Raw genomic sequence first — 115343 nt, 5'->3', positions numbered from 1 at the left:
CATAGGGGCTGATCGGATTGCGCGGCGCACTCTCCAGGATCGGCAGGCTGGCCGGAACCCCGTAGGTCGCACAGGTCGAGGACAGGATGAAGGTCTCGATCTCGTTCTGGCGCACGGCCTCGAGCAGGGTCAACGAGCCCACGACATTGTTGGAATAATATTTCGCGGGATCGGCGACCGATTCGCCCACCGTGGAACTGGCCGCGAAGTGCATCACCGCTTCGGGCTTGTATTTGGTGATCACCTTGTTGAGGAAGGCACTGTTGCGAATGTCGCCGACTTCCAGCGGGCCCCATTTGACCGCATCGGCATGGCCCAAAGAGAGATTATCGACGACGACGGGGTCATAACCTGCCTGGGCCAGGGCCTTGCAGGCGTGGCTGCCAATATAGCCGGCGCCACCAGTTACCAGAACACGAGTCATGTTGGTTCCCATACTTGCCGGGGCTCAATCGATCCGGTTCCCGCGTGCCGGGACTTCTCGCTGCGATTGACCTGTCGGGCGCGTCACTACTGTTAACCAAGATTTACCTTCAGATCGCGGATGCGGCTAGCTGGGAATCAGCGGTATCGCCGCACCGAAAGGATAGGGGCGCGCACCCGCTGCCCCCCTCCCAAAAGGTTGAGGGGCCCGCCCATTTCGACGAGGACGGGGTCTCCTCGCGGATCAGGGGGCACCAAATCGCAAAACACCCTAGCCGTATACGGCGGCGCGGAGGGCGTCGGGATAGGCGCCGCCGACGCCGGCGACCGCCGTGTTGGTGAAGATGACCACCGAAAGCTCGCGTGCCGGATCCACGAACCAGCTGTGACCGTAGACGCCGCCCCATTGCCAGCATCCTGGCGAGCCGGGCATGCCGGCAGCGGCGGGATCGCGCAGGATCGACCAGCCGAGGCTGAAGCCACAGCCGGGATCGTCGATGTCGAGGTCGGCAATCGCATCCTCGCTCAGGAGGCGCTGGCTCTCCGGTGAGAGAATCGGCGCCCCGCCGCCGCGGACGGCTTCGAGGAAGCTGAGGAAATCGCCGGCCGTGCCCACCATGCCGGCACCGCCGGAGGGGAAGGCGGTGGCGTCGAAGGCGCGCTGTGGCGCGAAGGTGAGCCACCAGCCATTGTGGCATACGCGCTGGATCTCGCCCATGCGCACCGGGTGGGGCACGCCATCGGCATAGGCGGTTGCCAGGCGCTGGGGCTTGGTGGCAACGAATTCGGTGTCGGCCATGCCGAGCGGCCCGGTGATGCGTTCGGCCACGATCTCAGGCAGGCTTTTGCCGGCGGCCTTTTCCATCAGCCCGCCCAGCACGTCGATCGCTACCGAATAGCGCCAGGCGCTGCCGGGCGCGAAGGCCAGCGGCTGGGCTGCGATCTTCTCGAGATTTTCCGCCATGCCGCGGCCGAGCCGGTCGAGGCCGTCGGCGATATCGGCGGCGGCATCGTAGTCATAGCGCAGGCCTGCGGTGTGGCTGAGAAGATGGCGCACCGTGATCACCGGCTCGCTGCCATCGGCGAGCCTGGGGCGGAAATTCGGAAGGTAACGTGTTACGCGGTCGTCGAGGCCGAGCTGTCCGGCCTCGACCAGTGCCAGGGCAGCGGCCGCCACCATCGGCTTGGTCACAGAGGCGAGGCGGAAGATGGTGTCCTCCGCGATCGGCGTGCCAGCCTCGCGATCGGCATGACCGGCGCTGCGACGATAGACGATCTCGCCCGCCTCGGCCACCAGCACCACGGTGCCGACGATGCTCTCCTCGGCGATGGCGGCGTCGATCACGGCATCGAGGCGCTCCGTACGGGCTTGGTCGATGGCGGGGGAAGGCTGGCCGTGCATGAGGAAAGCTCCGAAGCGGGAAGGTTTCGGACAATCGGCAACAAACCCGCTTCGTTCAAGTCCCTTTCCGGGCTGGGGGCCCGCGGCGGTCACTTGCCGGTCTGGTCGCTCCAACTGGCGTTCTCGCTCCTGCCGTCGAGGAAGGGCAGGGCGGCTGCCGTGAGCTGCGGCGACAGGAAGATGTCGTAATGGGTCAGGCCCGGCAGGATGGCGAGACGGTTCTTGGCCATATGCTCGCGCTGCCAGCCGGCATCATGCAACCCGCCGCCGAGGAGCTGGTAGAACTTGATCACATGCTCGGGGCGATACATGTCGCTGTCGCCAAAGACCAGCATCACCGGCATGGTCAGCTTCGGCACGTCGGACGACCAGTCATAGGGCTTGCGCATCAGGGCGCCCATGGCGTCGAGCAGGCGTGGGAACTCGGCCGGATCGGGCGCGACCTTGACATAGGACTGGTACATCGGCGTGGCCTTCATCGTCTCGGCCATGCCGGCGCCGACCTGGGCCTGCATCGGCAGCATCTCGGGATAGAAGCCGTCCTGGGCAAAGCCTGCGGAGACCAGCACCAGCCGCCGCACCTTGTCGGGGTGCTGGGCGGCGAGCTGGAAGGCGACGCCGCCGCCCATGGAGTAGCCGAACACGTCGACCTGGCCGTAGCCGAGCTTGGCGAGGATCTGGCCCATGTCGTCGCCCATGGCCTTGAGATCGATCGGGCGCTTGCCGAGCGGTGTGCGGCCATGGCCCTGGAGATCGACGGCGATGATCTGGCGATGGGCGGTCAGCGTCGGCATGACCGGCTGGAACATGTCGATCGAGCCGAGGCCGCCATGCAGCAGGAGGAGCGGTTCGCCGCTGCCGCGTATCTCGTAATAATAGTTCACGCCGCCGGCCTCGATATGGCCGCTCTTGGCCGGCGCCTGGTCGGTCGTCGCCGTCTCTGCGCCCATCGCCGCGCTCATGGCGACGGAAAGGCTGCCGACGCCGATCACCAGGGCGGCCAGCAGGGATTTCAGGATGGAGGCTTGCGGCATGGTCGTCACTCCTGTCTCGACGGATGGGTCCGATGGTTCTGGTTTCGGGCCGCGCGAGCCGTTTTTCGCTCGTGGGGCGTCGCGCAAAGGACGCTGGCCGGCGGGGCCGGCCGACATCGGGCGACGGATTTTTTTCGCAGGGCCAATCGGGGAGGAGTGCAGGGGCGAGTCGATTTGAGACGGACTGTGGCGATTTTGCTCTATCGAAGAAACGACAAGGGGTGTTATAAATCCGTACAAGATGCTAACTGTATGGCTCTGTTGAATTTTTTGTTTCCGGTCCGGTTAAGTGAAATAGCCGATTGGAAGCAGGGCGAGCGGCTTGGTCATGACCAGATTTCGTGTGAAGCGGACCCGCTGAGGCAGGCCGGCTTGTCACGATGATCTCACGCCGAACGCCGACAGTGCCGCGGTGACGCGCCTGGGCCGGGGAACAAGGTAGGTCGACATGATGGATGATATCGATGACCTCGAGAGCAAGAGCGGAGCGATCGAAGCACCGGTGCTGACCAGCCTGTTGCGCCTCGCCTCCCCCCCAGCGGCAACTTCGTGCTCGCCGAGTTCCATTTCGACGGGAACGCCGTCTTGAAGGTGCCCCTCTCTCCCGAAGCTGCGGAGGCTTTGCATACCGCCCTCGGCCTCTGGCTTGCCACGACCGGGGGCTCCTCGCCGGTGCGGCACTAGCGCAGACATTTGTTGCAGCCTCTTCCGGATGTCGATGCGCCGAACGATGTCCAGGGCATATCGCCCACCGTCATACGGGCTTTGTGATCTTTCTCCATAAGCTCGCCTTTGACTCCCCTAACCTCCGGCGTTAAGCAGCCGCGAGCTGTTTGGGAAAAATATCGATCGTGTCCATTCTGTTGCGCCTCGGCACGCGAGGCAGTCCGCTTGCATTGGCGCAGGCCCGGCAGACGCAGGCCCTGCTGGCCGGCCTGTTGGAGATCGCGCCCGAGCGTATCGAGATCCGGGTGATCAAGACCTCCGGCGACATGATCCGTGACCGGCCGCTCTCGGAAGTCGGCGGCAAGGGGCTGTTCACCAAGGAGATCGAGCGGGCGCTGGAAGATGGCGAGATCGATATCGGCGTGCATTCCTGCAAGGACATGCCGACCGTGCTGCCCGACGGCCTGGTGCTCGCGGGCTTTCTGGAGCGCGAGGATGTCCGCGATGCGCTGATCGCGCCCGGCATCGCCTCCTTCGCCGAACTGCCGCAGGGCGCCGTGGTCGGCACGGCGGCGCTGCGGCGCCAGGCCCAGGTCAAGCATCTCAGGCCCGATCTTCAGACCGTGCTGTTCCGCGGCAATGTCGAGACGCGCCTGCGCAAGCTCGCCGAGGGGCAGGCCGATGCCACGCTGCTGGCGGTGGCTGGCCTGAAGCGGCTCGGCCTCATCGCCCATGCCAGCGCCATCCTCTCCGAAGAGGATTTCCTGCCAGCCGTCGGCCAGGGCGCCATCTGCCTGGAAACCCGGGCTGACGATGGCGACACCATCCGCCACGTCGCCGGCATCGACCATCGCGACACCCATCTGGCCGTGAAGCTGGAGCGAGCCTTCCTCACCGTCCTGGATGGCTCCTGCCGCACCCCGATCGCCGGACATGCCGTGGTGGAGGGGGATGCCATCCGCTTTCGCGGGCTCATCCTCAAGCCTGACGGCAGCGAGGTGCACGAGGCCCAGCGCAGCGGCCGCGTCGCCGATGCGGAGGCGCTCGGGCGCTCGGCCGGCGAGGAACTGCACGCTCTGGGCGGCGAAGGATTCTTTGCCGGCTGATCATCCGGTGGCGAGCGGATTGGCCTTCCTGTCGCGCCGATCACGCGGCCGGCGGCGTATCGAGCGGAAGGACAATGATGGCGCGCATACTCGTCACCCGGCCGATCGAGGAGGCACGGCAGACGGCGAAGGTTCTCGCGCGGCTGGGCCATGAGCCGGTGATCGAGCCGATGCTGGAGATCGTGTTCGGTGGCGACGCTCTGCCGACCGGACGCTTCGATGCCCTCATCGTCACCAGCGGCAATGCCCTGGCCGCCCTTTACGAGCGGCCGGAATTCCAGGGGCTGACCGCCACGCCCCTGATCGCCGTCGGCCGTCGTACCGGGGCCGTTGCTCGCGCCATGGGTTTTGAAGACGTCGAGACCTTCGGGCGCGATGTGGCCAGCCTGATCACCCATGTCCGAGAGGCCTGGCGCGAGCCGCACCGTGCCCTCTATCTGGCTGGGGCCGACCGCACCGGCGATCTCGTCGGGGCTCTCGCGGGGATGGGGCATCGCATCGAACTCGCCGTCGTCTACACCGCGCATCAGGCGGCGCGGTTCCGGCCCGAGACCCAGGCGGCGCTGACGCAGGGCGAGCTCGATGCCGTGCTGCATTACTCCGCGCGCACGGCGGAGGCCTTCATCGCCTGCGCCGGTGGTGCCGAAGCCGTGGCGCGCCTGCCGGCGCGGCATCTGTGCCTGTCGCGCAAGGTGGCCGAGGTGATATCGGCCACTGGCGCCGTCGAGGTCGCCTTTCCCGCGCGTCCGGAGGAGGATGCGCTGCTGGCGTTGATCTGAGCGCCTCCCGGAACGACGAGTTGCAGCAAGGTGCGATCAGCGGCCCTGGCTCGAATGGAGATGTTCGGGCAGGATTTCCGGCGGAATCGGACTTTCGAAGGGCCGGCCGCCGGTGCGCCGGTTGAGTTCGGCTTTCGCCCTGGCGATCAGGTCCGGCTTGCTCAGGCAGTCGGCCGCCGTGCTGGCGAGCACCTTCGCCGCCGCGACCATGCCCTTATGGGCCGCCGGCTCCAGGCCCTGCGTCACCAATTGCCAGCTATGAAAGGGTGTGCCGATCGCAAAGCAGGCGGTGTGGCATTGCACCGTCGGCGCAATCCAGCTGACGTCGCCGACATCCGTGCTGCCCATCTGCACGCTGGCCCTCCGGGCCATAGGCAGGATGCCTTCGTGCAGGCTATGGGTGGCCAAGGCCGGATCATGGGGCGCCACGCTTGCGGCAATGTCTTCGTCCGACAGGCTGGCCCGACGTAGCCGCTCGGCGAAGTTATGGTCATCGCCGTCGAAAGCCGGGGCGCCGATGCGGATCATGTTGTCGTGCATGGCTTCAAGCAGGGTTTCGTTGGGCACGAGATTGAGCCCGGCATCGGTTACCTGGAAACTGGTTTGCGTCTCCGTCATCAACGCGGCGCCCTCGGCCGCCTTCTTGACGCGTTCGAACAGGCGTTTGGTATCGGCGATATCGGGGGAGCGCACCAGATAGAGCACTTCGGCATTGGCCTGTACGACATTGGGCGCGATGCCGCCGCTATTGGTGACGGCGTAATGGATACGCGCCTCCGCCGGCATATGCTCGCGCATATAATTGACGGCGATGTTCATCAGTTCCACCGCGTCCAGCGCCGAGCGGCCGAGATGTGGGCTTGCCGCCGCGTGCGAAGCACGGCCGGCGAAGCGGAAATAGCATTGGATGAAGGCGAGGCTGGAGGCGGCCACGACTTCGTTGACGACGCTCGGATGCCAGCAGAAGGCGACGTCGACATCGTCGAATACGCCGGCCCGGGCCATGAAGCTCTTGCCCGAGCCGCTCTCCTCGGCGGGGCAGCCGTAATAGCGCACGCGGCCCTCGATACCCGCCGCGGCCAGCGCATCCTTCAAGGCCACCGCGGCCAGGGCCGCGCCCGCGCCGAGGAGGTTGTGGCCGCAGCCATGGCCGGGACCGCCGCGCTGCAGCGGTTCGGCCTTCTCGACGCCGCTGGCCTGGGACAGATCCGGCAGGGCATCATACTCACCCAGGAAGGCCAGCACCGGTCCGCCCTGGCCATATTCGGCCATGAAGGCGGTCTCGATGCCACCCGCCTTGCGCGTGATGCGGAAACCCTCTGCCGTCAGGGCCGCAATATGCTCCTCGCAGGATCGCTGCTCTTCGAAAGCGAGTTCCGGCATGTGCCAGATGCGATCGCTCAAGGCGCAGAAGGATTGCGCCTTCGCATCGACATGCTCGACGATGTGCTGGAGCGTCAGACGATCATTCTGCGTCATCTCTGCGGTTCTTCCCTGTCGAGGCGGCTGCGCCGCCAATTGTCTTTCATGGCCGTGATGCCCGTCGCGCCGCGAGCCGGCTCCCGGGGCAAGTTCCTGGGAGCAAGTTCCTGGCGGCAAGACGGAACGATTGTGACCGATATCGATCACCGACACCGAAACCGCAAGCAGATCAATCGCTGGCATGGGATCGCTTGAATATCCTCGCGGCCAGGAGGCCTTGCCTTGGCCCGTCACCGTGCGGAACGATTGGAACAGGCGGAGGTTTTCACAATCGGATAGCGCCCGTTTCCTGCCTGCCTTTACGCCGGTGGCTGTCCAGCGGGCTTCGGTTTGGGCAAATTGGCTTGTCGGGTTTTCATGCTATAGGCTGGGCCCGTTGGGGGTCTCCATGGGGGTCGCATGGCACGGGAAGACAGCACGCAAGGCAGGCCGAAAAAGCAGAAAAGCGCAGGCCTCGGTCCCGCGACGTTGGATTTGAGCGCCACCGAAGTCGCCGAATCGCCCGCAACCTCGACTGCTTCGCCGGCGCAGGCCGCCGGCGGGGAAGCATCTGCCTTCAGTCCCGAATCTGCCGCCGAGGTACAGCCCGCCACCGGCGAGGCGCCGAAGACCGAGGAAACCGGTGCTGCCGCCGCGGCGGATGCCGGAGAGGCGGCGGGCCCGTCGATCTGGGCGCGCCCGTCCGCCGATGGCGAACAGGCCAGCGGCGATACGCCGCGCACCGAGGCGCCCCCCGAACCGGAGGCTGCCTCTCCCACGCCTCGACCTGAATCCGAATTCGCGCCTCCGCCTCCACCACCTCAACGTTCGGGCTTGTCGACCCTCGCTGCGGCGCTGGCGGGTGGTATCGCCGGCGGCGTGCTGGTGCTGCTGGCCGGCGCCCTTGGCGTCGTCCCGCTCGGCAAGAGCGGCGGCGATGACGGGCTGGCCTCCCGGCTGGCGATTGCCGAGCAGGACGCCGCTGCCGCCAAGAAGACCACGGGTGAGGCCCTCAGCCGCCTCGCCGCCCTCGAGACCGGCGCCAAGACGACACAGGAAGCGGCGAACAATGCCCTCGCCCTGGCAGGCGAAGCCCAGAAGGCGGCTGCCGCCGCCGGCACGTCCGCCTCGGTCGCGCCTCCGGCTGGACCCGACGTTTCCGGCCTGACCGAGCGCCTCGCCAAGGCAGAAGGCGAGATCGCCACCCTCGGCGACGGCCTGCGCCAGGTCGGCACCGCAGCCAACGGCCTGTCGCAGGAACTCGCGCAGGTCAAGCAGGCGGCCAGCGCGACGCCGGACAAGGCGGCCGCCTATGCCGTCGCGCTCGGACAACTCAGCGAGGCCATCCGCAGCGGCAAACCCTTCGCCACCGAATTGCAGACGGCCACCGGGCTCGGCGGCAATGCGGAAGCCCTGGCGCCGCTGACGGGCCTTGCCTCGACGGGCGTGCCGTCGATCGAGGCCCTGGCTACCAGCTATGATGCGCTGAAGCCGCAGATCGAGGCGGCGCTCACACCCAAGCCCGAACCCCTGTCGTCGGATGCGGGCGTGATGGATCGGATCACCGCCAGCCTCGGCAACATCGTCACCGTCACGCGCGACGGCGAGGGTGGGGATGGCGATCCGGTCGCCTCGGCCGAAAAGGTCTCGAAGGCCCTGCACGCGGGCGATCTGACCGCAGCCATCGCGGCCTTCAAGGCGATGCCGGAGGCGGGACAGCAGGCCGGTGCCGCCTGGCTCACCCAGGCTGCGGGTGCCGCCGAAGCCCTCGCTTTGATCAAGGCGCAGACCGGCGCCGCCCTGCAGAAATTCTCTCATCCGTGAGGCGTCGATGATCCGGGCTCTTGTCACTGTCCTCGTTCTCGCTCTCGCGGCTTACGGGCTTTATTTGCTCGCTAGCCGGCCGGGCGATGTCTCCCTGACCGTTGGGCTGACAACCTATAAGGTGAAGCTGGTCTGGGCCGCCGTCGCCGTGCTGGTGCTCGTTGGCGTGCTGATGGCTGTTATCGGCTTCCTGCGCTGGCTGTTGCGTTCGCCTGCCAATGTCGCCGGCTATTTCCGCACCCGCCGCCGCTCCAGGGGCTTCAATGCGGTGACGCAGGGCATGATCGCCGTCGGTTCGGGCGATGTCCGCCGTGCCCAGCGCCAGGCTGTTGATGCCGAGCGCATCCTTGGTTCGGAGCCGCTGGCCCTGCTCCTGCGGGCGCAAGCCTCGCAGCTTTCGGGGGACCGCGCCGGCGCCGAGGCCGCCTTCCGCGCCATGCTTTCGGAGGCCGAGACCAAGCCCCTCGGCCTGCGCGGCCTCTTCGTCGAGGCGCGGCGACGTGGCGATGCTCACGCTGCCCGCCAACTCGCCGCCGAAGCGGTGAAGACCTCGCCGACCCTGCCCTGGGCCGGCACAGCCTTGCTCGAATTCCAGTCGATCGAGAAGGATTGGAGCGGCGCGCTCTCGACTTTGGCGCGCAACGCCAATCATCGTCTTATCGACAAGGAGACGGCCAAGCGCCATCGTGCCGTGCTGCTGACCGCCCAGGCGATCGAGCAGGCGGAGCGCGATCGCGCGGGCGCCAAGGCCAGCGTGCTCGAAGCGCTCAAGCTTGCCCCGGGCCTGGTGCCCGCGGCGGTGCTGGCGGCCAAGCTGCTCTCGGAGGGCAACGATATCCGCAAGGCTTCCAAGGTGCTGGAGACGACCTGGCGCCTGCAGCCGCATCCCGACATCGCCGAAGCCTATACCAATGTCCGGCTCGGCGATTCCGCCCGTGACCGTTATGCCCGCGTCCAGACGCTCGCCGCCCAGATGGCCGGCAATCCGGAGGCGGCGATTGCGCTGGCCCGCGCCGCTCTCTCAGCCCGCGATTTCGCGGTCGCCCGCTCGGCGCTGTCGCCGCTGCTGGCATCGGGCGCTACCGAGCGTGTCTGCCTCTTGATGGCCGATATCGAAGAGGCCGAGCACGGCGCCACCGGCAAGGTCCGCGAATGGCTGTCGCGTGCCGTGCGGGCGCCGCGCGATCCGGTCTGGACCGCCGACGGCATGGTATCCGACGTCTGGCTGCCGGTCTCACCCGTCACCGGCCGGATCGATGCGTTCGAGTGGAAGACGCCGGTCGAGCGCCTTGGCGCGCCGGTGGTGTCCTATGCCGATGACGTCCTGGCCGATGTGGACGAACCCGAGCAGCCCAGGCTGGTCGAGGCGCATGTCAGGCCGGTCGAGACGCCGCCGCCCGCGGTCGAGAAGCCCGTGGAACCGGCCGCTGCCGCGCCGCCGATATCGGTCGAGCCAGCCAAGGTCGAGCCCATCAAGGTTGAGCCAGCCAAGATCGAGGTCCTGTCGCCCGAACCATCCAAGCCCGAGCCGTTGAAGCCGCCGCCGCGCCGCCCGCCGCCGCCCATGCCGGTGGTGCCGTCGCATCCGGTGCCTGATGATCCCGGCACAGGGGAGGACGAACCGAGCCGGGTAGTGCGCTTTCCGATCAACGGCTGATAGCGGCTGCTATCGAAGAAGATCTTCGTAATCTGGCATGGCAATGCGCGAGCGCACGGACAACGCGCTCGCAACGGCGTAGGGTGTTCCGAGCTGCGCATCGCCTCTGGAGGGCCGCATGAGACGTCATTTCCTGATGCGTGTTGTGTTGGCGGAGGCCGTCCTCATCCTGATGGCCGGCACGGCGTCAACAGCCCTGGCGGCTGGTTCGGCACCCGACGAGGCCTTCCAGCGCCAGGTCTTCGGCCGGACCATCGACAAGGACAGGATCCATGCCTGCTATCGGCGCGCCTATGATGCGCCGCATCTGGGCAGCCATCCCCAGCAGAATGTGCGCACCATGACACTGCTGGTCACCGGATCGGCGGAAGAGGGTGCCGATCCCGGTTATACGCTCGGGCTGGGCGTGACCTTCCGCAAGGCCGGCACGCATTTCGAGACGTTCGGGGGCTGCGGTGCTATCGGCTCTTCCGCTGCGCCTGCGGCCAAGGCGACGATCGCTCATTGCAGCGTCGATTGCGACGGCGGAGCCATCGACGTGCGGCTCAAAAATGAAAAATCCGTCCTGGTCGCCATCCCCGACGGCGCGCGCATCTGGAAGGCCGGCAGCGACAGCGAGGACAGCGATGAGCGCAAGCGCTTCGGCGCGGACGACAAGCTGTTCCGGCTCGACCGCACCGCGCTGACCGACTGCCTGTCCCTGGTCGGGGACGAGGACGAGAAGGCAATGCTGCGCCGCGGCCAGTGAAGCGGATCGAAGCTAACCGTATTGTGCCCTAACTCTTTGTTTTAAAGCGCTTTATTGGTCGTAAGGCCTATCGATTTTCTGGAAAACGCTCCTTTTCTGGAAAACGCTCTTGGAGAGCCTCACATGGATCGTAGAACCGCCGTGAGGGCCATGTTGGCAAGCGGCCCGGCCATTCTCGTCGCGGGGGCGGATGCTGCCTTCGCCGCCGAGGCCAAGCCGGTGCCGCGCATCGCCTATCACCTTGCCGATCTGGAGAAGGCCGGTTTCGTGCTCGGCAATCTGCGCAATCATATCGACGGCATGGGCGGTCCCGACGGCGTGAAACTGGCCGTGGTGGTGCATGGCCCGGCCCTGCGAGCCTTCCGGGCGGATGGCGGCAACCAGGATTTCAAGGCGCGTTTCGGCCGGCTCATGCAGGACGGCGTCGCCTTCCACGCCTGCCGGCACACGCTGGAAGGCATGAAACTCAGCCTTGCCGACCTCCTGCCCGGCTTTGCGGTGGCGGAGAAGGGCGGCGTCGTCCTGCTGGCCGAACTCCAGGGCGAGGGCTGGCTCTATTTGCGGCCATAGCTCGGCGGGGAAGGGGAGCCGGCCTGCTGCGAATCGCCCTGGAGCCGCAATGGGGGCAGTTCGTAGCGGGCCAACTTGGCGATGTCGGCGGGGCGCCCGGTCTTCAGCCGCCCCAGGAAGGCCTTGGCGGCCTCGTTGCCATAAGCGCGGCGGCTGATCGCAAACAGCATGACGCCGTCGCCGCGCGGCGCATAGCGATAGGCGTTCCACTCCACCGTGAACTCGCCCCAGGGGTTCTTCTGGCTGACCAGGAAGTCCAGCAGGATCTCGCCCGTCGGCGCATTGCGGATGAGGGCCATCTGCACGAGCGGATCCCCGCCTTTGCGCTGGTTGAGCGAATCGACCTGCGCCTTGGCGGCGCCGGCGACATCCGTGCCGCCGGCCAGCAGTTCCACCAGCACCATCTTGGTGTATTCGGCCACGGTCTCGTCGGCCGGCAGATATTCCTGCTTGTAATAGGACGGATTGGGCTGGGCGCTCCAGGCGAGCCGGTATTCCGTGCCGTCGAAGGCGAGCGGGCCGGGCAGGCCGATGCGGTCGACAGCCTCCTGCGCGGCCAGTCCGGCCGGCAGCGCGATCAGGGCCAACAGAATCAAGCCGGCGCGGGCGGCGTGACGGATGAGCGCTCCGAGGTGTCCGCTATTTGGAAACGATCGTTCTCCTATCGTCGCCATCCTGTCCTTTCAGGCCAGCTCGCAAGAATGGCACTACCCTAGGGGCAAGCCCCCATCCGTGACAAGAAAAGCGATGGACTGGTCCGATTGGAGCGGAACTTTCTGCCCAGCCACAGGCGGATGCAGGCCCACCTCTTGACGCTATGCGCAAACTGCCGGATGCAACCAGGAGACGATGTCGAGGTGGCGATGGAAACCTTCGAGTGGATCATTCTGCTGTTGCTGGGCGCCGCCCTGCTGTCGACCCTCGCCCGGCGCCTCGGTGCGCCCTATCCGACCTTCCTCGCCATCGGGGGAGCCTGCCTCGCCTTCGTGCCCAACAGTCCGGAATGGACGCTGGATCCGCATCTTGCGCTGACCCTGTTCGTGGCGCCGGTGCTGCTGGATGCCGCCTATGACACCTCGCTGCGGGACCTGCGCGACAATTGGGTCCCGGTCGCCAACCTGGTGATCGTCGCCGTCGGCGTGACCACCGTCGCCGTCGCCCTGATCGCGCGCTGGCTGGTGCCGGGTATGCCCTGGGCCGCGGCGATCGCGCTCGGTGCCATCGTGGCGCCGCCGGATGCGGCCGCCGCCACGGCGATCGTCCGGCAGGTCAAGCTGCCGCATCGCCTGACCAAGATCCTCGAGGGCGAGAGCCTGCTCAACGATGCCAGCGCCCTCTTGATCTACCGTCTCGCCGTGATTGCCATGGTTTCGGGTGGCATCACTCTCGGCAGCCTCGGCCCGGCCTTCTTCATCACGGTGTTCGGTTCGGTCGCGGCGGGCATCGCCTTGGGGCTGGCCTTTCCCTATGTGATCGGGCGCTTCGACGATGCGCCGACCGCCGTCATCGTGCAGTTTGCCACGACCTTCGGGGTCTGGATCCTGGCGGAGGCAGTGGGGCTATCAGGCATCCTCACCATCGTCTGCTATGCCATGACCATCGCCCGCCGGCGTGACGCACCCATGCCGGCGCGCCTGCGCGTACCCGTCTATGCGGTATGGGAGACGGTGGTGTTCATGCTGAACGCCTTCGCCTTCGTGCTGATCGGCCTGCAGTTGCGCCCGATCTGGGAGCGGCTCGACATGGGGCTGCGCTTCCAATATTGCGCCGTGGCCCTGGCGGTGCTGGTCACGGTCATCGTGGTGCGCTTCCTGTGGGTGATGACCTACAACACCGCGATCCGCTTCAAGATTTCCCGCTGGGGCTTCCATCCACCCCGGCCGATGGCACGGCCGACGGCGCGGGGCGGCATCGTCATCTCCTGGGCCGGCATGCGTGGCATCGTCACCCTCGCCGCCGCCTTCGCCCTGCCGGAGCATCTGGCCGACGGCACGCCGTTTCCCTATCGCGACCTCATCCTGTTCACCGCCTTCTGTGTGGTGTTCGGCACGCTCGTCCTGCAGGGCCTCACGCTCAAGCCGCTGATCCGCTGGATGAAGCTGCGCGACGGCGATCCCGTCGGCCAGGAGGTGAAATGGGCTCGCACCGAGGCCTATCGTGCCGCCATCGAGGCGATCAAGGACGACGAATCCAAGCATGCCCGGCTGCTGTGCAAGGAATATGGCGCGGTGGTGGAACTGAGCGAGACCAGTCCGTTGCAGGGCGAGATCGGTGATCTGCCCGGCAATCCGCTCAGGCGGCGGGCGATCGCCGCCGCCCGGCTCAAGGCGGGCGAACTGCGCCGCGAGGGGGCGATCGGCGACGATGCCTATTATGTGCTGGAGGAGGAGTTCGACTGGGCCGATCTCAGCGCCGGCGCGGCGCGGAGCGCATGATGGAGTCTAGCAGCTTCAATGGCATTGCTGAAGATTGCCTCACGGTCGCGTAGCCCGCCCCCTCGCTCTTGCAGAGCGAGTGCGGACCTACACATCTCATGCTCTCCAGATAAAGCGCGGGAATCCTTCCCCGACTTCGGGGAAGGTGTCGCTGTGCAGCAGCGACGGATGGGGGAGGGTGGCGCTGCCGCGCCGATGGTGGTTGGATTTGTGTCACTCTCCCCCACCCGACCTCGCTTCGCTCGCCCACCCTCCCCGAAACCGGGGAGGGATTAGCGCGCTCCAATCGGCCTGGCAGCGACGTGCATATGCCCCAGCGTCGTTGCTGGGAGAGGTTCGCACTCGCGCTGCAGGTGCGAGGGGCGGCGCAGTGCTTTCCGAGACGGCCATTCGAGGATGCCACATCCGCCCCCTGTGGCCGCTCCCACCTGCTCACGCCACCCGCAACTGCGAGGCAGTGTGGGCGGTCGTCTCGCGCAGATTTTGCGGGATCCAGTCGCCATGGGCTGCCATGAGTTCGTCGACCAGAGCCCAGATCTCGTCGAGGTTGAGTTCGGCGGCGGTGTGCGGGTCGAGCATTGCGGCATGGTAGACATGGTCGCGATTGCCGGTCAGCAGGGCCTCGACCGTGAGGTTCTGGACGTTGATGTTGGTCTGCATCAGCGCGGCGAGCTGGGGCGGCAGCTTGCCGATGCGAACGGGCTGCAACCCGTTCCTGTCGACCAGGCAGGGTACTTCCACCGCGCAATCGGCCGGCAGATTGGTGATCAGGCCGCGATTTTCGACATTGCCATAGACCACGGCGGGCCTGCCCGTCTCCATGGCATGGATGATGGTCGAGCCATATTCGACGCTGCGATCGACCTCGAGCGGGACGGAGGCGTCCTGCAATTGCCTGGAGAGCTCGCTCCATTTCTGGATCTGGTTCTCCGAGCGGGTGATGTATTCGTCGAGCGGGATGTTGTAGCGCTCGACCAGCTTTTCCTGCCCCGTCTTGATATACCAGGGAACATATTCGCAAAAATGCTCGCTGGATTCGGTGACGAAATAGCCGAGCCGCAGGAACATGTCGTAGCGCACCCGGTTCCATTCGGGCACGCGCCCTTCCTCGACCACCTTGCGGATCAGCGGATAGAGATCCTCGTCATTGCGCTCGAACTTCAGATAGAACGCCATGTGGTTGATGCCGGCGCAGGTGTAGTTGATCTCCTCGAGTGGCACGCCGATATCCTCGGCGATCTCGGCTGCCGTGCCCTGCACGCTGTGGCAGAGCCCGACGCTGCGGATCTTGCTCGACCGGTTCAGGGCCATGACGTTCATCGCCATCGGATTGGCATATTGCAGATGGAAGACGTTCGGGCACAGCCTTTCCATGTCGCGGGCATAGTCGAGCAGCACCGGAATGGTGCGCAGGGCCCGCATGATGCCGCCGATGCCGAGTGTGTCGGCGATGGTCTGGCGCAGGCCGTATTTCTTGGGCACCGCGAAGTCGGTCACCGTGCCGGGCTTGTAGCCGGCAACCTGGATCATGGTGATGGCATAGTCGGCCCCGTCGAGGGCCCGCGAGCGGTCGGTGGTGGCCTCGATGCGGGCGGGGACCTTGAGGGTCTCGACGATGCGCCGGCCGACGCGCTCGGAGACGGCCAGGCGCTCGGCATCGATGTCATAGAGGCAGATATGCGCCCCGGCGAGTTCCGGGAAGGAGAGGATGTCACCCATCAGGTTCTTGGCGAAAACGGTGCTGCCGGCACCGATGAAGGTGATCTTGGGGGAGGGCATCAGGAGCTCCTGATCGAGAAGAAAAGGTCGGCGACGGCGACCGCCGCCGACAGGGGGAGGAGGGTGGTCAGAACAGGGCGTTCACGGCATCATTGGCTTCCTTGAGGACCTTCGCCGCATCGACTTCGTTGAGGAAGATCTGCTCGAAGGCGGCCTTCATGAGCGAATTGATTTCGGAGGAATGGTCGGTGATCGGAAAATAGAAGGTCTGGTCGGGAGTGGCTTCCTTGAGGAAGGCGGAGACGTCCCAGCCCTTGGCGGTGGAAGCCTGCTGGGACAGCTTGGCCGCTTCCTCGATCGCCGGGAAAACCACGCCGGAGGCGCCGACGATGCGGGCGCAACGGGGCGAGGCCAGGAACTTCACCCATTGCCAGCTTTCCTCGGGATGCTTGGTGCCGGTCCAGATGCCGTCGGCCAGGCCGTTGAACATGGTCTTGCGGCCCATGGGCCCCTTGGGCAGCAGGGCATAGCCGAGCTTGAACTTGGCGTTGTTGCCGAAGAAGCTGATCATCCAGGAGCCCTGCGGCGTGAGCGCGGCCTTGCCGGCGACGAACAGGGCCGAGGCATTGTTGCCGACATCCTTTTGCGGGATGGCGAAGCCCTTCTTCAGGCCGAGATCGCGCTGCCAGCTGATGGAGGCAGCCAGTTCCGGCGCATCGTAGTGGTAGGACGTGGCCCATAGGCCGTCGACGAATTTGAAGCCGTTGGAAGCGGCGAAATGCGCCCAGGCCGACTGGCCATAGCCGTCGATCTCAGGAAAGACGATGCCATATTGCTTGACGGATTTCGGGTCGAACTTGGCCGAGAGGCCGTCATTGCCGCCGGCATCGACGGAGAGCCGGGCCAGGATCTTTTCGAAGCTGCCGCCGTCCTTCGGATTCCAGGTAGCCTCGTTGAGCTCCCCGACGCTGACACCGGCCTTGTCGAGCATATCCTTGTTGTAGACGACGGCGACCGTGTCCCAGTCCTTGGGCAGGCCATAGATGTGGCCCTCCTTCGACCACAGGTCGAGCAGGCCCTTGTAGTAGATGTCGGTCGGGACCTTGTCGCGCTTGATGAAGTCGGTGATCTCCATCACCTGGCTGTTGGCGACGAATTCAGGATAGCGGCTGAGATGGTTGGTGAAGACATCCGGCGCCGTGCCGGAGACGAAGCCGGTTGAGAGCGTCGTCCAATAGTCGTTCCAGGCGAGCTGGGTGAGCTTCACCTTGATATCGGGGTGCTCTTTCTGGAAGGCGTCCGCGCAAGCCTGGTAGGGCGCGAGCTGGTTGTTGTCCCACAGCCAATAGCTGATCTCGGTTGCGGCCCGGGCCGGGACGGCACTTCCCGCCAGCAGAAGCGCGCCGAGGCCGAGTTGCAGGCGGCGAGACCCGCGCCTGGGAGTCTTCGGACGGTCGCCGGGCCGGCTGTGCGCATGGCACCAAGAACGCAGTCGTGACGCGAGAGCTTTCGAGATGGTCTTCAAGGCTTCCTCCCGGATGTGCTTGGCTTGGTTGTTTCAGGTTATTTCAGGCCGCTGAATTGCAGGGACTCGACCACCCGTCGGCCGAGAATGACGAGCAGCGCGATGACCGGCAGGATCGACAGGAAAGTCGCGGCCATCAGGCCGGTCCAGTCCGGATTGCCGTTCGGCTGCTGCTGCAGGAAATTGGTGAGGGCGACCGACAGCACGCGCGAGCTTTCATCGCGCCCGATCAGATAGGGCCAGAGAAACTCGTTCCAGCTGTTGATGGCGAGCAGGATGGCGAGCGTGGCGATGGCGCCGCGATGAACAGGCAGCACCACGCTCCAGAAGATGCGAAGCGGCGAGGCGCCGTCGAGACGGGCGGCGTCCTCCAGTTCCGATGGCGTCGACAGGAAGAACTGGCGCAGGAAGAACACGGCGAAGGGTGTCATCAAGACGAAGGGCGCCACCATCCCGGTCATGGTGTTCAGCCAGCCGAGTTCCTTGATCAGCACGAAATTCGGGATGAACAGTACGATCGCCGGCACCATGGTGGCGGAGATGAAGAGGTAGAAGATCACGTCCCGCCCGAAGAAGCGCAGCCTGGCGAAGGCATAGGCCGCCAGCGAGGAAAACAAGATCTGGCCGGCGACGCAGATCGCCGTGAAGACGAGGCTGTTCACAAGGGCAGGCCCGAAACTGATCCGGGCGACGAAGCCTCCCTGTTCCGGGCTGAGGCCGAAGATGCGGGTGAAGTTGGTGGTCGTGACGCTGTCGGGCAGCAGCGAACCGGCGCTGTCATAGAGGTTCGGCAACGGCGTGAAGGCCGTCTTGAGGGCGATCCAGAGCGGGAAGAGCGAGCCGATGACGAAGAGCCAGAGCACCAGCCAGGCAAAGGCGCGTCCGAGGTTCCGGCGTGGGGCGACGATGGCCATGGCGCCTACTCCAGATCCGAACTGCCGGCGCGCATCACCCGCATCTGGATGAGGGTGACGCCGACGAGCACCAGGAAGAGCAGCACGGACATGGCCGAGGCATAGCCCATCTTGGAGAAGCGGAAGGCGCTCTCATAGATGTACCAGATGATGGTGCTGGTCGAATTGACCGGCCCGCCCCTCGTGGCCACGGCGATGGTGTCGAAAACCTGGAACGAGCCGATCACGCTGGTGACCACGATGAAGACCAGGACAGGGCGCAGCAGCGGCAGGGTGATATGCCGGAACATGTGCCATTCGCTGGCGCCGTCGATCCTGGCTGCCTCGTAGAGCGAGCGCGGAATGGCCTGCAGCCCGGCATAGAACAGGATCGCGGTCATGCCGGTGTGGCGCCAGACATTGATCGCCGCCACCGAGACCAGCGACAGCTCGGGCGTGGTCAGGAAAGGCTGCCGGGGTATGCCGATCAGGCCGAGAAAGGCGTTGGTGATGCCGAGGATCGGATCGAGCAGCCACAGGAAGATCAGGGCGGCGACCACGTTGGAGAGGAGATAGGGCGCCACCACCACAGCCCGCAACGCCACGGATTTCGACAGCCTGTCCATCAGCACGGCCAGAGCCAGGCCGAGCACGGTCTGAACCGGAATGTTGTAGAGGACATAGAGGCAGGTGATCTTGATCGACTGCCAGAAGCGGGGATCGCCCATCAGCCGGACATAATTGTCGAGCCCGACGAATTTCGGGGCCCGCATCAGGTTCCAGTCGGTCAGGCTGATCTCGATCGCCCGCAGCGTCGGCAGCAGGTAGAACACCGTGAAGCCGATGAGGGCGGGAGCGATGAAGAGCCAGCCCGTCAGATTCTCGCGCCAGCGCTGGCTTTTTGCGCTCCAGGCGGGACGTCTCTTGGCCAGTGATCCAGACTCGCCGATCGATACCAAAGGTGTTGCCTCCCCAGGCCGGTCGATTGTTTGGTTTGTTAAGTGACACGTGTTATTTGTTTACTAACACGTGTTAGTATGATTAATGCAGAGGATCGAAATCGTGTCAAGACAGGTCTGAGGCGGCTTGACAGTCCGTCACCGGCTCGGCGATGCAGGGTTCGCTGCTCGGGCATGAGCGGCCGGCTGTTGCTCGTTCCAGGGCCAGAGCGAGGTGCGTTCATGATTGAACGCTTCTTTGCTCTCGTTCTTTGGTTCGATGCGTTTTGTGATTTGAAGGGATTGAACCAAATCGCAAAACGCTCTGGGAGGATGGATGGAGCGGATGAAGGTGACGAGCCATGACGTCGCGGAACGCGCAGGCGTGTCCCGTGCCACCGTTTCCATGGTTCTGAACGGCTCCACTGCCGTTTCGATCAGCACCCAGACGCGCGAACGCGTCCTGCAAGCCGCCGCGGAACTGGGCTATCGGCCGAATTCGGCCGCCCGCATGCTGGTGCGCGGCGATACCGAGACCATCGGCCTGGTCGCTACCGATCCGGCGCTCCTCAATGTCGACGGCTTCGTGCCCCAACTCCTCTATGGCATTACCCGCGTCAATCGCGATCACGGCTACGGCGTGTTGCTGGAGGTCGTCGAAAAAGGTGGCGCGCCCAATGTCTACACCGATCTGGTGCGCAGCCGCCGCATCGACGGCATGATCGTGCTCAACCCCGCCAGCAACGATCAGGCCCTGCACGGCCTGATCGAGGATGGCTATCCCCTGGTGCTGCTCGGCTCCGTCGGCCACCCGCGCGAGCATGCGGTGAACTTCTCCAACCGCCGGGCGATCCAGAGCGCCGTTGATCATCTCGTCGGGCTCGGGCACCGGCGCATTGGCCATATCGGCTTCTCGGCGATGGGCAACATCGCCACGGACCGGCGCCTGGCTGCCTATCAGGACAGCCTCGTCAGCCATGGCATTCAGCCTGATCCGGATCTGGTCGGCTTTGCTCATCACAGCGCCGAAAGCGGCTTCACCGCCATGCAGGCACTCCTGGCACGAGCCCATCGACGGCCCACTGCCGTACTCGCCGGCAACGATACGATCGCGCTCGGCATAATGGCCGCGATCGAAGCGGCCGGCCTGCGGGTGCCCGAAGACATTGCCGTCATTGGTTTCGACGACCTGCCGATCGCGGCCTATACCAGGCCTGCCCTCACCACCATCCGCAACCCGGCGATCGAGCAGGGGGAGGCGGCGGCGCGCATGCTGATCCGGTTGCTCAAGCGCGAAGTGGTCGAGCCCTCGCGCATCGTCTTCGGCACGGAGCTCGTCATCCGGGCCTCGAGCGGAGGCATGGTTGGCTAGGCAGCCTCGCCTGTACCTGAAGGCGCTGGAAAGAAAGAGCCCGCTTCGGGTGAAGCGGGCGTAGTTGCGGAAATCACGCTTCCGAGGCGTTCTGCCACCGGGGAAGCGGCGAGAAGAGGGGGCCGTCGTGCAAGGTGGCCTTGTCCAGATGGCGATAAGGCTGTCAGGACCCGGAAGTCCGGCCTGCGCCGGGGACGACGAGGGCTGCAGAACGCCTGCGGGCGAAGCCGATATTGACCGCGATCAGCAGTTCGGCGAGCGCAGCGACCAGCAGGATGACCAGAAAGGTGCTCTTGCCGAAATTGACCAGCACCCAGCCACCGATGACGGGAAAGCCGAAGACGCCGATGAAATAGCTGAGGACGAACCAGGTAAGCGCCGCGTGGCGCAGGCCTTGCGGCGTATCGTTGACTGCCCAGGTCTGGATGACCGAATAGACCAGACCATAGCCGATACCCGTCAGGATTGCGGCGAGGATCTGAAATGCGGGATGGAGGGCGACGCACCACATCGCCACGACCCCCAGTGCCATGGCGGCAAGCAGGCCGGTTGCAAGCGCGGCCTGCGGCAGCTTCGCCAAGGTGCGGGCGAGCAGCAGCCGTGCGGCGACGACCGTGAGGGCGTAAACGGCGAAGAAGGTGGCCGCGCTCGCCGTGGTGCCCTCAACCAGCGTGGACTGGAAGGTCAAGATGCCGGAGAAGACGCAAGCGCCGAGCGCCACCATGATGATCGGACGTATCGAAGAGCTCCGGCCGATGACGACGATGTCGGTGAGCCAAGGGCGCAGAGCCTGGATGCGTGGCCCGCCGGGAGCGAGGCTGCCGAAAATCCAAAGCAGCGCCGATGCCGCCAGGCAGGCCAGGCCGACCAGCAGGAACGCCGTCTCGATGGAAAGGCCGGCCTGATGGACGGCGAGATTGAGAAGGAAGGGCCCGCCGCCGATGCCTACCATCTGGAAGGCGCCGAAGCGCGTGAACCAGAAGGCTCGGTCGGCGTCGGTGATGCGCTCTGAGAGGGCCATGGGCGCCGAGATGTAGAACATGCCCCAGCCCAGCCCGATGAGAAATCCCGAAGCCATGCCAAGTTTGAAACCGGCATTCGTTGTAGAGGCCAGCAGTAGAAAGCCGGAAGCGACGGCACAACAGGCGATCACGCCCATGCGGGCGGCGTCGAAGCGGCCGGACAGCCAGCCGACAAGCGGAACGCCAACAAAGGTGCCGACCATGGCTGCCCCTAGGGTCAGGCCGGTTTCGATGTCGCCGCCGCCCTGTGCCCGGTAATAAGAGGCAAGCAGGAAGGTGGCACCGTAGCCGGCGGCGGCCAGCATGGTACCGGCAAAGAGAAAAGGAGCGGAGGATTGGCGCATCTGCATCACCGTTGAAAGTGGATCGATAAAACGGCAAACTGAAGCTCCAATCTAGGGCCACTTCGAGGTGCGGATGCGAGCCACTTCAGCGCGTAACAGCCAAGCTCGATCGCTGCGCCGGGAGAGCGCGGCGGCAGGTTTTCTTCCCGCGATCGAGACGCCGTCGCCGGTGCCGGCCGTGCGCCAGCTCTATCTGCAATTGCGCAACGGCATCATTGCGGGCCGGCTTCAGCCGGGACACCGTCTGCCATCGACACGCACGGCGTCACGCGAGTGGTCACTCTCGCGCGGCCTGATTGCCGAATCCTACGACATGCTGATTGCGGAGGGATATGCCGTCGGGCTGCACGGATCCGGGACCTATGTCGCGAGCGGCTTGCCGCCCATCCCGACCGGTGCGAGCGACGGACGCAAGGCGGCCCAGGGAAACGACAGCCGAGCCATTTCGACGGCGGCGCGATTGGCCATGCGCATCGGGACGGCCCTCCCCCTGCAGGCACCCTTCACGACCGGCCGCGTGATTCATGACATCAAGACAGCCAGCTTGTTGAAACGGCTCACGCTTCGTCATCTCGACTACACGCATGACGGTTATCGCGACCCGCAAGGCGAGCAAACGCTGCGGGAAGCGATCGCCGCCCATCTCATCGCCTCGCGCGGCGTGCGATGCGAACCGGGACAGATCTTCATTACCTCGGGTACGCAGCAGGCCCTCGATCTGGCCGCTCGCCTGCTGGCCTCGCCGGGGGAGACGGTGTTGGTCGAAGATCCCTGCTACCCGCCCGCGCGGCAGGCCTTTGCCTTCAATGGCGCCCGGTTGGCCGGCATTCCCGTTGATCGGGACGGTTTGATCACCCAGGCGCTCGGGAGCTATGACGGTCCCGCGCCGGCGGCTGTTTATGTGACGCCCTCGCATCAATATCCTTCCGGCTCGGCCCTGCCGCTGGCGCGCAGGCTGCAGCTGCTGTCCTTTGCGCAGGAGCGGGGGTGCTGGATCATCGAGGACGATTACGACAGCGAGTTCCGCTATGACGGCAGGCCGATCACCTCGCTCCAGGGCCTCGATGCGACCGATCGCGTCATCTATCTGGGAACCTTCAGCAAAGCGCTGCTGCCCGGGATCCGCGTGGGCTATCTCATCGTTCCCGGTGATCTCGTCGCGGCCTTCAGGGCAGCGCGGCCTATCATCGATCGCTTCCCGGCGCCGCTTCATCAGCGTGTCGTGGCCGATTTCCTGAACGAAGGCTATTTCCCGGCCCATTTGCGGCGCTTGCGGGAGCGCTATCGCGCCTCGCGCGACTTTCTTGCCCGTTTGCTGAACGAGCGGCTGTCGGAGCATTTGATCGCGCCCGTGCCCGAGCAGGGCATTCACTTCACCGTGCGCAGCACGGGAACCTGGTCTGATGACCGCACCGTTGCGCAGGCCGCGCTCGAGGAAGGCGTCGTCGTTCTACCGGTGTCGCCGATGTGCATCTCGGCCACGACCGAACCCAAGCTGTTGCTGGGGTTCTCGGGCCTGACGGACGAGGAGACCGATATCGGCACCAGGAGGCTATCGCGCGTATTTGCCCGATTTGCGCTCTAGCGTGCCGCCTTGGTTGCCTGATAGAGACGGCGGAAGGCCGCGACCTTTTCGGCATAGACCTGCGTCAGTTCGGCGCGCGGCTCGGCGATGTCCAGGACCGGCGGCTTGGTGGCGATTGCGGTGATCGGCTCGCCGCTGGCGGCAGCGCGCGCCAGGCGGGCGGCGCCGAAGGCCGGTCCCTTTTCGCCGCCGCGATAGCGCTTCAGCCTGAGGCCGAGCACGTCGGCGAGAATCTGCACCCACAAGGCGCTGCGGGCGCCGCCACCGATCACGGCCGCCTCGCTCAACTCGGTGCCGGCTTCGGCCAGGCAGGCCGCCGCGTCGGCGAAGGAATAGGCGACGCCCTCCAGCACGGCGCGAATGAGGTCGGCCTTGCCGGTCGCGCCGGTCATGCCCGTGAACAGGCCGGTCGCCTCGGCGTCGTTATGCGGGGTGCGCTCGCCCGCCAGATAGGGCAGGAACAACACGCTGCCCGGACCGGAAGGCTGGGCGGCGACATCGGCCAGCAGCTTCTCGATCGGTTCGCCCACCAGCCCCGCGGCCCAGGCGAGACAGGAGGCGCCGTTGAGCAAAGCGGCCATCTGCACCCAATGGCCCGGCACGGCATGGCAGAACGTATGCAGGAACTTGTCCGGCAGCGGTCGATAGTCGGTGCCTGGCACGAAGAACTGGCCGGAAGTGCCGATGGAGAGGAAAGCGCCATCGGCAATGGTGCCGATGCCGATGGCTCCCGCCATGGCATCGCCCGCGCCGCCGGCCACTGGAATGCTGGGCTTGAAGCCGAGACGGGCGGCGAGCGCCGGGCGTAGTTGCCCGGAGATTTCGGTGCCTTCGATCAGGCGCGGCACCTGGCTGCGTTCGACGCCGGTCGCCGCCAGGGCCGCATCGGACCAATCACGCCTGGCCTGATCGAGCCACCAGCTTCCCGCGGCGTCCGACATTTCGCTGACATGCTCGCCGGTCAGCCACAGGCGCACGAAGTCCTTGGGCAACAGCACCCGCTTCAGGCGGGCGCGCAGCGCCGGCTGATGGCGGGCGAGCCACAGCAATTTGGGGGCGGTAAAGCCGGGAGCGGCCGGCACGCCGAGCTGCCAGGCGAGTTCGGGATGCTCACGGTTGAGCTCGGCTGCCTCGGCTGCGGCGCGACCATCGTTCCACAGCATCACCGGGCCGAGCGGCCTGTCCTCGGCATCGAGGCAGACCGAGCCGTGCATCTGGCCCGATAGCCCGATGCCTGCCACGCCGGCCAGCAAGGCTGGCTGCTCGGCCCGCCAGCGCGCCAAGACGGCTTCGATCGCCGCGATCCAGTCATCGGCATTCTGCTCGCTGAGTCCCGGCCCGGGCCGGGACAGCGAGAGAGGCTGCTCGCTCTCGGCCAGCACGGTCTCGCGTTCGTCGACGATGACGGCCTTGACGGCCGAAGTTCCGATATCGAGACCGAGATAGAGCATGGCGACAATCTCATGCGGGAAGGGTCATCCTTAGGACCACAAGCCGCTTGATTTGTCATTATCCCAAAGCGTTGGCCGGGCCGGGATATGGCCTAGCGGTAATGCAACTCACTGAAGTGTCTTCGAGTTTGCACAACCCTTGTCATTGCCGGGCCTGACCCGGCAATCCAGCCCCTTCGCGCCGGTTCCAGATAGCCGGGTCAAGCCCGGCTATGACAAATCGGAGCGTTTCCACCCTGAGTGAACCGCATTGGGCCTAGCGGCCGTGCCGGGGCTATTCCGACAGCAGCCGGCGCAGCAGGTCCACTTCCTCCGCCAGGCCGGTGTCCTTGCCGACCAGGCCCTCGATCTTGCGCACGGCATGCAGCACCGTGGTGTGGTCGCGCCCACCGAAGCGGCGGCCGATTTCGGGCAGGGAACGCGGCGTCAGCGACTTGGCGAGATACATCGCGACCTGGCGCGGCTTCACCACCGTGGCGGTGCGGCGCAGCGACAGGATGTCGGCGCGGCTGACATTGTAATGCTTGGCGACGATGCGCTGGATGTCCTCGATCTTGACGCGCCGCGGCTCGCGGTTCTTGACGAGGTCGCGGATGGCGGCCTCGGCCGTCTCCAGCGACATGCCCGAGCCGGACAGGGCCGAATGGGCAAGCAGGCGGTTGACGGCGCCGTCGAGATCGCGGCCATTGGTCGTGACCTGATGGGCGACATAGGCCACGACATTGTCGGGCACGTCGAAATTGGCATGATGGGCGCGGGCCGCCTCGATGCGGGCCTTGAGGATCTTGATGCGAAGTTCCTCGTCGAGCGAGCCGATCTCCACGACCAGGCCGCCCGACAGGCGCGAGCGCACACGCTCGTCCAAGGTCTCCAGATCGGCCGGCGGCCGATCCGCCGCCACCACGACCTGCTTGCCGCCGTCGATCAGGGCGTTGAGCGTATGGCAGAACTCCTGCTGGATCGACTTGCCGGCCAGGAATTGCAGGTCGTCGATGACGAGCAGGTCGATGGCGCGCAACTTTTCCTTGAACTGGATCGCCGTCTGCGCCTTCAGGGCGGCGACGAAGCCATACATGAAGCGCTCGGCGGTCAGATAGAGGGCACGCTTGCCCAGGGCCTCGGACTGATGCGCGATGGCCTGAATCAGATGCGATTTACCCAGGCCTACCGAGGCATGGATGAACAGCGGATTATAGGGCAGCGGATCATGGGCGCCGGCCTTGGCGACCTGCAGGGCGGCGGCATGGGCAAGCGAATTCGAACGGCCGATGAAATAGGCTTCGAACGACATGCGGCGGTCGAGGGGAGAGCCGGAAAGATCGTCTTCGCGCACCGGCGTTTCCACGGCCCGCAGGAAGGGGACGGCCGACTTGGCGGCCGTTGCCTCGCCGGTGGGCTTGGCGCAGGGCGCGGCGTCGCGTGTTGCCGGCGGGCGGGCCACCGCCGTGCGGACATTGAGGGCGATATGGGCGGTGCCGGGCAGTTCGGCCGATAGCAGGCCGAGGATCTTGTCGATGTAATGAGCCTGAATCCAGCTGCGCAGGAAGCGCGTCGGCACGGACAGACTCACGGTGTCATCGACGACGGCGTCGAGTTCCAGGCGGGCGAACCAGCTTGAAAACACGTCCTCGCCATATTCGGCGCGCAGGCGACGCTTGACGCGATCCCAGGCGGCTGCCGGCTGGATGACGGTGTCGACAGCAGAGGAGACAGCATCCAGGCCGGAAAGGGTTTTCGCGGATTGGCTGGCAACAGCTGACAGGCGTTCGCTCGAGGTCATGGGGCTATCGTCTGACAAAATGAGTTCAAAAACAGCTCCGGCCTTCTCCGGTCCAGGACCGGCGGCAGCAGAGCGCGAATTGGCTTTTTTAGGACTGGATCCAGGGCAAACCGGAGGCTTTCCAGCCCTCGACGATGCCACGATGCCGCGAGGCATCCATCGGGCCTTCAAAGCCCGCCGCGATATTGCGGGCACCCTTCCAGCCTGCGGCTAACATGGCTTGGGCGGCCGCGAGCGAACGGGCGCCCGAACGGCAGAGGAACAGGACGGGTTGGTCCTGGCCGACGCCGCGGCGCTCGAGTTCGCGCTCGAGCTGGGAAACGAAATCGGAAGCGACTTCCATGCTGGGGTAGCGCTGCCATTCGGCCAAGACGGGTTCCTTGCCGAACACGGAGAGGTCGGGAACGCCAACGAACGACCATTCGGCCCGGGTACGGACATCCACAAGCTGTGCCTTAGGCTGCTGGCCGAGAAGCTCATAGGCTTCCTGCGCCGAAACGTCTCCCGCATAGTCATTCAACCACCCCGACGACATGACACCCCAATTCCGTCTTCTTCAGACTTCGTTCGTAATTGTACAAAACATGCCGTGTAACGCCGGCACGGGACACTTCACCAGAAGGTCCACCTCATTATTGGCCTCGAAAGCAGCAATCGAATGCTAGCGGCATTACCTTACTGTTTTCAAAACTATACGTAGTCATCAAAGCATACCCCACCGATGCCCCGGAATGGACGGACGTCCGCTCGCAATATCGGGAAGGAACCTACACATGACCCGTTCCGAGAAAAAACATACCGAACCGGCCCAGTCGGGTGCAACAGGCAAATCTCAATGATTCGTTAATGGCCCCTCAATGTTCCCGATTCGGACAGCAGGTGCCTTCGCCGCCAAAGTCGCAAGGTGTTGAGGAGTCGATGGAATCATGGAGGCGGCAAAATGACTCAAAAATATTCATTTCGGATGCGTAAAGATTGCGAGGCTTCGTAATTTGCCCGGCACGCGCCGGGATGGCTGCAGGCCTACTTTTCTCTTATCCCATAAAGCCATGAAATATATGAGAAAATTTTGACCGACCAGGGAGGGTGGATGGCCATCCTGGCCAAACCTTGAGTTAAGGGGAAAGATTGCCCAGTCCATCATCATTAGTATTATAATACCACAATCGGGAAATATTGTTACGAGACGATGACAATCGTGGGTCGCGCTTTCTGCCAAGGCTCAACCCGGAACAAATGTTTCCCAGGCACCGTCGACGCGGACGGCTGGAACGCCGGCGCGGCAAGGGACGGGGCCGGAACGATGGCGCGCGACATCGGAGGGGCCGTAGGCCCAGGCGCCTTCCCTCCCTTCGGCCGGGGGACGCCAAACAACAAAAACCCGGCTTCGAGGGCCGGGTTTCGTCACCTAAGGGAAAGCAAATAAAGTGGTTCGATCACCTGTCTTTATTCGATGTCCTGCTGTTCGGCTCAGGCGCTGAGCTTCTTCACCGCATGGGCCAGACGCGACACCTTGCGCGACGCCGTGTTGGCCGGCAGCACGCCCTTCTGGGCAGCGCGCATGATCTCCGGCTCGGCGCTCTTGAGTGCAGCGGCAGCCTTGGTCTGGTCACCGGCAGCGACGGCTTCCTCGACATTGCGGATGAAGGTGCGCATACGCGAGCGGCGCGCCTTGTTCACTGCGGTGCGCACTTCGATCTTGCGCGTAGCCTTCTTGGCCGACTTCGTATTGGCCATGGTCCCTGCCTGTTCAGCCGGCCGCATCCATAACGATCCCTAAGAATCGCCGAAAGGCCGTGCGTTGCCTGAAATTGATAAGTTGCGGGCGCTACGAGCGCTCGCTATTGGAAGGCGGCTCTTTACATGCCAATGACTTCGCCGTCAACGACGGACTTCACTGGAACAGCGAAATAACGGCCTGATGCAAGGGATTGGTCGGGTCGAGCAGCAGTTTGACGGCCACCGAGCAGCATACCAGCACCAGAAGAGGCCGGATGAGGCGTGCGCCTTGGCGCACCGCCATGTAGGAGCCGGCCTGGGCGCCCACGAACTGCCCCACCCCCATGACCAGGCCCGCTACCCAGACGATCTTGCCTGCAAGGATGAACAGGATCAGGGAGGCGAAGTTGGAGGTGAAGTTGAGGAGCTTGGTGTTGGCGGTGGCATGGATGACGCCATAGCCGCACAGCGCCACGAAGGCGAGCATGAAGAAGGACCCCGTGCCAGGCCCGAACAGGCCATCATAGAAACCGATCAGCGGCGCCATGGTGACGGTGAACAGGGCCGGCGTCATGCGGGCCTTGCCGTCCTCGATGCCGGCCTTGGGCGAGAAGCGGGAAGAGAACGCAAAATAGAGCGCCATGGCGATCAGCAGCACCGGCAGCGCCGCCGACAGCAGCGACAGGGGTGCGACACTCACGGCCGCCACGCCGAGGCAGGCGCCGATCAGGGTCGTCACCACCATCCAGCGCGTCTGGTGAAAGTCGACATGGCCGCGCCGGGCAAAGGCGATCACCGCAGAGCCCGAGCCGAAGCTCGATTGCAGCTTGTTGGTGGCCAGGGCCGCCACCGGATCGAGCCCGGAGAGCAGCAGCGCCGGAATGGTCAGCAGGCCGCCCCCGCCGGCAAGGGCATCGACGAAGCCGGCCACCAGGCCGACGGCGCCCAATATGGCGATGAGAGTCCAGGTCATTTCCACGAGCGAACGTCTTCCTTCCGAAAGGCCTGCAGCCGGCACGCTCATAGCGTTTTGCGATTTGTCGGAATCATTTCAAATCGCAAAGGCGCGTTGAACCAAAGAGTCAGAGTAAAAGGGTGTTTTTAACAAAACGCGCTTTGCTCTAGCGGTCCGGAAGGCGAGAAAGCCCCCGGCTAGGCCATCCCAGGGCGCTTGGCAAGCCATTCGCACTGCCGGAGGCCGCGATGGGAGAGGGAGTGCAAGAAGCCGGGTACCATGCCGACGACCGGCGATCAGAAATTGTGCGGCGCCGATTTCAGCCGCCCAAGGATCATCCTGGCGATCGGCTCGTAATTGCCGTCGAAATGGTGGCCGCCCGGCCGTTCGACCAGGGTGGCCCCCGTCATGGCCGGGCCCAGGCAACCGCTCTGGCCGGGATCGCGCTCCTCGGTACCGTAGAAGCACATGACGCGATCGAGCGGCATCGTCTTCACAGCCGGCTCGATGCCGACATCGCTGTCATTGTTCATGCCGAGATAGCCGGAGACCGAGATCTCGAAGCTTGCCCTGGGGTCGAGACTGAGCAGGGCGACCAGCTTGATGGTCTCATGCGTGCTGTGCTGCAGGTTGCTCCAGGCGAAGGGCAGGACACCGGCACCCATGGAGTAGCCGACCAGCGCGACATGCCTGACGTTCCAGCGCCTCTTGTAGCGAGCGATCAGATGGTCGAGGTCGGTTCCGATCTGGGCGGGCGATTTGCGGCGCCAGAAATAGCGCAGGGAATCGACACCGACCACGGCGACACCGTTGCGGCTGAGATAATCCGAGATGCGTTTGTCGATGTCGCGCCAGCCGCCATCGCCCGAATAGAACACCACCAGCGTGTCGGCCTCCCTGGCGGGAATTTCCTCCACGGGCATGTCCTGCACGCCGCTGCCGGCATCCAGACGCGCGATCTCGAGGGCCGCGTCCGCAGCCGCTTCGAGACGGTCCGTGCCGACGGGCCTGATCTCGCCGACCGATCCCGTCCGCGCCAACGCGGTGAGGGTGCCAGCCCCGGCGCCGTCGGGGATGGCGATCCAGTGCGCGGGCAGCCTGGCAGGCAGGTGATAGGTGACGGCGCCGTCGGCGGTACGGATCGAATCGGCGCCGCAGAAGGGCAGCCGCGGTCTGAGGGTGGGATCGAAGCCGAGGCTGACCGCCCCCGCGATCGTGTTCGCCGGCGCCTGCATGTCCGAGACGAAGGCCAGCGTCCCGCCAAGGCCGCTGCCGACGATCACCGGGCGCTTATAGGTCGCGACGCCGAGGTCCCGCTGCGCGGTCTGCGAGAACTCCTCGAACAGTCCCAGGGCATAGTGGCAGCCGGTCCGGGTACCGGCGTCGAGCGCGGCCAGGAGATGGGGGCTGGAGAGCAGGGCAACGGCCGCGCCTCGCTTCACCAGACGCTCCGCGGCTCCCTGCAGCGCGGTTGTGAGGCCCTGGCTGTCCGACAGCAGCACGATGAAGGCATCAGGTTCTCCGGACGGAGCGAGCACGTCGACGGGGCCGAGCTTTTCATGATGCAGGGTAAGGCGGCGCCCAGGCGGCTGCCTTTCCGGGATCAGGGCGGACATGGCGAGGGCCAGACCGGCCAGGAGACCTGCCAGGAGACCTGCCACGACGAGGAAATGGTGGGGCCGGGCCACGCTCTTCATATTTTGATCGCGACGCAATCCCGGTCCTTGGCGCATCCGCAGGAACGCGCCCTGCGACGAGCGGCAACCTAGCCGGGGTCCATAAAAACTATGTGTCGTCGCACCTTGGGGTGCGACGCGGCCAGTTTGCCCGGCTTTGGGAGGGAATTAGGGCGGGATTGGAGTCGGATTATGGCTACGCGTCACCGCACCGCGAGAGGCTCGCCAATCGCATATCGCGGTCATCGAGGTACCGGGTATGCTTCTTCGCGCAAAGAGCCGGATGCCTCCACCGGCCCTTGTCCGATGGAGGCTGCGCGGGTTACTCCGCCGCCTCGGCGAGGACGGGGATCAGGGCCGGTTCATGGGCCTCGGCGCTTGCCGGGGCCGCGATCTGGGCCTGGGCCGGAATGCCGGTCCATACCGTCGAGGCGGGGAGCGCCTCGCCCTTCATGATCAAAGTCAGCAATTCCACCTGGGCAAAGGGGCCGATCTCGGTATCGTAGAGCACGGTCGCTCCGGTGCCGATCGTGGCGCCATGGCCGATGCGGATACGACCCACCTTCATCACCCGGTCCTCATAGAGGTGGGTCTGCGGGCAGGCGCCCATGTTGAGCACGGCGTAATCGCCGATCTCGGTGCAGTCGAACTCGCAGATGTCGGTGGTGTTGATCCAGGTGCCCTTGCCGATCTTGGCACCGAAGGGGCGCAGCAGCCAGGGCAGGAAGGGCGTGCCCCGGAGATAGTCTAGCAGCATCTTGCTGGCGAGGCCGCCATAGATCACCGCAACGCCTTCCGTGCGCATGGCCCACCAGGACCACATCGGACGCATCATCGGCTTGTAGGTGCCGATCAGCAGCCATTTCACCGCGACGGCGGCCAGGTACATCAGGCCGGAGATCGCCAGGCCCGCCACGAGGAAGATGCCGGTCGCCTCGAGCCAGGCCCCTTCGGCCAGCACGGAGGCGAGGATGTCGGCGGTGATATAGGCGGCGGCGATCAGCACGGCCGTCGGCAGCGAAGTGTGCAGCGTCTCGAACACCACACGCAGCAGGCGCATGCGCAAGGGCGGCGCATAGGTCGTGCCGGCGGCGGCCGTCACCCTCTGGCGGGTCGGCATGGCGATGGGCGGGCTGCCCAGCCAGGTCTCGCCGGCGCCGACATTGAGAGAATCGGGCAGGCGCGACTTGATGCCGATCAGGGCATCGTCAGCCACCACAGAGCCCTGCGAAACCACCGAGGAATTGCCGAAGAAGCAGCGGTCGCCCGTCTTCAGCCGCTTGAGGATCATGCGGCCATTGCGGACCTCCTCGTCGCCGAAGATGGTCTCGTCGCCGATGAAATTGTCGCGACCCATTTCGATCAGGTCGTAGCGCCCGGCAAAGCTCGCCGAGATCTCGGTGCCCTTGCCGATCTTGGCCCCCATCATGCGGTACCAGTTGCGCATGAACACGGTGGCATAGAGCGAGTTGAGCGTTTCCAGGAGGGATTCGGTCGAGAGGCCGATCACCCATTTGCGGAAATAGAGCGAACCAAAGATCGAATAGGAGCCCTCCCGCACTTTGGGCAGCAGCAGCCAGCGCAGGACCACCATTACCGCCATAGAGACCACGATCAAGGCGAGCGCCGCCGGCCAGGCGGCGATGGCCACCAGGCTCCAGGACAAGGGCTGGTCCGGATTGGCGCCGAACAGGGCCTCGACTTCCGAGAACAGCGAGAAGGCCGGGAAGATCGGCAGCAGGCCGATGACCAGGCAAAGGTTATAGGCGATGAAATAGCCGACGGCCTGGACGGAGCGGCCGAAGCGGCCGAGGCGGGGATGGTCGGCCGGATCGTCCTGCTCGGCAGGACCGATTTCGGCGGCAGGCGCTCCCTCCCAATGGCTGCCCGGTGCCACCATCGTGCCCTGCGGCAGGGCGGTGAGGTCGCCGATCTCGGCGCCGTCGCCGATCACGACGTCGCCACCGATGACGCTGCCATTGCCGATGCGTGCGCCGGCACCGATCTCGATGCGCCCGACATGGACCTCGTTGCCGATCACCTCGACATTGGCAAGCTTGAGCTTGGTGCCCAGGCTCGCCCGGTCGCCGATGGTGACGAGGTCGATCGCGCCTTCCTCGAAGTCGTCAATCATGGCGTCATCGCCGATGCGGGCGCCGAGGGCGCGCAGATAGACGCGGATGAGCGGCGAGCCCTTGAGGAATTTCGGCGTGGTAAGCTGCACGATGCGCTGCATCAGCCAGATGCGGAAATAATAGGCGCCCCAGAGCGGGTAGACGCCCGGCTTGGTGCGGCCGATCACCAGCCATTTCAGGCCGACGACGATCAGCTTGGTGGCGAGGTTGAGGCAGATATAGACCCCGCACAGCACGGCTAGCTCGGTGACGATGGAGGCATCGTCGCCCACCAGCAGCATGCTGGCGAGCAGGAGGCCGATCCATTGCACCGAGACGAGGGCGACGATGAAGGGCAGCGTGACGGCCTGGGCCAGGCCGCACAGGAAGCGCCGGGCGAGCGGCACGGGCTCGAAGCTGCGGTCGGGCGGCGGCGCCGAGGCCGTTGCAGCGGCACTCTCGTCCAGGGCCCTGGCGAGATTGCGCAGGGTGCGATGGGTATAGAGGTCGCGGATCGCGATACCCGACAAAGCCGGCACGCGGCGGACCTCGGAGACGAAGCGCGCCGCCAGCAGCGAGTGGCCTCCGAGCTCGGTGAAGAAATCAGCCTCGAAATCGATCGCCGGTGCGCGCAACAATTCCTGCGCCGCCTTGAGCAACTGGGCCTCTGTCCAGGAGCGCGGGGGCTCCTGTTCGCCGGCCGTGGCCTGGCGCTCCGGCAAGGGCAGGGCGAAGAGGGCCTTGCGGTCGACCTTGCCCGACGGCAGCACCGGCAGAGCGTCATGGAGCTGGAAGGCCGAGGGCAACATGTAACGCGGGATCTTGGCGGCAAGGTCACGTTTGATCCGGTCGAGGTCGATCTCGCCCTGTGGCACCAGATGGGCCACCAGCGTATCGCCGGCCTCGCTCTGATTGGCCGTCACCACTGCAGTACGGATGGCAGGATCGGCTGCCAGCAGGCTCTCGATCTCGCCGAGCTCGATGCGATAGCCGCGGATCTTGACCTGGCTGTCGATGCGACCCTGGAAGACGATCCGGCCGTCCGCCTTGAGGCTCACCGCGTCGCCGGTGCGGTAGAGCACGGGATCGGAGTTATCGATGGCGAAGGGGTTGGCGATGAACTTGGCTGCCGTCATCTCGGGCAGGTTGAGATAGCCCATGGCGACGCCGGGGCCACCTACCAGCAATTCGCCGACCTCGCCGGGCGCCAGCAGGTTGAGCTGATCGTCGACGACATAGGCGGTGTAGTTGGGGATCGGGCGTCCGATCGTGATGTCTTCGCCGGCCTCGAGCTCGGCCGAGGTCGCCACCACCGTGGTCTCGGTGGGGCCGTAGGTGTTGAGCAGGCGCCGGCCGGGCTTGGCAAAGCGGGCGACCAGAGCGGGCGGGCAGGCCTCGCCGCCCAGGATGATGGTGTTCAGCCCGGCGACGTCCCGGCTCAGCATGGACAGCAGCGTCGGCACCGTGTCGATCACGGTGATGCCCTCGGCTTCCAGCATTTGGGGCAGGGCGTCGATGTCCTGCAGCACAGCTGCGCTGGCGATCTTCAGCGTGGCGCCGACCATATAGGGGATGAAGATCTCTTCCAGCGAGAGGTCGAAGGCGATCGAAGCCTGCTGGAGCACCACATCGTCGGCCGTGATGCGCAGGCGTTCATTGCCGGCACGCAGATAGTGGCAGATGTTGCGGTGGGAGACCTTGATGCCCTTGGGCTTGCCGCTGGTGCCGGAGGTGTAGATGGCATAGGCGGCGTCGGTCAGCACTGGCGCGAGGCTGGCGGGCGTATCGCGGCGCGGATCGGCCAGCAGGGCGTCGAGCGTCACCGTCTCGGCCTCGACGGGGGCATATTTCTCGGCCTGCGGCGCATGGGAGATCAAGAGGCCCGCGCCGGCATCGGCGAGGCTCGCCGTCACCCGCTCGGGCGGAATGTCGGCATCGAAGGGAATGAAGCTGGCGCCGGTCTTGACCAGGCCCAGCAGCGCGACGTGCAGCTCGATCGAGCGCTGGAACCAGAGGCCGACGAACATGCCAGCGCCGACACCACGACGGACCAGGGCGGCGGCGACCCGGTCGGAGCGTTCATCGAGCTCGCGATAGGTCAGGCGCTCGCCGGTGCCGATCGCACCAAGGGCCTGCTTGTCGGGAAAGGCCACGGCGGACGCCCTGAAGATCGTCGCCAAGGTTTCGTCGCGGAGAAGGTCGGGACGCTGCTCGCCGCGAACCACGGCGAGCGGCCCGGCGGCATTTACTGGTACAGGAGAAGACAACACACGCGTAATCCTTCGGCCGGCGATTCGGATGGTGGCCAAAAATCGTTTCGAGCTATTGTAGCGAGGTGCGCGTTGCGAGCGTCTGACAGCGCCTGCAAGCCAATTGCAAGCTTGGTTTCGGTACACTGTGCAGAGGGGGAGCGAGGGCGCCCGGGAAACCCTGCTTAGGAGATTCATGACGGCTTTCAACGCCAGGTCCAGTGCTTGCGCGGGACTGCTACTGACAATTGCTTGCTTCATGCCGCCGCTCGAAGGGGCGATGGCGGGGGGGCTCATCGTGGTCAGCCCAGCGGCGTGCTGATCCGCCGCCCCGGCGCGCATTCATTCAAGGACATTTCCGCAGCCGTGGCCCGCGAGGTGCCGGGACGCATCCTGCGTGTGCGCGAATTGCGTCGCGGTGGGCGCTTGCTCTACATGGTTCGCGTCCTCAGGCCGGACGGCAAGCGCCGCGACGTGCTTGTCGATGCGGTGACGCTGGCCTTGGTCGATAAATAGGCTTAATGTCCGGCCTGGCTTGGCAGTGACTTCCTTGGCCCGGCCGTATCAGCCCATGAGATCCTATCTCCGAGATCCTAGCCTCGCATCATGCGTATTCTGGTTGCCGAAGACGAACGAGCCATCGTCGACGATATCCGTCGCAGTCTCGAAGCCCAGCAATATATCGTGGTGACGGTGTTCGATGGCGAGGAAGCCCTCTTTGCCGGTGAGAACGAGCATTTCGACCTGGTGATTCTGGATCTGGGCCTGCCCAAGCTCGACGGGCTGACGGTGCTCCGGCGCTGGCGCCTGGCGCGGCGTGGCATGCCGGTACTCATCCTCACCGCGCGCGACGATTGGCGCGACAAGGTCGACGGCATGGATTCGGGCGCCGACGACTACCTGACCAAACCCTTCCGCATGGAGGAATTGCTGGCGCGTGTCCGGGCCCTGGTCCGCCGTGCCTCGGGCCAGTCCTCCCCCGTCCTGTCGAATGGCGTGCTGGAGCTCGATACGCGCCAGCGGGCCGTCTCCTTCTATGGCAGTCCGGTACAGGTGACGCCGCTGGAATATCGCCTGCTCGCCTATCTCCTCCATAATGCCGGCACCGTGATGTCGCAGTCCCAGATCACCGACTCAATCTACGATCAGGATGTGGAACATGACTCCAACGCCCTCGAAGTCGTAGTCGCCCGCCTCAGGCGCAAGCTCGACAACTCCGTGATCGAGACGCGCCGGGGCCAAGGCTATGTCATTCCGGCCGAGCCCTAGGGCCTGTCGTCAGTTATGGTTTGGAGTTTGACGGGAGCGATTTTGGCCGAGTGGAAGGGGCGTGAGGACGCAAGCCTTCCGGCTTGCTACGTCAGCCACAGGCAAAGCCTGTGGCTGATACGATGCGCCAATCAGCCAAAAGCGTCCCGCCGCCGAAAACGGTGAGGTGAAAAATGGTCGTCTGCAGCGTCGCTTCGCTTGCCAAGACGAAAGTCTTGGCGGCGCTAGCTCCTCCCATCCAACCATTTTTGACCTCATCAAACCCGAAACCATAACTGACGACAGGCCCTTGTGACCGTGACCTCCTTCTCCCTCAGGCGTCGCATGTTGTTCGGCTCGGTGGTGGCGATCGTGGTCGCCACCATCCTGGCCGGCATCGGCATCGACGCGATCTCGGGCCTGGCGATCCGGGCTCTCGAATTGTCCGAGGTCGAGGACGAAATGCGCCTGCTGCTCGGCAGCATCGAGGTCAACGGCTCCAACCAGCTCACGATCGACGAGGGGCCGCAGGACCCGCGCTTCGAATTGCCCAATGGCGGGCTCTATTGGCAGGTCGGGCGGGGCGGCAATGTCGAGCTGCGCTCGCAGTCGTTGTGGGACCAGGGCCTGCCCTGGCTGCATGCGACGGCGGTCAAAGGCGGTGGCAAGGTCAACGATCTCGTCGGACCGAATGGCAGCCAGCTCCTGGCGGTGGAACGTTCGATCGTCATCTCGACCGCGAACGGCGATCAGACCGTCAGTGCCCTCATCGCCCTCGACAATGCCCAGCTTTCGCCGGTGAAATGGCGCTTCTTCTATGCAATGGCCCCCTCGCTTGCCGTGCTGATGGCGGCGCTGCTTGGCGCAGTCATTGCCTTCCTGCGCTATGGCTTCCGTCCGCTCGACAAGCTCAGCGTCGAATTGCTGTCGCTACGCAGCCGCCCGGCCCGCAAGATCAGCGGGCGTTATCCCGACGAGATCCAGCCGCTGATCGACAACCTGAATGCACTGATCGCTTCGCGCGAGGCGCAACTCATCGAGGCGCGCAGCCGGGCGGGTGACCTCGCTCACGGCCTGAAGACACCGCTTGCGGTACTGGAGGCCACCGCCCGCTCCCTGACCGACAGCGGGCAGGCGGCCGCGGCGAATGCCATCCGCGACGAGGTCTGGCGCATGGACGCCCAGGTCAAACGCACCCTTGCGGAGGCGAGAGCGAGTCTGGCGGCGGCGCAATTGTCGGGGCGTGTCGACACCCATGCCGTGTTGTCCAAGCTGGTCTCGACCATGCACAAGCTCTCGCGTGACAAGGACATGACGTTCGGCCTCGAAGCCCCGCAGGGCATCGTGATCGCCATGGACGAGAGCGATTTCACCAACATCGCCGGTAACCTGCTCGACAATGCCCGCAAATGGGGGAATTCCCAGGCAAAAGTGCGCCTGATGGCGCAGACGGCCTCGCCCATCATCCTGCTGTCGATCGAGGATGACGGGCCTGGCCTGCCGCCCGATGCCGAAAAATCCTTCATCGAACGCGGCAAGCGTCTCGATGAAACCGTGCGTGGCACCGGCTTCGGCCTCGCCATCGCCAAGGACATCGTCGAAGCCTATGGCGGCGAGCTTCACATCGCCAGATCGAGTCTCGGCGGCCTCGGTGTCGAGGTGCATCTGCCCAAACGGCTTATTGTCACCGACATGGGCGATGACGATTCTATCGAAGGGCGGCCCTCGGCCTGACGCCGGGCTGTTGACGCTCACAAGGTCAGACGCATCACGTGCCGGCGCGAGCCAGCCCGGCCGGCGGCAGCAAAGCCACGCCCTTCGAACAGTGCGACAAAGCCCATGAAACGGTAGCTGGGCGAGTTCGGATCGACGGGATAGGCCTCGATCGCCCGCGCTCCCCGGCTGCCGGCAAGTGCGATGGCCGCATCGAGCAGGGCGCGGGACAGGCCGGCCTTGCGGTGGTCGCGCCGCACGAAAAAGCAGACGATCGACCAGACGCCGGCCTCCCCGTCGTCCTGACTGGGCGAGAGCCTGAGGTAGCTCTCTCGCGGTGCCAGTGAGCACCAGCCGACGGGCTCGTCGTCGAGATAGCCGAGAAGGCCGATCGGCACGTCGGTCCGGACACGCTCATGCAGTGCCTGCTTGCGGGCGGCATTGTCGGCCGAGCTACGCTCTTCCATCGGCCGCCAGGCCATGCACCAGCAATATTTCGGCGCGCCCTTGCCTTCGAACAACGCCTCGAAGTCGGTCCAATTGGCGGTGGTGACCGGTCGGATGGAAAATCTCGGATCGACCATGCGGTTGACCTCTGGCTGTCTGCCGCGTCCGTTTCAACCATGCTCTCCCTGGAGAGTAGCCTCAGGCATTTGTGGAGGCGGTGCCAGCGAAATCGACAGGCAAAGCCACGGCCGGCGATTTTGGATGCCGAGCCGGCGAACCGTCATATGCCTGTCACGTCGAAACGGCAGGGATAAAACATGGCAAGGCTTCTGCACAGCTGTGCAAATAGAGGCCGGCTTACCGGTAACCCTGCTTCCGTGTCGTTGGAGCAGATTCCAACGACTCAGGATTGAGCGAACGACCGCGATGGAATGGCTCTGCGCTATTGACAGGAGTTTCGGGCAGAGCGAGCATTGCACAGCTGTGCAATCAGACATGGCGATGAGGAAACGAGAGGGGATGGCGCCGCCGGTTGCAGGCGTCCTGCCTGAATCGAGGACGCCGGGCTCCGCCCGCGGGAGGTTGTGCCGTGAAGCCGAGTGATCAAACCCAGATGGACCGATCCTTGGCGACAGGCTCCTTGCGGCAGCCCCTGCTCGAGGTCGACAGGGCCTCGGTAAGGCTGGGCAACACCCAGGTCTTCGAGAATCTGAGCCTGACGGTGGGCGAGGGCGAATTCGTCGCCCTGCTCGGTTCGTCGGGCTGCGGCAAGACCTCGCTTCTGCGCACCATCGCCGGCTTCATCCAGCCGCGTTCCGGCGCCATCCGCGTGCGGGGACGCGACATCACCGGCGAGCCGCCGGATCGGCGCGGCATGGCGCTGGTGTTCCAGACCTATGCGCTCTGGCCGCATATGACGGTGGCGCAGAATATCGGCTATGGCCTCAAGCTGCGCCGGCTCGATCGCACCGAGATCGCTGCCAAGGTCAAGGACATCACCGCGTTGCTCGGCCTTTCCGGGCTGGAGGAACGCAAGCCGGCGGCGCTCTCCGGCGGCCAGCGCCAGCGTGTGGCGCTCGGGCGGGCGCTCGCCGTCAGCCCCGACATCCTGCTGCTCGACGAGCCGCTGTCCAATCTCGACGCGCGCATCCGCCTCACGGTGCGCCAGGAGATCAGCGCCCTGCAGCGCCGGCTCGGCATCACCGCGATCCATGTCACCCATGATCGCGAGGAGGCCATGGTGATGGCCGACCGCATCGTCATCCTCAACGCTGGCAAGATCGCGCAGATCGGCACGCCGGAGGAGGTCTACAATCAACCGGCTTCCGCTTTTGTCGCCGCCTTCATGGGCGCCGAGAATAGCCTGCGCCTTACTTGCAGCCCCGCTCCTCCTGGCGAGGGCCTGTTGCGGGTGGAGGGGACGGGCGGTGCGCCTGCCCTGATCGCTGCAGCCGGACGGCCGGTCGTTTCAGGCCCATGCATCGCCCATTTCCGGGCCGAGGCGGCTGAACTGCATGCAGCTGGGGCCCAGGCAGCCGAACTTTTGGCGAATCCCACGCGAGGCTTCCTGGCACTGCCGGGGGAGATCGGTCAGGTCAGTTTCCCGGGCGGCTTCTGGCGCCATGTCGTCGCCACGCCGGCCGGCCCGCTGGTCGTCGATGCGCCCAAGGCCTGGCCTGATGGCGCGAAAGTCAATGTTCATATTCCCGAGACAGGCCTGTTCGTCTTCCCCGGCGAACATGGCTGAACCGTAACGAGAGACAGGAGAGTTCGGATGAGACTGGCTGCATTATCCGCCGTCGCGGGGCTGCTTGCCGCCGCGTTGCCCCTGGCAGGTACCACGGCATCGGCCGAGGAACTGACGGTGATCACGGCGGGCGACCAGAACATGGTCGACTACGTCAATAATTTCCTGGCGCCGGCTTTCGAAAAGCAGAATCCGGGCACGACAGTCCGCGTGGTCGGCACCGGTCCTGGCGATGCCGGTTCGCAGAAAATCGTCGAGCGGCTCGATGCCCAGAAGAAGGCGGGCAAGGAAGTCTATGACGTCGACGTCGCCGTCATCCACGAGAAGGTGGCGGGCAAGCTGGTCCAGGATGGGCTGCTCGATAAATATCGCGGCAATATCGACACGGGCAAGCTGGTTACGCGCACCAACGCCAAGCTGGCGCTCGGGGCCGATGTCGACGGCTATGTCATGCCGATGTTCAACAGCCAGACGGCCATCGCCTACAATCCGGACCTGGTGTCCAATCCGCCCAAAACCTTCGACGAATTGGTGACCTGGACCGAGAAGAACCCCAAGCAGTTCGGCTATAACGGTATCAAGGGCGGTGCCTCCGGCGTCTCCTTCGTGATCAGCTGGATCTACAATTATGCCGGCGATGCCAAGGTCCTGCAGGAAGGGCCTTACGATGCCAATGAAAAGACCAAATGGGACGATGCCTTCGCCAAGCTGAAGGCCTTCAACAAGAATGTCGCGCTCACCCCCGGCAATGCCGGCACGCTCGACATGCTCAGCCGTGGCGAGATCGCCATGGGTGCGGTGTGGGTCGACATGTTCTATTCCTGGAAGGCCAACGGCCAGCTGCCGCCCACCATGAAGCTGGTGCTGCCGGCACCCGGCATGCCCGGCCAGCCGATGCACTACGTCATCCCCGCCAAGACCGCCCACAAGGCGCTGGCCGAGAAGTTCATTGCGCTCGCCACCAGCCCCGACGTGCAGGCCAACGGTATCGTCAAGCAGTTCAACTGGTATCCGGGCATCGACGCCAAATATGTGCAGGACAAGCTCGATCCGGCGATCTGGCAGAAGCTGTTCACCGACATTTCGCCCGACGATCTCGCCAAATACGGCAAGTCCTTCCCGATCGGGCCTTATTACGCCGATCTGCTCGAAGCCTATGAAAAGAAGGTGGCGGAGTAGGGGGTGTGTGCCTTCTCCCCTTGCGGGAGAAGGGGCTCAAAAATCTCGAGGTTTCACCACATGGCTTCTTCACGCACCGCTCCTTCCCTCGCCGGCCTGTTGCTGGTGGCGCCGGCGCTCGCGGTGGTGATCCTGCTGTTCGTGGTGCCGCTGGCCGGCTCGGTCACCGGCTCCTTCGCTACGCCGGAGGGGCCGGGGCTCGGCAATTTCAGCAAAGCCTTCGAGCTCTACTGGACCGACATGGTCTTCTCGGTGGTGATCATCCTGATCTCCACCGCGCTGATCGTGCTGATCGCCATCGCCATTGCGGGCTATCTCACGCTCGGGTCCAATCCCCTCGCGGTTGCCGTGCTGCGTTGGCTCTATCGCTGGCCGCTCTTCGTGCCCTTCATCGTGGTCGGCCAGATCCTGCGCACCTTCCTCGCCAAGAACGGGTTGATGAACAGCCTTCTGGTGAATGCCGATCTGCTGTCGCCGCTGCAGGCCGTCAGCTTCCTCGACTGGCGGGGCATCGTGATCGCCTTCGTCTGGAAGCAGATGCCCTTCGTCACCCTGCTCACCGCCGGCGCCATGGCTTCGCTTGACCGGTCCACCATCGAGGCCGCCCGCAATCTCGGGGCCTCGCGCCTGCGCATCCTCCTGGAGATCGTGGTGCCGCAGGTTGCTTCCACGCTGCTTGTCGGTGCCGTGCTGAGCCTGGTGACGATGATGTCGGTGCTCTCGGTACCGCTGATGATCAATGCGCAGTCACCCACCATGATCACCGCCGACATGGCCTTCCGCATCAATTCCTATGGCGACTACGGCGTCGCCAACGCGCTCGGCTTGCTGTCGCTCGCCTTCACCGGCGCGGTGGCCTGGATCTATCTCAAGCAGACCATGAAGGAGAATGCGCGATGAGCGATGCCGGTCACGCGCTTCCTGCCCGTATTTGGCGGATCGACTGGCTGTGGATCCCGCGCGGCATCGGGCTCGGCCTCCTTGCCTTTGCTATCTTTGGCCCGCTGGTCAACCTGCTGCTGTGGACGGTGGCGGAGCGCTGGTATTTCCCGCACAGCCTGCCGCTGCAATATGGCTTTTCCTTCTGGCCGCGCGTGTTCGCCCCGCGTGGCGATGCCCTGGCTTCGCTCGGCACCAGTGTCTCCATAGCCTTGCTCACCGTGGCGCTGTCCCTCGCCCTCGCGATTCCCGCCGGCTATGCGCTCGCTCGGTTGAGACTGCCCTTCCGCGCTGGCATCCTGCTGCTACTGCTTCTGCCTCAGGCCTTTCCCAACTTGCCCGTCTACGTCAACATTGCGCGCCTGTTCTATGAAATCGGCCTGAACGGCACGGTCCTCGGCGTGGTGCTCGTCCACACCACGCATGGCCTCGTTTATGCAGTGTGGATCGCCACGGCCTCCTTCTCGGCGGTGCCGGTGGATCTGGAGGAGGCGGCGCGCTCGATCGGCGCCGGCGGGCCGCGTGCCTTCCGCGACATCGTGCTGCCGCTCGCCGCGCCCGGGCTGATGGCGAGCGCCATCTTCGTCTTCCTGGAATCGCTGGACGAGTTCACCGGCACCTATTTTGTTGGCGCGCCCGACATCAAGACCATGCCGCTGCTGCTCTACACTGCCAGCGCCGGCGGCAACTATCAGATCGCTTCGATCACGGCTTTGGTGCTGCTGGTTCCCTCCATCGCCTTCATGTTCGTGGTCGAGCGTTTCCTCAGCGCCGACGTGCTGGCCAAGGTGGGCCGCTGACATGGCCGAGGATGCGGCGAAGGGCATGCATTCCGTGTGGCTGATGCCTGCGGGCGAGGACGAGCTTATGCTGGCCGCCATCGTCGCCGAATTGGCCGAGCGCTTCGGCACGCCGCGCTTCCAGCCGCACCTCACCTTGGTCGAGGACCGGCTCTGCGAGGAAGAGACGCTGGCGCGCCAGCTTGTCGCCGTCACCGCCGGCATCGCGCCCTTCACTGCCACTATCCAGGCGATAGGCACCAGCGACCTCTTCTTCCGGGCCTTTTATGCCCGTTTCGAGAAGGCAGGGCCCGTGCTCGAACTGAAGCGCCGTGCCATCGCCTTGATCGCCGCTTCCGCGATCGAGAGCTTCATGCCGCATGTCTCACTGGCCTATGGCGTGGAAGACGGGCCGCTCAGGCAGGCAACGGCGCGGCAAATCGAGGCGCGCCTGGCCGGACGCGTCATCCGTTTCGACCATATCGCCGTGGTCCGGTCGGCACAGAGCATTCCGATCGAGGACTGGGCTGTGCGGGCGACCATTCCGCTCGATTGATTGGGGCGCTAGCCCAAAGATGTCATCGGCTCATGTCTGGCAGTGCCGGCACCAATAGGTCGAGCGCCCCGATTGCACCAGGCGTTCGATGATGCCGCGGCAGTCCGGCGTCGGACAGGCTTCGCCCTCGCGGTCATAAACGCGGAAACGGTGCTGGAAATAGCCGAGCGAGCCGTCGGTGTGCCTGTAATCCTTCAAGGTCGAGCCGCCGGCTTCCACCGCCTCGGCCAGTACCTCGCGGATCACACCGGAGAGACGTTCCGCCTGCCCGTCGGCAAGCGTGCCCGCGGCCCGCTCGGGCGCCAGGCCGGCGCGATGCAGGGCTTCGCAGACATAGATGTTGCCGAGCCCGGCGATCAGGCCCTGGTCGAGCAAAGCGGCCTTGAGCGGCGCCATCTTGCCGGCAAACAGGCGCGCTATCGTTTCCCCGCTGAGCTCGTTGCCAAGCGGCTCGATGCCCATGGCCTTGAAATGGCGCGAACTCTCCAGCCCGGCGCGCGGCACCAGATCCATGAAGCCGAAGCGACGCACGTCGTTATAGGTGATGGTGAAACGGTTGGAGAGGCGGAAAACGACATGATCGTGCTTGGCATCCTCCTTGACCTCCATGGCGAATTCGCCCGGCTCCTCCACGCCGCCATCCGGCGCCGTGATCAGGAAACGGCCGGTCATGCCCAGATGCATCACCAGAACCTCGCCGGAAGAAAGATCCGCCAGGAGATATTTGGCACGCCGCCCCATCGAGAGAATGGTCTGGCCGGCGAGGCGGCGGGCGAAATCGGCCGGCAGCGGAAAGCGCAGATCCGGCCGTCTCGTCTCGACCTCGAGGAAGCGGGCGCCGGTCATGGCCGGTTCCAGGCCGCGACGGACGGTTTCGACTTCAGGCAGTTCAGGCATGATTCCTCCGGCGCAGGCTGCCGGGGAGAGATAGGACGAAGCCGAGCCTTGCGCTAGATGCGGTTCACCTCGCCCTTGTGATGGTCTATAGCACCCGCAGACCTTGCCCGGAGTTCACCCGATGACCGCCAGCACCGACACCCATTTCGGCTTTTCCACCGTACGGCTGGAGGAGAAGCAGGGGATGGTCGATGATGTCTTCCACAAGGTGGCAGGGCGTTACGACCTGATGAACGACCTGATGTCGGGCGGGCTGCACCGGCTGTGGAAGAACGACCTGGTCAACATGCTGAATCCGCCGCGCCAGCGGCCCTTCCGCCATCTCGACGTGGCCGGAGGCACCGGCGACGTCGCCTTCCGTATCGTGAAGGCCGGCGGTCCCGACACGCATGTCACCGTGCTCGACATCAACGGTTCGATGCTGGAAGTCGGCCGCCAGCGCGGCGAGGAGCGCGGCCTTGCCGGCCAGCTCGATTTCGTCGAGGCCAATGCCGAGGAACTGCCTTTGGAGACGGGCAGCTTCGACGGCTACACCATTGCCTTCGGCATCCGCAACGTGCCGCGCATCGACAAGGCCCTCGCCGAAGCCTATCGCGTGCTCAAGCGGGGCGGGCGCTTCCTGTGCCTGGAATTCTCCACCGTCGACATGCCCGGCCTCGACAAGATCTACGATCTCTATTCCTTCAACCTGATCCCGCCGATCGGCCGCATGGTCACCGGCGATGCCGAGCCCTATCGCTACTTGGTCGAGTCGATCCGCAACTTCCCCAAGCCATCAGCCTTCTCGGCCATGATCCGCGAAGCGGGCTTTGCCCAGGTCAGCCATCGCTCGCACACGGGCAACATCGTCGCCATCCATTCGGGCTGGAAGCTGTAGCCGGAACCACCTGCAATCCCGGAGGCGCTATCCCCTGCCTGAAATTAATGCTCGCCTGCTGCGGTTTTCGATTGGCGAAGCAGGGTCCTTCGTTGTTCGATAGGCATAATCGAACAACATGGGGGTGGTTTTGGCTGGAGCGGTCGATCTCTCGGCTTTGAAGGACGCTTTGGTCGTGCTCGGCACGGCCGGCGTGGTGGTGCCGCTCGTGCGCCGCCTGCATGTCAGCCCGGTCATCGGCTTCCTGGCGGCCGGCGCGGTGATGGGGCCGACCGGTGTCGGTTCCCTGTCGTCCTATGTGCCCTATATCGACTGGATTGCCATCAGCGAGCGCGAAACCATCGCCCGCATCGCCGAATTCGGCGTGGTATTCCTGCTCTTCGTGATCGGGCTCGAGCTCTCGCTCGCCCGCCTGATGACCATGCGCCGGCTGGTCTTCGGCCTGGGCGGCCTGCAGGTGGTGGTGTCAACCATCATCGTCGCCCTGCTTGCCCAATTGGTGCTGCCGCCCGAGGTGGCGCTGGTGGTTGCCGCAGGTCTGGCTCTGTCGTCCACGGCCATCGTGGTGGAGGTGTTGGCCGGGCAGAAACGCATGGCCTCGGCCACGGGACGTGTCAATTTTGCGGTGCTGCTCCTGCAGGATCTCGCCGTGGTGCCCGTGCTGTTCCTGGTCGGCACCATGGGCGGGCATTCCGACCGCTCCGTGCTGGTCGGCCTCGGCTATGCCCTCGGCCTGGCCGTGCTCACCATTGCCGCCATCGTGATCGCCGGTCATTTCCTGCTGCGCCCGCTGTTCCGCCTAGTCGCCAATCCGGAGAATCCCGAACTCTTCATCGCCGCTACCTTGTTCGTGGCGATCGGGGCCGGCGTGGCGGCGGCGAGCGAGGGGCTGTCCATGGCCCTTGGTGCCTTCATCGCCGGGCTGCTGCTGGCCGAGACCGAATATCGCCGTGCCATCGAGGCGACGATCGAGCCCTTCAAGAGCCTGCTGCTCGGCGTGTTCTTCTTCACTGTCGGCATGAGCGTCGATCTCACCGTGGTCGTGCGTTATCCCTTGCAGATCATCGGTGCGGTGCTGGCTCTGGTGCTGGTCAAGGGCCTTCTGATCTTCTGCCTTTGCCGTCTCTACCGGCTGTCCAAGGCCGTCTCGATCGAAACCGCCTTCCTGTTGGCTTCAGCCGGCGAGTTTGCCTTCGTGGTGTTCACGCTCGCCACCCAGCTTTCCATCCTCACGCCGGAACAGTCGGCGCTGGTGGTCGCCATCGCCTCTCTTTCGATGGCCTCGATCCCGGTGCTGGGGGTGCTCGGCCGTCGCATCGCCAAGCGCTATGAACTGGCGGTGCCGGTGGAAGCGGCCGCCCTGGAAAGCCCGCCGGAGGACAAGCAGCGCCGTGCCATCGTGGTCGGCTATGGCCGCGTCGGCCGCCTGGTGGCCGAAATGCTCAGCGAGCACAAGATCGCCTATCTTGCCGTGGACGCGAACGCCAAGGCGGTGGCGCGCTGGCGCGAGGACAAGAAGCCTGTTTATTGGGGCGATGCCACCAACGCCGCCTTCCTGGAACGCTGCGGCCTCGCCGAGGCCTCTGCCCTGGTCGTTACCATCGACCAGCCCCGCCAGATCGAGGCCGTGGTCACCACTGCGCGGGCGCTGCGGCCGGATCTCGTCATCGTGGCCCGCTCGCGCGATGCCGATCATGCCAGCAAGCTCTACGCCCTCGGCGTCACCGACGCCGTCCCCGAGACCATCGAGGCGAGCCTGCAACTGTCCGAAGCAGCCCTTGCCGGCCTCGGCGTGCCGGCCGGCCCGGTGATCGCTTCCATCCATGAGCGGCGTGACGTCTTCCGCCGGGAGCTGCAGACGGCAGCCGGCCGGGAAACCCACGCCGTCAAGCCCAAGCGCAATCGTCGTACGGTGATCACACCGTCATAGGGCCTTGTTCGTGAGGCCCCCGTAGAATGGGGGCGGGTCTTCAGACCCGCCAAGTCTTGCCGGCCGCGGTTACGGGCTGGTCTGAAGACCAGCCCCCCAAACGTCGTCACCCCTTCAGGAATTCGGCGAATTTCTCGGCATAATCAGGGTGCCAGCGCGACAAAGGCGGACGGTTCTCGATGATGTCGCCGGCAGCCCAGGCGATGCGCTGCTCGTCGAGCGAGCGTGGCACCTCGTTGTCGGGGCAGAGAATGTAGAAATCGCCGGCTGCCAAGCGTTCGAGCATGAAATCAACGGTCTGTTCGGGCGTCCAGGCTCCGGCCGGCTTGTCGGCACGGCCCTTGGCGGCGAGTGGCGTGAAGACGAAGCCCGGGATCAACAGGTGGGCTGATATCCGGCAGCCCTCGGTGTTGCGCAGCTCGTGCTGCAGGGCCTCGGTGAAAGCCTTCACCGCCGCTTTCGAGACATTGTAGGCAGGATCGCCGGGTGGGGTGGTGATACCCTGCTTGGAGCCGGTGTTGATGATCAGGCCGGGACGTCCCCGCGCGATCATGCCCGGTGCGAAGACCTGCGTGCCCTGGATCACACCCTTGAGATTGACGGAGAAAATGCGTTCCCAGGTCTGGTCCCCCCGAGCCTCGAACAGTTTCGAGCCCGGCTGGATGCCGGCATTGTTCATCAGCACATCCGTACCGCCGAAGTGCTCATGCACTGCTTGCTGCAGGCCGAGCAGGGCCTCGACGTCGCTGACATCGGTGGCCGAGGCGAGCACGGCCTTCAGTCCGTCCGGCGCGGCCGCAGCGACCTTTTCGGCGGCTGCAGCGAGCCTGTCCTCGCCGAGATCGGCGATGGCGACCTTGAGGCCGAGGGAGGCAAATTTGACGGCGGAGGCGAGTCCGATGCCGCTGGCACCGCCGGTGACGACGGCGACCGAGCCGGGAACGAGCGCTGGATGGGACATGGTGATGCTTCCTGGCAGGAACTAAGGCTGTTCGGCGCTGCCGAAGGGAGTTCCTTGGAGCGCGGACATCACAGCGACATGCTTGCATGTCGCGATATGTCCGCTCTTTTAAACGCTGTGCTTGGGAAGAGGAAGCCATTGCGTCGTGCAAGCACGTCGCTGTGATAATCGGGCTCTCAGAATGTCCGCAGAAGTCAGGCGCTTTTGCCGAAGGAAGCGATCACGCCCTCGGCCATGCGCACGAAGCGGGCGCTCGGCCCTTCCACCCCGGAACTTTGGCGGCTGACGCGGGCACCCTCGAGCAGGAGATGCAGCGTATCGGCGACCAGGTCCGGCTGGTCGAGGCCCGCCTGCCGGCAGAGCAGGGCCAGGCGGTCGCGATGCCTTTTCTTGAACTCCTCGACCAGGCGCCGGGCGGGGTGGTCCTCGCCCGAGAGTTCCACGGCCGCATTGGCGAATTCGCAGCCCCGATTGTCGCTCTCGATATAGTCGGCGCATTTGCCGACCCAGGCCAGCAACTGGGCACGGGCGTCACCGGGATACTCGGTCTCGAGCTGAGCCCAGCGGGTCTGGTTGTCGATCTCGGCGGCCCGCAGGCATTCCACGATGAGATCGTCCTTCGAGCCGAAGTGACGATAGAGCGTCATCTTGTTCGTGCCGGCAACCTTGGCAATCGTGTCGACGCCGATGGTGTTGATGCCATGTCGGTGGAAGAGGTCGCGCGCAGTGACGACGATGCGGTCTCGCGGACGTTGTCCGGGGCAGCAGACTGACTCTTCGCTTTGTTCCAAAATTTTCTGGCTCATGGCTTGACCAAACTGTTACCGACCTGTAACAGTAATCGCTGTTACTGATCGGTAACAGCTTGGTAAGGCGTCGTCAAGGCCGTTTCGTCATCGCACTGCGATCCAGCCCTGTTAGAGAGACGATTCACCAGAGCGTCTTGTGATTTGATCGAATCTCTTCAAATCGCAAAGGCGCGTCGAACCAGGAAGCTAGAGCAAAGCACGGTCACGCCTGAACGCGCTTTGCTCTAGGAAACAACACATCGTCAATCGGATTCGGCGGAGCATGAACCCACGTTTCCGCGCTGGAGGAGTCATGGCTCAGCAAGGCTGCAATATGACAATCGATCAGTTGCTGAACGATCCGCTGACGCTCGCCTTCATGCGGGCCGACGGGGTCGATCCGGTTTCGCTCAGGACGATGCTCACCGGCCAGGCTCGCCGTCTCGCCGAAAGGCGGGACATGCCGTCGATCCTCCTGACATTTTCTGACACCGTCATGCCACATGCTGGCATCCAGGGCGGCTGACGCAGAGCTTCACAATGGTCAATTATTTCATCCAACGTCCGATCTTCGCCTCGGCCATCGCCATCATCATGGTGATGGCGGGGGCGATTGCCTATTTTCTGTTGCCGGTCGCCCAGTTTCCCAACATCACGCCGCCTCAGATCCAGGTCAGCGCCTCCTATCCTGGTGCCAGCTCGCAAGTCGTCGCCGATACGGTGACCACGCCGCTCGAGCAGCAGATCAACGGCGTGCCGGGCATGATCTACATGTCCTCGGCCAGCTCCAATGACGGTTCGTCCAACATCACCGTCACCTTTGATGTCGGCTACCCCCTGAACATCGCGGCGATGGACGTGCAGAACCGGGTGGCCCAGGCCGCTTCCTCCCTGCCGGCGATCGTCAACCAGTCCGGCGTCTCGGTCACCAAGGCCAATCCGAATTTCGTGCTGATCGTCGACCTGACTTCGCCGGACAATTCGGTCGATTCGGTCGCTCTCAGCAACTACGCTTATCTGCAGATCGTTGATCCCCTGAAGCGCCTGCCGGGCGTCGGCGACGTCAAGATCTTCGGCGAGCGCCGCTATTCCATGCGCATCTGGCTCGATCCGGACAAGCTCGCCAATCTCGGTATCACGGCCGTCGACGTGCAAAATGCCGTCGCCGAGCAGAACGTGCAGGTTGCTGCCGGCAAGATCGGTCAAAACCCGGCACCCGCGGGCACGGCCTTCGAAATGCAGGTGAACGCCACCGGCCGCCTCAGCGATCCGGAGGAGTTCGGCAACATCGTCGTCCGGGCCAACCCGGCCGGTGGCTCGGTGGTGCGCCTGCGCGATGTCGCCCGCATCGAGCTCGGCTCTCTGCAATACTCATCCTCAGCCTATCACGGCGAAAAGCCGATGGTGGTGCTCGGCGTCTTCCAGGCGCCCGGCTCCAACTCGCTCAAGCTGAAGGAATCCGTCGAAGCCAAGATGAAGGAGCTTTCGGCACGGTTCCCCAAGGGCATCGAATATTCGATGAAATACGACACGACGCGCTTCGTGTCGGCCGCGATGGAGGACGTCGTCAAGACGCTGGTCGAGGCGCTCATCCTCGTGGTCCTCGTCGTCTACATCTTCCTGCAGAACTGGCGCACCGTGCTCATTCCGGTCATCGCCATCCCGGTGTCGCTGATCGCGACCATGGTGGTGATGCTGGCCATGGGCTTCTCGCTCAACATGCTCTCGTTGCTGGGCATGGTGCTCGCCATCGGCCTCGTCGTCGACGACGCCATCGTCGTGGTGGAGAACGTCGAGAGACAGCTCGAAGCGGGTCATCCGCCGATGCAGGCGGCCAAGATCGCCATGAAGGAGGTGACGGGCCCGATCGTCGCCACCACGGCGGTGCTGATGGCGGTGTTCGTCCCGGTTGCCTTCATTCCCGGCGTCGCCGGCCAGCTCTACAACCAGTTCGCCCTGACCGTGGCGATCTCGGTCGGCATCTCCGCCTTCAACTCACTGACCCTGAGCCCTGCCTTGTCGGCGGCTTTCCTCAGCCACAAGCCGGCCTCGCGCTTCTTCCTGTTCCGCTGGTTCAATGCCGGCTTCGACAGGCTGTCGCACGGCTATGCCGCCTCGGTGCGTGGCTTCATCCGGCTGCGCTGGCTGATGATGGCAGCGTTCGTGGTGGTGCTCGGCGCGACTTACTGGATCTCGACGCGGGTGCCCTCCACCTTCCTGCCTTCGGAAGACCAGGGTTATTTCTTCGTGGTGCTCCAGCTTCCGGACGGCGCCTCGCTGGAACGCACCGATGCCGCCGCCAAGCAGGTGCGGCAGATCCTGATGGCCGAGCCTGGGGTTGAGGATATCATGTCGATCTCAGGCCTGAACTTCCTCACCAATGCCCAGCAATCGAGCGCCGCGGTCGAGTTCGCGATCCTCAAGCCCTGGGATGAACGTGGGGGAGGCCTCAGCGCCACCGATATCGTCAACAAGGTGCGCCCGAAACTCTTCGGTATCGCCGATGGTTTCGTCCTGGCCTTCGAGCCACCCTCCATCCAGGGCTTGGGAACCACTGGTGGCTTCGAGTTCCAGATCGAGGACCTGAACGGACGCGGCCCCGTCGCCGTGAACGATGCAGCCCAGGCTCTGCTTGCCGAGGCGCGCAAGCAGCCTGAACTCAACCCGCAGACCCTGTTCACCACCTTCTCGACCTCGACGCCGCAGTTCAATTACGACCTCGATCGTAACAAGGCCAAGCTGCTCGGTTTGAATCTGCCTGACATCTTCAACACGCTGCAGATCTATCTCGGCTCGCTCTATGTCAACGACTTCAACCAGTTCGGGCGCACCTTCCGCGTCACGCTGCAGGCCGACAAGGATTCGCGTGCCGACCCGGGTGACATCAGCCGCCTCTACGTCCGCAATGCCACCGGCAACATGGTGCCCCTGTCGACGCTGGGATCGTTGAAGCCGATCGTCGGGCCGGAGACGGTGACCCATTACAACAATTACGGTGCCGCTCTGATCAACGGTGCTCCTGCGCCGGGCTACTCCTCGGGACAGGCGATCGAGGCGATGCAGAGGGTTGCCGCCACGACCCTGCCGAACGGCTTCAACTATGAATGGACCGGCATCACCTTCCAGGAGCTCAAGGCCGGCTCGATCGCAGCGGCTGTGTTCGCCCTTGCCATCGTGTTCGTCTTCCTGATCCTGGCGGCCCAGTATGAGAGCTGGTCCATGCCCTTCATGGTCCTGCTGGCGGTGCCGCTCGGCCTGTTCGGTGCGCTGCTCGCCATCTGGCTGCGCAACATGCAGCTCGACGTCTACTCGCAGATCGGCTTCGTCATGCTGATCGGCCTGGCGGCCAAGAACGCCATCCTGATCATCGAGTTCGCCAAGCATCTGCGTGAGCAGGGCCATGGCATCGTCGAGGCAGCGATGGAAGCCGGCCGCCTGCGCCTGCGCCCGATTCTGATGACGGCCTTCGCCTTCATCCTGGGCGTGGTGCCGCTGGTGAAGGCGACCGGGGCCGGCGCGGCCAGCCGGCAATCGCTTGGCACGGCCGTGTTCGGCGGCATGCTGGTCGCTACCGTGCTGACGCTGGTCTTCGTGCCGGTGTTCTACGCCATCATCGAGCGTTGGCGCGAGCGTCGCGCCTCCGCCAGAAAAGACTCACACCATACCGACAGCGCGCCTGATGCGTCCGAGGAGGCCTTGCCGCCCCGGATCCAGGCTGCCGAATAAGGGGATACCGATGCGTATCTGGAAAATCGCCACCGCCATCGTCGTGGTCGCCGCCGCTGGCGGCGGCTACTACCTCAAGGACAAGCCGCATCTCATCGCCGCCGGCCAGGAACTCTTGGCTGGGATGCTGAGCAAGCCGGCTTCCGCCAATCCGGCACCGGCCATGCAGGCCATGCCGGTGCCGGTCGCCTCCGTGGTCAAGAAGTCCATTCCGATCTTCCTCAACTATCCCGCCCGCACGGAGTCGATCCGCAGCATCACCCTGCAGGCCAAGGTCTCGGGTTACATGCTCGAACAGCCTGTCACCGACGGCGCCGATGTGAAGAAGGGCGATGTCCTTTATCGCATCGACGCGCGCGACTATCAGGCTGCGTTGGCGCAGGTAAAAGCTCAGGCCGAGCGCGATACCGCCGCACTCGACTATGCCAAGAACAGCATGACCCGCGGCAACGACCTCAGCAAGACGGGCTTCCTGTCGAAGGATCTGTTCGACCAGCGCACCAGCGCGGTCAAGCAGGGCGAGGCCACCCTGCTCGCCGACAAGGCGGCGATCCAGGCGGCGGAACTCAACCTGTCCTATACAGAAATCAAGGCGCCCTTCGACGGGCGGATCGGTCGCAACCAGGCCGCCGCCGGCACGCTGGTCAGCCCCGGCGGCACCGTGCTCAACACGCTGGTGCAGGTCAGCCCGATCTATGTCACCTTCACGCCGACAGAAGCCGAGCTGACGCAGATCCTCAAGGCCAAGGCGGCCGGCAAGGTCCCGGCCGATATCACCGTGCCCGGGCAGAACGAAGCCGCCCATCAGGGCGAACTCACCTTCCTCGACAATGTCGTCGATCGGGCCACCGGCACCATCACCGCCCGCGCTACCACGGCCAATGCCGAGCGCAACTTGCTGCCGGGCCAGTATGTCAATCTGCGCCTCAGCATCGGCGAGCGGCCGGACACGCTGCTGGTGCCGCAGGCCGGTCTCGGCTCGAGCCAGCTCGGCAAATATGTCTATGTCGTCGGCGAGGGCAACAAGGTCGAGATGCGCCTGATCGAACTCGGCCCCGCCGAGGGACCGCTGATTGCGGTGACCAAGGGGATCAAGGAAACCGACCAGATCATCACCGGCAACATTCAGAAGATCTTCCCCGGCATGCCGATCCAGCCCCTGCCCCAGAAGGCGGGAGCATAACTTCTTCCAGCGGACGACGGGGCCTCGCCTCGGCCCGTCGCAGCGCGGCCTGGCCGGCCCGGATATCGTTCCCGGCCGGCCTTTTTATTCCGGGCGCAGGGATTTCGCTGTGCAACGATGCCACTGATAGGAAGCGGCGTCGGGATCGTCCTTGCGGCCGAAGCACCATCCGGCCTTGCCGAGTTGGCGGGTGAGCGCATCTCGCTGGCCGCAGGCACGCAAGGTGGCGGGATCGTCGCCACTGCCGCCGCGGCATTGACTGTTCAGGGCTTTCCACTGGTCTATCGAAGCGCTCGACTGCGCCGCAAATACCAATTGTGGCGCAAGGACGAGCCCCGAAAGCAGGAAAGCGAGTGAGGCAATTCTCATCCGTGCGACCTCCGATGCCATCAGCTATCCAGGGGTAGATGAGGTTCGAAAATCAAGCTGTTTCACCGGAAACTTCTTCTGGGCCGGCGGGAACGTTCAGTCCGAAGCCGCGTCCCGCGGTAGCGCCAGCCGGGCCCGGAAGCGCACCTGTGGCGGGCGCACGCCGTGGGAGAGCAAGACCCGCAGCACGGCGGGACGGGCGCCGACGATCTGCACCGTACCACCCCTGCCCGCGGCCTTGCGCACCAGCCCGTGAATGGTGGCTGCAGCGGTTGAATCGATGATCGGCACGCCCGAAAAGTCGATGATAGTCGTCTTCGGATGCTCGCCGATGTCGTCGAGGGCGGCGGCGACCGTGGCGGCCGCGCCGAAGAAGAAGGCACCGGAAATCCGGTAGGCGACCACGTCGGGATTGCTGGCCAAGCCGGCCTCATAAGGCAGGGGGTCCTGATCGCTGCCGGCGTCGGACAGATCCTCTTCGACGACCGGCCGCAATGTCTCGATCTCGACCGCCTCGGCCATGCGGTGCAGGAAGAGGAGGCAACCGAGGGCAAAGCCGATCAGGATGCCCTCGGTGAGATCGCGGAACACCACCACCAGGAAAGTGACTGTCACCACCACGGCATCGCCGCGCGAGGCGCGCACCAGCGTGGCGAACTGGTGGAGCTCGAACATGTTCCAGCACACCACCGCCAGCACCGCCGCGAGGGCCGCCAACGGGATATAGCTTGCAAGCGGGGCCGCCAGCAGCATGAAGGCGAGCACGAAGAGCGAATGCAGAATGCCCGAGACCGGTCCGCGCGCCCCGGCCCGCACATTGGTGGCCGTGCGGGCGATGGTACCGGTGACGCAGATGCCGCCGAACAGGGCCGAGGCCATGTTGGCGATTCCCTGTGCCACCAGCTCGATATTGGAGCGATGGCGCCGGCCGCTCATGCTGTCGGCCACCACGGCGGAAAGCAGACTCTCGATGCCGCCCAGCAGGGCGAAGGCGATCGCGGTCGGCAGGAGTTCGATGACCTTGTCGAGCGACAGGGTCGGCAGATGAGGAGCCGGCAGCGAGCGCGGGATGCCGCCGAAGCGCGTGCCGAGCGTTTCCACAGGTATGCCCGCCAGCCAGACCAGCACGGCCGCCGTGACGGTTGCGATCAGGAAGGCGGGCCAATGGGGGCGTAGGCGCCGGATGACCACGATAAGGCCGATGGCGAAGACGGCGACAGCCGTGGCGGACAGACTGAAGCTCGGCAGGGCGGTGGCGAGCGCCTCGACCTTCTCGACGAAGGGACCGGGTTCACCATCTTTGAACGTCAGTCCGAGCAGTTCCTTGATCTGGCTGGCGAAGATGATGACAGCGATGCCGGAGGTAAAGCCGACGGTGACGGGGTAGGGAATGTATTTGATGAAGGTGCCAAGCCGGAGGGCACCTATCAAGGTGAGGATGATACCGGCCATGAAGGTGGCGAGGAGGAGGCCGTCCACGCCATGCTGTTTCACGGCGGCGGCAACCAGCACGATGAAGGCGCCGGCGGGGCCGCCGATCTGGAACCGGCTGCCGCCCAGTACCGAGACCACGAAGCCGCCGACGATGGAGGTATAGAGGCCGCGGTCCGGCGTCACGCCGGAGGCGATGGCGATTGCCATGGACAGCGGCAGAGCGACGATGGCGACCGTCAATCCGGCGAGGATGTCGGCCCTCAGCTTGTCCAGCCCGTAGCCTTCCTTGAGAACCGTCACCAGCTTGGGCGTATAGAGCTCGCTGAAGCTGGGTTCATGCACCCGGGCCGTCATTGCTTCTCTCATTTCCGGAGACGGTGCAGAGCATTCTGCAGACCGCCGCCACTCAACCTCAAAGCGTCTTGTGATCTGATCGCATCGCTTCAAATCGCAAAGACGCGTCGAACCAAAGAGGTAGAGCAGAGAAGCGTTCACGCCTGAACGCGCTTTGCTCTAGGTCAGGCCGAGGGCACCTCCGACGATTTGGGCTGTTTGAGGCGCACACCTCGCCCACCCTCGCGGCTGACAGCATTGTCGCCGATCAGCTCGACGCCGGCGCGGTCAAGCGCCTCGATCACTTTCGTCAACGTGTCGACCACACCGCGAACATTGCCTTCGCTCGCTTCCATGCGCTGAACCGTTGGCAGGGAAACCCCCGACAGGTCAGCGAGCTGGCGCTGGTCGATGCCGAGGAGGGCACGGGCAGCGCGCATCTGGGCAGCGGTGATCATAGGCAGCCTCGCATTTATCAAATACTATATTTCAATATTGATGTCTAGAACATCAATTAGAATGTTTAAGCCATCGACACTGGCGGCGCCTGCTGGAGCGTGCAGGGTTGGGAACCCACTCCCGCGCGTCCACGCCGCTTTGCCCTATAGCCGAAGCGTCCTGCGATTTCACGGAATCACCTCGAATCGCAAAGGCGCCTCGAAACGAAGAGTTAGAGCAAAGCGACGTTTCGCGTAATTGCTCTCGGTGGGGCTCTCCCTCAACGGCAGAGGGAGTAGTTGCGTTTTAGCCGAAAGGCGCTTTGCTTGAGGAAAGGCCGCCAGTGTCCAAAAAAATGCCGGTATGAGCGAGCGGCGCAGCCCGAATTCGCGTATCAGCAAAAGGACGATTGGATTGGTAGTGGCTGACATTATGGCTGTTTTGTTGGGTATCGATACGGGCGGCACCTTCACCGATGCCGTCCTCTATGACGAGGAGAAGGGCGTTCTCGCCAAGGCCAAGTCGCTCACCACCCATCATGATCTCGCCATCGGTGTCGGCGGCGCCGTCGGCGCGGTGCTGGCCCAGTCCGATGTCGCGCCCGCGCGCATCGCCCTCGTTTCGCTCTCCACCACGCTTGCCACCAACGCCATGGTGGAAGGCCAGGGCGGGCGCGTCGGCCTCGTCTATATCGGCTTCGATGCCGATGATGCCGAGCGGCCGGATCTCAAGGCGGCGTTGAACGGCGACCCGGTGTTGCTGATTGCCGGGGGGCATGACGCCATGGGCCAGGCACGCGCGCCGCTCGACGAGGTCAGGCTGATAGAACAGGCCCGTGCCTTGGCGCCGGGGCTGACCGGCTTTGCGGTGACCGGGCGCTTTGCCGTGCTCGATCCCAGCCATGAAATCGCGGCGCGCGAGGTCCTGCGGCGCGAAACCGGCCTGCCGGTCACCTGCGGCCATGAACTCTCTGCCAAGCTGGACGGGCCGAAGCGGGCCCTGACCTGTGTGCTCAATGCGCGCCTGATCCATCTCCTCGAGGCGCTGATCGCCGCGACCGAAGGCCAGCTCACCGCGCTCGGTATCGCTGCGCCTTTGATGGTGGTGCGGGGTGACGGCTCGCTGGTGGCGGCCGAGGTGGCCAAGGCCAAGCCGATCGAGACGATTTTCTCGGGCCCGGCCGCCAGCGCCGTGGGCGGAGCCTTCCTCGCCGGTGCTCCGGACGCCCTGATCTCCGACATCGGCGGCACCACCACGGATGTCGTCGTGCTGCGCGGCGCCAGGCCGCGCATCGATCCGGCCGGCGCCCTGATCGGCGGCTTCCGTACCATGGTTGAGGCCATCGCCATCCGCACCTGCGGCCTCGGCGGCGACAGCGAAGTAGCGATCGAACAGCACGGCCTGGATACCTCGCTCAAGCTCGGTCCGCGCCGGGCCGTGCCTTTATCCCTGCTTGCCGACAGCCATGCCGACCTCGTGCATTCAACGCTCGACCGCCAGCTCAGGGCCGATCTGCCCAACGACCTCTTCGGCCGCTTCGCCATGCGCCTGCATTCGCCTCTCGCGGAACTGCCGGCATTGGAGGCCGAGGTGCTGGCACGGCTGGAGAACGGACCCCAGCCCGCCGACAAGCTGATCAACAGCCGGCGCGAGCTCAATGCGCTCCAGCGCCTGGTCGTCAGGCGCCTTGCCATCATGGCAGCACTGACGCCCTCCGATGCCGCGCACCAGCTCGGCCTGCATCACGCGTGGGACAGGGGGGCGGCCGAGAAGGGACTCACTCTGTTTGCCAGACGGCGCAACGCCATGGGATTGCCCTTCGCGGACGGCGCCGAGGCGCTGGCGCGGCGGATCATCGAGACCCTCACGCGCCGTTCGGCCGAGTTCCTGCTGGAATGCGCTCTGGCCGAGGACGGCTTTCGGGAGACAGGCCTGTCGCGCCATGCCTTGTCGGTGGCGGCGCTCGACGGCCATAGCGGCCTCGTCAAGATCGGCCTGTCGCTCACGGCCCCGGTGGTCGGGCTCGGTGCCTCGGCCGCGACCTATTACGGCGATATCGCCGGCATGGTCGGCGCGCCTTCGCTGGTGCCCGAACATGCCGAGGTCGCCAACGCCGTCGGCGCCGTGGTCGGCGGCGTGCATGTTTCGGCCGAAGTGAAGGTGCTGCAGCCGGTGGAGGGAATCTTCCGGGTGTTCACGCGTTCAGGCACGCGCGACATCCTCGATCTCGCCGAGGCGCTGGGCCATGCTCAGGAGGCGGCGCGGATCCAGGCCGAGAGCGACGCCCTTACGGCGGGTGCTGCCTCGGTCGAGATTTCGGTGAGTGTGGACGAGAAGAAGATCGTGGCAGAGGGCCGGGAATTGTTCGTCGAGGCGCTGGTGACGGCCCGGGCGTCGGGCCGGCCGAGGATCAGCGCCTAGACGAAATTCCGACGCTCCTCTCGTGCCTTGATTTGACTGATCGTGCGTCGCGCGGCGGGTATGCAGGGCGTTTCGTGCATTCATTTGTTGCATCTCGTGCGTCTGGCGCAGGGTATGCGCCTTGGCCTATTGCTGACCGATCACACCAGCAACGAGCGTTGAAGCCATGCCTGATACCTTATCTCCAAAGCCTGCCGGCACCGTCCTGCTCATCGGAGCGTCCCGTGGTCTCGGCCACGCCATGGCCGTCGAATTCGTCAAGAAGGGATGGCATGTCGTCGGTACCGTTCGCGCCCGGGCAGGCAGAACGAAACTGCATGACCTAGCCGACGAACATGGCAACCAGGTCGAGATCGAAACCGTCGACATCTGCGAGCCGGCCGAGGTCGCAGCGCTCCGCGCCCGGCTGGCGGGTCGCCGGTTCGACATTCTGTTTGTGAATGCAGGCGTCACCAACGATCCCGAGGAAACCATCGGGGAGGTGACGACCGAAGAATTCATCCGTGTCATGGTCACCAATGCGTTGAGCCCCCTGCGCGTCATCGAGGACCTGGCGGATCTCGTCACTGGAACGGGCTTGATTGGCGTGATGTCGTCCGGACAGGGCAGTGTCAGCAACAACACATCTGGCATGCGTGAAGTCTATCGCGGCAGCAAGGCAGCCTTGAACATGTTCATGCGCAGCTATGCGGCCCGCCGTGCCGGGGAGGCTCACCCGATGGTGCTGATGGCTCCCGGATGGGTTCGCACCGACATGGGTGGCCCCAGCGTACGCCTGTCCATTGAAGAGAGCGTGCCGAGCCTCGTGAACGTGCTTCTCGAAAAACGCAGCAGGCCCGGCCTGGAATATCTCGACTATCGAGGGCAGACCGTCCCTTGGTGAGGGCTCCTTGAGGGCGTGCCCGTCAATTGCCAAACCCCTCAGGCCGAGCATTTCTGGCGGGCGAGGTCGCGCTCGCATTCTGCGCGATGTTGACGCATCGAATGAAGAATTCATTTTCCAAAACGTTTTGAACGATGATGAAAATCGCGACTGCGATTGACAGGGCAGGAAATTCCAGCGGAAGATGACGCCAACCGCGTCGATGTTGGGGAGCGGGCTGCCGAACTCCCCTTGTCGGAATGCATGCGGAGGGCGGAGCGAATGCCAGGAATGGGTAAGTCGGACCGTCTGCATCATGCGGATCTGGTCTATGCCACCTTGAATGACGGCACATCGGGTGCCCAGTCTGCGGTCGCGGCCTCCTGGTCGCGCTCCATGAGCCATTACGGCCTCGATCCCGATCACGCGCCGCCGCCCCTGCGCCTCGGCGAAGGCGAATTCAGGGCGGCTCTGTCGCGCATGGAACTGCTGGTCCGCCTTGCGCAGACGACGCTCGACCGCCTGTTCCAGGCCGTTGGCGACGCCGGCTGCTGCGTCCTTCTCACCGATGGAGACGGGGTGCCGCTCGACCGGCGCGGCGAGGCGGGAGACGATGCCGATTTCGAGGCGCTCGGGCTGTGGACGGGCATGGTCTGGAGCGAAAAGAGCGAGGGTACCAATGGTGTCGGCACCTGCATTGCCGAAGGGCGCGCGCTGACCATTCACCGTGACCAGCATTTCCTCACCCGCAATATCGGTCTGAGTTGCACGGTGGCGCCGATCTGGGACGCGAATGGCCGCCTGACGGGCACACTCGACGTTTCGACCTGCCGCTCTGACGTGACGCCGGCCCTGCTCAAGCTGGTGGCGGCTGCCACGAGGGATGCCGCTACCCGCATCGAGACCCAGCATTTCCGCGAGGCCTTCCGCCATGCGCGCATCATGGTCGGGCCCGATGCCGGTTCCGGACCGGTCGGCCTGCTGGCCGTGGACAGGGAGGACCTGGTCATCGGCGCCAGCCGCGCGGCGCGCCTCGTCTACGGGCTGACGGACGAGCATCTCAACCACCCCTTCCCGGCAGGCGATCTCATCGATGGCGAAAGGGTGGGGCCGGGCGAGGGGCTGCTTGCAGGCGAGCGTGCCGCCGTGCGCCAGGCGCTGTCGCGTGCCAAGGGCAATGTCTCCACGGCAGCCCGCCTCCTCGGCGTCAGCCGTGCCACCATGCATCGCAAGATCGCGCGCCTCGGCATAGGCCGCGAGAGCTGATCGGGGGGCTGGTCTTCAGACCAGCCTGGAAGGACCGAGCTGGTCGAATAGGCGGGTCCGAAGACCCGCCCCCTAAATCTGTCTCATCCCTGAGACACATTGCCCTCGTCATCGCCTGTGCCCATCCTGACAAGCAGCCTCGCCCCGCCCATCCTTCTGGCCAGACGACGCCAGTCCCAAAACCTCAATTGGCGCGCTGAAGGAGGAAATTGATGAACAAGCCCGAGATCGTCCGCTCGCCTGGAACGCTGTTCAAGCCCCGCTACGGCAATTTCATCGGTGGCCAATGGCAGGAGCCGCGCAGCGGCAAATATTTCGAGAACACCTCTCCCGTAAACGGCCGGGTCCTCTGCCAGATCGCCCGTTCCGATGCCGCTGACGTCGAAGCCGCCCTCGACGCCGCCCATGCCGCCAAGGACGCCTGGGGCCGCACCAGCGTGGCGGAACGCTCGCTGCTGCTGCTGCGCATCGCCCAGGTGATAGAAGACAATCTGGAAACGCTCGCTCTGGCCGAGACCTGGGACAATGGCAAGCCGATCCGCGAGAGCACGGCCGCCGACCTGCCGCTCGGCGTCGACCATTTCCGCTATTTCGCCGGCGTGCTGCGCGCGCAGGAAGGCGGCATCTCCGAGATCGACCACGACACGGTTGCCTATCATTTCCATGAACCGCTCGGCGTTGTCGGCCAGATCATCCCCTGGAACTTCCCATTGCTGATGGCGATATGGAAGCTCGCCCCGGCACTCGCCGCCGGCAATTGCGTGGTGATCAAGCCGGCCGAGCAGACACCCGCCTCCATCCTGGTCCTGGCCGAGCTGATCGGCGACATCCTGCCGCCGGGCGTGCTCAACATCGTCAACGGCTTTGGTTTGGAAGCCGGCAAACCTTTGGCATCCTCCAGCCGGATCGCCAAGATCGCCTTCACTGGCGAGACCACCACCGGCCGCCTCATCATGCAATATGCCAGCCAGAACCTGATCCCGGTGACGCTGGAGCTCGGCGGCAAGTCGCCCAACATCTTCTTCAAGGACGTCGCGGCCGAGGACGACGACTTCCTCGACAAGGCGATCGAGGGCTTCGTGATGTTCGCCCTCAACCAGGGCGAGGTCTGCACCTGCCCGAGCCGCGCCCTCGTGCATGAAAGCATCTACGACCGCTTCATCGAGAAGGCGCTGAAGCGTGTCGCCGCCATCAAGCAGGGCGATCCGCTCGATCCCACCACCATGATCGGTGCGCAGGCGTCCTCCGAACAGCTCGAAAAGATCCTGAGCTATTTCGATATCGGTCGCCAGGAAGGCGCCGAGGTGCTGATCGGCGGCGAGCGCAACGAACTGCCCGGTGACCTCGCCGGCGGTTATTACGTCAAGCCGACCGTGTTCAAGGGTCACAACAAGATGCGGATCTTCCAGGAGGAGATCTTCGGTCCGGTGGTCTCCGTCGCCACCTTCAAGGATGACGAGGAAGCGCTTTCCATCGCCAACGACACGCTCTATGGCCTCGGCGCCGGCATCTGGACACGCGACGGCACGCGCGCCTATCGCTTCGGCCGCGCCATCCAGGCCGGCCGCGTCTGGACCAATTGCTACCACGCCTATCCGGCCCATGCGGCCTTCGGTGGCTACAAGCAGTCCGGCATCGGCCGCGAGAACCACAAGAAGATGCTCGATCACTACCAGCAGACCAAGAACATGCTGGTCAGCTACTCCCCCAAGAAGCTTGGCTTCTTCTGATCCGTGCCGGAGCATCTTGCTCCGGGGATCGCCTTGGCCGCCCGATTCACGCCGGGCGGCCCTTTTGATAGCCAGGCAGGGTCGGAAGTGGCGATCCGTGCTGGGATGAGGGAACGATTATGCAGGACACCGCCCTCGAACGCGTGACGGCGACGCCGGCCGCCCTCGACCTGATTGCGAGCCTCCAGGCCCGCTACGGCCCAGTGCTGTTCCACCAGTCGGGCGGGTGTTGCGACGGCTCCTCGCCGATGTGCTATCCGCAGGGCGAGTTCATCGTCGGGGACCAGGACGTGCTCTTGGGCAGCATCGGCGATGCGCCCGTCTATATCAGCGCCCTGCAATTCGCCGCCTGGAGCCATACCCAGTTGATCATCGACGTGGTGCCGGGGCGCGGCGGCATGTTCTCCTTGGAGAACGGCACGGAAAAACGCTTCATCACCCGTTCGCGAACTTTCTCGGGTGAGGAGATCTGCGTGCTGCCGGCTGTGAGAAGCGGGGCCTGAGGGCCTTCCCCGGGTGCGCGGGCATCACAGCGACATGCATGCATGTCGCGATGCCCGCGGCGCGGTGTGCCGGTCTTCAGACCGGCATCTTCCTTGCCGATCTCGCCCCATCTCTCGATGGAACTGAGAAGATCGGCACGCCAATCCCGCGCTTATCCTCGCCCCACCAGCGGCATCTTGGTGGCCATTACCGTCATGAACTGCACATTGGCCTCAAGCGGCAGGCCGGCCATGTAGACCACCGCATCGGCGACATGCTTCACGTCGAAGGTCGGCTCGGGCTTGATCGAGCCGTCGGCCTGCGGCACGCCGCCCGGCATCTTGGACGCCATCGGCGTCAGCGTGTTGCCGATGTCGATCTGGCCGCAGGCGATGTCATATTTGCGCCCGTCCAGCGACGAGGATTTGGTCAGGCCGGTGACCGCATGCTTGGAGGCGGTGTAGGGCGCCGAATTCGGGCGCGGCGCGGTGGCCGAGATCGAACCATTGTTGATGATGCGCCCGCCCCGCGGTTCCTGCGCCTTCATCACACGGAAGGCCTCCTTGGTGCACAGGAACACGCCGGTAACGTTGGTGTCGATCACCGCCTTCCACTGCTCGAAGGGCAGGTCCTCGATCGGCACGCCGGGCGCGATGGTGCCGGCATTGTTGAAGACGAGGTCGACACGGCCGAGGGCGGCGACGGTGGCGTCGAACAGCGCCGCCACCGAGGCGGGGTCGGTGACGTCGGAGGGGATGGCGCGGGCAGAGGCCGCATGCGGGCTTTCGGCGATCGCCGCTTCCAAGGCCTCCTTGCGACGCCCCGTGAAGACGACAGACCAGCCATCGCCCAGCAGCGCATGCGCGACGGCCTTTCCGATGCCGCTGGCGGCGCCTGTGACGATGGCGATCTTTCCTTGACCCGACATAGGGTTCCTCCCGATTCCAATTCGATTTGTGCTGCAACGCGCAGTTCCGCCCGCCCAGGCGGGTTAGGCCTGACAGGCAGCCGCTTCCGTTGTCAGACAAATATCTCTAATCGGAAATCTCGTACAGGGCGAGCCTCCATGACAGCCATCATGACAGATCTTCACATCCGCAAGCTTTGCAACGCCCTCATCCCGAATGCGGTGCCCTCGAAGCTGGTGCCCGACGTCACCGTCAGCACGGTCGATCGGATGAGCCGCAAGATGGGAGGCCTGTGGGTCGGCGGACGTGTCGAGATCACGCCCGAAGGGTTGTCCTTCGCCGCCAATCGCCTGAACAAGGCCTTTCATATCGGCTTGCAGCCCGTGCACATCCCGATGGCTGCCATCCGCAAGGCTTGGCGGGAATTCGGTTGGGTGACCGGCATCGTCGCCGTCGAGCATGACGAAGGCACGTTCCGCTTCCGCTGCTATGGCGCCCGCAAGGTGGCGGCGGTGCTGGAGAAATATATCGCGGGGCGGCAGGAGCGGTGATGGATCGCTCGGTGAAAGGGCCTACCTTGTCCGTAGACTCGCAGCGTTCCAACATGTGGCGCAATAATCCTTCCCCGAAACCGGGGAAGGATTATTGCGTTTTGTGCGGCTCGGCCGAGATATGTGAATCAGACAGCTGAAGCCGAGGGCGATAGAGCGCACTCTACCAAGGCGCGGGAGCTCGCCGTTGTGAGGCGCCCCAGTTTCTCACCCCAGGCAGGCGATAATGGTCTCGATCACCCGCTTGGTCTCCTCCGGATCCCTGACGCGGATCGAATCGACACCGGCCTCCTTGGCCGCATAGTCGTTGCCGCCCGGGAAGAGGGCGTCACCGGCGAAGATCATCTCCTCGATGGCGATGCCCAGACGGTCGCGCAGCTTGGCGATGCCATAGGCCTTGTCGATGCCCTGCCGGGTCACGTCGATCGATGTGGCGCCGCCCATGCGCACCGAGAAATCCGGTATCGACTTGTCGAGATAGGTCTTGAGGATGGTGCGCTTCTTGAAATCGGGATCCCAGCTGTGCTTGGCCTCGAGGGGTGCCTCCTGGCCGAGTGCGGACATGGTGATCTGGCTGCCGCGATCCTCGATGCGCTCGCCCCAGATCCGCTCGGGCTTGAAGCCAGCCTCAACGAAGGCCGCCTCCAGCGCAGCAACGATGCGCTGCTTATCTTCCGTGGACAGGTCCTCGCGATAGACGGGCACCCAGGCGCCCCCATCGAAATGGAAGAATTTCGTGCCGCAGGTGGGCAGCAGATGCAGCCGGTCGAAACGATCGCCGGCGGGGAGGTTAGCGAGGAACTGCTTTTCGAATTGCGGCCAGTCGCCGCCCGAGATCACGGCGACCTGGGCGACGGTGAGAAGCTGGCCCAGGAGGGCAGCCATCTCGGCGTCGATGGCCGATTTGCTCTTGGCAAGCGTGCCGTCGAGATCGAAAATGACGAGTTTCTTCATGAAGAGCTTCGATGTCCCTGGGGAAGGAAAGAGTCCGGCCGTTATAAACGAGTTGGCCGGATGCGCCACTCTACGATGGTACAGTCGGGCTCACCCTTTCGGGGCACGCCGCTTTCCCGGGAACTCTCAGTGATCCATGCCGGTGATCACCCGTTCGACCGCCTCCACGCTGGTCGTTTTGGGATCGATGTCGTCGGCGACGACGCGGCCGCGGCGCATCACGACGATACGGTCTACCACTTGGAAGACATGATGGATGTTGTGGGCGATGAAGATGCAGGAATGGCCGGAACTGCGGGCATTGCGCACGAAGTTTAGGACGCCTTGCGTCTCCGCCACGCCCAGATTGTTGGTGGGCTCGTCGAGAATGATGAGGTCGCTGTCGAAATGCATGGCGCGGGCGATGGCCACCGCCTGGCGCTCGCCGCCGGAGAGCGAGCCGATCGGCGTGGTCGGTGCGATGTTCTTGGAGATGCCGACCCTTTTCAAGAGCGTCGTCGCGACCTCGTTCATCTTGGCCTGGTCGAGGCGGTTGAGGAAGCGCGGCCCCTTGATCGGCTCGCGCCCCAGGAAGAGGTTGCGGGCGATCGAAAGCTGCGGCACCAGGGCCGAATCCTGGTAGATCGTCTCGATACCCTCGGCGATCGCGTCGGTGGTGGAGCGCATCACCACCTTCTTGCCACGGACATAGATGTCGCCGGAGGTAGCCGCTACCGCCCCGGACAGGATCTTGATCAGGGTCGATTTCCCAGCCCCGTTGTCGCCGAGCAGCCCGACGATCTCGCGCCTGTTCACCGTGAGGGTGACGTCCTCGATGGCGCGGATGCGGCCATAGGACTTGGCGATGTTCTGCATGCGGACGAGTTCTTCTTGAGGTTCAGCCATCGCTCATCTCCCTTCCTGGTGCCGGCGGTCGAGCCATGAATGCAGCGCCATCATGCCTAAGATGATCGCGCCGATGAAGATGTTGTAGGCCAGACCCGGCACGCCGATCAGCACGATGCCGTTGCGCATCACGCGCAGGATGAAGATGCCGAGCACGGTGCCGATGATGGTGCCCCGGCCGCCGGTGAGCGCGGTGCCGCCGATCACCACCATGGCGATCACCTCCAATTCATAGCCCGTGCCCGAATTGGGATTGGCCGAGGCGGTCCGGATCGATGAGATGATGCCGGCAAAGGCCGAGAGCACCGAGCACAGGATGAAGAGCCAGACCTTGGTGGCATCGACATTGACGCCGCGCGCCCGCGCCGCATTGGGATTGCCGCCCGCCGCCTGGATCCAGTTGCCGTATTTGGTCTTGGTCAGGACATAGCCGAGCACGACGGCCGCGATGGCGAACCAGAGCAGGGACATGTAGACGCGAAAGCCACCGATATAGAAGGTACCGACCAGGATGTCGGCGAGTGGCTGGTCGCCCGCATTCCAGGTGCGCTGGGGAAAGCCGTTGGTGACGAAGAGGGCCGTGCCGCGCACCACCAGGAGCATGCCGAGCGTCACCAGGAAGGAGGGGATCTTCAGCCTGGTGACGAAGAGGCCGTTCACCCAGCCGATCAGCGCCGCGACGACGAGCGCGACGAGGAAGGCTACCCATAGCGGGGTCGCACCGCTGTTGAACAGCGTCCACATCAGCACCGGCGAGAAGCCGAAGAGCGAGCCGACCGAGAGATCGAACTCACCCGAGGTCATCAGCAGCGTCATCGCCAAAGCGATCAGGCCGAGCTCGACGGTAAAGGCCAGGATGTTGCTGAGATTGTCGGCGGAGAGGAAGTCGGGGTTGATGCCGCCGAAGATGGCGAGTTCGATGACCAGGAGCACGAAGGGGCCGAATTCGGGCCGGGCGATCGCGCGCTGGAGCAGGGAGCGTTGTTCCACGAGAATTCCTTGGCGGGTGATGGAGGCGGATGCGGAAGGGGCGCTTCGGGGGCGGTGTGATGATATTGAGATTGGCTCGACATTTGTCATTGCCGGGCTTGACCCGGCAATCCAACCTGCCGCGCAGGCGGTGGCCCGGCCTCCTGGATGCCCGGGTCAGACCCGGGCATGACAACGGTCCGTGTCTCCTACGATATCAAAAGAGGCCACCGCGCTGGACAGCCATTCCCGGCCGTCCGCGCCTGTGAATGCCCTATTTCTTGCCGCTCAGGATGTCGTCATATTGCTGGGCGGCATCCTTCTCGTAGAGCGCGCCGGTGATGACGTTGAAGCCGGGGCGGATGCCGCTCGACGCCATGGCCGCCATCGACAGAGCGATATAGCTGGTCGCCTGCGGATCCTGCCATTGGGCGGCGTTGACATAGCCGTTCAGCACTTCCTGGGTGGTGTCGAGCGAATTGCCCCAACCGACGACCGGGATCTCGCCGGGCTTGACGCCGACCTGGTCGAACACTCGTTTGATGCTGCCGGTGACGAGATCTCCCAGGCCGATGATCGCCTTGATCTTCTTGCGGTTGGTGGTGAGGTAGTCGGTCATGCGCGAGATGACTTCGGCCTGGTCGAGCGTGGCCTCGGTGATCTCCCAGGTGATGCCGAGCGGCTTGAACACGCTGGAAATGCCCTGCTCCTCCTGCACGCCATAGGTGGCGCCGGGGATCTCCACCGGCATCCAAACGAAATCGCCAGCCTTCACCAGCTTCTTGTCGACCAGATATTGGGCCCAGGCCGCGCCAAATTTGACGTTGTCGCCGCCGACATAGGCACCGAACTTGGCTTGGGGGTCGGGCGTGTTGAAATTGATGATCGGGATCTTCTTGGCGTTGGCTTCCTCGACCACCTTGATCAGGCTGCCGGGATCGGGGCTGGTGGTGACGATGCCGGCGGCGCCCGCCGCGATCGCCGCGCGCACGGCTTCCTGATGGGAGGCGACGTCGCCATTGTGGAAGGAGGTGTTGACCGTGTTGCCGGTGTCACTGGCCCATTGCTTGGCGCCCGCCAGGAAATAGGTCCACACCGGGTCGGCCGGACCGCCATGGGATATCCAGTAGAATGTCTTCGGGGCGGCTTGCGCCATCGGGAGAGAGGCAGCCAGCGCCAATATCGCGCCGGCAACAGCCAAGACGAATTTCCTGATCATGGGGGTGCCTTGCTCGTGTTCCGGTCTCTGGAGGACCAACAGGCACGATCATTGCAATTGTATTACGATTAATCAATGCGATCTTTGATATGAGATCGTATCATCACAGAGCATTCGTCGGGGGGATCGAAAGAAAGTGACTCATTTTACTTCAAGGGTTCATCTTGCGGCGCAGAAATTATTTGCTGCAATGCATCAAAGTTAACACGCTATCGTTCCGCTGGGCTTGGATGCTGTCGATCTGAAGCGCTTTGACAAATAAAAAGCCCTTCCCTGGGTGGGGAAGGGCAGTGAGCAATTTCAAACTTGATGCGAACCGGATCAGACGCCCAGCTTGCGTTTGCGGCTGCCGAGGGTGCGCAGGCGCAGGGCGTTGAGCTTGATGAAGCCGGCGGCGTCGCGGTGGTCATAGGCCACGGCGCCTTCCTCGAAGGTGACGAGGTCCTGGCTGTAGAGCGAGTTGGGGCTCTCACGGCCGATGACATGCACGCCGCCCTTGTAGAGCTTGAGGCGCACCGAGCCCGTCACCGCTTCCTGGCTCTTGTCGATCAGGGCCTGCAGCATTTCGCGCTCGGGCGAGAACCAGAAGCCATTGTAGATGAGCTCGGCATATTTCGGCATCAGCTCATCTTTGAGATGCGCTGCGCCACGGTCGAGCGTGATGCTCTCGATGGCACGGTGGGCCGGCAGCAGGATGGTGCCGCCGGGCGTCTCGTACATGCCGCGCGACTTCATGCCGACGAAGCGGTTCTCGACGAGATCCAGCCGGCCAATGCCGTTGATGCGGCCGAGTTCGTTGAGCTTGGCGAGCAGGGTGGCCGGGCTCATCTTCACGCCGTCGATGGCGACGGCGTCGCCCTTCTCGAAGTCGATGGTGATGACGGTGGGGGTGTCCGGCGCATCTTCCGGATTGACCGTGCGCGAATAGACGTAATCGGGCACCTCGATCGCCGGATCCTCCAGCACCTTGCCCTCGGAAGAGCAGTGCAGCAGGTTGGCGTCGACCGAGAAGGGCGCCTCGCCGCGCTTGTCCTTGGCGATCGGAATCTGGTGCTCTTCGGCGAACTTGATCAATTGTTCGCGCGAGCGCAGGTCCCATTCGCGCCAGGGGGCGATGATGGTGACGTCGGGCTTGAGGGCGTAGTAGCCGAGCTCGAAGCGCACCTGGTCGTTGCCCTTGCCGGTGGCGCCATGGCAGACGGCGTCGGCGCCGGTCTTCTCGGCGATCTCGATCTGCTTCTTGGCGATCAGCGGGCGGGCGATCGAGGTGCCGAGCAGATAGACGCCTTCATATTGGGCATTGGCACGAAACATCGGGAAGACATAGTCGCGCACGAATTCCTCGCGCAGGTCCTCGATGTAGATGTTCTCAGGCTTGATGCCGAGCAGCAGCGCCTTCTGGCGCGCCGGCTCCAATTCCTCGCCCTGGCCGAGATCGGCGGTGAAGGTGACGACCTCGCACTTATAGGTCGTCTGCAGCCATTTCAGGATGATCGAGGTGTCGAGGCCACCGGAATAGGCGAGCACCACCTTCTTGACGGATTGAGACATCAAAGAGCCTTCGGGTTGGGATGGCACCGGGCAGGGAACCCGGCGACGAAAATCGCGCGCGACTATAGTCAGCCGGTGCAACAAGACAAGCGTGGGAGGCGCTCCTTCGGAGCTGGAATTCGCTGCCCTCTGCGCCTTCGAGGGATTTTCTCCCACAGCGACCAGCCGCGAGCCAGTCAAGAATTGTGATCGATCGGAGCAAGAACCTTGAAGTGAGACGCCTGGCGAGGCCGATCAACCCTCTTGGGCGAGCTCGGTGATCTCCGAGAACTTGACCCCGGCCGCGGCGGCCAGCAGGGACAGGCGCTCGCTCACCGCTTCGCTGTCCGGCACGCGGGCCGAACGGCCGACTTCCAGGCGGAGGCGGTTGGAGCCGATGGAGAGGCGTGAATTGGCCAGCACGGCCGGCGTACCGCCGGACAAGCGGTAGGCCACCAGCAAAGCCCGTCCAAGAATCTCGGCGCGGCGACGATCCGCCGGGGACAGCAACTTCAAGGCCCCGGCGAGATAGGGCGCATCGAGCCGGCCGGCGTGACGGGCGTGAAGCGCGACGGCGAGAAAGGCCCGCTCGGCGTGATCCAGGCCGATGAAGGGAAATTGCAGCACGCGGCGGTGGCTTTCCTCCGCCCGTATGTCGGGATGGTCGCGCCAGCCGAGGTCCGAGAGCGCACACAAGGTCACGCGCAGGCGCTTTTCGGCCGGACTCTCGTCCGGGAACAGCCCGGCGGTCCAGGCAACCAGAGCGGGAGGAAAGTCGGGCACGCGCGAACCCGGCAGCCCGATCAACTGGGCGCCTTCGACCAAGGGATCGAGATAGCGCTCCTCGGCGTCGAGCTGCGAGTAGAGCCAGCCTTCCCTTAGGCCGAGGGCCGAGAATACCACCTCGTCCGGCGTCAGATATTTGAGCACGCGGTCCAGCACCAAGGCGGCGGCAGGCATGGTTCGCGCGCGCCGACGCGATATGCCCGGCAATTCGGCGATCTTGGCCAGGGGCAGGCGCAGCAGCGTCTTGGCAAAGGCCCGGGCTTCGGTCGCCGGGATGCGATAGCCGTGCACCACGGGAACCGGCGCCGCATTCAGTGCCATATGGGCCTTGGCGAGTGTCCGCCATCCCCCGCCGACGGCAAAGAAGATCGGCTGTTTCAGGAAGGAGGCGGGCGTTTTATCCTTCAGCAGTGCATCGATCCGCCGTTTCGCATCGTCCGGGCCCTGCATCAGCGCCTCGACCGGCAGGGCCCCCAGGGGGAAGCTGACCCAGTCCTCGCCGACCCGGTCATCCAGGGCGGCGGCCAACTCCAGGCTGCCCCCACCCATGTCGCCGACGATGCCGACGGGCCGGTGAAAGCCGGAGATCACGCCAAGCGCCGCAAATCTCGCCTCCTCGGCGCCGCTGAGGATGCGGACATCGACGCCCGCCTCCGCGCGAATGGCCTCGACCAGATCCTTGCCGTTCTCGGCCCGGCGCACCGCCTCCGTCGCGGTGGCATCCAGGCGCGCCACGCCCATGGCATCGGCCACGGCGCGAAAACGTCGCACGGCCTCGACCGTCCGCTGGAATCCCTCGACGGAGATCAGGCCGGTCTGGGCCAGCCCTTCACCGAGACGACAGAGCGATTTTTCATTGAAGCGCGGCAATGGGGCCCGGCCAAGCTGGTCGTAGACCACCAGGCGGACCGAATTGGAGCCGATGTCGATGACGCCATAATGCGCTCGATCGAGGCGTCCCGCCCGCTTCGGATCGAGGTCGAGCGGACGATGAACGGCTGCCGTGCCGGTGCTGGTCTCCATGAAGCGCTCCCAATGACTGCCGGGAATCTGGCGTTGGTTCCAGAATTGCCGGGATCATGGCGGAACCAGGGGGCTTCGTCCATCCGCAGGATGGGGAACGCAGCCCGTCGTCGAGAGCATCTTTCTCAGATCCGCTCGCCCGTCAGCCGGTGGGCGAGCATCTCGACGAAAAGGCGGGTTCGGGCCGGCGTGCCGGCCTGGGCGGGCCACACGGCGCTCACCGGCGTCGGCGGCGGCTCGTAGTCGGGGAGCAGCACTTCCAGGCGACCATCGTCGATTTCCCGTCGTACCTGCCAGAGCGGGGCGATGCCGATACCGGCGCCGAGGGCGACGGCTGCATTGGCCGCGGCGGCATCGTTGCATTTCATCGCGCCTTTGACCGGGATGCGCACGAGCCGGTCCCCGATCATGAACGGCCAGGCATCGCCCTCCGGCCCGATGGTGCGGATGACGCAGCGGTGGGCGGCAAGCTCGGCCGGCAGGCGCGGCCGGCCATGCTGCATCAGATAGGCCGGCGCGGCCACCACCACGCGGCGCAACTGGGTGATCTTGCGCGACCGCAGGCTGGCAGCGCCGAGATCGCCGACCCGGATCGCCACGTCCAGGCGTTCTTCGATGAGATGGGAGAAGGCGTCGTCCAGCACGAACTCGATCTCGACCTCCGGATAACGCTGGGCGAAGGCCACGGCGGTCGGCACGACGAATTGCGCGGCGAAATGGATCGAGGCACTGATGCGGAACAGGCCGGCGATGCGCTGCCCCTCGCGCTGGGCCTGCGAGCGGGCATCGTCGATGTCCTTCAGGGCCGCGCGCAGCCGCTCGCGCAGGAGCATCCCGGTCGGCGTCGTCTGCAGGCGACGCGTGGTGCGCCGGATGAGCTCGACGCCCAATTCCGCCTCGAGTGTGGCGATCGCCCGGCTTACCGCCTGCAGCGAGCGGTTGAGATGATGTGCCGCTGCCGTCAGGCTGCCGCGCTCGACCGTTTCGACAAAGGCTTCATATTGCTCAAGGCTCGCCATATTATCACGAATAAAGGAATAATTATTCAAGAATAATAGCAATTATCACCATAATCGGATGGATGCAAACTGCGACCCGATTTTCTCATTGGGAAAGAGCATCATGCCCTCCACCTCGACCGCCGGAATGGCGCAGGCGCCCGCCGAACCGGTTGACGGCCTGTCCGCCGGCCTGACCCTGCTGTTCGCGTCTGCTGTCGCCATCGTCGTTCTCGGCCTGTTTGCCTCGCAGCCTCTCATCGGCCTGATCGGCCCGGCCTTCGGCCTCGATGCCGCCGAAGCCGGGCTCGTCACCACGCTCACCTTGCTGGGGTATGCCAGCGGCCTGTTTCTGTTGGTGCCGCTCACCGACATCGTCGAGAACCGGGCGCTGATCGTGGCGACCCTGGCCGTCGACGTGCTGGCCCTAGCTGCGGTCACCTGCGCGCCGACGCCGGCTCTTTTCCTCGGCGCCTGCTATGTCGCGGGGCTGACGGCGAGCGCCATCCAGATGCTGGTGCCTGCGGCGGCGCAATTGAGCCCGGCGAGCCAGCGCGGCCGGGTGGTCGGCAATGTGATGAGTGGCCTGATGTTCGGCATCCTGGTCTCGCGGCCGGCCGCCAGCCTCGTGGCGGAGATCGCGGGCTGGCGCTGGTTCTATGGCGGCCTTGCCATCCTGGTGGCCCTGCTGGCGGCGAGCCTGGCCTTCGTCATTCCTCAGCGCCGGCCGGCCGGTGGCGTCGGCTATCTCGGCCTTATAGGCTCACTGTGGACGATCCTGCGACAGGAACCGGTGCTGCAGCGGCGGGCGCTTTATCAGGCTTTGTGCATGGGGGCGTTCGGCGTGTTCTGGACCTCGGTGGCGTTGCGCCTTGCCGAGGCGCCCTTCGGGCTTGGCCAGACGGGGATAGCCCTGTTTGCGCTGGCGGGTGCGGCCGGTGCCGTGGTGGCGCCGCTGGCCGGACGGGCCGGGGATCGGGGCCGGACGCGCTGCGCCACTCTGCTCGCTCATTGCGCCGTGATCTGCGCCATGGCCTTGGCCGAGATCGGCGGCGATCTGATGACCCGCAGTGCATCGCCGCCTTCGTCGCCCGTCGCCCTGGCGGTGCTGGCCACCGCCGCCATCCTGCTCGACCTCGGCGTCGTCTGCGACCAGACTCTGGGGCGCCGCGCCATCAACCTGCTGCAGCCGGAGGCGCGCGGGCGCATCAACGGCCTGTTCACCGGCCTGTTTTTCATCGGCACGTCGGTGGGATCGGGTCTGTCGGGCGTGGCCTGGATCGCGGCCGGCTGGCCCGGCATCTGCGCGGTAGGCGCGGCTTTCGGTCTTGCGGCCCTGGCGACCTTTCTCACCGAGAGGGCCGGAGCCCGGGCGCCCTGAGACTATCCTCGGGCTCACAACTTCCGGAGCGAAACCTGCTCGATGTCGTGGCTGTCTCCCTTGCGCAGGATCAGATCGGCGCGCGGGCGGGTCGGCAGGATGTTCTCGATCAAATTGGGCTGGTTGATACGGCTCCACAGGCCAAGTGCCGTCTCCAGGGCTTCGGCCTCGGTCAGGTCGGCATATTTGTGGAAGAAGGAGAGCGGGTTGCGGAAGGCCGTCTCGCGCAGGGTCATGAAACGCTCGACATACCAGCGCCTGAGCAGCGGTACCTCGGCGTCGAGGTAGACGGCGAAGTCGAAGAAGTCGGAGGTGAAGGGGATCGCCTTGCCGTCGCGGGGAAGGCGAGCCGGCTGCAAGACGTTGAGCCCTTCGACGATCAGGATGTCGGGCTGGTCCACCGTGACGATCTCGCCCGGCACCACGTCGTAGACGAGATGGGAATAGACCGGCGCCGTGACCTTGCCCTGGCCCGCCTTGATGTCGGCCAAGAAGCGCAGGAGGCGCTGGGTGTCGTAGCTTTCCGGAAAGCCCTTGCGCTCCATCAGCCCATGCTCGCGCAGGAAGGCATTCGGAAACAGGAATCCGTCGGTGGTGATCAGGTCGACCTTCGGCGTGTTCGGCCAGCGCGTCAGCAATTGGCGCAGCACGCGGGCGGTGGTCGATTTGCCGACCGCGACCGAGCCTGCCACGCCGATCAGATAGGGCACCTTGCCGTCGCGGGTGCCGAGAAAGCGCTGGGTTGCGCGATGCAGGCCCTGCGTCGCCGCGACATAGAGCGAAAGCAGGCGCGACAGCGGCAGGTAGATTTCCTCGACGTCGGTCAGCGAGACCGGGTCGTTGAGGGCGCGCAGGCGGTCGAGCTCGGCCGCCGTCAAGGTCATGGGTGTGTCGGCCCTCAGCTTGGCCCACTCGCTGCGAGTGAATACCGAATAGGGGGAGACCGGCGACTTCACGAGTTGATCCATGGCGTTTGCCTGCCCCCTCAATTGATTGGCGTCACTTCGGACGGGCCGCTTTTTCGGCAAGGCCTGATTGCCCGGTGCGCCGCTCGAGTTCCTGCAGGACCGACGCCAGCGGGATGTCGCGTGCCTTGAGGCCAACGAGCAGATGATAGAGCACGTCTGCGGCCTCCGAGACGATCGGGCCTTCATCGCCTTCGGTGAGGGCGATCACGAACTCCACTGCCTCCTCTCCGAACTTCTTGGCGGCACGCGGCGGCCCGCCCGCCAGCAGCTTGGCCGTCCAGGACTGCTCCGGCGGCGCCTTGGCGCGCTCCGCCACCCGGGCTTCGAGATCGTTCAGCGAAAAGCTCATGCCGCAATAGCGTTTTGCGATCTGGTTAGATCGCAAAACGCGTCTCCTTATTTTGAGTCATGTTGGGAATGCGATCGTCTCCGATCGAATTCCCCACTTGTCCATCAAGGCGCATCGGCAGGCCCGCCTTGGCCATATAGGTCTTGGCCTCGCGGATCGAGAAGGTACCGAAATGGAAGATCGAGGCGGCGAGGACCGCGCTGGCATGGCCGTCGCGCACGCCCTCGACCAGATGCTCGAGCGTTCCCACACCGCCCGAGGCGATCACCGGCACGCCGACCCTGTCGGCGACGGCGCGGGTGAGATCGAGATCAAAGCCGATCTTGGTGCCGTCGCGGTCCATGGAAGTGAGCAGCAATTCGCCGGCGCCCAGCCGTACCACGTCCTCGGCAAAGGCGATGGCGTCGATGCCGGTCGGGCGGCGCCCGCCATGGGTGAAGATCTCCCAGCGGGGCGCCTCGCCTTCGGCCGACACTCTTTTGGCGTCGATGGCGACGACGATGCATTGCTGGCCGAACTTCTCGGCTGCGCGAGCCACGAATTGCCTGTCGGCCACGGCGGCCGAATTGATCGAGACCTTGTCGGCACCGGCGAGCAGGAGCTGGCGGATATCCTCGACCGCCCGCACGCCGCCGCCGACGGTGAGCGGCATGAAGCAGGCCTCGGCGGTCCGGCTGATCACGTCGAGCAGCAGGCCGCGGTTCTCATGGGTGGCGGCGATGTCGAGGAAGCACAATTCGTCGGCGCCGGCGGCGTCATAGGCACGCGCGCTCTCGACCGGATCGCCGGCATCAATGAGATCGACGAAATTCACGCCCTTGACGACACGGCCGTCCTTGACGTCGAGGCAGGGGATCACGCGGGCTTTGAGCATCGACCTTCTTGACCGGGACTGCGGGCCGTTGCCGGCACCATGACAGAATTATAGAGGAAAATCACGTGCTTCGCTGGCGCGTCAGGTCACCCTGCTCAGCAAAGCGAGGGCTTCCTGCGGGTCCAGGCGGTGGTCATAGAGGGCGCGCCCGGCGATGGCGCCTTCCAGCAGGGCGGCATCGGGCTGGACCAGGCGTTCGACATCGGCAATGGAGGCAAGTCCGCCCGAGGCGATCACCGGGATCGAGACTGCCCGGGCCAGAGCCAGGGTGCCGTCCCAGTCGATGCCCTTGAGCATGCCGTCCCGGGCGATGTTGGTGTAGATGATGGCTGATACACCCGCATCCTCGAAACGCTTGGCGATTTCCTCGGCGGTCACTGTGGAGACCTCGGCCCAACCCTCGACCGCGACGAGGCCGTCGCGTGCGTCGAGGCCCACGGCGATCTGCCCCGGAAAGGCCTTGGCGGCTTCCTTGACGAAGGTGGGATCGCGTACGGCAGCCGTGCCGATGATCACGCGCGCGATGCCCTTGTCGAGCCAGGCGGCCACCGTGCGCATGTCGCGGATGCCGCCGCCGAGTTGCACCTTCATGGTGCAGGCGGCGAGGATGCGCTCCACGGCGGCCGAGTTCATCGGCTTGCCGGCGAAGGCACCGTCGAGGTCGACGACGTGGAGATGGGAAAAGCCCATGTCCTCGAAGGCGATCGCCTGTTCGGCTGGATCGTCGTTGAAGACGGTGGCCTGGGCCATGTCGCCCTGGATGAGGCGCACGCAGCGCCCTTCCTTGAGATCGATTGCGGGAAAGAGGATCACGGGCGCCACCGCAGGAAGTTGGCGATCAAAGCCAGGCCGAGAGCCTGGCTCTTCTCGGGATGAAACTGGGTTCCCACCATGTTGGCGCGGCCGACCATGGCCGTGACCGGGCCGCCATAATCGGCCTCGGCGATCACATCGGCCGGATCGGCCGCCGCCAGATGATAGGAATGGACGAAATAGGCGTGCAGGCCGGAAGGACCGGTCGGGATGCCGGCGAGGAGCGCATGCTCCCGCTGAACCGACAGCGTGTTCCAGCCCATATGCGGCACTTTGAGGGTTGGATTTGCAGGCTGGATGGCTTTGACGTCGCCGCCGATCCAGCCAAGGCCCTGTGTGGTCTCGAATTCGAGCCCGCGCTCGGCCATCAGCTGCATGCCGACGCAGATGCCGAGGAACGGGCGGCCCTTGACGGTGACGGCATGGCCGAGAGCCTCGATCATGCCGGATATGGCGGTGAGGCCACGCTTGCAGTCGGCATAGGCGCCCACGCCCGGCAACACGACATGATCGGCGCTGGCAACCCGTTCGGGATCATTGGTCACCTCGATGGCGACGGCCAGCCCGGCTTCGCTCGCGGCGCGCTCGAAGGCCTTGCGGGCCGAGTGCAGATTGCCCGAGCCATAGTCGATGATGGTTGCGATCAAGGCTTTGTTCCATGCGGTTCGGGAAAGACGCCGAGCACGCCCGGCGAACCGCTGCTCTGGCCGAGGGCTGATGACCAGGGGCCGGGGAATTCATGGCCAGGCAGCACCTGGCCTGATGCTGGCGGGTTCGGGGAGGCGATGGACCGTCCCTCGAAATGGCGTTGTTCGGCCTCGTCGAGGCTCTGGCCGGAGGCGATGCCGGCAAAGCGCCAGCCCTGCCGGCGCATGGTCCAACTGCGCAGGGCATTCGCTTCAAGGGCGAAGCACAGGCTGACCAGCAGCGAGACGATCCCGGCTGCGCGCTGGTCCAGCGACAGCATCGTTGTCAGCACGGCGAGCGCCACCTGCAGCGCCAGCCAGGCCAGGAACACCAGCCACATCTTGCGCCACAACAGCCAGACCGGCGTGACGAGGAAGGCGCCGAGGCTGAAACCATCCTTGACGAAGACGGATTTGTCGGCCGCCGCCAGCGTGCCGGGAGCGGTCTTGGCAGGCTCGAACACGAACCAGCTCGGCATCGTCTCAGCCTCCGAGCTTGCCCTTGGTGGTCGGCAATTGGCCTTCCAGGCGTGGGTCAATGGCAATAGCCGACTTCAGGGCTCGAGCGAGCGCCTTGAAGCAGCTTTCGGCGATGTGATGGGCATTGCTGCCATAGAGCGTTTCGACATGCAGCGTGATGCCGGCATTCATGGCGAAGGCCTGGAACCATTCGCGCACCAGTTCGGTATCGAAGGTGCCGATCTTCTCGCGCGGGAAATCGACCTTGAACACCAGGAAGGGGCGGCCTGATATGTCGATGGCGGCGCGCGTCAGCGTCTCGTCCATCGGCAGATAGGCATCGGCATAACGCGTGACGCCCTTCAGGTCGCCCAGCGCCTTGCGGATGGCCTGCCCCAGGGCAATGCCGGTATCCTCGACGGCATGGTGGTCGTCGATATGCAGGTCGCCCTTGGTACGCACGCTGATGTCGATCAGCGAATGGCGGGCGAGCTGGTCGAGCATATGGTCGAAGAAGCCGACACCGGTGGCGATGTCGTGCTTGCCGGTGCCGTCGAGTTCGACGGTTGCGGACACCGACGTTTCATTGGTGACGCGCTCGATCGACGCGCTGCGCATGGCTGACCCCGCTAGAACCTTGTGCCGAAAGACGGTGGCGACCTTCGGCATGGGCGATACAACGACTAAGCAGAGTTTCCCGATGAGAGCCATGAATGGGCATCGGGGAATTTGCTCAAAGCGTTTTGCGATTTAGCGGAATCGCCAAGAATCGCAAAGACGCGTCTAACTAAAGAGTGAGATCAAACAAGCATTTTCGTCTAAACGCCCTTTGCTCCAGGGGCATGGCTGGCTTCGATAGTCGAGCCATGATCATAACCCCCAAGGGACAGCCTTATAGCGGGGTGGCGGGTGCGGGGAAAGCCCGTATTGTGCGGTGCATTCACGCAGAAAGGTGCTCTGCGATACAGCGCGTCCATGGCATCATGTTTATCTGGGGTTAGGAACCGGGCGCGAGAGTGCTTTGCGATTTGACGGAATTCGGCAAGAATCGCAACGACGCGCTGAAACAGGGGGCTGGAGCAAACAAGCGTTTCCGTCGAGACGCGCTTTGCTCCGGGGCCCGTCGAGGAGGATGGGGCATGGGCCGCCGCGCAGAGTTTGCAGTTTCGAGGAGAGCCTTGATGATCCTCGGCTTGCTGGCCGCCTTGCCATGGCAGGCCCAGGCCGCGTCGAAGTCCAAATCAGCCGATGCCAAGCCGGTTGATGCCAAGGCCGAGAAGGCAAAATCTCCCCCGAACGCCGTTTCGCAGGCCTCCGCCCGTTTCGGCTTCGATCTGCTCGCCACGCTCGGCAAGACAGCAGCGAGCGAGCCCAATCTCGTGGTCTCCCCGGCCAGCCTGGCTGCCGCCTTCTCGCTGCTCGATCTCGGTGCCAGCCCGAAGCTGCATGCCGCGCTGCTCAAGACGCTGCGTCTCGAGGGCAAGGCCGGCGATTTCACGAAACTGCGGCAGGCCCTGTCGCCCCTGATCGCGGGCGGCAAACCCGACAGCCCGCTGACCGGCATCGGCGCTGTCTATTTCGACCGGGAGGCCGATCCCAAGCCGGCTGCCGTGACGAAGTTGAAGCAGGCGGGTGCGATGGTCGAGGTCACCGATCTCGCCAGCTCAGCGACGCGCGACGCCATCAATGCCCTGGTCAAGGAGCGCACGCGCGGGCTCATCCCCAGCCTCATCGACAATCCCCTGCACAAGGGAGGCCTCGTCCTGCTCAACGTCCTTCATTTCAAGGACGAGTGGCGCATGGCCTTCGATCCCGCCCAGACCGGCGAGGCCGATTTCCACCGGGCCGAGGGCGGCGCGGCCAAGGTGGCGATGATGCATTCCGGCTCGGCGCCCCGGCTCGCCCGCCAGGACGGACGCTTCGTCGGTGTTTCCCTGCCCTACCGCACCAAGGGCTATGCGCTGATTCTGATCACCACCACCGACAAGCCGGCCGGCCTCGCGGATTTCTCGGAAGTCTCGAGCTGGTTGACGGGTGATGGCTTCACGGAGATAGCCGGTACCGTCGCCCTGCCGCGCCTCGCCATCAAGGCTGGTGGTGACTTGAGGGCAAGCCTGGACAGCCTCGGGCTCGATCCGGCCGCCGGAGCGCCGGATGCGCTGCGTCAGTTCTCGGCCAAGCCGCAGAAGATCGACGAGATCATCCAGAAGGTCGTGATCGCCGTCGACGAGAAGGGCACGGAGGCGGCAGCGGCCACCGCCATCACCTCACGCAGCCTTGCCGACAAACCGGAACTCTCCTTCGTCGCCGACAAGCCTTTCCTGTTCGCCTTGCGCGACGAGGCCAGCGGCCAGACCTTGATTGCCGGCTATGTCGGCGACGCGTCCAAGGCACAATAGGGCGCGCGCCGGCGCGCCTCTTTTTTTGTCGTGATCCCCTCGGCTTCTGTTGCGACGCGGCGTTGAGCGCTATCTAACTAGCAGTCCTTTTCGATACGCCCTGGAATTCCGAGGAACTGCCTGATGAAGCTCAATGTTGCCGTGCAGATGGATCCGATCGAGCGCATCAACATCAGGGGGGATTCCACTTTCGCCCTGATGCTGGAGGCACAGGCGCGCGGCCATTCGCTCGCCGTCTACACGCCCGATACGCTGTCCCAGCGGGATGGCATCGTCTCTGCGCAGGTCAGGCCTGTCACCGTGCAGGATGTCGAGGGCGACCACGTCAAGGCCGGCGCCGAGAGCCGCACCGATCTCTCCGGCTTCGACGTAGTGCTGCTGCGCCAGGATCCGCCCTTCGACATGGCCTATGTCACCACCACCCACATGCTCGAGCGCATCCATCCCAAGACGCTGGTGGTGAACGACCCCTTCCACGTGCGCAACGCGCCCGAGAAGATCCTGGTCACCGAGTTTCCGGACCTGATGCCGGCGACGCTGATCACCCGCGACCGAGCCGAGATCGAGGCCTTCCGGGCCGAGCATGGCGACGTGGTGATGAAGCCGCTTTACGGCAATGGCGGTGCGGCCGTGTTCAAGGTGGCGCGGCAGGACCCGAATTTCGGCTCGCTCTACGATCTCTTCGCCTCGCTGTCGCGTGAGCCGTGGGTGGTGCAGCACTTCCTGCCCAAGGTCTCCGAGGGCGACAAGCGCATCATCCTGGTCGACGGGGTCGCGGCGGGCGCCGTCAACCGGGTGCCGCAGCCGGGCGACATCCGTTCCAACATGGTGCGTGGCGGTGCGGCCAAGCCGACGGACCTGTCTCCGCGCGAACTCGAGATTTGCGAGCGAATCGGGCCGACCCTGCGTGACAAGGGGTTGCTGTTCACAGGTATCGATGTGATCGACGGTCATCTTACCGAGATCAACGTGACTTCGCCGACGGGCTTGCGGGCGATCAAGCGGCTCGGTGGCCCGGATCTGGCTGCCCAGATCTGGGATGCGATCGAGGAAAAACGGTGCTGAGTGCCTTTTGGGTGCATTTCTGTGCGCCTTCCGTAGGGAAAGCTGCACTTTGCGGTAGCGCCTTTGGGCAAATCATGCCCTAATATTCCACGCTTGTTTCGACCAGCAAATAACTGTGTCCGATGCATCGTGATCCAGGAGGAATGCACGCCGATGTCTGATCTGGCTACCTACGTCGCTGATATCAAGAAATACACGTCCAGTGTGAACGAAGCCGCTGCTGCCGGCATCGTGAAGCATCTTGGCATTGCTCTGCGTAATCGCGACTCTTCGCTCGTTGCTGGCAAGGATCCCACCGAACTTGCCCGCGTTCGTGACAGCTTCCTGAAGAAGAAGCTCGCCCTGACGGATGCCGACGACAAGCTTGATGCAGCGGTTGCCGCGGTGATCGAGAAGCTCAAGGCGGACCATTCGAAATCGCGCGTGACGGTCTATTATCTCCTCGCCGAGCACTACAAGAAGCTCGACCTCTTTGTGAAATCCGCCTGATTCTTGCTTCGGCGCGTCCGTCGCGCCGCCCGCCTGGGTAACTTTATGATACAGAAAAGCCCCGTGGAATTGCCGCGGGGTTTTTCGTTGGCGCTTCCTGATACAAAAATTACAAACGCCACGAAAATGTCAGATTCCGATTGCCGAAAACGCATAAAAAGGCTTCCATACGCGCCAACTGGGCAAGGGGCGTAACGTCGAGTATGGTTTGGAGCTAGATGAGGCCGGAAATGGCCGGACGGGAGGCGCATCGCAACCAGGATATGCATCCCTGGTGAGCGGAGCGACGCTGCAGAAAGCCATTCGTTGCCTCACCGCCTTTGGTGGCGCTGCGGCTTTGGCCGATGAGCAGGTCGTTTCAGTCATGGGCCTCGCCTGTGGCGGGCGTAACAAGCCGGAAGGCTTGCGTCCTCGAACTTCTTCTCCTCGGCTCGAAACGCCCTTGTCTGGCCAGAAACCATAAGGACGGCACGCCCTGAATGCCCGTTCGGCGTTTGCGTTCGCTCGGAAGCGGACGGAACAATGCACCATGACAGTGGGGAACAAATGTCAAAACTGCTGAAGACAGGCCTTCTGGCGGCCGGCTTTGCCGCGTTGCTGGGAACGACGGCAATGGCGGCGACCAAGACGCTGGTATATTGCTCGGAGGGAAGCCCCGAGAACTTCACCCCGGCCTTGAACACCACCGGCACTTCGCTCGATGCTGCCCGACCGGTCTACAACCAGCTCGTGGAATTTACGCCCGGCACCACCGATCTCCGGCCCGGCCTTGCCGAGAAGTGGGATGTCTCCAAGGACGGCACCGAGATCGTCTTCCACCTGCGCAAGGGCGTGAAGTTCCACTCCTGGAAGGGCTTCAAGCCGACGCGGGATTTCAACGCCGATGACGTTCTGTTCTCCTTCAACCGGCAGTGGAAGGATGACAACCCCTATCACAAGGTTTCGGGCGGCGCTTACGACTACTTCAACGACATGGCGATGCCGGAGTTGTTGAAAACGATCGAGAAGGTCGACGACTATACGGTCAAGATGACGCTGACCAAACCGAACGCGCCCTTCATGGCCAATCTCGGCATGGACTTCGCGACCATCCAGTCGGCCGAATATGCCGACTACCTGCTCAAGGCCGGCACGCCCGAGAAGTTTGACCAGGAGCCAGTCGGCACCGGCGCGTTCCAGTTCGTCGCCTATCAGAAGGACGCGGTCATCCGCTACAAGGCCTTCCCGCAATATTGGGGCACCAAGGTCAAGATCGACCAGCTTGTCTACGCGATCACGCCGGATGCCGCCGCCCGCTATGCCAAGCTGCAGAAGAACGAATGCCAGGTGATGGTCGGCCCCAACCCGTCCGACCTCAAGGCGATGGAGGCCAACAAGGACATCAAGGTCCTGACCAATGAAGGCCTGAACGACATGTACTTCTCCTTCAACACGGAGAAGCCCCCGCTGGACAAGAAGGAAGTGCGTCTGGCTCTGGCCAAGGCGATCAACCTGAAGGCCATCCTCTCGGACGTCTATGAAGGCAGCGGCAAGCCCTCGACCACGCTGATCCCCTCCTTCATGCTGGGCTACAACGACAAGATCCCCGAATATGGCTATGACCCCGAGGCTTCCAAGAAGCTGCTGGCCGATGCCGGGGTGAAGACCCCGATCGATATCGACCTGTGGTACATGCCGGTCTACCGGCCCTATAATCCCAACGGCAAGCGCATGGGCGAGCTGATGCAGGCCGATCTCGCTAAGATCGGCGTCAACGCCAAGCTCGTCACCTATGAATGGGGTGATTACCGCAAGCGCCTCCAGAACGCCGAAGCCTCGCTGCCTCAGATGGGCTGGACCGGCGACAATGGCGATCCCGACAATTTCTTCTTCCTGTTCGCCTGCGATATCGAGAAGAAGAAGCCCGTCTCGCAGAACTATCCGCGCTGGTGCAACAAGGATCACCAGGAACGCCTGGAGAAGGCCCGCGCCAGCTTCGACAAGGCCGAGCGCACCAAGCTCTACCAGGAGATGCTGCAGATCGCCCATGACGAAGTTCCGTATCTGAACATCGCCCATACGGTGGTCTACACGCCCGTTCGCAAGAATGTCGAAGGCTTCAAGCCCTCGCCGCTCGGCCGCTTCGAATTCTTCGATACCGACTTGAAGAAGTAATCGCACTCTCAGGCTGCCAGGTCTTCATCGGCCCGGCAGCCTTTTTGTATCCTGTTTTCTACTGCTGACCCGCGAGCGCCCATGCTGACCTTCCTGCTCAAGCGTGTCGCCATGACCATTCCGACCTTCATCGCGTTGGTCGCTCTGGCGTTCTTCGCCATTCGGATGGTTCCAGGCGACCCGGTCGAAGTGCGTGTGGGCGAAAGAGGTATTTCGCCCGAGCGCCTAGCCGAATTTCGTCATCAACTCGGTCTCGACCAACCTGTCTATGAGCAGTTCGGCCGTTATCTGTGGAAGCTCCTGCACGGCGATTTCGGTACCTCCCTCGTCACCCAGAGGCCGGTGCTGACTGAGTTCTTCACGCTCTTTCCCGCCACGGTAGAACTGGCCGTCGCGGCCATGATTTTCGCCGTCTGCCTCGGCATTCCCTTCGGCATCCTCGCTGCTCTCCAGCGTGGCAAGTTCGCCGACTACATCGCCACCGCCCTTGCCGTGCTCGGCAATTCCATGCCGATCTTCTGGTTCGGCATCCTTCTGATCCTGTTGGTTTCCCTCAAGCTCGATCTGACGCCGGTCGGCGGGCGCATCGACACGATGTTCTATTTCGATGAGGAAACCACTACCGGCTTCATGATCTGGGATGCTTTCTGGTCCGACCAGGAGGGGGCCGTCTGGTCGGCGCTGCAGCATCTCATCCTGCCTGCCATCGTGCTCGGCACCATCCCGCTGGCGGTGATCATGCGCATCACGCGCTCGGCCATGCTGGAAGTGCTGAACGAGGATTATGTCCGTACGGCCAGGGCCAAGGGGCTGTCGCCCCTGCGGGTGATCGGCCTGCATGCCCTGCGCAATGCCATGATCCCGATCGTCACCGTGGTCGGCCTGATGATCGGCATGCTGTTCGCCGGCGCGGTGCAGACGGAATCGGTGTTCTCCTGGCCCGGTGTCGGCAAATGGCTGATCGATTCCTTCTCGCGTCGCGATTATCCGGCGCTCCAGGGCGGCATCCTGATCATCGCCATCCTCGTCACCTTCATCAATCTCTTCGTGGACCTGCTCTACGGCGTCATCAATCCGAGGATTCGCCATGGCCGCTGATACGCATGCTTCGGCCGTAGTCCGCTCGGCCAAGCCGCCCTCGGCCCTCGCCGAGATCTGGGACTCTCTCAAGCACAACAAGGGCGCCGTCGCGGGCCTCGTCATCCTGGTCCTGGTGGTACTGGTTGCCGTCTTTGCCGATTTCCTGGCGCCCTACGCACCCTACAATGCACCCGGCTGGCCGGACGCCGGCCATCCCGGCCATGTCGGCCAGCCACCTGCCTGGGTCGAGGGCGGCAGCTGGGATTTCATCCTTGGCACCGACAAGACCGGCGGCCGTGACGTGCTGTCCCGCCTGATCTACGGCGCACGCTACTCGCTCGGTATCGGCCTGACCGTGATGCTGGTCTCGATGCTGCTCGGCGTGGTGCTCGGGCTCATCGCGGCCTATCTGGGCGGCTGGTTCGATTTCGTCCTGATGCGGCTGATGGACATGATCATGTCGATCCCGGATCTGGTGCTCTCCATGGTGATCGTCGCCATTCTGCAGCCGGGACTGGGACCGACGGTCGCGGCCATCACCATCGTGTTCCTGCCGCGTTATGTACGCATCGTCAGAGCGGCCGCCCTGGGCGAATTGTCGAAGGACTATGTCACGGCCGCCACGGTCGTCGGGGTCAAGCCACCCCGATTGCTGTTCCGCACCATCCTGCCCAATTGCATGGCGCCGCTGATCGTGCAGGCGACATTGGGCGTCTCCGATGCTATTCTGCAGGCAGCGGCACTGGGCTTTCTCGGCATGGGCGCGCAACCCCCGATACCCGAATGGGGCGCCATGCTTTCCGACGTGCGTCAGGACATCCAGAGCGCACCCTGGCTCGCTATCGCGCCGGGCGTGTGCATTCTGATCACCGTGGTCGCCATCAATTTGTTCGGCGACGGCCTGCGCGATGCGCTCGATCCCAAGTTGAAGCGAGGCTAGACATGGCGCTGCTCGAAATCTCCAATCTCGCGGTCGAATTCCAGGTCAAGCACGGCTTCTTCCGGGCGGTCGACAGCGTCTCGCTCTCGATCGACCCCGGCGAGATCGTTTCCATCGTCGGTGAGTCGGGATCCGGCAAGTCGGTGGCAATGCTGGCGTTGATGGGGCTCCTGCCGAAGACGGCCCGCATCACCGCCGACAAGCTGGCCTTCAACGGCCTGGACCTGCAGAAGATCTCAGCGCGTGAACGGCGCAAGATCATCGGCCGCGACATGGCGATGATCTTCCAGGAGCCAATGACCTCGCTCAATCCGTGCTTCACGGTGGGCTTCCAGCTCGCCGAAGCCATTCGCGCCCATCTGCCGATGTCCCGGCGCGAGGCGCAGGAACGGTCGGTGGAATTGCTGAAGGACGTCGGCATCACCGATCCTGCGCGCCGCTTGTCGGCCTTTCCGCATCAGATGTCGGGGGGCATGAGCCAGCGCGTGATGATCGCCATGGCGATTTCCTGCAATCCCAAGCTCCTGATCGCGGACGAGCCGACCACGGCGCTCGATGTGACCATTCAGGCCCAGATCCTCGACCTCCTGGTCAAGCTGCGCGACGAGCGTGGCATGGCGGTGGTGCTGATCACCCACGATATGGGCGTGGTTGCCGAGACGGCCGAGCGCGTGATCGTGCAATATGCCGGCCAGCAGGTCGAGAGGGCCAAGACCGCCGCCTTGTTCCATACGCCGCGCCATCCTTATACGTCTGCCCTGCTGGCCGCCCTGCCCGAGCGGGCGACGTCGCAGATGCTGCCGTCCATTCCCGGCGTCGTGCCGGGGCAGTATGACCGCCCGCGCGGCTGCCTGTTCTCGCCGCGCTGTTCCTATGTCACCGATGAATGCCGTGCGGCACCCCCGAAGCGAGCCGGCATCGAATATAACGAGGCCCTGTGCATCCACCCGCTGACTGGTGGCAAGACGGCCCGCATGGAGGCCGTATCGTGACAGTTCTCGTCGACGCACGGGATCTCGTGCGCTCCTATGAAGTCAAGCGTGGCATGTTCGGCGCCAAGGCCACCGTGAAGGCGCTCGCGGGCGTGAGCTTCACGCTCGATGCCGGCAAGACGCTGGCGGTGGTGGGCGAATCGGGCTGCGGCAAGTCGACTCTCGCGCGCCTCCTCACCATGATCGAGCAGCCCAGCGCCGGTTCGCTGACCATTGGCGGCATCGATGTGAAGCTCGCGACGGCGGCACAGCGCAAAACCTTGCGTCGCGAAATCCAGATCGTGTTCCAGAACCCCTTCGGCTCTCTCAATCCGCGCCAGACCATTGCGCAGGCACTGGAGGAGCCCCTGCTCGTCAACACCAAGTTGAGCTCGGGAGAACGGCGCGAGGCCGCCATTGCCATGATGAAGCGGGTGGGCCTTCGTCCCGAGCAGGCGATGCGCTATCCGCACATGTTTTCCGGTGGCCAGCGCCAGCGCATCGCCATCGCCAGGGCCCTGATGCTCAGGCCGAAGATCCTGGTGCTGGACGAACCGGTCTCCGCGCTGGACGTCTCGGTGCGCGCGCAAGTACTCAACCTGCTTGCCGAGCTGCAGCAGGAATTCAAGCTCGCTTACATCTTCATCAGCCATGATCTGTCGGTGGTGCGCCACATCGCCGACGACGTGATGGTGATGTATCTGGGGCGGGCGGTCGAGATGGGCACGCGAGAGGCCCTGTTCTCGGCGCCGCAGCACCCCTACACGAGAGCACTGATGTCGGCGACGCCGCAGGCCGATCCCGACCGCAAGCGCGAGCGCATCGTCTTGCAGGGCGAACTGCCATCGCCCTTCTCTCCGCCGGCTGGCTGCGCCTTCAATCCGCGCTGCCCGATCGTCAAGCCCCATTGCCGGGACGAGCGCCCGCTCCTCGAACTGAAGCACGAGCGCATGGTCGCCTGTTTCGAGGTTTGAGGGGTGACACGCTTCGCCCCCTACTTGCCTTGATTGAAGAAGAAATCCTCGCCCGGCAGCGAGCCGTAGGTGAAGGGCTCCTGCTGGCGATCCGTCGCTTTCATCACGTCGTCGCGCACCAGGCGGAAAAGCTTGCCGATCTCGACATTGGGCTTGCGCAGATTGGTGTCGAGCGCGGTGACGAAGGGTGAGTTGCCGCTATCGCCGTCCAGTGCCACCTGGCCGGCCTTGGCGGCGTAGACCACCAGGGACGCCCCATCTGGCTCGACCCGGCTGAGACCGCGCGTGACGGAGCGGGTCGCGGTCTTCTTGGCCATGGCGCCCTCGAAGGGATTGTTGCGGCAGGCATCGAGAATGACCAGTCGCAACGACTTGGCTCCTTCGCCGGCCGCCATCACCCGATCGAGCGGAACGGCCTCGAACAGAATGTCGCGATCGCTCTTCAGCTTGGCATCGACCGGAATGAGGTAGTTGACGTTGTCGACCTCCATGCCGTGGCCGGCATAGTAGACCACCGCCCAATCGGCCTGCGACGCCTTGTCCGAAAATTCCTGCAGGGCTCGGTTGAAGCCCTGATTGTCGAGGTCCTCCAATAGCGTCACATCGGTGAAGCCTATGCTGCGGAAGGTCTCCGCCAACCTGGCCGCATCACGCTTGGGATTGGGCAGGGGGCTGGTGCCGGTATAGGCGCCATTGCCGATGATGAGGGCGATGCGCTTGCCCATCGCCGCGGGGGCTTGCGCGAGCTTCTGCGTGCTGGGTGTGCCTTGCCCCGATGCATTTGGGTCCGAAGCAGGCGGATTGTTCGTTCCGAATTTCTGGATCACCGCCTGCTTGGCTTTTTCGAGACCGGAGGCGGCCAGCGGATTGGTCGGAAACTGGTGCAGCATCGCCAGATAGTCGGTGGCGGCCAGATCGGGCTGGCCGGAGGCGAGATAGGCATCGCCGCGCTGGCGCAAGATGAAGCTCTTGCGTCCCAGATCGATGGCCTTGGTATAGTCCGCGATGGCCGCGTCGTAATTCTGCTTGGCTGCGTTGGCGAGCCCGCGGGCGTGGAAGGCCTCGGGGGATTGCGGTGTGCTCGACAGAAAGCGCGTCGCGTCGGCAATGGCGCCATCCGGGTCATTGCCATAGGCCTTGGCCATGGCGCGATACATCAGGCTATAGGCGTTCTTGGCTGGATCGGCCGCCAAATCATTGCTCGCCAGATCGATGGCTCGGCTCAGGTCCGCCGTGGCCTCGTCCTTGCGGCCGAGTTCGAGCAGGGCGACGCCACGATTGAGGTAATCGGGGGTGACGGCTTTGCCGCCGGCAACCACAGAGGTGATGTTGTCGACGCTTTCCTGCAGGCGGCCGAGCTTGAGGGCGGCGGAAGCGCGATAGCTCAGGAGTTCGGTCCGGACGGGCTTCAGGCGCAAGGCCTGGTCGAAATCGGCGATGGCCTGGGCATTGTCGCCCTTGGCGAAACGGGCATAGCCGCGTCCGGAGAAGGGAAGGTCGTCGTCCTGGCGCAGGGCGATGGCTTCGTTGTAGTCGGCGATGGCCTTGTCGTAGTCTCCCCTGAGGTAGAAGCCCCAGCCCCGGTTTGAATTGGTGACGGCAAGCGTATCGGGAAGGAGCAGGTCCCCCACCGCCAGCACGTCGCTGCACGCCTTGATGATGTCATCAGCCGTCTTGGCGCCTCCGCAAAGCTGACGATTGGCCTTGAGATCGGCGGCCTCGGAGATCGGCGCCTCCGCCGCTGCATCGCTGTCGTCCTCGTCCAGCTTCAGCGAGCCGACGATAACGGCGAAGGCATCATAGGCCTCGAACATCTCCACCATCTGATTGCTGTCATTGCCGGTATCGGCATTCCAGCGGATCACCACGCCCCGCGCCGAGCCGTCGGCCGCCTTGATGAAGCGGGCGTAGAAGCCCAGGCTGTTCTTGGTCCCGAACAGCGCGAAATAGGTCGGGTTCCGCCCGGCTCTTGCCTTGAACAGTTTGGCCTGGACGATCCTGGTGATCTCGGGCGAGGCCTTCATGGCCTCGAAGCGCGCCTCGAACGGCATGTCTCCCGCCGCGAAGGCCTGCAATTCCACGCTCATGTCCCAGCGGGGCGCCCGCAGGCGCAGGCCCGTCGCCGTTTCCTCGCGATCCGGCAGCAGCGAGGCAGGGTAGTTGATGGTCATGCCCTGGGCGCTGGCCGTCTTGAAATCGAGCAGCGCCTGCCGCTTGGCTGCCTTGCTGCGGGCAAGCTTGATCAACTCGGGCGAGGGGATGCCGTCTTCCTGGTATAGCTTGAGTTTTGGAAAGCTCTTGAGGTTATGCGACTGGAAGTTCCGGATCGCGACGAAGGTCCCCTCGTCATAATTGCCCCAGAGGGGAAAATTGACGAGGCTGTTATAGCCGGTGTCCCAGGCCAGGTCGGATTGAAGCAGGCGCAGTTGCGTGCCGCTCAATTGATCGCCGATCGGCTTGGCTTTCTCGAAGCGGGAATAGTCGATGATCTGCGCCGTGGCCGGGGTGGTGATGGCCAGCGTCAGCCCGATCAGGGCGGCAATCGTCTTCAAGCGCAACATTGGGGAACCCCGGATCGATATTTGTGGCCAGAACTTCGGCCGGCCAGGTCGCGGCCGGCAAGTCGAAGGACCTGAGTTTGGGCGTATTCCTGCACCATGGAGCTTCTCGCCACAACCGCAACATGCCGCAGTTCCCTGGAGAACACGGATGATTCACGGCCCGTCCCTCAGCCTGGATTGAAGATGAAGTCCTCGCCGGGCAGGGAGCCATAGGTGAAGGGCTCCTGCTTGCGGTCGGTCGCCTTCATCACGTCGTCGCGCACCAGGCGAAACAGCTTGCCGATCTCCAGCCCCGGCTTCTGCAGGTTGCTGGTCAGGGCGGTGACGAAGGGCGAGTTGCCGCCACTGCCGTCGAGGGCGACCTCGCCGGCCTTGGCAGCGTAGACGACGAGGGTGCCGCCATCCGGCTCGACCCTGCTGAGGCCGCGCGAGACGGCACGCGTTGCCGTCTTGCGTGTCATGTTGGCGAGGAAGGGGTTGTTGCGGCAGGCATCGAGAATGACCAGGCGCATGCCCTTGGCGCCCTCGCTGGCGGCCATCACCCGGTCGAGCGGCACGGCTTCGAAGGTGACGTCGCGGTCCGAGGCGAGCTTGGCATCCACGGGCACCAGATAATTGGTGTTGGCGATCTCGATGCCATGACCGGCATAATAGATCACCGCCCAATCGGCACCATCAGCCTGGCTGGCGAAATCCTGCAAGGCGCGGTTGAGGCTGCGGAAATCGGTGTCTTCGGCCAGCGTCACCTCGGCAAAGCCGATCTTGCGCAGGGTGTCGGCGACCTTGGCCGCGTCGTTCCTGGGATTGGGCAGGGCGGCGACATTGGCATAGTTGGAATTGCCGATCACCAGAGCGACCCGGCGGCCGAGCGCGACCTTGGCCTGGGGCGGCAGGGCGGCCAGCGTGGCGGCCTGCGGCGAACCGGCGGCGACTGGGGAGCCATTGCCTTGCGGCGCGCCGGCAGTCGCCAAAAGCTTGGCCGCCATCGCCTGCTTGGCCTTTTCAAGGCCCACCATCGCCAGGGCGTTACCAGGCGTGAGGTTGAGCTGGGCCTGGTAATCGGCGATCGCCTGTTCGGGCTGGCCGGTCGCCAGATAGACATCGCCGCGCTGGCGCAGGATGAACAACCGCTTGCGCCCCATGCTGATGGCCTGGGAGAAATCGGCGAGCGCTTTGGCGAAATCCTTCCCGGCGACATCGCCGCGCGCGCGCGCATGGAAGGCTTCGCTGGCCTTGGGATCGATGGACAGATATTTGTCCGCATCGGCAATCGCGCCCTCGGCATTGCCATTGAAGGCCCGGGCGAAGGCGCGATAGACCAAATTATAGCTGTCCGTCTCGATCTTCGCGGTGGCGATGGCCTCGGCCTTGGCGAAGTCCGGCCTCCCTTCATCCGCGCGGCCGAGTTCGGCCAGCGCTTCGCCGCGATTCTTGTAGTCGCCGGCGCCGACCTTGTCTCCGCCCCGCTCGATGGTGAAATTCAGATCGGCCATGGCCTCCGCCGGCCTGCTCAGCCTCAGCAGGGCCGAACCGCGAAAGGCGCGGGTGTCGATGTCATCGGGATTGAGGCGCAGCGATGCATCGTAATCGGCGACAGCCTTCTGGTAGTCTTCCAGGCCGAAATAGCTGTTGCCGCGATTGGTGTAGTCGGCGGCCGTCGGCGTTTTCTTGGCGATGGCCTGGCTATAATCCGCCACTGCCGCATCATATTTCGACTGGCCGTAGCGCACATGTCCACGCTGTGTGTAATAGCTTGCCTGATCGGGATCGATGGCGATGGCCTGGTCGAGATCGGCAAGGGCCAGATCGGCCTTGTTCTGTCTGTTGTAACCAACGGCGCGATTGAACAGGAGGGTCGGCCGGTTTTTCGCCAGCAGGGTATCGGCCGACAACGCCGCCGTGCATGCGGTGACGATCTCGGCGGCATCCTTTGCCTTGGCGCAGATGTCGAGCTGCCGGTTCAGTTCGGCCGTCGACATCTTGGTGGTGCCTTGCGCGTTCTGTCCAGCCGCTGCTGCGGCATAGGGATTGGCAATGGTCTTCGGCCGGATCGAAAGGGCCATGACGATGGCGGCATTCGTGAAACTGGGCCTTTTCTTGCGATCCCAGCTGGCGATGAAGCCGACGATTGCATCGTCCTTCTGCGCGATGCTCGTATAGAGGCCTTGTTTGGCATCACCGCCGACGATCACGAAACGGGTGGGCTGTGCCTCACCCTGATCATCGAGCATGATGGCGTATTTTACCTTGCCGGCCGCCTTCTTCATGTCGGCGAACATTCGATCGAGCCGCTCGCGCGATCCCGCCATGTTGACCAGTTGGACGATCGCGTCGCCCGATGGCGTCGTATAGCGTGTATCACCCTTGACTGCCTGCTGTTTGGTCAGCACGCCGGCAGGGTAGCTGATCTTCAGGACGCTGTTTTCCAGGGTCTTGAGATTGGCCGTGCGCCGGATCGAGGCGACGCGGCCGTCCAATTCACTGACCAGGGCCGCACTGGGCGCACCCGTTTCAGGCAGATTGTTGCTGCGTTGATATTGGCGGATGGCCTGATAGGTAGCGTTGTAGAAAATTCCCGAAACAGGGGGAGAACCCCCTTCCGAAAACATGCCGGCCCAGGCCAGGTCTTCCTGTAGATTGGCGATTTGCTGGGCGCTCAACTGGTTGGCCGCCGCCTGGGCCGAGGCGAAGGTGCCCTCCTGGCTTAGCGCAACATGGGGCGCGGCCACAGCAAGGGCCATGAACAGGCAGAGTTTCCCGCTGAGGGAAGCGGCGATCGCCTTCAGTCGAAACATCTCAAGTCTTACCTCGGCCCATACAGCGAGCCGGCAACCCGCTTGAGATCCGTGCCCGCCGGGATCCTCGTCGGCAGGCTTGGAGACGGGGCCGAACTCTGGACCATTTGTTACAATGGATTGGCGTTTGGCAATAATGAAAAGTGCAGACGACGATGCACCGGGACCTATCGTAGCGAAGCACCGTTCTCCGCGAAGAAGGATAGTGGTCTTTTCTTACCGCTGCGCTGCGGGTGGGGCGATAAGGAAGTAATGCGCCGGTTGGTGGACGCGGGTTTTGCTCTATGATTTGGGCGTGCAGCTCAGTGTGACGGTAGCTTTGCTCGGGTCACCGCCGCGTTCCGGAGGGGTGACGCCACTGGCACGCAGGAAAGCGGTGACGAACAGTCCCTTCAAGGCCGTCGCTTCGCCGTTGGCGGCGGCGAGGCCTGCCAGGGCCCCGTCCTTATCGATCAGGGCGCCAGGTGCGCCTGAGCCCAGCGAGATGCGGCGACTGTCGTCGTTGCCGCCGATCAGCGCCGTGACGGTGGTCGCTGTCGGCGTGGGGCCGGACAGCAGAGCGACGGCCTCGCCTTGTGTCAGGGGCGGCTGCCGCCAGGCGAGAGGCGCCGGGCCGGGGGGCGGGGTTGCTCGGACCAGCGCGACGTCGTTGCCGAGGTCGCCGCCGATCACCTTGGCCGTGGCACCGCCCTGGAGCGTCACTGTCTCGCACCCGGCCACCAGGCCGGCATAGGTCAAAATATCGCCGTTCGATGACACCAGGGTACCCAAGCCAGTCTTGGCCGCCGTCGAGGCGCCCGACGGCAATGGCACGGGCGGTCCTGCCAGTTTCGACGGCTCGGGGGCCTGAGCCGGTTTGTCGGCGGGCTTGGCAATCGGAGGAACCTCGGTGGCGGCTGGCTTACCGCTATCGGCCAATTTCATCGATGAGGCCATTGCGATGGAAACGCGGTCGAAGCCGGGGGAAAGCGCCGGGTCCCAGCCGAGCGCGAAGCCGCGTGAATCGCTGTCGGTCTTGACGAAGCGCAGATAGAAGCTCTTGCCGTCATTGCTGCCGGCGACCACCAGGAAATCCGGGCGCAGCAGTGAATAGGTCACCTTGCGACCGGGGCGCTCGGTCTTGAGGCGTGCGAACAAGGCCTCGAAGCTCTCCTTCTCGGCGGGGATGGCGAGAATGTCGAGGGTGACGTCGTTCTTGGGCGTAGCGAAATGGGGACCGTTCTTGCCTTCCGTGCGCGCGGTGGTGAGCTTGGCCGGATAGCCCAGCGTGATGCCGTGCTCGGTGATGGTCGTAAAGCCGTAACGGGCCGTGAACTTGGCGGCGTGCTGGGCAAGAGTGATGCGCTGAGGCGGCGTGAATATGCCGGTTTCCTTGGCCTTGATCCGCTTCTGGAAGGCGCGGATGGCCTCATAGCTGCGCTTGCCCATCTCGCCTGAAGGCAGGGAGTTGAGATCGCCGGTCCAGATCAGGTCCTGCTGGATGGAGGCAAAATCCTCCGCCCCCATCGCCGAGGCGGCTGCCTTGGCCGCTTCGAAGACGGCATCGACGGGAGCGGCCGGTGCCGGCGTGGTGGGCGCAGGCTTCGTCTGGGCGAAGGCATGGCCGGCCCAGACGGCCGAAATCGCCAGCAAGCAAGCGCCAATCGTCCGTATCCGCCGCATTCCTGCTGTCCCCCCTTCGCCCAACTGTCTTTGTATAGCGCTGCGCCACGACAGCAAGCGTTCTTCAGGAAACATTCGGCGTCGGCGCAGCCAGTTTCTCCCGCAGCCGGGTCCAGCGTCGGCGCCCCATGGCATTTTCCGCCGCCAGTCGCAAAGCGCGCTTCTCGGCGACGACCACAACCAGGCGCTTGCCGCGGGTAATGGCCGTGTAGAGCAGGTTGCGGGCCAGCATCGGATAGTGCGCGTTGGAGATCACCACCACCACCGCCGGATATTCCGAACCCTGGGCCTTGTGGATGGTGGTGGCGTAGGCCGGCACCAAGCTGTCGAGCTGCGCGGTGGTGTAGTGGACGTCGCGTCCGTCGAAGGTGACGGTGAGCTGCCCCGCCTTCACATCGGTGCGTGTGATGAAGCCGATATCGCCGTTGAAGATTTCGCGGTCGTAGTCATTGTCGATCTGCATGACCTTGTCATGCGGAGCGAAGGTGCCGAATTCGCGCACGATCGCGCCCTCGCGGGTCGGATTGAGGACTTCTCGCAGGGCCTGCGTCAGCGTCTGCGAACCGAGCGGCCCCTTGTTCATGGGGGTCAGCACATGAATGTCCCTGACGGGATCGAGGCCGAAACGGCGCGGCAGGCGATTGGTGACGATGTCGACGACCTTGTTGGCGCCATCCTCGGCCGACGCCATGTCGACGACGAAGAAATCACCCTCATCCGGGCTCTTGGCCCCCTCCGGGACCTCGCCGTGATTGACGGCATGCGCGGCGGCGATGATGCGGCTGGTCTCGGCCTGGCGGAACACTTCGGTGAGCCTGACCACCGGGATGACCTCGGATGCGATGATATCGGCCAGCACCTGACCGGGGCCGACGGAAGGAAGCTGGTCGGCATCGCCCACCAGGACGAGGGCAGCGCGCGGCGAAAGGGCATCGAGCAGAGCGCGCATCAGCTCGATGTCGATCATGCTGGCCTCGTCGGCGATGACGAGGTCGGCATCGAGCGGATAGGCTCGCTGCCGGCGGAAAGTGCCGGAAATCGGATCGATTTCCAGCAGTCGATGGATAGTCTTGGCCTCCTGGCCGGTGCTTTCGGCCATGCGTTTGGCGGCACGACCCGTCGGCGCACACAGCGCGATCGTCACGTCCTTGCGTTCGAGCGCCTTGATGATGGTATCGATGATGGTGGTCTTGCCGACGCCGGGGCCGCCGGTAATGACCAGCAGCTTGGAGGCGAGGGCGGTTTCCACCGCCAGGGCCTGGGCGGGGGCGAGACGCTTAGCTGTGCGCGCTTCCGTGTCCAGCACCGCCTGATGCAGGCCCTCCTGGCGCCAGGGCGGGTTGCCACCGGCCATTTGCTTCAGCCGGGTGGCGACGGCCTCCTCTGCGTTCCACAACGCCGGCAGGAAGTAGGACGGCGCCCCCTCGATGGTGTCGCCGATGATCGAGCGAGCCTGCAGCAGGCGGGTGGCGGCATCGTTGAAGAGATAGTCGTCGACCTCCAGCACCCGCCCGGCCCGTTCGAACAAGGCTTCGCGTGGTACGCCGCAATGGCCGTTGGTGGCGCCTTCGCCCAGAGCCCAGAGCAGGCCGGCGGTGAGGCGCGAAGGATCCTCGCGCTCACGCCCGAGACTGAGGGCGAACTGGTCGGCGGTGCGGAAGTCGAACCCTTTGATCTCGCGTGACAGGCGATAGGGGTCGGCCTTGATCAGCTCGACGGCATTGGTGCCCAGCGCCTTCTGCACGCTGGCGGCGCGCGTCGCGCCGAGTCCATGCTCGGTGAGGAACACCAGGACGTCGCGAAATTCCTGCTGGGCGCTCCAGCCTTCCCGGATCAACCGGATGCGCTGGGGCGACAGGCCCGCCACCTCACTCAGCCGGTCCGGTTCGCTGTCGAGCACCTTGAGGGTGTCCTTGCCGAAGGCCGCGACCAGCTTCTTGGCGGTCTCCTGGCCGATGCCGCGCACTAGGCCGGAAGCGAGGTAGCGTTCAATGCCCGAGGCGGAGCCCGGCGGGGTGGTCCGGATGACATCGGCGCGAAACTGTAGGCCACGCTCGGGGTCGACGCTCCAGCGCCCCTCGGCTTCGAGCTTCTCGCCGGGCGCGATCGCGGCGGTGCGGCCGAGCACGGTGGCAAGATCCTTGCGGCCCTTGATCTTTACGCGCAGTACCGCAAAGCCGTTTTCGGCATTGTGATAGGTCACTCGGTCGATAACGCCGGAGATCGTCAGCTCTCCGGGTACCTCGTCGGGAGGGGCCGGCTTCGAATCGCGTTTGAAGGATGGCGTGCGCATATCGGCACCATGGGCAGGCCGACGCGACTTGTCGAGGCATGTCGTGTAAGGGTGGATAAGTGGGTAGTGAATGAGGGTCAGGCCGGCCGAACTCAGGCGCTCCTGCTGGGGAAACGGTCGGCATCGCGCAATGGCTTGAACAGGCGCGACCAGGCAAGAGCGACGAGGATCGTGCCCAGGCCGCCCAGCACCACGGCCTCAACCGGGCCGAACAGGGCGGCAGTAAGGCCCGATTCGAACTCTCCCAATTGGTTCGAAGTGCCGACAAACATCGAGTTGACGGCGCTGACGCGCCCACGCATCGCATCGGGCGTGCCGAGTTGGACCAGGGTTGAACGCACCACCACGCTCACGACATCGGCGGCCCCCATGACCACCAGCGCCGGTAGCGAGAGCGCAAACCAGGACGACACGCCGAAGACGATGGTGGCCAGGCCGAACACTGCGACAGCCGCGAACATCTTCAGGCCAACCCGCCGCTCCAGCGGCCAACGCGCCAGAATCAGGGACATGGACAGGGCGCCGAGGGCCGGGGATGCCCGGAGCACGCCGAGGCCGAAGGCATTCGTGTGGAGAATGTCGCGGGCATAGATCGGCAGCAATGCCGTAGCGCCGCCGAGCAGCACCGCGACCATGTCGAGCGAGATCGCTCCGAGTATGATCGGCCGGCTCCTGATGAAGGAGAAGCCCGAGAACACCGATCTGAGAGTTGCCGGCTCGCGTGCAGTTGATGGCGTGAGGATCCGCAGGCGTGAAACCAGGATCGAGGCCAGGCCGTAGAACAAAGCCACGAAAAGATAGGCTGAGCCGGGGCCGATGATATAGAGCAGGCCACCCAAGGCGGGACCGATGATGGTGGCGGTCTGGATGGCGGAGGCCGACAACGCAAGGGCTCGCGGCAATTGGAGGGCCCCGACGATCATCGGCAGCAGAGCGGCTGTCGTCGGCATCTCGAAAGTGCGACAAGCGCCGATCACGACGGCGGCGGCGAAAATGATCGTCGGGCTGATCATGCCCTGCCACGAGGCAAAAGCCAGCGCGGCCCCCGTCAGTCCCGCCACCATCTGGCAGCAACGCACGACCGTACGCCGGTCGAAGCGATCCGCAATGTGGCCCGCCGGAATGGTCAGCACCAGCATCGGCAGGAATTGGCACAGGCCGACGAGGCCGAGATGAAGGGCGGAACGGGTAAGATCATAGATCTGCCAGCCGATCACCACCGAGACGATCTGGAAACAGCCGGTGGAAAGCACGCGGGCCGACCAGAATTGCCTGAAACCGCCATGACGAAGTAGGGAGGGCGTGTCCTGAACGGCGGACATGACGAAGCCTTGAAAGTGATTTGGGAAAATGACTGGAAGTGATGGTTGCAGTGGCGGCCAATGCGACGGCATTGATGCGGCTTGAGGCTCCTCCCGCATTCTCGCCGTCGCCGCCAGAGCATATGACGGTTTCTAATCAGTGCCTTGAAAAGAAAAAGCCCGGACGAACCGGGCTTTTCCTCACGCAATGATCCAGATACGCAGATCAGAACTTGTAGCTCACACCGAGGTTCAGATCGACAGCGTCGAACTTCACCTTCGTGCGGTTGCCGGCAATGGTGACGCTCTTGTCGCCGAGGTCGATGTAGCGGGCCTCGCCACGCACGATCCAGTTCGGGTCGATGGCGTACTCGACGCCGGCGCCAGCCGTCCAACCAACGCGGGTATCGGTCTTGGAACCGATGCCGGCAATGCTGGTCTTGACGTTGCCGTAGGCAACACCACCCGTCACGTAGGGCAGGATGTTGTCGAAGGCATAACCGACGCGAGCGCGGGTCGAACCCATCCACTCGTTCTTGAGGGTGCCGCGGGCAACGATAGCGCCATTGGTGATCGACTTCGACTTCTTGAAGCTCGAATAGTCGATATCGGTCTCGAGACCAACGACCCAGCCGCCGTCGAACTGGGCATTGTAGCCGGCATGCACGCCGCCGATGAAGCCGGCGCCGTCAAACTTGGCATGATCAATCTTGCCTTGGCCGACCAGAGCGCCAGCGTGGACACCAGCGTAGAAGCCGGTCCAGTTGTAGACGGGAGCGACGACCGGAGCGACCGGCTCGACAGCCTGGGGAGCCAGGTCGGCAGCGAAGGCCGAGGTCGAGGTGAGAAGGAGAGCCACGAGGGCCAAACGCATTTTCATTACTAGGGCTCCAGAACGGAAATTCAGTGTGGGAGCATATAAACAGAAACCATCCAGGGAGTCTGTAGCATTCCGGTCACAGTGCCAGACAAACGAATTGGGTTTGGCTGGAATTCCTACAAAGATCGAAGATTTTTTTTCGACTCCGTATGGTTAAAATTTCATGTAATTTGGGATTGTTGTTTTTAAATCACAAGGATTCGAAAATATTTTGAAATTGAGATCGATGTTATTTAAGAAATTATATGGGGTGTGCCTGGGAGGGTGGTAATGCAAATCTAAGTATTGTCGGCGTCGCTGCCCTCCGCATTCACTTAGTGCTGTAGATAATGCCCTGCCCCCCCAATTGGTGCTCGCCGCTGCGTACCGTCGCGGCCTCGTTCCAGATCGGGCAAATCACACTTTCTTTCGGCCACTTGACAATAGGAGGTCTCCATAAACTTGCGGATGAAAAGCGGGACTTTCACCGTGCCTGTCGGCAAGTAAGTCCAGATAGCCTTGTTTCGAGGAGTACTACAAAGAAAAAGCCCGGCTTTCGCCGGGCTCTTCCTTACGCAATGATCCAGATACGCGGATCAGAACTTGTAGCTGACGCCGAGGGTCAGGTCGGTGGAGTTGAACTTCACCTTGTGGCGGGTGCCACCGAAGGTGCTGTTCTTGTCGCCGAGGTCAACATAACGGGCTTCGCCGCGGACGATCCAGTTCTGGTCGATGGCGTACTCGACGCCAGCGCCAGCCGTCCAACCAACGCGGGTGTCGGTCTTGGAACCAACGCCGGCAATGCTGGTCTTGACGTTGCCGTAGGCAACACCACCCGTCACGTAGGGCAGGATGTTGTCGAAGGCATAACCGAAGCGAGCGCGGGTCGAACCCTGCCACTCGTTCTTGAGGGTGGCGCGAGTGACGATGTTGCCGTCGGTGACCGACTTGGACTTCTTGACGCTCGAATAGTCGATGTCGGTCTCGAGGCCGACGACCCAGCCGCCATCGAACTGGGCATTGTAGCCGGCATGCACGCCGCCGAGGAAACCAGTGCCATTGAGCTTGGCGCGGTCAATCTTGCCCTGGCCGATGGCCGCACCGGCATGGACACCAGCGTAGAAGCCGGTCCAGTTGTAGACGGGAGCGACGACCGGAGCGACCGGCTCGACAGCCTGGGGAGCCAGGTCGGCAGCGAAGGCCGAGGTCGAGGTCAACAGAAGAGCCGCGAGGGCCAAACGCATTTTCATAGTTCGATACTCCAAAAAACCGGAAATCACAGTGGCTGGATATAAGCAGAAAGCGTTGACGGAGTCTGTAGCGTTTTCGCCACACCGGCTTTCGAACTGGTGACAGGTCCGCGCAGATTTCAAGGCAAAAATAAGACAGGCATGATGACCTCGGATAGTTAAAATGCAATTAAATAACTTCCATGATTATAAAATTTCTCCCAATAAAATTCATTTTTTATAATAATTCATGAAATCGTTGGATCTATACGTGTTGTTCAAGTCGAACATCAATGAATTAGCTGCGCGATATCATGGGTAAGGGAGGCAATGAAAGGGCATCTATGCTTGTGGGACGCTTCATGCTGCTCTGCAGCACATTCGCAGCCAAGTCGATCCCATTGGCAGTTGTGCAAAGAACCTGCCCCATTTGCGCCACATTATGGGACGGAATGTGGCATGGGATTGCTTTGCTGCAATGAAGGGGCTGCTCTGCATCTTTCGCATGGCTGCCCGATTTTCTCTCAGAAAGGCACGGCGGGACCGCTGCCCCGCCCGATCTGAAGCCCGATTCCAGCTTTGAGGCGACCTGCCAGCCATTGCTTGGCGTGGTGAACCGCCTCGGCAAGCGTACAGCCGCCTGCGAGATTGGCGGCGATGGCCGACGAGAGGGCACAGCCCGTCCCGTGCAGGTTCGGGCTCCTGACCCAGGCGCCGGCAAAGCGCCGGGTGCCGTCGCGGGTGGCGAGAATATCGACCGCCTCGCCGAGATGGCCATGCCCGCCCTTCAGCATTACCGCCTGCGGGCCGAGGCCGAGGAGTGCCTGGGCTTGCTCGACCATCTCTGCTTCCCCCTCCGCTGGCGCGCCGTTCAGCAGGGCCGCTGCTTCCGGCAGATTCGGCGTGAGGCAGGTGGCCAGTGGCAGGAGATGGGATTTGAGGGCCTCAAATGTGCCCGTCTCGCCCAGCAGCCGACCTGTGGTGGCTGACATCACGGGATCGAGCACGATCGGTAGCCGCCGGTCTGCCAGCAGTTCGGCGATGATTCGTGCGTGTTCGGCTGTCGGCATCATGCCGATCTTGATGGCGGCGACGTCGAAATCGTCGAGCACGGCCTCGATCTGCACGGCGAGCACCGGCGGCGGCACCGCGTGGATGGCGCGGATGCCACAGGTGTTCTGCGCCGTAACTGCGGTGATTGCCGTGGTGCCGAACACGCCGAAGGCGCGAAAGGCGGCAAGATCGGCCTGGATGCCGGCGCCGCCGCCCGAATCGGAACCGGCAATGCTGAGCGCGATCGCCGTCATGCCCTGACCGAAGCTGGCCGGGTTGCCGCCAGCCATGCCTGGATCCGTGCATCCGGGTCGGGATGACGGGTAACGTCGCTGACCATGGCTGTTACGTCGGCCCCTGCGGCGAGACAACCCGCCGCCCGTTCGAGGGTGATGCCGCCGATGGCGACCAGCGGTAGCTTGCCGATCAGCTTCTTCCATTCGCCGATGCGCTCGAGCCCCTGCGGCGCGAAAGGCATCACCTTGAGCGTGGTGGGATAGATAGGTCCCAGCGCCACATAATCAGGCCCGCATGCGAGCGCGCGCGCAAGTTCGGCATGATCATGCGTCGAGATGCCAAGCTTCAGGCCCGCGCTGCGTATGGCCGCGAGGTCGGCGGTGTCGAGGTCGCCCTGGCCGAGATGGAGGAAATCGGCGCCGGCCGCGATGGCCGCCTGCCAATAGTCGTTCACCACCAGATCGGCGCCATGGGCGCGGCAGACTGCCAAGGCGGCGCGGATCTCGGGCATAACAGTCTCGTCGTCGCGTTCTTTGATGCGCAACTGCACCAGTTTCGTGCCCTGCTTCACCAGGCGCTCCACCCAGTCGACGCTCTCGACCACGGGATAGAAGGGATCGAGACGCCAGATAGTGTCGATGATGCTCATGCCAGCACCGCCTTGCCGAAGACCGGCGTCGAGGGAGCCGCCATGTCACGCGGCACCATGGGGTCGGCGAGGAAGGCGAGCCGCCCGGCCTCGATACCCAGCGCAAAGGCCCGCGCCATGCCGGCGGGATCGCCCGCCTTGGCGACGGCGGTGTTGAGCAGCACCGCGTCATAGCCGAGTTCCATGGCGTGCGCTGCATGTGAAGGCGTGCCGATGCCGGCATCAACAACCAGCGGAATGTCGGGGAAATGCGCGCGCATGCTGCGCAAGCCATAGACATTGTTGAGGCCGCGCGCCGAGCCGATCGGTGCGCCCCAGGGCATCAGGACCCGGCAGCCGGCATTGACCAGGCGTTCGGCGACCACCAGGTCTTCGGTGGTGTAGGGAAAGACCTCGAAGCCTTCGGAAATGAGGATGCGGGCCGCTTCCACCAGGCCGAAGACATCGGGCTGCAAGGTATCGGCCTCGCCGATCACCTCCAGCTTGATCCAGGTCGTGCCGAAGACTTCGCGCGCCATCTGCGCCGTCGTCACCGCTTCTTTCACGCTGTGGCAGCCAGCAGTGTTGGGCAGCACCTTGACGTCGAGTTCTCGGATCAGGCTCCAGAAACTCTGGCCGCTGCGCTCCCCACCGGATTCCCGGCGCAGCGAGACGGTGACGATACCGGTACCGGACGCGCGCACGGCCTGCGCCAGGATGGCGGGCGAGGGATATTGCGCCGTGCCGAGCAACAGGCGGGAGGTGAAGGGTGTGTCGTAGAAAATGAGGGTGTCGGCCATGGTCATCCTCCCTGCCGGGGGGCAAGGATCTCGACGGCATCGCCGTCCTTGAGGGCGGTTCGGTCGCGATCAACGGCTCGCACGAAGCGGCCGTTGAGGGCGGTGGCCACCACGCTGTCGCCGAGTTCGAGCGCTTCGAGCAGGCGGGCGAGGGTGGCGGCATCGGTTTCCTGACGTTCACCGTTGACGGTCAAGGTCATGCGAAAACTCCTTGATGGGCTGTCCGCACGGGCAGGATCCGGTCGGCGGCTTCCTGGGCCAGGGCCGGCGAGAGCAGGAAGCCGTGGCGGAACAGGCCGTTGAGCGAGATGACGCGCCCGACCACGGTGAGGCGCGGCAGATTGTCGGGAAAAGCAGGACGCAGCCCGGCCTCGAGCTCGAGGATTTCGGCCTCCCCGAAGGCCGGATGCAGGCTGAAGGCCGCAGCGATCAGCTCCATGGTCGAGCGCAGAGTGGGCGGCCCGTCATGCTCGCTCTCGATCATGGTGGCGCCGATCATGAAGCGATGGTCGGCGCGCGGCACGATATAGAGCGGAAAGCGCGGATGCAGGAAACGCACGGGCCGGGACAGGCTGACGCCGGGCGCGTGGACGACGATGGCCTCGCCCCGGACACCGCGTAGATCGGGCAGCTCTGCACGTGCGGCAAAGCCCCGGCAGTCGATCACGGCGTCCGCATCGAGGGCATGCGGCCTGGCCTCGACCCCGAAGCGGATGGCGACGCCGAGGTCGGCGAGGCGCCCTGCCAGCACCTGCAGCGCCCGTCTCGGGTCGAGATGGGCTTCGCGCGGAAAGAACAGGCCTTGGTGGAAGCGGCCCGCAAGATCGGGCTCGAGCGTGGCAATGCCGGGCTCATCCATCGGGAGATGGGCCTGGGTGCGGCGGGCGAAACGGGCGATCTCGCTGCCGTCGCGGGCGGGCGCGACCACCAGCGTGCCGCGCTGAACGGTTTCCCGCACATGGCGCGGCCACCAGGCGAGAGCGAGTTCGCCGCGCCGCTCGACCTCGACCTCGGCACTTTCCCGCTCGCACCAGGGCGCCAGCATGCCGCCGGCCAGCCAGGAACAGGCCTGGGCACCCAGGACCTCGCTGCGCTCCAGGATCTCGACCTCGGCACCTCGCGCCGCGCATTCCATTGCCGTAACGAGGCCGGCAACGCCGGCCCCGACAATGGTGATGCGCCGTCGTCCGTCACTCGGCCGGGACATAGAGGGCCCCGCCCTGTTCGAGGAATTCGCGCGATTTTTCCGCCATGCCCTGCCGTGCGGCTTCTTCCATCGCCCGGACTTCTTCTCGCAGATCCTGCGTGATCTTCATCGAGCAGAATTTCGGCCCGCACATCGAGCAGAAATGGGCGACCTTGTGCACGTCCTTGGGCAAGGTCTCGTCGTGATAGGCGCGCGCGGTATCCGGATCGAGGGAGAGGTTGAACTGGTCCTCCCAGCGGAAGTCGAAGCGCGCCTGCGACAGGGCATCGTCGCGGACCTTGGCCGCCGGATGGCCCTTGGCGAGGTCGGCGGCATGGGCGGCGATGCGATAGGTGATTACGCCGGTCTTGACGTCGTCGCGGTTGGGCAGGCCGAGATGCTCCTTGGGCGTGACGTAGCAGAGCATCGCGGTGCCGAACCAGCCGATCATCGCCGCACCGATGCCGGAGGTGATGTGGTCATAGCCCGGCGCGATGTCGGTGGTCAGCGGCCCGAGGGTGTAGAAGGGAGCCTCGCCGCAGGCGGCGAGCTGCTTGTCCATGTTCTGCTTGATCTTGTGCATCGGCACATGGCCCGGCCCCTCGATCATCACCTGGCAGCCCCTGTCCCAGGCGATCTTGGTCAATTCGCCCAGCGTCTCCAGTTCGGCGAACTGGGCGGCGTCGTTGGCATCGGCAATCGAGCCCGGACGCAAGCCGTCGCCGAGCGAGAAGGAGACGTCATAGCGGCGCATGATGTCGCAGATGTCGCCGAAATGCTCGTAGAGGAAGCTTTCGCGATGACCGGCCAGGCACCAGCGCGCCATGATCGAGCCGCCGCGCGAGACGATACCGGTGACGCGGCTGGCGGTGAGCGGCACATGGGCGAGGCGAACGCCGGCATGGATGGTGAAATAGTCGACGCCCTGCTCGGCCTGCTCGATCAGCGTGTCCTTGAACACCTCCCAATCGAGCTTCAAGGGATCGCCGTCGACCTTCTCCAGCGCCTGGTAGATCGGCACCGTGCCGATCGGCACCGGCGAGTTGCGCAGGATCCAGGAGCGGATGTTGTGGATGTTGCGCCCGGTGGAGAGGTCCATAACGGTGTCGGCGCCCCAGCGCGTGGCCCAGACCAGCTTCTCCACCTCCTCGGCGGCACCCGAGGTGACGGCTGAGTTGCCGATATTGGCGTTGACCTTCACCAGGAAGTTGCGGCCGATCACCATCGGCTCGAGTTCGAGATGGTTGATGTTGGCGGGCAGGATGGCCCGTCCCAGGGCGATCTCGTCGCGCACGAATTCCGGCGTGACGAATTCAGGGATGGCCGCGCCGAAATCCTCGCCATCGGCCCGGCGCTCGGCCGCGCCGTCCAAGGCTTTCTCGCGGGCGAGGTTTTCACGGAAGGCGGCGTAGACCATCTCCTCGGTGACGATGCCGGCCTTGGCGAACTCATATTGGGTGACGCGCTGGCCGTCGGCGCCCCGGCGCAGCTTACGATCAGCCGGGCAGGGTGCCACGAGCCTGTCGGCGGAGACATTGCCATTGTCCTCAGGTCTAACGGTGCGGCCATCGATCGCGCCGAAGCCGCGGCCGGCAATCCAGCTTTCGCGCAGGGTTGGCAGGCCCTGCTGCAGGTCGATGCTAGCGTTGTCCTCAGTATAGGGGCCGGAGGGATCATAGACGCGGATCGGGGCGAGCGAAGCATCGCTCAGCGCGATCTCACGAAAGGGCACCCGCATCTGGGGATGCGAAGCGGGGGCCGCATAGACCTTGCGGGAGCCGGCGATGGGGCCCGTGGTCACGCTTTGCGGCGCGGCAATCTTGGTCTTGGGATTTTGGATGTTCATGGATCTCCTCCTCGTTGCGAGTCATGGAGATCCGGGGCGACGATTGTCTGGGCAGAACCGGCATCCCAGCCGATTCCGGGACCTGGAGCCAATTCCTAGCGCCAAAGCCCTGTTCCCGTCCCTTCGCCGGCATGACCCGGATCAGGTTCGAAGGGTTCGGCTCTAGGCCATCTCAGCCCCGCTTGCGCAGGACACCCCTCGGAACGATTCCAAGGTTAGACCCGGAATCGCCGGGCGTCCAGAGGGAAGGATTGTCGCATTATTTTGGAAGAAGGAGCGTTGCCACCCCTCATCCACCTGCCGACCCCTTCTCCCGCAAGGGGCGGATGAGGGGCCGCTCTGCCCTATTTGGACTTCGGACCTCAACACCTTGAAAGAGCCGGGTCCGAACACCCGCCCCTCCAAAGGACGACCTCACCCCCGCCAGGCAGCGGCGATCATGTCCGAGGCCTTCTCGGCGATCATCACCACGGGCGCATGGGTATTGCCGGAGACGATCGTCGGCATGATCGAGGCATCGGCGATGCGCAGGCCGGACATGCCGCGCAGGCGCAGCTCGGGGTCGACCACGGCCGCCGCGTCGGTGCCCATCCGCGCCGTTCCGACCGGGTGGAAGATGGTGGTGGCGATGTCGCCGGCGGCCTTGGCGAGATCGTCGGCCGACTGGATCGCCGGCCCCGGCTTCAGCTCCTCCGGCCGGAAGGCCTGCATGCGCCGGGTCGCCATCAGGCGGCGGGCCGCGCGGATCGAATCGGCCGCGACCGCACGGTCGCCTTCCGTGGAAAGGTAGTTCGGCGCGATTTCCGGATGAGTCTGGGCATCCGGCGAGACGATGCGGACATGGCCGCGTGCCTCCGGCCTGAGATTGCAGACCGAGACGGTTATGGCCGGAAAGGGATGGAGCGGGGACCCGAAGGCGTCGAGCGACAGAGGCTGGACATGGAACTCGATATTGGCGCTGCCAAAACGCGCATCCGACTTCATGAAGATGCCGAGCTGGCTCGGTGCCATCGCCATCGGCCCGGAGCGCTTGAGGACATAGGTGAGGGCGATCTCAGCCTTGCCCAGCAACGAGGCCTGCCATTCGTTCAGGGTACGTGCGCCGCTGATCCTGAACACGGTGCGGATCTGCAGATGGTCCTGCAGGTTCTCGCCGACGCCGGGCGCATCCAGCACGAGGGGGATGCCGTGCCTGGCCAGCAGCCCCGCCGGACCAACGCCAGAAAGCTGCAGGAGCTGCGGCGTGCCGATGGCGCCGGCCGCCAGCACCAGCTCGCGCTTGACGCGGACGCAGGCGGGCTTGCCATCCAGCCTCAGTTCGAGGCCATCGGCGCGTCCGTCGACGAAACGGATGCGCTCGGCCATCGCCCCGGTGAGAATGGTGAGGTTCTTGCGGTGCCTGACGGGATTGATGAAGGCCCGCACGGCATTGAAGCGAAAGCCGGCCTTCTGGTTGACCTCGAAATAGGCCGAGCCGGTGTTGTCGCCGGCATTGAAGTCGTCGATCTGGGGCACGCCGAGTTCCTCGGCCGCCTCGCGCACCGAGTCCAGGATCGGCCAGGACAGGCGCTGGCGCTCGACGCGCAGCTCGCCCTCCGAACCATGAAAGGGCGCGCTTCCGGCATGGTGGTTCTCCGAGCGTCGGAACAGCGGCAGTACGTCGTCCCAGCCCCAGCCGGCATTGCCGAGCTGCTGCCAATGGTCATAGTCGGCGGCCTGGCCGCGCATATAGATCATGCCGTTGATGGAGGAGCAGCCCCCCATCACCCGGCCGCGCGGATAAGCGAGCGAGCGCCCGTTCAGGCCTGGCTCGTCCACGGTCCTGTAGCCCCAGTCGGTGCGGGGATTGCCCATGCAATAGAGATAGCCGACTGGGATGTGGATCCAGTGATAGCGATCCGAGCCGCCGGCTTCGAGCAGCAATACCCTGGCCTTGGGATCGGTGCTGAGCCGGTTGGCCAGCACGCAGCCGCCGGAGCCGGCACCGACGACGACATAGTCGTAGGCGCCAAGATCTGTGCATTCACGCTCGATGCGTTCGCTCATGCGCCCTCGCGATAGCGTTTCCAGTGTTCGGGCATGGTCTCGGCGAGGCTGCAATAGAGGCGGTAGCGTGCCTCCACGAGCGCCCGGTCCGAGATGCGGGGCTGGTACTGCGCGGCCTGGCGCACCATGGCGGCGATGCCGTCGTCGAGCGTCGGGAAGGCCCTGGCTGCGACGCCCGCCGCGATGGCCGCGCCAAGCGCACCGGTTTCCTGGCATTCGGCTACCGTGACCGGCAGGTCGAGAATATCAGCGAACATCTGGCACCAGACCGGGCTGCGCGAGCCCCCGCCGGACAGCGAGGCACGGGTGATATCGGCGCCGGCGCTGCGCAGGCGCTCGATATGGCGGCGATGTTCGAACACCACGCCCTCATAGAGCGCGTGGAGCATTTCCGCTTTGCCGTGCCAGCCGGCGAGGCCGATGAAGGCGCCGCGTGCGTCGGGATGCGTGGAAGCGCCGAACAGGAAGGGCAGGAACAGCGGCAGTTCCGCATGGGGCGTGACCGAGGCGACCAGCGCGTTGCAGGCTTCGAACTCGGTGGGACCATGTCCGCCGCCGAACTCGCGCACGAACCATTCGAGATTGACGGCCGAGGTAGCGCTGGATTCGACGGCGACATAGCGGTTGGGGCGCCAGGTCGAGGCGTGGAACACCCGCTGGTCTATCAGCGGCGTCTCGCGTACCACCTGGTTGATGCCCCAGGTGCCGGCCACGATCGCCGCCTCGCCGGGCGTGTTGATGCCGGCGCCGATCATCGAGGCGATGATGTCGAAGAAGCCGGCGGCAACCGGCGTACCCTCGGCGAGCCCGGTGGTGGCGGCGGCGCCGGCGGTCACGCCGCCTGCCGAAGCTTCGGACTCGACGAGATCGGGCAGCAGTCCTGCTGCATCGCCGAGGCCGTAGGCCGCCAGCAAGGCGTCGTCATAGCGCCGCTCGGGGAGGCGCAGCAGGCCGGCGCCGCTCATGTCCGAAAAATCGGAGACGCGCCTGCCGGTAAGCATCAGCGTCATCGCGTCCTTGCACAGGAAGGCGGTACCGGCCCTGGCGTAGAGATCGGGCCGGTTCTGCTTCAGCCATATCAGGAGCGTCGCCGTCTGGGCCGGCCATGGCCGCTGCAGGCAGAGCGGATAGAGGGCGTCGGCAGCCGGCGAAGTGCGCAGTTCGGCGGCGAGGTCGGCGGCCCGGTTGTCGATCGACTGGATGCCGATGAGAGGCTGGTCGTTCTGGTCGATGAGATAGAGGCCGTTGCCGTGACCGGCGGTGCCGATGCCGATGACGTCCTTGCCCTCGACGCCGGCCTGCTCGAGGCAGCGCCGGATCACCGTGGCGGCATTGGCCCAGAGTTCGGCGATGTCGCGCTCGACATGGCCGGGATGGGGCTGTCGCGATTGGCCGTCGAGCGCCGCCCGCGCCAAGACCCGTCCTTCGAGGTCGAACAGGACGGCCTTGACCACGGTGTTGCCGGCGTCGATGCCGAGGAGATGGCGCGTCACGCTGCGGCCTCGTAGATGGCCCAGGCCTGCGTATCGTCGGCGCCCTGATGGATCATCGCCATCAGGGCCTTGACCACGCGGGCGGGGTTGTCGTGCTGGTAGATGTTGCGGCCATAGACCATGCCATGCGCGCCCTGGCGCATCAAAGCGTGGGAGTTGGCGAAGACCTGGCGCAGATCCGCCTTGCCGCCGCCGCGCACCAGCACGGGGCAGCGGGCGGCCTCGACCACGCGATGGAAATCGCCGGAATCGCTGGTGGGATCGGCCTTGACGATGTCGGCGCCGAGCTCGCGGGCGAGGCGCACCAGCGTCACGATCTTTTCGGCGTCACCGTCGACGAGATAGCCGCCGCGCTCGCTGGCCGGCTGCATGACCAGCGGCTCGATCATCAGCGGCATGCCGTATTTCTCGCAATCCTGGGCGACGCGCGAAATATTTTCGATGCATTGGCGGAACAGGTCGGGTTCGTCCGGCAGCATGAAGAGATTGACCACCACACAGGCCGCATCCATGCGGAGCGCCGGGGCAATCGGGTCCTGCGCGTTTTGCAGGAGGGCCCACATCTCGCGATGGCGCTGGCGGTTGTAGGGATTGCCCATGTCGATGCGCATCACCAGGGCAGGCTTGTGCTTGCCCGGGATCTCCTGCAGCAGGTCGGCCTGGCCGTAATTCATCTGGATGGCATCGGGGCCGGCATCGGCCAGCATGCGCACGACCTTGCCCATATCCTCCAGCCCGTCGAGGAAGGAGGGCTCGTTGCAGACGCCATGGTCGATGGCGACGTCAAGACATTTGCCGGCGCCGAACAGGCGGTTCATCCGGACTTTCTTGGTGAGGTACATGGGTCTTCCCTGTGGCTTTTCTTACCCTCCCCTGGAGGGGGAGGGGCGGCCCATAGGGGCCGGGGTGGGGTGGGAATAGGCAGGGGTTTGGCGTGGAGAACGGAACTTCCTCGTCAAGAAATCACCCCACCCCGACTCTTCGCGTCGACCCTCCCCCTCCAGGGGAGGGTAAAAAGGGGCCGAAAGTGAAGAATTGCGGGCCGCGAGCGTCGCCGCCGCGAGGCCGTGAAAGTGATCGAGATGGGTGAGCAGCCGGTCGATCTCGACTTGGGTATGCGCCTGGCTCCAGCCCAGAGAGGAAGCCGCCAGCGCGGCGAGTTCGTGGATCGCATCGAGCGACAGCTCGCCGCTGAAGGCGATGGTCATGCGCCGGAGAACAAGATCGGCCAGAGTGGCGACCTGGCCAGTGGCGAGGATCCAGCGGATCTCGTCACGGCTGTAGCTTGGTAGACCGGCGAGGGGGGCATCGTCGGCGCCGGGCGTGAAATCGAGCATGCGCGTGCCGTAGCGTTCGAACAAGGCGGCGCAGCGCGCCTGCGAAGCTCCCGTCGAGATGGCCGCCTGGTGCAGCCAGTCCCGGCGTCCGGCTTCGCCTTGGGGAAAGCCCTTGCCGCCGCCGATCGCCATGGCCTCGCTCGACAGCATACGGGTCGCCTCGAGGCGGGCCAGCACCGTGTCCGCGGCCTGGGCACCGAAAGCGCGGAAGGTCGTCCATTTGCCGCCGACGAGGTTGAGGATGGGAACCGGCCCCGGAGGCGTCGACCATTCACAGCTGTGGTCACGCGAGATCTCGGCGTTCACATTCGCATCGGCGCGCGGCAGGGGGCGAACCCCGGCGAAGCGGAACAGGATATCGGCTTCCGACAGGGGGATGGCCGGAAAGACCTCGCGGATCGACTCCAGGATATAGGCGGTTTCACCAGCCTCGCAGCGCACGCCGTCGGGCGTGTCGACGCGAATGTCGGTCGATCCGGCGAGGATATGGCCGAAATGGGCGAACAGGATGCACACGCGCCCTTCGCGATTGGCGAAATAGACCATGCGCTCGCCGATGGCGTTCAACAGGGCTGGGTTGTCGAGGACGAGATGGGAGCCCTTGGTGCCGCCGATCAGTGTGCTCTGCCGGCCCGACAGCAGGGTGTTGGTATGGTCGATCCAGGCTCCGCTGGCATTGACGATCACCGCGGCGGCAAGGGTGATGCGCTCGCCGGTCAGGCTGTCGGTGAGTTCAGCGACAGTGCCATCCAGGCTGGAGAGACCGAGATGGTTGAGTGCGAGCGCTTGGGGCGAGGCCGCCTCCGCATCGGCGATCAGTTCGAGACCGAGCTGCTCCGGCCGGCTGATCTTGGCGTCATGATAAAGGGCGGCATAGCTGATGTCGGGATGGAAGGCGGGCCAGTTCAGGCGGGTGGCGCGGCGGCCGAAGAAGCGGCTCTTCGGCAATTGGCGCTCGCGGCTGGCATAGAAATCGTAGAGGGCGAGCCCCAGCCGCACGATCAGGGCACCGCGTGGCCCCGGCTTCGGCCGCCCGCCAAAAAAGCGGCGGATCGCCGAGGCGGTGCCGGAAAAGCGGTTGGCCAGCGGGACCAGGGTCGGCAGGGCGCTGACGTAATGGGGGGCGTTGCGCAGGAGGCGGTTGCGCTCCAGCAGGGACTCCTTCACCAGGCCGAACTCCCCATTCTCCAGATAGCGCAGTCCGCCATGGATCATGCGGGAGGGCGCCGCGCTGGCCCCGCTCATGAAGTCGCCGCGCTCGACGAGCACGACATCGATCCCCTGCAGAGCAAGCTCGCGAAAGGTGCTGATGCCGTTGATGCCGCCGCCGACGACAAGGACCGCCGTGTGGCCCTTTGCGCGCAGCCTGTCGAGCCGTTCCGCCCGGATGAGCGTCATGCCACCAACTCCACCCTGTCAGGCCGTGACGGCAGCAAGATGCGCCGCGATGGCGCGGTCGATGGCGGCGAGGTCATCGGCCGACAGAGCGAGCCGTCCGGCGGCGGCATTCTCGCTGGCCTGCTGCTCGTCGCGCGCCCCGCACAGGGCATAGGTGATGCCCGGCTGGGCGATGGTCCAGGCGATCACGAGCTGGGCGATCGTCGCGCCATGGGCTGAGGCGATCGGGGTCACCTCTGTGGCGAAATCGGCGACGCGGGCCCGGTTGTCGCGCGAGAAACGCGGATTGTCCTTGCGCAGGTCGTCGCCGTCGAAATCGCGCTCCGGCCCGATCTTGCCGGTAAGCAGTCCCAGCGCCAGCGACGAATAGCTGAGCGTGGAGACGCCGTTGGCCGCGGTAACCGGCAGGAGGCTGGTCTCGATCTCGCGGTCGAGCATGGAGTAGCGTTCCTGAATGGCGTCGACGGGGCCTGCGGCGAGATAGGCCTTCAGGTCGTCGGCGGTGACGTTGCTGACGCCGATGGCCCGGATCTTGCCGGCCCGCTTCAGTTCGAGCAGCGTGTCCATGGTCTCGGCCACCGGGGTGGTCGGGTCCTGCCAGTGGGTGATGTAGAGGTCGATATAGTCGGTCTGCAGGCGCGCCAGGCTCTGCTCGATCTCGTGCAGGATGCCGTCGCGGCCGAGATAGCGATGCACCTTGTGGCTCATCTCGTCGAAGAAGTGATTGCCCTTGCCGTGATGCCAGTTGAGCCCGCATTTGGTGGCGATCACGACCTCGTGGCGGCGGCCCTTGACGGCCTGCCCCACCAGCGCCTCGGCGCGGCCGAGGCCGTAGGCCGGGGCGGTGTCGATCAGCGTAACGCCCTTGTCGATGGAGGCGCGGATCGCGGCGATCGAGGCCTCGTCATCATGGCCGCCCCACATCCAGCCGCCCATGGCCCAGGTGCCGAGCGCGATGGCGCTGGCTGCGATGTCGGAGTGGCCCAGTTTGCGCAAGGGAAACGGAGGGGTCATGTCGGCCTCTTGAGAATGTCGAGAACGTGGGTGCCGGTCGCCTCGTCGGTGGCGAGGATGTCGAGATAGCCGCCGCGCAGGATACCGGCGATCGGCTCGGCCTTGTGCGCGCCGGTGGCGATGCCGATGGTCATCGGGATGGCCCTGAGTTCCTCGGGGCTGAGCGCGACGACGCGTTCGTTGAGGGGGTAGTCGCAGGGGCGGCCGTCGGCATCGATGAGATGGGCGATCAGCTCCCCGGCCGCCCGGCTTTGCCTGAGGCCGTCGAGCCCACCGGCGTCCGGGGCGTGGAGGCTGAAATAGGTCGAACTTTCCGACAGCACCGAGCCGATGCCGACCAGGGCGATGCGGGCGCCGCGCGCCCGGTCCAGCACTTCGCCGACCGATTGCAGCGACATCAGCACGTCCCGCTCGGCGCGCGAGGCCG

Annotated in this window: 95 protein-coding genes and 1 riboswitch (2 of these 96 running past the window's edge); of the genes, 37 read left to right on the top strand and 58 right to left on the bottom strand. The window is 64.6% G+C overall.

The features are described from left to right. The 3 genes from galE to ACR9ZN_RS22145 form a co-directional block, all read right to left on the bottom strand. Positions 1-424 carry the 5' portion of a UDP-glucose 4-epimerase GalE gene (galE, locus tag ACR9ZN_RS22155; RefSeq protein WP_434958592.1) on the bottom strand. The gene continues 557 nt to the left of window position 1, outside the view, so 424 of the gene's 981 nt are visible here — the first part of the coding sequence; it begins with the start codon at positions 422-424; its stop codon lies off the left edge, out of view. Positions 425-694: 270 nt separating this feature from the next. Next, complete coding sequence (locus ACR9ZN_RS22150; protein ID WP_481273184.1) at positions 695-1825, bottom strand: serine hydrolase domain-containing protein; 1131 nt, start codon at positions 1823-1825, stop codon at positions 695-697. An 89-nt stretch (positions 1826-1914) separates the two neighbouring features. Then, a complete protein-coding gene (locus ACR9ZN_RS22145) occupies positions 1915-2859 on the bottom strand; it encodes an alpha/beta fold hydrolase (RefSeq protein WP_481273183.1) in 945 nt (314 codons plus the stop codon). A gap of 848 nt (positions 2860-3707) precedes the next feature. Between ACR9ZN_RS22145 and hemC the strand changes: the two genes are divergently transcribed. Together hemC and ACR9ZN_RS22135 are read left to right on the top strand one after the other, a co-directional pair. Then, a complete protein-coding gene (hemC, locus tag ACR9ZN_RS22140; protein WP_434959724.1) occupies positions 3708-4631 on the top strand; it encodes a hydroxymethylbilane synthase in 924 nt (307 codons plus the stop codon). A gap of 74 nt (positions 4632-4705) precedes the next feature. After that, entirely contained in the window at positions 4706-5410 is a 705-nt protein-coding gene (locus ACR9ZN_RS22135) for a uroporphyrinogen-III synthase (RefSeq protein WP_481273182.1), read from the top strand. Between the two features lie 36 nt (positions 5411-5446). Here ACR9ZN_RS22135 and ACR9ZN_RS22130 read toward each other — a convergent pair whose 3' ends face one another. Further along, on the bottom strand, positions 5447-6889 hold the full coding sequence (locus ACR9ZN_RS22130) for an amidohydrolase (RefSeq protein ID WP_481273181.1): 1443 nt from the start codon (positions 6887-6889) through the stop codon (positions 5447-5449). A 402-nt stretch (positions 6890-7291) separates the two neighbouring features. Between ACR9ZN_RS22130 and ACR9ZN_RS22125 the strand changes: the two genes are divergently transcribed. From ACR9ZN_RS22125 to ACR9ZN_RS22110, 4 genes are all read left to right on the top strand, one after another. Next, positions 7292-8695, top strand: coding sequence for a COG4223 family protein (locus tag ACR9ZN_RS22125; protein ID WP_481273180.1), 1404 nt, complete (start codon positions 7292-7294; stop codon positions 8693-8695). Positions 8696-8702: 7 nt separating this feature from the next. Then, positions 8703-10352, top strand: coding sequence for a heme biosynthesis HemY N-terminal domain-containing protein (locus ACR9ZN_RS22120; RefSeq protein ID WP_481273179.1), 1650 nt, complete (start codon positions 8703-8705; stop codon positions 10350-10352). 118 nt (positions 10353-10470) lie between these two features. Then, entirely contained in the window at positions 10471-11100 is a 630-nt protein-coding gene (locus tag ACR9ZN_RS22115; RefSeq protein ID WP_441770976.1) for a hypothetical protein, read from the top strand. Between the two features lie 123 nt (positions 11101-11223). Beyond that, the gene (locus ACR9ZN_RS22110) at positions 11224-11670 is read left to right on the top strand and encodes a DsrE family protein (protein WP_434958583.1); all 447 of its coding nucleotides are present in this window, start codon (positions 11224-11226) and stop codon (positions 11668-11670) included. Here ACR9ZN_RS22110 and ACR9ZN_RS22105 read toward each other — a convergent pair. Beyond that, complete coding sequence (locus ACR9ZN_RS22105; RefSeq protein WP_434958582.1) at positions 11655-12257, bottom strand: hypothetical protein; 603 nt, start codon at positions 12255-12257, stop codon at positions 11655-11657. The genes ACR9ZN_RS22110 and ACR9ZN_RS22105 overlap by 16 nt on opposite strands. A gap of 276 nt (positions 12258-12533) precedes the next feature. On the opposite strand from ACR9ZN_RS22105, the gene ACR9ZN_RS22100 reads away from it, so the two are divergent. After that, the gene (locus ACR9ZN_RS22100) at positions 12534-14105 is read left to right on the top strand and encodes a Na+/H+ antiporter (RefSeq protein ID WP_434959723.1); all 1572 of its coding nucleotides are present in this window, start codon (positions 12534-12536) and stop codon (positions 14103-14105) included. Positions 14106-14537: 432 nt separating this feature from the next. Here the strand turns inward: ACR9ZN_RS22100 and melA are convergent, their stop codons facing one another. The 4 genes from melA to ACR9ZN_RS22080 all read right to left on the bottom strand — a co-directional run bounded on the left by melA (position 14538) and on the right by ACR9ZN_RS22080 (position 19201). Next, positions 14538-15887, bottom strand: a complete 1350-nt coding sequence (melA, locus tag ACR9ZN_RS22095; RefSeq protein ID WP_481274382.1) for an alpha-galactosidase — start codon at positions 15885-15887, stop codon at positions 14538-14540. A gap of 64 nt (positions 15888-15951) precedes the next feature. Further along, positions 15952-17349: an ABC transporter substrate-binding protein gene (locus ACR9ZN_RS22090; protein ID WP_481273178.1), complete on the bottom strand. Its 1398-nt coding sequence runs from the start codon at positions 17347-17349 to the stop codon at positions 15952-15954. 38 nt (positions 17350-17387) lie between these two features. After that, positions 17388-18263 carry a carbohydrate ABC transporter permease gene (locus ACR9ZN_RS22085; protein WP_434958579.1) on the bottom strand — a complete coding sequence of 292 codons (876 nt, stop codon included), beginning with the start codon at positions 18261-18263 and terminating at the stop codon, positions 17388-17390. 5 nt (positions 18264-18268) lie between these two features. Further along, entirely contained in the window at positions 18269-19201 is a 933-nt protein-coding gene (locus tag ACR9ZN_RS22080) for a carbohydrate ABC transporter permease (RefSeq protein WP_481273177.1), read from the bottom strand. A 325-nt stretch (positions 19202-19526) separates the two neighbouring features. On the opposite strand from ACR9ZN_RS22080, the gene ACR9ZN_RS22075 reads away from it, so the two are divergent. After that, entirely contained in the window at positions 19527-20552 is a 1026-nt protein-coding gene (locus ACR9ZN_RS22075) for a LacI family DNA-binding transcriptional regulator (protein ID WP_441770981.1), read from the top strand. A 163-nt stretch (positions 20553-20715) separates the two neighbouring features. Here ACR9ZN_RS22075 and ACR9ZN_RS22070 read toward each other — a convergent pair whose 3' ends face one another. Next, positions 20716-21918, bottom strand: coding sequence for an MFS transporter (locus tag ACR9ZN_RS22070; protein WP_441770982.1), 1203 nt, complete (start codon positions 21916-21918; stop codon positions 20716-20718). Between the two features lie 73 nt (positions 21919-21991). On the opposite strand from ACR9ZN_RS22070, the gene pdxR reads away from it, so the two are divergent. Further along, positions 21992-23503 (top strand): MocR-like pyridoxine biosynthesis transcription factor PdxR, encoded by a 1512-nt coding sequence (pdxR, locus tag ACR9ZN_RS22065; protein ID WP_441770983.1) that lies wholly within the window; start codon positions 21992-21994, stop codon positions 23501-23503. On the opposite strand, the gene xylB is transcribed toward pdxR, so the two are convergent. The 7 genes from xylB to ACR9ZN_RS22030 form a co-directional block, all read right to left on the bottom strand. Beyond that, positions 23500-24954, bottom strand: coding sequence for a xylulokinase (gene xylB / locus ACR9ZN_RS22060; RefSeq protein WP_441770984.1), 1455 nt, complete (start codon positions 24952-24954; stop codon positions 23500-23502). The genes pdxR and xylB overlap by 4 nt on opposite strands. A 274-nt stretch (positions 24955-25228) precedes the next feature. Next, positions 25229-26734 carry a chromosomal replication initiator protein DnaA gene (gene dnaA / locus ACR9ZN_RS22055; RefSeq protein WP_434958573.1) on the bottom strand — a complete coding sequence of 502 codons (1506 nt, stop codon included), beginning with the start codon at positions 26732-26734 and terminating at the stop codon, positions 25229-25231. Positions 26735-26822: 88 nt separating this feature from the next. Next, the gene (locus ACR9ZN_RS22050) at positions 26823-27269 is read right to left on the bottom strand and encodes a rhodanese-like domain-containing protein (RefSeq protein WP_434958572.1); all 447 of its coding nucleotides are present in this window, start codon (positions 27267-27269) and stop codon (positions 26823-26825) included. A gap of 935 nt (positions 27270-28204) precedes the next feature. Continuing rightward, a complete protein-coding gene (gene rpsT, locus ACR9ZN_RS22045; RefSeq protein ID WP_149253229.1) occupies positions 28205-28471 on the bottom strand; it encodes a 30S ribosomal protein S20 in 267 nt (88 codons plus the stop codon). Positions 28472-28628: 157 nt separating this feature from the next. After that, the gene (locus ACR9ZN_RS22040; protein WP_441771187.1) at positions 28629-29426 is read right to left on the bottom strand and encodes a TSUP family transporter; all 798 of its coding nucleotides are present in this window, start codon (positions 29424-29426) and stop codon (positions 28629-28631) included. 278 nt (positions 29427-29704) lie between these two features. Next, positions 29705-31105, bottom strand: coding sequence for a virulence factor family protein (locus ACR9ZN_RS22035; protein ID WP_481273176.1), 1401 nt, complete (start codon positions 31103-31105; stop codon positions 29705-29707). Between the two features lie 301 nt (positions 31106-31406). Beyond that, positions 31407-35468: a Pls/PosA family non-ribosomal peptide synthetase gene (locus tag ACR9ZN_RS22030; RefSeq protein ID WP_481273175.1), complete on the bottom strand. Its 4062-nt coding sequence runs from the start codon at positions 35466-35468 to the stop codon at positions 31407-31409. A gap of 231 nt (positions 35469-35699) precedes the next feature. Here ACR9ZN_RS22030 and ACR9ZN_RS22025 point away from each other — a divergent pair, with 231 nt between their 5' ends. The 3 genes from ACR9ZN_RS22025 to ACR9ZN_RS22015 all read left to right on the top strand — a co-directional run bounded on the left by ACR9ZN_RS22025 (position 35700) and on the right by ACR9ZN_RS22015 (position 38429). Further along, positions 35700-35963, top strand: a complete 264-nt coding sequence (locus ACR9ZN_RS22025; protein ID WP_434958569.1) for a PepSY domain-containing protein — start codon at positions 35700-35702, stop codon at positions 35961-35963. 90 nt (positions 35964-36053) lie between these two features. Continuing rightward, a complete protein-coding gene (locus tag ACR9ZN_RS22020; protein ID WP_434958568.1) occupies positions 36054-36716 on the top strand; it encodes a response regulator transcription factor in 663 nt (220 codons plus the stop codon). 291 nt (positions 36717-37007) lie between these two features. After that, on the top strand, positions 37008-38429 hold the full coding sequence (locus ACR9ZN_RS22015; protein ID WP_454816593.1) for a sensor histidine kinase: 1422 nt from the start codon (positions 37008-37010) through the stop codon (positions 38427-38429). Positions 38430-38446: 17 nt separating this feature from the next. Here ACR9ZN_RS22015 and ACR9ZN_RS22010 read toward each other — a convergent pair whose 3' ends face one another. Next, positions 38447-38992, bottom strand: a complete 546-nt coding sequence (locus ACR9ZN_RS22010) for a GNAT family N-acetyltransferase (protein WP_481273174.1) — start codon at positions 38990-38992, stop codon at positions 38447-38449. A gap of 488 nt (positions 38993-39480) precedes the next feature. On the opposite strand from ACR9ZN_RS22010, the gene ACR9ZN_RS22005 reads away from it, so the two are divergent. Genes ACR9ZN_RS22005 through ACR9ZN_RS21985 form a run of 5 tightly spaced genes read left to right on the top strand, consistent with a single transcriptional unit; the run spans position 39481 to position 44055 of the window. Next, positions 39481-40602: an ABC transporter ATP-binding protein gene (locus ACR9ZN_RS22005; protein ID WP_434958565.1), complete on the top strand. Its 1122-nt coding sequence runs from the start codon at positions 39481-39483 to the stop codon at positions 40600-40602. A 27-nt stretch (positions 40603-40629) separates the two neighbouring features. After that, complete coding sequence (locus ACR9ZN_RS22000; RefSeq protein WP_454816587.1) at positions 40630-41781, top strand: ABC transporter substrate-binding protein; 1152 nt, start codon at positions 40630-40632, stop codon at positions 41779-41781. A gap of 60 nt (positions 41782-41841) precedes the next feature. Continuing rightward, positions 41842-42681 (top strand): ABC transporter permease, encoded by an 840-nt coding sequence (locus ACR9ZN_RS21995; RefSeq protein ID WP_434958563.1) that lies wholly within the window; start codon positions 41842-41844, stop codon positions 42679-42681. After that, positions 42678-43520: an ABC transporter permease gene (locus ACR9ZN_RS21990; RefSeq protein ID WP_441770992.1), complete on the top strand. Its 843-nt coding sequence runs from the start codon at positions 42678-42680 to the stop codon at positions 43518-43520. The genes ACR9ZN_RS21995 and ACR9ZN_RS21990 overlap by 4 nt, the downstream gene beginning before the upstream one ends. 1 nt (position 43521) lies before the next feature. Continuing rightward, entirely contained in the window at positions 43522-44055 is a 534-nt protein-coding gene (locus ACR9ZN_RS21985) for a 2'-5' RNA ligase family protein (protein ID WP_454816584.1), read from the top strand. Between the two features lie 30 nt (positions 44056-44085). Here ACR9ZN_RS21985 and mutM read toward each other — a convergent pair whose 3' ends face one another. Then, positions 44086-44952: a bifunctional DNA-formamidopyrimidine glycosylase/DNA-(apurinic or apyrimidinic site) lyase gene (gene mutM / locus ACR9ZN_RS21980; RefSeq protein WP_454816582.1), complete on the bottom strand. Its 867-nt coding sequence runs from the start codon at positions 44950-44952 to the stop codon at positions 44086-44088. Between the two features lie 121 nt (positions 44953-45073). On the opposite strand from mutM, the gene ubiE reads away from it, so the two are divergent. Then, the gene (gene ubiE / locus ACR9ZN_RS21975; RefSeq protein ID WP_441770995.1) at positions 45074-45829 is read left to right on the top strand and encodes a bifunctional demethylmenaquinone methyltransferase/2-methoxy-6-polyprenyl-1,4-benzoquinol methylase UbiE; all 756 of its coding nucleotides are present in this window, start codon (positions 45074-45076) and stop codon (positions 45827-45829) included. Between the two features lie 118 nt (positions 45830-45947). Then, a complete protein-coding gene (locus ACR9ZN_RS21970; protein ID WP_434958557.1) occupies positions 45948-47759 on the top strand; it encodes a cation:proton antiporter domain-containing protein in 1812 nt (603 codons plus the stop codon). Between the two features lie 106 nt (positions 47760-47865). On the opposite strand, the gene ACR9ZN_RS21965 is transcribed toward ACR9ZN_RS21970, so the two are convergent. Both ACR9ZN_RS21965 and ACR9ZN_RS21960 read right to left on the bottom strand, forming a co-directional pair. Beyond that, entirely contained in the window at positions 47866-48720 is an 855-nt protein-coding gene (locus ACR9ZN_RS21965) for an SDR family NAD(P)-dependent oxidoreductase (protein ID WP_481273173.1), read from the bottom strand. 194 nt (positions 48721-48914) lie between these two features. Then, entirely contained in the window at positions 48915-49526 is a 612-nt protein-coding gene (locus ACR9ZN_RS21960; RefSeq protein WP_434958555.1) for a TetR/AcrR family transcriptional regulator, read from the bottom strand. Positions 49527-49842: 316 nt separating this feature from the next. Here ACR9ZN_RS21960 and ACR9ZN_RS21955 point away from each other — a divergent pair, with 316 nt between their 5' ends. From ACR9ZN_RS21955 to ACR9ZN_RS21945, 3 genes are read left to right on the top strand one after another with little or no spacing between them, the layout of a single operon-like run. Then, positions 49843-50034, top strand: a complete 192-nt coding sequence (locus tag ACR9ZN_RS21955; RefSeq protein WP_481273172.1) for a hypothetical protein — start codon at positions 49843-49845, stop codon at positions 50032-50034. A gap of 14 nt (positions 50035-50048) precedes the next feature. Beyond that, positions 50049-53234: an efflux RND transporter permease subunit gene (locus ACR9ZN_RS21950; RefSeq protein ID WP_434958553.1), complete on the top strand. Its 3186-nt coding sequence runs from the start codon at positions 50049-50051 to the stop codon at positions 53232-53234. Positions 53235-53244: 10 nt separating this feature from the next. Next, positions 53245-54417 (top strand): efflux RND transporter periplasmic adaptor subunit, encoded by a 1173-nt coding sequence (locus tag ACR9ZN_RS21945; protein WP_441770998.1) that lies wholly within the window; start codon positions 53245-53247, stop codon positions 54415-54417. 84 nt (positions 54418-54501) lie between these two features. On the opposite strand, the gene ACR9ZN_RS21940 is transcribed toward ACR9ZN_RS21945, so the two are convergent. The 3 genes from ACR9ZN_RS21940 to ACR9ZN_RS21930 all read right to left on the bottom strand — a co-directional run bounded on the left by ACR9ZN_RS21940 (position 54502) and on the right by ACR9ZN_RS21930 (position 57011). Continuing rightward, a complete protein-coding gene (locus ACR9ZN_RS21940) occupies positions 54502-54786 on the bottom strand; it encodes a hypothetical protein (RefSeq protein ID WP_454816574.1) in 285 nt (94 codons plus the stop codon). A 96-nt stretch (positions 54787-54882) separates the two neighbouring features. Further along, entirely contained in the window at positions 54883-56574 is a 1692-nt protein-coding gene (locus ACR9ZN_RS21935; RefSeq protein ID WP_481273171.1) for a SulP family inorganic anion transporter, read from the bottom strand. A 164-nt stretch (positions 56575-56738) separates the two neighbouring features. Beyond that, positions 56739-57011 (bottom strand): helix-turn-helix domain-containing protein, encoded by a 273-nt coding sequence (locus ACR9ZN_RS21930; protein ID WP_434958549.1) that lies wholly within the window; start codon positions 57009-57011, stop codon positions 56739-56741. A 412-nt stretch (positions 57012-57423) separates the two neighbouring features. Between ACR9ZN_RS21930 and ACR9ZN_RS21925 the strand changes: the two genes are divergently transcribed. From ACR9ZN_RS21925 to ACR9ZN_RS21905, 5 genes are all read left to right on the top strand, one after another. Next, positions 57424-59412 carry a hydantoinase/oxoprolinase N-terminal domain-containing protein gene (locus ACR9ZN_RS21925; RefSeq protein ID WP_481273170.1) on the top strand — a complete coding sequence of 663 codons (1989 nt, stop codon included), beginning with the start codon at positions 57424-57426 and terminating at the stop codon, positions 59410-59412. A gap of 166 nt (positions 59413-59578) precedes the next feature. Beyond that, positions 59579-60295: an SDR family NAD(P)-dependent oxidoreductase gene (locus ACR9ZN_RS21920; RefSeq protein WP_481273169.1), complete on the top strand. Its 717-nt coding sequence runs from the start codon at positions 59579-59581 to the stop codon at positions 60293-60295. A gap of 270 nt (positions 60296-60565) precedes the next feature. Further along, a complete protein-coding gene (locus tag ACR9ZN_RS21915) occupies positions 60566-61540 on the top strand; it encodes a GAF domain-containing protein (protein ID WP_454816567.1) in 975 nt (324 codons plus the stop codon). Positions 61541-61752: 212 nt separating this feature from the next. Beyond that, a complete protein-coding gene (gene adh, locus ACR9ZN_RS21910; RefSeq protein ID WP_481273168.1) occupies positions 61753-63270 on the top strand; it encodes an aldehyde dehydrogenase in 1518 nt (505 codons plus the stop codon). Positions 63271-63389: 119 nt separating this feature from the next. Beyond that, positions 63390-63773, top strand: a complete 384-nt coding sequence (locus tag ACR9ZN_RS21905) for a DUF779 domain-containing protein (protein ID WP_434958544.1) — start codon at positions 63390-63392, stop codon at positions 63771-63773. A gap of 152 nt (positions 63774-63925) precedes the next feature. Here the strand turns inward: ACR9ZN_RS21905 and ACR9ZN_RS21900 are convergent, their stop codons facing one another. Then, positions 63926-64681 carry an SDR family oxidoreductase gene (locus ACR9ZN_RS21900; RefSeq protein WP_434958543.1) on the bottom strand — a complete coding sequence of 252 codons (756 nt, stop codon included), beginning with the start codon at positions 64679-64681 and terminating at the stop codon, positions 63926-63928. A 150-nt stretch (positions 64682-64831) separates the two neighbouring features. Between ACR9ZN_RS21900 and ACR9ZN_RS21895 the strand changes: the two genes are divergently transcribed. After that, positions 64832-65212 (top strand): hypothetical protein, encoded by a 381-nt coding sequence (locus ACR9ZN_RS21895; RefSeq protein ID WP_434958542.1) that lies wholly within the window; start codon positions 64832-64834, stop codon positions 65210-65212. Positions 65213-65419: 207 nt separating this feature from the next. Here ACR9ZN_RS21895 and ACR9ZN_RS21890 read toward each other — a convergent pair whose 3' ends face one another. The 7 genes from ACR9ZN_RS21890 to ACR9ZN_RS21860 form a co-directional block, all read right to left on the bottom strand. Further along, on the bottom strand, positions 65420-66166 hold the full coding sequence (locus ACR9ZN_RS21890; RefSeq protein ID WP_434958541.1) for an HAD-IIB family hydrolase: 747 nt from the start codon (positions 66164-66166) through the stop codon (positions 65420-65422). Between the two features lie 126 nt (positions 66167-66292). Further along, complete coding sequence (locus ACR9ZN_RS21885; protein ID WP_434958540.1) at positions 66293-67051, bottom strand: ATP-binding cassette domain-containing protein; 759 nt, start codon at positions 67049-67051, stop codon at positions 66293-66295. Between the two features lie 3 nt (positions 67052-67054). Then, entirely contained in the window at positions 67055-68041 is a 987-nt protein-coding gene (locus ACR9ZN_RS21880) for an ABC transporter permease (RefSeq protein WP_434958539.1), read from the bottom strand. Between the two features lie 253 nt (positions 68042-68294). Beyond that, positions 68295-69176 carry a substrate-binding domain-containing protein gene (locus ACR9ZN_RS21875; protein WP_454816883.1) on the bottom strand — a complete coding sequence of 294 codons (882 nt, stop codon included), beginning with the start codon at positions 69174-69176 and terminating at the stop codon, positions 68295-68297. 384 nt (positions 69177-69560) lie between these two features. Further along, complete coding sequence (locus ACR9ZN_RS21870; RefSeq protein ID WP_441771008.1) at positions 69561-70790, bottom strand: argininosuccinate synthase; 1230 nt, start codon at positions 70788-70790, stop codon at positions 69561-69563. A 234-nt stretch (positions 70791-71024) separates the two neighbouring features. Then, on the bottom strand, positions 71025-72578 hold the full coding sequence (locus ACR9ZN_RS21865) for a Ppx/GppA phosphatase family protein (RefSeq protein ID WP_481273167.1): 1554 nt from the start codon (positions 72576-72578) through the stop codon (positions 71025-71027). Between the two features lie 125 nt (positions 72579-72703). Next, a complete protein-coding gene (locus ACR9ZN_RS21860) occupies positions 72704-73597 on the bottom strand; it encodes a LysR family transcriptional regulator (protein ID WP_441771010.1) in 894 nt (297 codons plus the stop codon). A gap of 103 nt (positions 73598-73700) precedes the next feature. Between ACR9ZN_RS21860 and ACR9ZN_RS21855 the strand changes: the two genes are divergently transcribed. Next, a complete protein-coding gene (locus tag ACR9ZN_RS21855) occupies positions 73701-74957 on the top strand; it encodes an MFS transporter (RefSeq protein ID WP_481273166.1) in 1257 nt (418 codons plus the stop codon). A gap of 14 nt (positions 74958-74971) precedes the next feature. Here the strand turns inward: ACR9ZN_RS21855 and coaA are convergent, their stop codons facing one another. From coaA to hisB, 7 genes are all read right to left on the bottom strand, one after another. After that, the gene (coaA, locus tag ACR9ZN_RS21850) at positions 74972-75925 is read right to left on the bottom strand and encodes a type I pantothenate kinase (RefSeq protein WP_434958534.1); all 954 of its coding nucleotides are present in this window, start codon (positions 75923-75925) and stop codon (positions 74972-74974) included. A gap of 31 nt (positions 75926-75956) precedes the next feature. Further along, complete coding sequence (locus tag ACR9ZN_RS21845; RefSeq protein WP_434959720.1) at positions 75957-76274, bottom strand: phosphoribosyl-ATP diphosphatase; 318 nt, start codon at positions 76272-76274, stop codon at positions 75957-75959. Between the two features lie 25 nt (positions 76275-76299). Then, positions 76300-77148 carry an imidazole glycerol phosphate synthase subunit HisF gene (gene hisF / locus ACR9ZN_RS21840; protein ID WP_441771013.1) on the bottom strand — a complete coding sequence of 283 codons (849 nt, stop codon included), beginning with the start codon at positions 77146-77148 and terminating at the stop codon, positions 76300-76302. Positions 77149-77229: 81 nt separating this feature from the next. Then, complete coding sequence (gene hisA, locus ACR9ZN_RS21835) at positions 77230-77970, bottom strand: 1-(5-phosphoribosyl)-5-[(5-phosphoribosylamino)methylideneamino]imidazole-4-carboxamide isomerase (RefSeq protein WP_454816551.1); 741 nt, start codon at positions 77968-77970, stop codon at positions 77230-77232. Next, positions 77958-78608 (bottom strand): imidazole glycerol phosphate synthase subunit HisH, encoded by a 651-nt coding sequence (gene hisH, locus ACR9ZN_RS21830; protein ID WP_481273165.1) that lies wholly within the window; start codon positions 78606-78608, stop codon positions 77958-77960. Before hisH ends, hisA begins: the two co-directional genes overlap by 13 nt. After that, entirely contained in the window at positions 78605-79126 is a 522-nt protein-coding gene (locus ACR9ZN_RS21825; protein WP_434958530.1) for a DUF2628 domain-containing protein, read from the bottom strand. Before ACR9ZN_RS21825 ends, hisH begins: the two co-directional genes overlap by 4 nt. A 4-nt stretch (positions 79127-79130) precedes the next feature. Further along, positions 79131-79724 carry an imidazoleglycerol-phosphate dehydratase HisB gene (gene hisB, locus ACR9ZN_RS21820; RefSeq protein WP_434958529.1) on the bottom strand — a complete coding sequence of 198 codons (594 nt, stop codon included), beginning with the start codon at positions 79722-79724 and terminating at the stop codon, positions 79131-79133. A 563-nt stretch (positions 79725-80287) separates the two neighbouring features. On the opposite strand from hisB, the gene ACR9ZN_RS21815 reads away from it, so the two are divergent. From ACR9ZN_RS21815 to ACR9ZN_RS21780, 8 genes are all read left to right on the top strand, one after another. Further along, positions 80288-81505 (top strand): serpin family protein, encoded by a 1218-nt coding sequence (locus ACR9ZN_RS21815; protein ID WP_481273164.1) that lies wholly within the window; start codon positions 80288-80290, stop codon positions 81503-81505. A gap of 123 nt (positions 81506-81628) precedes the next feature. Beyond that, a complete protein-coding gene (gene gshB / locus ACR9ZN_RS21810) occupies positions 81629-82570 on the top strand; it encodes a glutathione synthase (RefSeq protein WP_481273163.1) in 942 nt (313 codons plus the stop codon). A 162-nt stretch (positions 82571-82732) separates the two neighbouring features. After that, a complete protein-coding gene (locus ACR9ZN_RS21805) occupies positions 82733-83059 on the top strand; it encodes a DUF2853 family protein (protein ID WP_441771190.1) in 327 nt (108 codons plus the stop codon). 546 nt (positions 83060-83605) lie between these two features. Beyond that, a complete protein-coding gene (locus ACR9ZN_RS21800) occupies positions 83606-85213 on the top strand; it encodes an ABC transporter substrate-binding protein (RefSeq protein WP_434958526.1) in 1608 nt (535 codons plus the stop codon). Between the two features lie 81 nt (positions 85214-85294). After that, complete coding sequence (locus ACR9ZN_RS21795) at positions 85295-86311, top strand: ABC transporter permease subunit (RefSeq protein ID WP_434958525.1); 1017 nt, start codon at positions 85295-85297, stop codon at positions 86309-86311. Beyond that, entirely contained in the window at positions 86301-87233 is a 933-nt protein-coding gene (locus tag ACR9ZN_RS21790; protein ID WP_434958524.1) for an ABC transporter permease, read from the top strand. Before ACR9ZN_RS21795 ends, ACR9ZN_RS21790 begins: the two co-directional genes overlap by 11 nt. Before the next feature lie 2 nt (positions 87234-87235). Further along, positions 87236-88225, top strand: coding sequence for an ABC transporter ATP-binding protein (locus tag ACR9ZN_RS21785; RefSeq protein WP_434958523.1), 990 nt, complete (start codon positions 87236-87238; stop codon positions 88223-88225). Further along, complete coding sequence (locus ACR9ZN_RS21780) at positions 88222-89178, top strand: dipeptide ABC transporter ATP-binding protein (RefSeq protein ID WP_454816540.1); 957 nt, start codon at positions 88222-88224, stop codon at positions 89176-89178. The genes ACR9ZN_RS21785 and ACR9ZN_RS21780 overlap by 4 nt, the downstream gene beginning before the upstream one ends. Before the next feature lie 20 nt (positions 89179-89198). Here the strand turns inward: ACR9ZN_RS21780 and ACR9ZN_RS21775 are convergent, their stop codons facing one another. The 19 genes from ACR9ZN_RS21775 to ACR9ZN_RS21685 form a co-directional block, all read right to left on the bottom strand. Beyond that, positions 89199-91739, bottom strand: coding sequence for a caspase family protein (locus tag ACR9ZN_RS21775; RefSeq protein ID WP_481273162.1), 2541 nt, complete (start codon positions 91737-91739; stop codon positions 89199-89201). Positions 91740-91906: 167 nt separating this feature from the next. Next, complete coding sequence (locus tag ACR9ZN_RS21770) at positions 91907-94534, bottom strand: caspase family protein (protein ID WP_481273161.1); 2628 nt, start codon at positions 94532-94534, stop codon at positions 91907-91909. A 282-nt stretch (positions 94535-94816) separates the two neighbouring features. Next, on the bottom strand, positions 94817-96166 hold the full coding sequence (locus tag ACR9ZN_RS21765) for a hypothetical protein (RefSeq protein WP_481273160.1): 1350 nt from the start codon (positions 96164-96166) through the stop codon (positions 94817-94819). 94 nt (positions 96167-96260) lie between these two features. Next, positions 96261-98489 carry an SF1B family DNA helicase RecD2 gene (gene recD2, locus ACR9ZN_RS21760; RefSeq protein ID WP_481273159.1) on the bottom strand — a complete coding sequence of 743 codons (2229 nt, stop codon included), beginning with the start codon at positions 98487-98489 and terminating at the stop codon, positions 96261-96263. Positions 98490-98581: 92 nt separating this feature from the next. Further along, positions 98582-99811, bottom strand: a complete 1230-nt coding sequence (locus ACR9ZN_RS21755; RefSeq protein WP_481273158.1) for an MFS transporter — start codon at positions 99809-99811, stop codon at positions 98582-98584. Positions 99812-100016: 205 nt separating this feature from the next. Continuing rightward, positions 100017-100670, bottom strand: a complete 654-nt coding sequence (locus tag ACR9ZN_RS21750; protein ID WP_481273157.1) for an outer membrane protein — start codon at positions 100668-100670, stop codon at positions 100017-100019. Positions 100671-101245: 575 nt separating this feature from the next. Next, positions 101246-101899, bottom strand: a complete 654-nt coding sequence (locus tag ACR9ZN_RS21745) for an outer membrane protein (RefSeq protein WP_481273156.1) — start codon at positions 101897-101899, stop codon at positions 101246-101248. A gap of 503 nt (positions 101900-102402) precedes the next feature. Beyond that, positions 102403-103221 carry a bifunctional hydroxymethylpyrimidine kinase/phosphomethylpyrimidine kinase gene (gene thiD / locus ACR9ZN_RS21740; RefSeq protein WP_481273155.1) on the bottom strand — a complete coding sequence of 273 codons (819 nt, stop codon included), beginning with the start codon at positions 103219-103221 and terminating at the stop codon, positions 102403-102405. After that, positions 103182-103817 (bottom strand): thiamine phosphate synthase, encoded by a 636-nt coding sequence (locus ACR9ZN_RS21735; RefSeq protein ID WP_481273154.1) that lies wholly within the window; start codon positions 103815-103817, stop codon positions 103182-103184. Before ACR9ZN_RS21735 ends, thiD begins: the two co-directional genes overlap by 40 nt. Continuing rightward, positions 103814-104596 (bottom strand): thiazole synthase, encoded by a 783-nt coding sequence (locus ACR9ZN_RS21730; protein ID WP_454816525.1) that lies wholly within the window; start codon positions 104594-104596, stop codon positions 103814-103816. Before ACR9ZN_RS21730 ends, ACR9ZN_RS21735 begins: the two co-directional genes overlap by 4 nt. Positions 104597-104598: 2 nt before the next feature. Continuing rightward, positions 104599-104796 (bottom strand): sulfur carrier protein ThiS, encoded by a 198-nt coding sequence (gene thiS / locus ACR9ZN_RS21725; RefSeq protein WP_441771030.1) that lies wholly within the window; start codon positions 104794-104796, stop codon positions 104599-104601. Continuing rightward, complete coding sequence (gene thiO / locus ACR9ZN_RS21720) at positions 104793-105803, bottom strand: glycine oxidase ThiO (RefSeq protein ID WP_481273153.1); 1011 nt, start codon at positions 105801-105803, stop codon at positions 104793-104795. The genes thiS and thiO overlap by 4 nt, the downstream gene beginning before the upstream one ends. Continuing rightward, the gene (thiC, locus tag ACR9ZN_RS21715) at positions 105787-107628 is read right to left on the bottom strand and encodes a phosphomethylpyrimidine synthase ThiC (RefSeq protein ID WP_481273152.1); all 1842 of its coding nucleotides are present in this window, start codon (positions 107626-107628) and stop codon (positions 105787-105789) included. The genes thiO and thiC overlap by 17 nt, the downstream gene beginning before the upstream one ends. 101 nt (positions 107629-107729) lie before the next feature. Beyond that, a riboswitch (TPP riboswitch) is annotated at positions 107730-107837 on the bottom strand. A 205-nt stretch (positions 107838-108042) separates the two neighbouring features. Further along, on the bottom strand, positions 108043-109674 hold the full coding sequence (locus tag ACR9ZN_RS21710) for a GMC family oxidoreductase (protein ID WP_454816519.1): 1632 nt from the start codon (positions 109672-109674) through the stop codon (positions 108043-108045). Next, positions 109671-111167, bottom strand: coding sequence for an FGGY-family carbohydrate kinase (locus ACR9ZN_RS21705; protein WP_454816517.1), 1497 nt, complete (start codon positions 111165-111167; stop codon positions 109671-109673). The genes ACR9ZN_RS21710 and ACR9ZN_RS21705 overlap by 4 nt, the downstream gene beginning before the upstream one ends. After that, the gene (locus ACR9ZN_RS21700) at positions 111164-112009 is read right to left on the bottom strand and encodes a class I fructose-bisphosphate aldolase (RefSeq protein ID WP_434958507.1); all 846 of its coding nucleotides are present in this window, start codon (positions 112007-112009) and stop codon (positions 111164-111166) included. Before ACR9ZN_RS21700 ends, ACR9ZN_RS21705 begins: the two co-directional genes overlap by 4 nt. Positions 112010-112030: 21 nt before the next feature. Beyond that, positions 112031-113902 (bottom strand): glycerol-3-phosphate dehydrogenase/oxidase, encoded by a 1872-nt coding sequence (locus ACR9ZN_RS21695; protein ID WP_481273151.1) that lies wholly within the window; start codon positions 113900-113902, stop codon positions 112031-112033. 18 nt (positions 113903-113920) lie between these two features. Continuing rightward, positions 113921-114916, bottom strand: coding sequence for an aldo/keto reductase (locus ACR9ZN_RS21690; protein ID WP_481273150.1), 996 nt, complete (start codon positions 114914-114916; stop codon positions 113921-113923). After that, positions 114913-115343, bottom strand: the 3' portion of a protein-coding gene (locus ACR9ZN_RS21685; protein WP_434958504.1) for a sugar-binding transcriptional regulator. Its footprint extends 541 nt past the window's final position; only the last 431 of its 972 coding nucleotides appear in the window; the start codon falls outside the window, past its right edge; its stop codon occupies positions 114913-114915. Before ACR9ZN_RS21685 ends, ACR9ZN_RS21690 begins: the two co-directional genes overlap by 4 nt.

It is taken from the genome of Labrys sp. HAY1-8F, assembly GCF_056754975.1.
Note: the sequence above shows the minus strand (reverse complement) of the source record. Positions and strands in the feature narration are given on the sequence as shown.

Coding starts and splice junctions, on each gene's coding strand:
- ACR9ZN_RS21735 (WP_481273154.1), bottom strand. CDS start 103,817: ATGAGCATCATCGACACTATCTGGCGTCTCGATCCCTTCTATCCCGTG.
- ACR9ZN_RS21755 (WP_481273158.1), bottom strand. CDS start 99,811: ATGTCCGCCGTTCAGGACACGCCCTCCCTACTTCGTCATGGCGGTTTC.
- ACR9ZN_RS21855 (WP_481273166.1), top strand. CDS start 73,701: ATGCCCTCCACCTCGACCGCCGGAATGGCGCAGGCGCCCGCCGAACCG.
- ACR9ZN_RS22070 (WP_441770982.1), bottom strand. CDS start 21,918: ATGCGCCAATCCTCCGCTCCTTTTCTCTTTGCCGGTACCATGCTGGCC.
- ACR9ZN_RS21900 (WP_434958543.1), bottom strand. CDS start 64,681: ATGTCGGGTCAAGGAAAGATCGCCATCGTCACAGGCGCCGCCAGCGGC.
- ACR9ZN_RS21795 (WP_434958525.1), top strand. CDS start 85,295: ATGCTGACCTTCCTGCTCAAGCGTGTCGCCATGACCATTCCGACCTTC.
- ACR9ZN_RS21865 (WP_481273167.1), bottom strand. CDS start 72,578: ATGGAGACCAGCACCGGCACGGCAGCCGTTCATCGTCCGCTCGACCTC.
- ACR9ZN_RS21885 (WP_434958540.1), bottom strand. CDS start 67,051: ATGGCTGAACCTCAAGAAGAACTCGTCCGCATGCAGAACATCGCCAAG.
- ACR9ZN_RS21950 (WP_434958553.1), top strand. CDS start 50,049: ATGGTCAATTATTTCATCCAACGTCCGATCTTCGCCTCGGCCATCGCC.
- ACR9ZN_RS22035 (WP_481273176.1), bottom strand. CDS start 31,105: ATGAAGAGCGTGGCCCGGCCCCACCATTTCCTCGTCGTGGCAGGTCTC.
- ACR9ZN_RS21770 (WP_481273161.1), bottom strand. CDS start 94,534: ATGTTTCGACTGAAGGCGATCGCCGCTTCCCTCAGCGGGAAACTCTGC.
- ACR9ZN_RS21690 (WP_481273150.1), bottom strand. CDS start 114,916: ATGACCCCTCCGTTTCCCTTGCGCAAACTGGGCCACTCCGACATCGCA.
- recD2 (WP_481273159.1), bottom strand. CDS start 98,489: ATGCGCACGCCATCCTTCAAACGCGATTCGAAGCCGGCCCCTCCCGAC.
- ACR9ZN_RS22010 (WP_481273174.1), bottom strand. CDS start 38,992: ATGGTCGATCCGAGATTTTCCATCCGACCGGTCACCACCGCCAATTGG.
- ACR9ZN_RS21940 (WP_454816574.1), bottom strand. CDS start 54,786: ATGAGAATTGCCTCACTCGCTTTCCTGCTTTCGGGGCTCGTCCTTGCG.
- ACR9ZN_RS22110 (WP_434958583.1), top strand. CDS start 11,224: ATGGATCGTAGAACCGCCGTGAGGGCCATGTTGGCAAGCGGCCCGGCC.
- ACR9ZN_RS22000 (WP_454816587.1), top strand. CDS start 40,630: ATGAGACTGGCTGCATTATCCGCCGTCGCGGGGCTGCTTGCCGCCGCG.
- hisB (WP_434958529.1), bottom strand. CDS start 79,724: ATGCGCAGCGCGTCGATCGAGCGCGTCACCAATGAAACGTCGGTGTCC.
- hisF (WP_441771013.1), bottom strand. CDS start 77,148: ATGCTCAAAGCCCGCGTGATCCCCTGCCTCGACGTCAAGGACGGCCGT.
- ACR9ZN_RS21845 (WP_434959720.1), bottom strand. CDS start 76,274: ATGAGCTTTTCGCTGAACGATCTCGAAGCCCGGGTGGCGGAGCGCGCC.
- ACR9ZN_RS22135 (WP_481273182.1), top strand. CDS start 4,706: ATGATGGCGCGCATACTCGTCACCCGGCCGATCGAGGAGGCACGGCAG.
- ACR9ZN_RS21700 (WP_434958507.1), bottom strand. CDS start 112,009: ATGTACCTCACCAAGAAAGTCCGGATGAACCGCCTGTTCGGCGCCGGC.
- rpsT (WP_149253229.1), bottom strand. CDS start 28,471: ATGGCCAATACGAAGTCGGCCAAGAAGGCTACGCGCAAGATCGAAGTG.
- ACR9ZN_RS22075 (WP_441770981.1), top strand. CDS start 19,527: ATGAAGGTGACGAGCCATGACGTCGCGGAACGCGCAGGCGTGTCCCGT.
- ACR9ZN_RS21800 (WP_434958526.1), top strand. CDS start 83,606: ATGTCAAAACTGCTGAAGACAGGCCTTCTGGCGGCCGGCTTTGCCGCG.
- ACR9ZN_RS21790 (WP_434958524.1), top strand. CDS start 86,301: ATGGCCGCTGATACGCATGCTTCGGCCGTAGTCCGCTCGGCCAAGCCG.
- mutM (WP_454816582.1), bottom strand. CDS start 44,952: ATGCCTGAACTGCCTGAAGTCGAAACCGTCCGTCGCGGCCTGGAACCG.
- ACR9ZN_RS22115 (WP_441770976.1), top strand. CDS start 10,471: ATGAGACGTCATTTCCTGATGCGTGTTGTGTTGGCGGAGGCCGTCCTC.
- ACR9ZN_RS21890 (WP_434958541.1), bottom strand. CDS start 66,166: ATGAAGAAACTCGTCATTTTCGATCTCGACGGCACGCTTGCCAAGAGC.
- ACR9ZN_RS21985 (WP_454816584.1), top strand. CDS start 43,522: ATGGCCGAGGATGCGGCGAAGGGCATGCATTCCGTGTGGCTGATGCCT.
- ACR9ZN_RS22050 (WP_434958572.1), bottom strand. CDS start 27,269: ATGTCGTCGGGGTGGTTGAATGACTATGCGGGAGACGTTTCGGCGCAG.
- ACR9ZN_RS21895 (WP_434958542.1), top strand. CDS start 64,832: ATGACAGATCTTCACATCCGCAAGCTTTGCAACGCCCTCATCCCGAAT.
- ACR9ZN_RS22120 (WP_481273179.1), top strand. CDS start 8,703: ATGATCCGGGCTCTTGTCACTGTCCTCGTTCTCGCTCTCGCGGCTTAC.
- ACR9ZN_RS22145 (WP_481273183.1), bottom strand. CDS start 2,859: ATGCCGCAAGCCTCCATCCTGAAATCCCTGCTGGCCGCCCTGGTGATC.
- ACR9ZN_RS21945 (WP_441770998.1), top strand. CDS start 53,245: ATGCGTATCTGGAAAATCGCCACCGCCATCGTCGTGGTCGCCGCCGCT.
- ACR9ZN_RS22085 (WP_434958579.1), bottom strand. CDS start 18,263: ATGGCCATCGTCGCCCCACGCCGGAACCTCGGACGCGCCTTTGCCTGG.
- dnaA (WP_434958573.1), bottom strand. CDS start 26,734: ATGACCTCGAGCGAACGCCTGTCAGCTGTTGCCAGCCAATCCGCGAAA.
- ACR9ZN_RS21825 (WP_434958530.1), bottom strand. CDS start 79,126: ATGCCGAGCTGGTTCGTGTTCGAGCCTGCCAAGACCGCTCCCGGCACG.
- ACR9ZN_RS21750 (WP_481273157.1), bottom strand. CDS start 100,670: ATGAAAATGCGTTTGGCCCTCGTGGCTCTCCTTCTCACCTCGACCTCG.
- ACR9ZN_RS21710 (WP_454816519.1), bottom strand. CDS start 109,674: ATGAGCGAACGCATCGAGCGTGAATGCACAGATCTTGGCGCCTACGAC.
- ACR9ZN_RS21995 (WP_434958563.1), top strand. CDS start 41,842: ATGGCTTCTTCACGCACCGCTCCTTCCCTCGCCGGCCTGTTGCTGGTG.
- ACR9ZN_RS22020 (WP_434958568.1), top strand. CDS start 36,054: ATGCGTATTCTGGTTGCCGAAGACGAACGAGCCATCGTCGACGATATC.
- thiD (WP_481273155.1), bottom strand. CDS start 103,221: ATGGCTGGCGGCAACCCGGCCAGCTTCGGTCAGGGCATGACGGCGATC.
- ACR9ZN_RS21695 (WP_481273151.1), bottom strand. CDS start 113,902: ATGACGCTCATCCGGGCGGAACGGCTCGACAGGCTGCGCGCAAAGGGC.
- ACR9ZN_RS22100 (WP_434959723.1), top strand. CDS start 12,534: ATGGAAACCTTCGAGTGGATCATTCTGCTGTTGCTGGGCGCCGCCCTG.
- pdxR (WP_441770983.1), top strand. CDS start 21,992: ATGCGAGCCACTTCAGCGCGTAACAGCCAAGCTCGATCGCTGCGCCGG.
- ACR9ZN_RS21775 (WP_481273162.1), bottom strand. CDS start 91,739: ATGTTGCGCTTGAAGACGATTGCCGCCCTGATCGGGCTGACGCTGGCC.
- ACR9ZN_RS21920 (WP_481273169.1), top strand. CDS start 59,579: ATGCCTGATACCTTATCTCCAAAGCCTGCCGGCACCGTCCTGCTCATC.
- thiO (WP_481273153.1), bottom strand. CDS start 105,803: ATGTCCCGGCCGAGTGACGGACGACGGCGCATCACCATTGTCGGGGCC.
- ACR9ZN_RS21860 (WP_441771010.1), bottom strand. CDS start 73,597: ATGGCGAGCCTTGAGCAATATGAAGCCTTTGTCGAAACGGTCGAGCGC.
- ACR9ZN_RS21915 (WP_454816567.1), top strand. CDS start 60,566: ATGGGTAAGTCGGACCGTCTGCATCATGCGGATCTGGTCTATGCCACC.
- adh (WP_481273168.1), top strand. CDS start 61,753: ATGAACAAGCCCGAGATCGTCCGCTCGCCTGGAACGCTGTTCAAGCCC.
- ACR9ZN_RS21935 (WP_481273171.1), bottom strand. CDS start 56,574: ATGACGGCCCGGGTGCATGAACCCAGCTTCAGCGAGCTCTATACGCCC.
- ACR9ZN_RS21815 (WP_481273164.1), top strand. CDS start 80,288: ATGATCCTCGGCTTGCTGGCCGCCTTGCCATGGCAGGCCCAGGCCGCG.
- ACR9ZN_RS21875 (WP_454816883.1), bottom strand. CDS start 69,176: ATGGCGCAAGCCGCCCCGAAGACATTCTACTGGATATCCCATGGCGGT.
- ACR9ZN_RS22150 (WP_481273184.1), bottom strand. CDS start 1,825: ATGCACGGCCAGCCTTCCCCCGCCATCGACCAAGCCCGTACGGAGCGC.
- ACR9ZN_RS21730 (WP_454816525.1), bottom strand. CDS start 104,596: ATGGCCGACACCCTCATTTTCTACGACACACCCTTCACCTCCCGCCTG.
- ACR9ZN_RS21990 (WP_441770992.1), top strand. CDS start 42,678: ATGAGCGATGCCGGTCACGCGCTTCCTGCCCGTATTTGGCGGATCGAC.
- ACR9ZN_RS21955 (WP_481273172.1), top strand. CDS start 49,843: ATGACAATCGATCAGTTGCTGAACGATCCGCTGACGCTCGCCTTCATG.
- thiS (WP_441771030.1), bottom strand. CDS start 104,796: ATGACCTTGACCGTCAACGGTGAACGTCAGGAAACCGATGCCGCCACC.
- xylB (WP_441770984.1), bottom strand. CDS start 24,954: ATGCTCTATCTCGGTCTCGATATCGGAACTTCGGCCGTCAAGGCCGTC.
- ACR9ZN_RS21960 (WP_434958555.1), bottom strand. CDS start 49,526: ATGAGCCAGAAAATTTTGGAACAAAGCGAAGAGTCAGTCTGCTGCCCC.
- ACR9ZN_RS21745 (WP_481273156.1), bottom strand. CDS start 101,899: ATGAAAATGCGTTTGGCCCTCGCGGCTCTTCTGTTGACCTCGACCTCG.
- gshB (WP_481273163.1), top strand. CDS start 81,629: ATGAAGCTCAATGTTGCCGTGCAGATGGATCCGATCGAGCGCATCAAC.
- ACR9ZN_RS21965 (WP_481273173.1), bottom strand. CDS start 48,720: ATGTCCCATCCAGCGCTCGTTCCCGGCTCGGTCGCCGTCGTCACCGGC.
- ubiE (WP_441770995.1), top strand. CDS start 45,074: ATGACCGCCAGCACCGACACCCATTTCGGCTTTTCCACCGTACGGCTG.
- ACR9ZN_RS22125 (WP_481273180.1), top strand. CDS start 7,292: ATGGCACGGGAAGACAGCACGCAAGGCAGGCCGAAAAAGCAGAAAAGC.
- ACR9ZN_RS22130 (WP_481273181.1), bottom strand. CDS start 6,889: ATGACGCAGAATGATCGTCTGACGCTCCAGCACATCGTCGAGCATGTC.
- ACR9ZN_RS21870 (WP_441771008.1), bottom strand. CDS start 70,790: ATGTCTCAATCCGTCAAGAAGGTGGTGCTCGCCTATTCCGGTGGCCTC.
- ACR9ZN_RS21905 (WP_434958544.1), top strand. CDS start 63,390: ATGCAGGACACCGCCCTCGAACGCGTGACGGCGACGCCGGCCGCCCTC.
- thiC (WP_481273152.1), bottom strand. CDS start 107,628: ATGAACATCCAAAATCCCAAGACCAAGATTGCCGCGCCGCAAAGCGTG.
- ACR9ZN_RS21930 (WP_434958549.1), bottom strand. CDS start 57,011: ATGATCACCGCTGCCCAGATGCGCGCTGCCCGTGCCCTCCTCGGCATC.
- ACR9ZN_RS21785 (WP_434958523.1), top strand. CDS start 87,236: ATGGCGCTGCTCGAAATCTCCAATCTCGCGGTCGAATTCCAGGTCAAG.
- ACR9ZN_RS21925 (WP_481273170.1), top strand. CDS start 57,424: ATGGCTGTTTTGTTGGGTATCGATACGGGCGGCACCTTCACCGATGCC.
- coaA (WP_434958534.1), bottom strand. CDS start 75,925: ATGGATCAACTCGTGAAGTCGCCGGTCTCCCCCTATTCGGTATTCACT.
- ACR9ZN_RS22040 (WP_441771187.1), bottom strand. CDS start 29,426: ATGACCTGGACTCTCATCGCCATATTGGGCGCCGTCGGCCTGGTGGCC.
- ACR9ZN_RS21970 (WP_434958557.1), top strand. CDS start 45,948: ATGGGGGTGGTTTTGGCTGGAGCGGTCGATCTCTCGGCTTTGAAGGAC.